The 115,343-nt window shown below is 38.7% G+C and carries 110 protein-coding genes, 1 tRNA gene and 3 riboswitches (2 of these 114 running past the window's edge); of the genes, 93 read left to right on the top strand and 18 right to left on the bottom strand.

Going from position 1 to position 115,343, the window contains the following annotated elements; genetic code table 11:
• From A5816_RS06705 to A5816_RS06665, 8 genes are all read left to right on the top strand, one after another.
• Positions 1–127 carry the 3' end of a nucleotide pyrophosphohydrolase gene (locus A5816_RS06705; protein WP_086310993.1) on the top strand. Its footprint begins 206 nt before the window's first position, so the window shows 127 of its 333 coding nt (coding positions 207–333); its start codon lies off the left edge, out of view; its stop codon occupies positions 125–127.
• Positions 128–239: 112 nt separating this feature from the next.
• Positions 240–1,448, top strand: a complete 1,209-nt coding sequence (locus A5816_RS06700; RefSeq protein WP_086286101.1) for a CCA tRNA nucleotidyltransferase — start codon at positions 240–242, stop codon at positions 1,446–1,448.
• 153 nt (positions 1,449–1,601) lie between these two features.
• Positions 1,602–2,057 carry a hypothetical protein gene (locus tag A5816_RS06695; RefSeq protein ID WP_002290187.1) on the top strand — a complete coding sequence of 152 codons (456 nt, stop codon included), beginning with the start codon at positions 1,602–1,604 and terminating at the stop codon, positions 2,055–2,057.
• Positions 2,058–2,519: 462 nt separating this feature from the next.
• Positions 2,520–2,795 (top strand): hypothetical protein, encoded by a 276-nt coding sequence (locus A5816_RS06685; RefSeq protein ID WP_002290188.1) that lies wholly within the window; start codon positions 2,520–2,522, stop codon positions 2,793–2,795.
• A gap of 12 nt (positions 2,796–2,807) precedes the next feature.
• Positions 2,808–4,886: a sodium:proton antiporter gene (locus tag A5816_RS06680; protein ID WP_086310992.1), complete on the top strand. Its 2,079-nt coding sequence runs from the start codon at positions 2,808–2,810 to the stop codon at positions 4,884–4,886.
• Positions 4,887–5,044: 158 nt separating this feature from the next.
• The gene (locus A5816_RS06675; RefSeq protein ID WP_002290190.1) at positions 5,045–6,928 is read left to right on the top strand and encodes an ABC-F family ATP-binding cassette domain-containing protein; all 1,884 of its coding nucleotides are present in this window, start codon (positions 5,045–5,047) and stop codon (positions 6,926–6,928) included.
• 11 nt (positions 6,929–6,939) lie between these two features.
• Entirely contained in the window at positions 6,940–7,887 is a 948-nt protein-coding gene (locus A5816_RS06670; RefSeq protein WP_086310991.1) for a thymidylate synthase, read from the top strand.
• 19 nt (positions 7,888–7,906) lie between these two features.
• The gene (locus A5816_RS06665; RefSeq protein ID WP_002290193.1) at positions 7,907–8,425 is read left to right on the top strand and encodes a dihydrofolate reductase; all 519 of its coding nucleotides are present in this window, start codon (positions 7,907–7,909) and stop codon (positions 8,423–8,425) included.
• A 64-nt stretch (positions 8,426–8,489) separates the two neighbouring features.
• On the opposite strand, the gene A5816_RS06660 is transcribed toward A5816_RS06665, so the two are convergent.
• On the bottom strand, positions 8,490–9,143 hold the full coding sequence (locus A5816_RS06660) for a hemolysin III family protein (protein WP_086310990.1): 654 nt from the start codon (positions 9,141–9,143) through the stop codon (positions 8,490–8,492).
• 131 nt (positions 9,144–9,274) lie between these two features.
• On the opposite strand from A5816_RS06660, the gene A5816_RS06655 reads away from it, so the two are divergent.
• The 6 genes from A5816_RS06655 (at position 9,275) to lepB (ending at position 13,350) form a co-directional block, all read left to right on the top strand.
• On the top strand, positions 9,275–10,117 hold the full coding sequence (locus tag A5816_RS06655; RefSeq protein ID WP_002309576.1) for a DegV family protein: 843 nt from the start codon (positions 9,275–9,277) through the stop codon (positions 10,115–10,117).
• Positions 10,118–10,274: 157 nt separating this feature from the next.
• Positions 10,275–11,168 (top strand): SGNH/GDSL hydrolase family protein, encoded by an 894-nt coding sequence (locus A5816_RS06650; RefSeq protein ID WP_086310989.1) that lies wholly within the window; start codon positions 10,275–10,277, stop codon positions 11,166–11,168.
• 5 nt (positions 11,169–11,173) lie between these two features.
• Positions 11,174–11,887: a YpmS family protein gene (locus A5816_RS06645; RefSeq protein WP_010732777.1), complete on the top strand. Its 714-nt coding sequence runs from the start codon at positions 11,174–11,176 to the stop codon at positions 11,885–11,887.
• Positions 11,888–11,906: 19 nt separating this feature from the next.
• Positions 11,907–12,425, top strand: a complete 519-nt coding sequence (msrA, locus tag A5816_RS06640; protein ID WP_038398835.1) for a peptide-methionine (S)-S-oxide reductase MsrA — start codon at positions 11,907–11,909, stop codon at positions 12,423–12,425.
• Complete coding sequence (locus A5816_RS06635; protein ID WP_002290200.1) at positions 12,422–12,649, top strand: YozE family protein; 228 nt, start codon at positions 12,422–12,424, stop codon at positions 12,647–12,649. The genes msrA and A5816_RS06635 overlap by 4 nt, the downstream gene beginning before the upstream one ends.
• A gap of 149 nt (positions 12,650–12,798) precedes the next feature.
• The gene (gene lepB, locus A5816_RS06630) at positions 12,799–13,350 is read left to right on the top strand and encodes a signal peptidase I (protein ID WP_002290203.1); all 552 of its coding nucleotides are present in this window, start codon (positions 12,799–12,801) and stop codon (positions 13,348–13,350) included.
• An 87-nt stretch (positions 13,351–13,437) separates the two neighbouring features.
• Here the strand turns inward: lepB and A5816_RS06625 are convergent, their stop codons facing one another.
• Together A5816_RS06625 and A5816_RS06620 are read right to left on the bottom strand one after the other, a co-directional pair.
• Complete coding sequence (locus tag A5816_RS06625) at positions 13,438–13,980, bottom strand: folate family ECF transporter S component (RefSeq protein ID WP_038398837.1); 543 nt, start codon at positions 13,978–13,980, stop codon at positions 13,438–13,440.
• 236 nt (positions 13,981–14,216) lie between these two features.
• Positions 14,217–14,615, bottom strand: coding sequence for a VOC family protein (locus A5816_RS06620; protein WP_010732773.1), 399 nt, complete (start codon positions 14,613–14,615; stop codon positions 14,217–14,219).
• A gap of 261 nt (positions 14,616–14,876) precedes the next feature.
• Here A5816_RS06620 and ylqF point away from each other — a divergent pair, with 261 nt between their 5' ends.
• The 10 genes from ylqF to A5816_RS06570 all read left to right on the top strand — a co-directional run bounded on the left by ylqF (position 14,877) and on the right by A5816_RS06570 (position 25,820).
• Entirely contained in the window at positions 14,877–15,737 is an 861-nt protein-coding gene (gene ylqF / locus A5816_RS06615) for a ribosome biogenesis GTPase YlqF (RefSeq protein ID WP_002309567.1), read from the top strand.
• Positions 15,730–16,497, top strand: a complete 768-nt coding sequence (locus tag A5816_RS06610; RefSeq protein WP_086310988.1) for a ribonuclease HII — start codon at positions 15,730–15,732, stop codon at positions 16,495–16,497. Before ylqF ends, A5816_RS06610 begins: the two co-directional genes overlap by 8 nt.
• Positions 16,498–16,552: 55 nt before the next feature.
• Positions 16,553–17,410: a DNA-processing protein DprA gene (dprA, locus tag A5816_RS06605; protein WP_038398841.1), complete on the top strand. Its 858-nt coding sequence runs from the start codon at positions 16,553–16,555 to the stop codon at positions 17,408–17,410.
• 121 nt (positions 17,411–17,531) lie between these two features.
• Positions 17,532–19,610, top strand: coding sequence for a type I DNA topoisomerase (gene topA, locus A5816_RS06600; RefSeq protein ID WP_086310987.1), 2,079 nt, complete (start codon positions 17,532–17,534; stop codon positions 19,608–19,610).
• Entirely contained in the window at positions 19,579–20,955 is a 1,377-nt protein-coding gene (gene trmFO, locus A5816_RS06595) for an FADH(2)-oxidizing methylenetetrahydrofolate--tRNA-(uracil(54)-C(5))-methyltransferase TrmFO (RefSeq protein WP_002372288.1), read from the top strand. Before topA ends, trmFO begins: the two co-directional genes overlap by 32 nt.
• A gap of 197 nt (positions 20,956–21,152) precedes the next feature.
• Positions 21,153–22,058, top strand: coding sequence for a tyrosine recombinase XerC (xerC, locus tag A5816_RS06590; RefSeq protein ID WP_002290220.1), 906 nt, complete (start codon positions 21,153–21,155; stop codon positions 22,056–22,058).
• Between the two features lie 35 nt (positions 22,059–22,093).
• Entirely contained in the window at positions 22,094–22,642 is a 549-nt protein-coding gene (gene hslV / locus A5816_RS06585) for an HslVU peptidase proteolytic subunit (protein ID WP_002288419.1), read from the top strand.
• A 13-nt stretch (positions 22,643–22,655) separates the two neighbouring features.
• Entirely contained in the window at positions 22,656–24,056 is a 1,401-nt protein-coding gene (gene hslU / locus A5816_RS06580) for an ATP-dependent protease ATPase subunit HslU (RefSeq protein ID WP_002290222.1), read from the top strand.
• 15 nt (positions 24,057–24,071) lie between these two features.
• Complete coding sequence (gene codY / locus A5816_RS06575) at positions 24,072–24,863, top strand: GTP-sensing pleiotropic transcriptional regulator CodY (RefSeq protein ID WP_002290223.1); 792 nt, start codon at positions 24,072–24,074, stop codon at positions 24,861–24,863.
• Between the two features lie 81 nt (positions 24,864–24,944).
• On the top strand, positions 24,945–25,820 hold the full coding sequence (locus A5816_RS06570; protein WP_002290227.1) for an aldose 1-epimerase family protein: 876 nt from the start codon (positions 24,945–24,947) through the stop codon (positions 25,818–25,820).
• A gap of 144 nt (positions 25,821–25,964) precedes the next feature.
• Here the strand turns inward: A5816_RS06570 and plsY are convergent, their stop codons facing one another.
• Positions 25,965–26,603 (bottom strand): glycerol-3-phosphate 1-O-acyltransferase PlsY, encoded by a 639-nt coding sequence (gene plsY, locus A5816_RS06565; RefSeq protein WP_010732769.1) that lies wholly within the window; start codon positions 26,601–26,603, stop codon positions 25,965–25,967.
• 126 nt (positions 26,604–26,729) lie between these two features.
• Here plsY and A5816_RS06560 point away from each other — a divergent pair, with 126 nt between their 5' ends.
• From A5816_RS06560 to thiE, 10 genes are all read left to right on the top strand, one after another.
• Entirely contained in the window at positions 26,730–27,164 is a 435-nt protein-coding gene (locus A5816_RS06560) for a CoA-binding protein (RefSeq protein WP_086310986.1), read from the top strand.
• Between the two features lie 165 nt (positions 27,165–27,329).
• Entirely contained in the window at positions 27,330–29,375 is a 2,046-nt protein-coding gene (gene parE / locus A5816_RS06555; RefSeq protein WP_086310985.1) for a DNA topoisomerase IV subunit B, read from the top strand.
• Positions 29,376–29,386: 11 nt separating this feature from the next.
• Positions 29,387–31,837, top strand: coding sequence for a DNA topoisomerase IV subunit A (gene parC, locus A5816_RS06550; protein ID WP_086310984.1), 2,451 nt, complete (start codon positions 29,387–29,389; stop codon positions 31,835–31,837).
• A 276-nt stretch (positions 31,838–32,113) separates the two neighbouring features.
• On the top strand, positions 32,114–34,345 hold the full coding sequence (gene pflB / locus A5816_RS06545) for a formate C-acetyltransferase (protein WP_002372302.1): 2,232 nt from the start codon (positions 32,114–32,116) through the stop codon (positions 34,343–34,345).
• 242 nt (positions 34,346–34,587) lie between these two features.
• Positions 34,588–35,349, top strand: a complete 762-nt coding sequence (pflA, locus tag A5816_RS06540; protein ID WP_002290235.1) for a pyruvate formate-lyase-activating protein — start codon at positions 34,588–34,590, stop codon at positions 35,347–35,349.
• A gap of 84 nt (positions 35,350–35,433) precedes the next feature.
• On the top strand, positions 35,434–36,360 hold the full coding sequence (locus A5816_RS06535; protein WP_002372303.1) for a manganese-dependent inorganic pyrophosphatase: 927 nt from the start codon (positions 35,434–35,436) through the stop codon (positions 36,358–36,360).
• A gap of 181 nt (positions 36,361–36,541) precedes the next feature.
• Positions 36,542–37,423 (top strand): DUF1803 domain-containing protein, encoded by an 882-nt coding sequence (locus tag A5816_RS06530; protein WP_038398846.1) that lies wholly within the window; start codon positions 36,542–36,544, stop codon positions 37,421–37,423.
• A 136-nt stretch (positions 37,424–37,559) separates the two neighbouring features.
• A riboswitch (TPP riboswitch) is annotated at positions 37,560–37,657 on the top strand.
• A gap of 63 nt (positions 37,658–37,720) precedes the next feature.
• A complete protein-coding gene (gene thiD, locus A5816_RS06525) occupies positions 37,721–38,524 on the top strand; it encodes a bifunctional hydroxymethylpyrimidine kinase/phosphomethylpyrimidine kinase (RefSeq protein WP_025478235.1) in 804 nt (267 codons plus the stop codon).
• 4 nt (positions 38,525–38,528) lie between these two features.
• Entirely contained in the window at positions 38,529–39,353 is an 825-nt protein-coding gene (gene thiM / locus A5816_RS06520) for a hydroxyethylthiazole kinase (RefSeq protein WP_025478236.1), read from the top strand.
• The gene (gene thiE / locus A5816_RS06515; protein WP_002372317.1) at positions 39,337–39,975 is read left to right on the top strand and encodes a thiamine phosphate synthase; all 639 of its coding nucleotides are present in this window, start codon (positions 39,337–39,339) and stop codon (positions 39,973–39,975) included. Before thiM ends, thiE begins: the two co-directional genes overlap by 17 nt.
• Positions 39,976–40,274: 299 nt before the next feature.
• On the opposite strand, the gene A5816_RS06510 is transcribed toward thiE, so the two are convergent.
• Complete coding sequence (locus tag A5816_RS06510) at positions 40,275–40,982, bottom strand: SDR family NAD(P)-dependent oxidoreductase (RefSeq protein ID WP_002372319.1); 708 nt, start codon at positions 40,980–40,982, stop codon at positions 40,275–40,277.
• A 395-nt stretch (positions 40,983–41,377) separates the two neighbouring features.
• Between A5816_RS06510 and A5816_RS06505 the strand changes: the two genes are divergently transcribed.
• A complete protein-coding gene (locus tag A5816_RS06505) occupies positions 41,378–41,914 on the top strand; it encodes a GNAT family N-acetyltransferase (protein ID WP_002372320.1) in 537 nt (178 codons plus the stop codon).
• A 136-nt stretch (positions 41,915–42,050) separates the two neighbouring features.
• Here the strand turns inward: A5816_RS06505 and A5816_RS06500 are convergent, their stop codons facing one another.
• Together A5816_RS06500 and A5816_RS06495 are read right to left on the bottom strand one after the other, a co-directional pair.
• The gene (locus A5816_RS06500; RefSeq protein ID WP_002372322.1) at positions 42,051–42,683 is read right to left on the bottom strand and encodes a hypothetical protein; all 633 of its coding nucleotides are present in this window, start codon (positions 42,681–42,683) and stop codon (positions 42,051–42,053) included.
• A gap of 147 nt (positions 42,684–42,830) precedes the next feature.
• A complete protein-coding gene (locus A5816_RS06495; RefSeq protein WP_002289260.1) occupies positions 42,831–43,373 on the bottom strand; it encodes a DUF2179 domain-containing protein in 543 nt (180 codons plus the stop codon).
• A gap of 134 nt (positions 43,374–43,507) precedes the next feature.
• Between A5816_RS06495 and A5816_RS06490 the strand changes: the two genes are divergently transcribed.
• From A5816_RS06490 to A5816_RS06475, 4 genes are all read left to right on the top strand, one after another.
• Positions 43,508–43,897 (top strand): hypothetical protein, encoded by a 390-nt coding sequence (locus tag A5816_RS06490; RefSeq protein WP_002290241.1) that lies wholly within the window; start codon positions 43,508–43,510, stop codon positions 43,895–43,897.
• 3 nt (positions 43,898–43,900) lie between these two features.
• Positions 43,901–44,659, top strand: coding sequence for an alpha/beta fold hydrolase (locus tag A5816_RS06485; protein ID WP_025478239.1), 759 nt, complete (start codon positions 43,901–43,903; stop codon positions 44,657–44,659).
• Between the two features lie 135 nt (positions 44,660–44,794).
• Entirely contained in the window at positions 44,795–45,742 is a 948-nt protein-coding gene (locus A5816_RS06480; protein ID WP_002372328.1) for a LacI family DNA-binding transcriptional regulator, read from the top strand.
• A 129-nt stretch (positions 45,743–45,871) separates the two neighbouring features.
• The gene (locus A5816_RS06475; protein WP_002372330.1) at positions 45,872–46,612 is read left to right on the top strand and encodes a hypothetical protein; all 741 of its coding nucleotides are present in this window, start codon (positions 45,872–45,874) and stop codon (positions 46,610–46,612) included.
• Positions 46,613–46,902: 290 nt separating this feature from the next.
• Here A5816_RS06475 and A5816_RS06470 read toward each other — a convergent pair whose 3' ends face one another.
• On the bottom strand, positions 46,903–47,571 hold the full coding sequence (locus A5816_RS06470; RefSeq protein WP_086310983.1) for a YitT family protein: 669 nt from the start codon (positions 47,569–47,571) through the stop codon (positions 46,903–46,905).
• A 132-nt stretch (positions 47,572–47,703) separates the two neighbouring features.
• Here A5816_RS06470 and A5816_RS06460 point away from each other — a divergent pair, with 132 nt between their 5' ends.
• From A5816_RS06460 to A5816_RS06420, 8 genes are all read left to right on the top strand, one after another.
• On the top strand, positions 47,704–47,991 hold the full coding sequence (locus A5816_RS06460) for a hypothetical protein (protein ID WP_002372335.1): 288 nt from the start codon (positions 47,704–47,706) through the stop codon (positions 47,989–47,991).
• A 416-nt stretch (positions 47,992–48,407) separates the two neighbouring features.
• Positions 48,408–49,946, top strand: coding sequence for an ABC transporter permease/substrate-binding protein (locus A5816_RS06450; RefSeq protein ID WP_002372338.1), 1,539 nt, complete (start codon positions 48,408–48,410; stop codon positions 49,944–49,946).
• Positions 49,943–50,908, top strand: coding sequence for an ABC transporter ATP-binding protein (locus A5816_RS06445; RefSeq protein WP_086310982.1), 966 nt, complete (start codon positions 49,943–49,945; stop codon positions 50,906–50,908). Before A5816_RS06450 ends, A5816_RS06445 begins: the two co-directional genes overlap by 4 nt.
• Entirely contained in the window at positions 50,895–52,217 is a 1,323-nt protein-coding gene (locus tag A5816_RS06440; RefSeq protein ID WP_086310981.1) for an NAD(P)/FAD-dependent oxidoreductase, read from the top strand. The genes A5816_RS06445 and A5816_RS06440 overlap by 14 nt, the downstream gene beginning before the upstream one ends.
• A 62-nt stretch (positions 52,218–52,279) precedes the next feature.
• Positions 52,280–52,384, top strand: a riboswitch (TPP riboswitch).
• A 73-nt stretch (positions 52,385–52,457) separates the two neighbouring features.
• Positions 52,458–53,201, top strand: coding sequence for an ABC transporter permease (locus tag A5816_RS06435; RefSeq protein ID WP_086310980.1), 744 nt, complete (start codon positions 52,458–52,460; stop codon positions 53,199–53,201).
• Positions 53,202–53,215: 14 nt separating this feature from the next.
• Positions 53,216–54,208: an ABC transporter substrate-binding protein gene (locus tag A5816_RS06430; protein WP_025478240.1), complete on the top strand. Its 993-nt coding sequence runs from the start codon at positions 53,216–53,218 to the stop codon at positions 54,206–54,208.
• An 11-nt stretch (positions 54,209–54,219) separates the two neighbouring features.
• A complete protein-coding gene (locus A5816_RS06425; protein ID WP_002372353.1) occupies positions 54,220–54,957 on the top strand; it encodes an ABC transporter ATP-binding protein in 738 nt (245 codons plus the stop codon).
• Positions 54,947–55,669 (top strand): TatD family hydrolase, encoded by a 723-nt coding sequence (locus A5816_RS06420; RefSeq protein ID WP_002372354.1) that lies wholly within the window; start codon positions 54,947–54,949, stop codon positions 55,667–55,669. Before A5816_RS06425 ends, A5816_RS06420 begins: the two co-directional genes overlap by 11 nt.
• Before the next feature lie 83 nt (positions 55,670–55,752).
• On the opposite strand, the gene A5816_RS06415 is transcribed toward A5816_RS06420, so the two are convergent.
• Complete coding sequence (locus A5816_RS06415) at positions 55,753–56,391, bottom strand: LysM peptidoglycan-binding domain-containing protein (protein ID WP_038398848.1); 639 nt, start codon at positions 56,389–56,391, stop codon at positions 55,753–55,755.
• Positions 56,392–56,784: 393 nt separating this feature from the next.
• Between A5816_RS06415 and A5816_RS06410 the strand changes: the two genes are divergently transcribed.
• Both A5816_RS06410 and A5816_RS06405 read left to right on the top strand, forming a co-directional pair.
• A complete protein-coding gene (locus tag A5816_RS06410; RefSeq protein WP_086310979.1) occupies positions 56,785–57,477 on the top strand; it encodes a DNA-directed RNA polymerase subunit omega in 693 nt (230 codons plus the stop codon).
• A gap of 209 nt (positions 57,478–57,686) precedes the next feature.
• Entirely contained in the window at positions 57,687–57,959 is a 273-nt protein-coding gene (locus A5816_RS06405; RefSeq protein WP_002374356.1) for a hypothetical protein, read from the top strand.
• 73 nt (positions 57,960–58,032) lie between these two features.
• Here the strand turns inward: A5816_RS06405 and A5816_RS06400 are convergent.
• Positions 58,033–58,116, bottom strand: a tRNA-Leu gene (locus A5816_RS06400).
• A gap of 136 nt (positions 58,117–58,252) precedes the next feature.
• Between A5816_RS06400 and A5816_RS16235 the strand changes: the two genes are divergently transcribed.
• The 6 genes from A5816_RS16235 (at position 58,253) to A5816_RS06375 (ending at position 64,343) form a co-directional block, all read left to right on the top strand.
• The gene (locus tag A5816_RS16235; protein ID WP_033795750.1) at positions 58,253–58,414 is read left to right on the top strand and encodes a hypothetical protein; all 162 of its coding nucleotides are present in this window, start codon (positions 58,253–58,255) and stop codon (positions 58,412–58,414) included.
• A 148-nt stretch (positions 58,415–58,562) separates the two neighbouring features.
• Positions 58,563–59,780, top strand: coding sequence for a pyridoxal phosphate-dependent aminotransferase (locus A5816_RS06395; protein ID WP_002303757.1), 1,218 nt, complete (start codon positions 58,563–58,565; stop codon positions 59,778–59,780).
• A 186-nt stretch (positions 59,781–59,966) separates the two neighbouring features.
• Positions 59,967–60,803, top strand: a complete 837-nt coding sequence (locus A5816_RS06390) for a helix-turn-helix domain-containing protein (protein ID WP_002374360.1) — start codon at positions 59,967–59,969, stop codon at positions 60,801–60,803.
• A 75-nt stretch (positions 60,804–60,878) separates the two neighbouring features.
• Complete coding sequence (nagA, locus tag A5816_RS06385) at positions 60,879–62,027, top strand: N-acetylglucosamine-6-phosphate deacetylase (RefSeq protein WP_002292705.1); 1,149 nt, start codon at positions 60,879–60,881, stop codon at positions 62,025–62,027.
• A gap of 219 nt (positions 62,028–62,246) precedes the next feature.
• Entirely contained in the window at positions 62,247–63,302 is a 1,056-nt protein-coding gene (locus A5816_RS06380; RefSeq protein ID WP_025478486.1) for an AEC family transporter, read from the top strand.
• Between the two features lie 21 nt (positions 63,303–63,323).
• Positions 63,324–64,343 (top strand): 2-hydroxyacid dehydrogenase, encoded by a 1,020-nt coding sequence (locus A5816_RS06375; protein WP_086310978.1) that lies wholly within the window; start codon positions 63,324–63,326, stop codon positions 64,341–64,343.
• Positions 64,344–64,568: 225 nt separating this feature from the next.
• Here the strand turns inward: A5816_RS06375 and A5816_RS06370 are convergent, their stop codons facing one another.
• Both A5816_RS06370 and A5816_RS06365 read right to left on the bottom strand, forming a co-directional pair.
• Positions 64,569–65,285 (bottom strand): response regulator, encoded by a 717-nt coding sequence (locus A5816_RS06370; protein ID WP_002374370.1) that lies wholly within the window; start codon positions 65,283–65,285, stop codon positions 64,569–64,571.
• Complete coding sequence (locus tag A5816_RS06365) at positions 65,260–66,855, bottom strand: ATP-binding protein (RefSeq protein ID WP_306297912.1); 1,596 nt, start codon at positions 66,853–66,855, stop codon at positions 65,260–65,262. The genes A5816_RS06370 and A5816_RS06365 overlap by 26 nt, the downstream gene beginning before the upstream one ends.
• Before the next feature lie 223 nt (positions 66,856–67,078).
• On the opposite strand from A5816_RS06365, the gene A5816_RS06360 reads away from it, so the two are divergent.
• Positions 67,079–67,603, top strand: a complete 525-nt coding sequence (locus A5816_RS06360) for an NfeD family protein (RefSeq protein ID WP_086310976.1) — start codon at positions 67,079–67,081, stop codon at positions 67,601–67,603.
• A gap of 15 nt (positions 67,604–67,618) precedes the next feature.
• Positions 67,619–69,118 carry a flotillin family protein gene (locus A5816_RS06355; RefSeq protein ID WP_086310975.1) on the top strand — a complete coding sequence of 500 codons (1,500 nt, stop codon included), beginning with the start codon at positions 67,619–67,621 and terminating at the stop codon, positions 69,116–69,118.
• A gap of 86 nt (positions 69,119–69,204) precedes the next feature.
• Here the strand turns inward: A5816_RS06355 and A5816_RS06350 are convergent, their stop codons facing one another.
• Positions 69,205–69,807: an aromatic acid exporter family protein gene (locus A5816_RS06350; protein WP_010732731.1), complete on the bottom strand. Its 603-nt coding sequence runs from the start codon at positions 69,805–69,807 to the stop codon at positions 69,205–69,207.
• A gap of 104 nt (positions 69,808–69,911) precedes the next feature.
• On the opposite strand from A5816_RS06350, the gene A5816_RS06345 reads away from it, so the two are divergent.
• Positions 69,912–70,868 carry an aromatic acid exporter family protein gene (locus tag A5816_RS06345; RefSeq protein ID WP_086310974.1) on the top strand — a complete coding sequence of 319 codons (957 nt, stop codon included), beginning with the start codon at positions 69,912–69,914 and terminating at the stop codon, positions 70,866–70,868.
• Positions 70,869–71,172: 304 nt separating this feature from the next.
• Here the strand turns inward: A5816_RS06345 and A5816_RS06335 are convergent, their stop codons facing one another.
• On the bottom strand, positions 71,173–72,129 hold the full coding sequence (locus A5816_RS06335; RefSeq protein ID WP_086310973.1) for a Gfo/Idh/MocA family protein: 957 nt from the start codon (positions 72,127–72,129) through the stop codon (positions 71,173–71,175).
• A gap of 173 nt (positions 72,130–72,302) precedes the next feature.
• On the opposite strand from A5816_RS06335, the gene A5816_RS06330 reads away from it, so the two are divergent.
• The 14 genes from A5816_RS06330 (at position 72,303) to purB (ending at position 86,517) form a co-directional block, all read left to right on the top strand.
• Positions 72,303–72,863 carry a hypothetical protein gene (locus tag A5816_RS06330; RefSeq protein ID WP_002293272.1) on the top strand — a complete coding sequence of 187 codons (561 nt, stop codon included), beginning with the start codon at positions 72,303–72,305 and terminating at the stop codon, positions 72,861–72,863.
• Positions 72,856–73,680 carry a D-alanyl-D-alanine carboxypeptidase family protein gene (locus A5816_RS06325; protein ID WP_002374382.1) on the top strand — a complete coding sequence of 275 codons (825 nt, stop codon included), beginning with the start codon at positions 72,856–72,858 and terminating at the stop codon, positions 73,678–73,680. Before A5816_RS06330 ends, A5816_RS06325 begins: the two co-directional genes overlap by 8 nt.
• A 9-nt stretch (positions 73,681–73,689) precedes the next feature.
• Positions 73,690–74,307, top strand: coding sequence for a glycoside hydrolase family 73 protein (locus A5816_RS06320; RefSeq protein ID WP_002315168.1), 618 nt, complete (start codon positions 73,690–73,692; stop codon positions 74,305–74,307).
• A gap of 17 nt (positions 74,308–74,324) precedes the next feature.
• Entirely contained in the window at positions 74,325–75,008 is a 684-nt protein-coding gene (locus tag A5816_RS06315) for a hypothetical protein (protein WP_002374384.1), read from the top strand.
• 947 nt (positions 75,009–75,955) lie between these two features.
• Entirely contained in the window at positions 75,956–77,239 is a 1,284-nt protein-coding gene (locus tag A5816_RS06310) for an ABC transporter substrate-binding protein (protein ID WP_086310972.1), read from the top strand.
• Positions 77,240–77,254: 15 nt separating this feature from the next.
• A complete protein-coding gene (locus A5816_RS06305) occupies positions 77,255–78,142 on the top strand; it encodes a carbohydrate ABC transporter permease (RefSeq protein WP_086310971.1) in 888 nt (295 codons plus the stop codon).
• Positions 78,143–78,158: 16 nt separating this feature from the next.
• Complete coding sequence (locus A5816_RS06300) at positions 78,159–78,995, top strand: carbohydrate ABC transporter permease (RefSeq protein WP_002292245.1); 837 nt, start codon at positions 78,159–78,161, stop codon at positions 78,993–78,995.
• Between the two features lie 2 nt (positions 78,996–78,997).
• Entirely contained in the window at positions 78,998–79,621 is a 624-nt protein-coding gene (locus tag A5816_RS06295) for a hypothetical protein (RefSeq protein WP_086310970.1), read from the top strand.
• A complete protein-coding gene (locus tag A5816_RS06290; protein WP_086310969.1) occupies positions 79,618–80,910 on the top strand; it encodes a Gfo/Idh/MocA family protein in 1,293 nt (430 codons plus the stop codon). Before A5816_RS06295 ends, A5816_RS06290 begins: the two co-directional genes overlap by 4 nt.
• 356 nt (positions 80,911–81,266) lie before the next feature.
• Positions 81,267–81,364, top strand: a riboswitch (purine riboswitch).
• A 114-nt stretch (positions 81,365–81,478) separates the two neighbouring features.
• Complete coding sequence (locus tag A5816_RS06285) at positions 81,479–82,060, top strand: xanthine phosphoribosyltransferase (protein WP_002292242.1); 582 nt, start codon at positions 81,479–81,481, stop codon at positions 82,058–82,060.
• A 2-nt stretch (positions 82,061–82,062) separates the two neighbouring features.
• Entirely contained in the window at positions 82,063–83,370 is a 1,308-nt protein-coding gene (locus tag A5816_RS06280; protein WP_086310968.1) for a nucleobase:cation symporter-2 family protein, read from the top strand.
• Positions 83,371–83,603: 233 nt separating this feature from the next.
• A complete protein-coding gene (gene purE / locus A5816_RS06270) occupies positions 83,604–84,092 on the top strand; it encodes a 5-(carboxyamino)imidazole ribonucleotide mutase (protein WP_086310966.1) in 489 nt (162 codons plus the stop codon).
• A complete protein-coding gene (gene purK, locus A5816_RS06265; protein WP_179189691.1) occupies positions 84,085–85,209 on the top strand; it encodes a 5-(carboxyamino)imidazole ribonucleotide synthase in 1,125 nt (374 codons plus the stop codon). Before purE ends, purK begins: the two co-directional genes overlap by 8 nt.
• A 12-nt stretch (positions 85,210–85,221) precedes the next feature.
• A complete protein-coding gene (purB, locus tag A5816_RS06260) occupies positions 85,222–86,517 on the top strand; it encodes an adenylosuccinate lyase (protein WP_002306865.1) in 1,296 nt (431 codons plus the stop codon).
• A gap of 166 nt (positions 86,518–86,683) precedes the next feature.
• Here purB and A5816_RS06255 read toward each other — a convergent pair whose 3' ends face one another.
• On the bottom strand, positions 86,684–87,061 hold the full coding sequence (locus A5816_RS06255; protein ID WP_086310964.1) for a hypothetical protein: 378 nt from the start codon (positions 87,059–87,061) through the stop codon (positions 86,684–86,686).
• Between the two features lie 255 nt (positions 87,062–87,316).
• On the opposite strand from A5816_RS06255, the gene purC reads away from it, so the two are divergent.
• The 10 genes from purC (at position 87,317) to A5816_RS06205 (ending at position 98,128) form a co-directional block, all read left to right on the top strand.
• On the top strand, positions 87,317–88,045 hold the full coding sequence (gene purC, locus A5816_RS06250) for a phosphoribosylaminoimidazolesuccinocarboxamide synthase (protein WP_086310963.1): 729 nt from the start codon (positions 87,317–87,319) through the stop codon (positions 88,043–88,045).
• Positions 88,045–88,299 carry a phosphoribosylformylglycinamidine synthase subunit PurS gene (gene purS / locus A5816_RS06245; protein WP_002309490.1) on the top strand — a complete coding sequence of 85 codons (255 nt, stop codon included), beginning with the start codon at positions 88,045–88,047 and terminating at the stop codon, positions 88,297–88,299. The genes purC and purS overlap by 1 nt, the downstream gene beginning before the upstream one ends.
• Position 88,300: 1 nt before the next feature.
• A complete protein-coding gene (gene purQ / locus A5816_RS06240) occupies positions 88,301–88,972 on the top strand; it encodes a phosphoribosylformylglycinamidine synthase subunit PurQ (protein ID WP_002292228.1) in 672 nt (223 codons plus the stop codon).
• Entirely contained in the window at positions 88,973–91,195 is a 2,223-nt protein-coding gene (gene purL / locus A5816_RS06235; protein WP_002374410.1) for a phosphoribosylformylglycinamidine synthase subunit PurL, read from the top strand.
• Entirely contained in the window at positions 91,180–92,619 is a 1,440-nt protein-coding gene (gene purF / locus A5816_RS06230) for an amidophosphoribosyltransferase (protein ID WP_002309482.1), read from the top strand. The genes purL and purF overlap by 16 nt, the downstream gene beginning before the upstream one ends.
• A gap of 22 nt (positions 92,620–92,641) precedes the next feature.
• Positions 92,642–93,694, top strand: a complete 1,053-nt coding sequence (gene purM / locus A5816_RS06225; RefSeq protein ID WP_002374417.1) for a phosphoribosylformylglycinamidine cyclo-ligase — start codon at positions 92,642–92,644, stop codon at positions 93,692–93,694.
• On the top strand, positions 93,691–94,269 hold the full coding sequence (gene purN, locus A5816_RS06220; protein ID WP_086310962.1) for a phosphoribosylglycinamide formyltransferase: 579 nt from the start codon (positions 93,691–93,693) through the stop codon (positions 94,267–94,269). Before purM ends, purN begins: the two co-directional genes overlap by 4 nt.
• Positions 94,266–95,801: a bifunctional phosphoribosylaminoimidazolecarboxamide formyltransferase/IMP cyclohydrolase gene (gene purH / locus A5816_RS06215; protein ID WP_086310961.1), complete on the top strand. Its 1,536-nt coding sequence runs from the start codon at positions 94,266–94,268 to the stop codon at positions 95,799–95,801. The genes purN and purH overlap by 4 nt, the downstream gene beginning before the upstream one ends.
• Positions 95,802–95,816: 15 nt before the next feature.
• Positions 95,817–97,091, top strand: a complete 1,275-nt coding sequence (gene purD, locus A5816_RS06210; RefSeq protein ID WP_086310960.1) for a phosphoribosylamine--glycine ligase — start codon at positions 95,817–95,819, stop codon at positions 97,089–97,091.
• Positions 97,092–97,213: 122 nt separating this feature from the next.
• Positions 97,214–98,128 (top strand): aldo/keto reductase family oxidoreductase, encoded by a 915-nt coding sequence (locus A5816_RS06205; RefSeq protein WP_086310959.1) that lies wholly within the window; start codon positions 97,214–97,216, stop codon positions 98,126–98,128.
• A 134-nt stretch (positions 98,129–98,262) separates the two neighbouring features.
• Here the strand turns inward: A5816_RS06205 and A5816_RS06200 are convergent, their stop codons facing one another.
• Genes A5816_RS06200 through A5816_RS06190 form a run of 3 tightly spaced genes read right to left on the bottom strand, consistent with a single transcriptional unit; the run spans position 98,263 to position 102,302 of the window.
• Positions 98,263–99,828, bottom strand: coding sequence for a response regulator (locus A5816_RS06200; RefSeq protein ID WP_086310958.1), 1,566 nt, complete (start codon positions 99,826–99,828; stop codon positions 98,263–98,265).
• Positions 99,821–101,272: a sensor histidine kinase gene (locus A5816_RS06195; RefSeq protein ID WP_002374432.1), complete on the bottom strand. Its 1,452-nt coding sequence runs from the start codon at positions 101,270–101,272 to the stop codon at positions 99,821–99,823. Before A5816_RS06195 ends, A5816_RS06200 begins: the two co-directional genes overlap by 8 nt.
• A 13-nt stretch (positions 101,273–101,285) precedes the next feature.
• Positions 101,286–102,302, bottom strand: a complete 1,017-nt coding sequence (locus A5816_RS06190) for an ABC transporter substrate-binding protein (RefSeq protein ID WP_025478492.1) — start codon at positions 102,300–102,302, stop codon at positions 101,286–101,288.
• A 219-nt stretch (positions 102,303–102,521) separates the two neighbouring features.
• On the opposite strand from A5816_RS06190, the gene chvE reads away from it, so the two are divergent.
• The 11 genes from chvE to A5816_RS06130 form a co-directional block, all read left to right on the top strand.
• Positions 102,522–103,610, top strand: a complete 1,089-nt coding sequence (chvE, locus tag A5816_RS06185) for a multiple monosaccharide ABC transporter substrate-binding protein (RefSeq protein ID WP_086310957.1) — start codon at positions 102,522–102,524, stop codon at positions 103,608–103,610.
• 53 nt (positions 103,611–103,663) lie between these two features.
• Positions 103,664–105,190 (top strand): multiple monosaccharide ABC transporter ATP-binding protein, encoded by a 1,527-nt coding sequence (mmsA, locus tag A5816_RS06180; RefSeq protein WP_002287995.1) that lies wholly within the window; start codon positions 103,664–103,666, stop codon positions 105,188–105,190.
• Position 105,191: 1 nt separating this feature from the next.
• Positions 105,192–106,397 carry a multiple monosaccharide ABC transporter permease gene (gene mmsB / locus A5816_RS06175; protein ID WP_086310956.1) on the top strand — a complete coding sequence of 402 codons (1,206 nt, stop codon included), beginning with the start codon at positions 105,192–105,194 and terminating at the stop codon, positions 106,395–106,397.
• 256 nt (positions 106,398–106,653) lie between these two features.
• Positions 106,654–107,631: a GMP reductase gene (gene guaC, locus A5816_RS06170; protein ID WP_086310955.1), complete on the top strand. Its 978-nt coding sequence runs from the start codon at positions 106,654–106,656 to the stop codon at positions 107,629–107,631.
• A 134-nt stretch (positions 107,632–107,765) separates the two neighbouring features.
• Entirely contained in the window at positions 107,766–109,190 is a 1,425-nt protein-coding gene (locus tag A5816_RS06165; protein WP_086310954.1) for a PLP-dependent aminotransferase family protein, read from the top strand.
• Between the two features lie 460 nt (positions 109,191–109,650).
• Positions 109,651–110,760, top strand: coding sequence for a pyruvate dehydrogenase (acetyl-transferring) E1 component subunit alpha (pdhA, locus tag A5816_RS06155; protein ID WP_002292209.1), 1,110 nt, complete (start codon positions 109,651–109,653; stop codon positions 110,758–110,760).
• Positions 110,761–110,762: 2 nt separating this feature from the next.
• Positions 110,763–111,740, top strand: coding sequence for an alpha-ketoacid dehydrogenase subunit beta (locus A5816_RS06150; RefSeq protein WP_002292208.1), 978 nt, complete (start codon positions 110,763–110,765; stop codon positions 111,738–111,740).
• Positions 111,741–111,764: 24 nt separating this feature from the next.
• The gene (locus A5816_RS06145; RefSeq protein WP_086310953.1) at positions 111,765–113,417 is read left to right on the top strand and encodes a dihydrolipoyllysine-residue acetyltransferase; all 1,653 of its coding nucleotides are present in this window, start codon (positions 111,765–111,767) and stop codon (positions 113,415–113,417) included.
• 7 nt (positions 113,418–113,424) lie between these two features.
• Positions 113,425–114,831 carry a dihydrolipoyl dehydrogenase gene (lpdA, locus tag A5816_RS06140; RefSeq protein ID WP_002374450.1) on the top strand — a complete coding sequence of 469 codons (1,407 nt, stop codon included), beginning with the start codon at positions 113,425–113,427 and terminating at the stop codon, positions 114,829–114,831.
• A gap of 160 nt (positions 114,832–114,991) precedes the next feature.
• On the top strand, positions 114,992–115,267 hold the full coding sequence (locus A5816_RS06135) for a UPF0223 family protein (RefSeq protein WP_002292206.1): 276 nt from the start codon (positions 114,992–114,994) through the stop codon (positions 115,265–115,267).
• Positions 115,268–115,272: 5 nt separating this feature from the next.
• A protein-coding gene (locus tag A5816_RS06130; RefSeq protein ID WP_086310952.1) for an inositol monophosphatase family protein crosses the window boundary here: on the top strand, positions 115,273–115,343 show its beginning. The gene runs 697 nt beyond the window's last position; the window shows 71 of its 768 coding nt (coding positions 1–71); its start codon is at positions 115,273–115,275; its stop codon lies off the right edge, out of view.

The following is a 115,343-nucleotide window of genomic DNA, read 5'->3' as shown; positions in this document are numbered from 1 at the left end:
AGATGTTTTATTCGTTACGATGATCATGGCTAATTCATTGAATATCGACTTAACTGATGTTTTTGAAAAAAATATGGAAAAATTCAATCAAAGAGACCATAACCGCTTTGAACGTAAGGACAAGTAAAAAAAGATGAAGTGGGTTGTGCTTTGAAGCCGCTAAAACGGACGTATCAATCAGGCATCATGCAACTGAGTACTTATCTCAGTACAAGAAACACACAGGAAAGGTTGGAAAAATGAAATTAAAACAATTACCTCTGGAATACCAAAAGGCAATTCCAGTTCTGAAAAAGTTAGAAAATGCAGGATATGAAGCTTATTTTGTAGGTGGAAGTGTTCGTGATATCTTGCTGAACCAGCCGATCCATGATGTGGATATCGCAACAAGCGCATTTCCAGAAGAAATCAAACAGCTTTTTCCAAAAACGATAGATATCGGGATCGAACACGGGACTGTATTGGTATTAGAAAACGATGAACAATATGAAATCACCACATTTCGGACGGAGTCAACTTATCAGGACTACCGTAGACCAGATCATGTAGAATTCGTTCGTTCGTTGGAAGAAGACTTAAAACGAAGAGATTTTACAATCAATGCCTTTGCTTTGAAAGAAGACGGCGAAATCATCGATTTGTTCGATGGCCTGCAAGATTTAGAAGAACAAATCTTGCGAGCTGTAGGCAATCCTCATGAGCGGTTCCATGAAGATGCCTTGCGAATGATGCGCGGGTTGCGTTTTGTCAGTCAATTAGGATTCAAATTAGAGGAAGAAACCTTCTACGCCATCAAAGAAAACCACGAGCTACTAGGCAAAATATCTGTAGAACGTATAAATGTGGAATTCATCAAGATGCTTTTGGGAAATGAACGGTCTGCAGGAATCCATGCATTCATTGAAACAGAATGTTATATTTGCTGCCCTGGTTTGAGAGAAGAAGGTGAAGCACTTTTACGCTTTGCTGAATTACCTTCCGTTCCATTGAAAGAAGAGAGTCAAGCATGGACATTATTAATCAGTCAACTGGATCTAAAAGAAAATGAAATCCGCTCCTTTTTGAAATCGTGGAAGTGTTCTAATCAAATGATCAAGGATGTCCAAGCACTTGTTCAAGGACTGCGTCAACGAAAAACTGGAGTTTTAGAACCGTTCGAATTATACTTCTTAGGCAAAGACCATGCATTGCAAGTAGAAGAATTAATGACTTATTTTGATGAAACGCCACAGATGGATGTCGTAGAAGAATCCTATGATCGTTTACCTATCAAGTCATTAAGCGAATTAGCTGTAGATGGTAAAATCTTGCTGGAAGAAAGTGGAAAAAAACCTGGTAAGTGGGTTAGTGAAGCTTTGCAATCAGCTGAAAAAGCTGTCGTAGAACAAAGAATAGAAAATGATAAAAAACAGGTTTTGGATTTTTTATCGAAAGAAAAATTGATTTAAAAAACGCTAGACTGTATCTGCTCAGCTTGGCTAGCTACTTAAACTGGGCAGATACGTCATTAGAAGAAAAAACATAAAATGTGACCACTTACATAAATTTGTGCTAAACTGAGGAAGTACAAGAATAAATTACATCATAAAGGAGTCTTTTTAATGAGTAAAGAAATGACAGCGCTAAAATTTTATTTTAGAAATGGAGAAACATGGACGATTAACCGCCGTCACATCGGCGATCTTTGGATCAAACAAATCACAACAAGTTTTGGACGGATCAATGGCAGTGAATTTGTTGAAATCCATCCATGTGCCGGATTTAAAATCGAAATCTTCCATGAAGGAGATGCAGTTGCGACACATGATATCAACTTAGGTGGACTAGAAATGGGCATGTTTAATCGTGCATTGAAATACGAAGATATCGAACGAATGGAAATCCTTTACCGCAATGGAACACCTGATCTTGTATACTTCCCATATCTAGATAAAGGAACAGAAGGATTAGACAATCAATACCAATCTACAAAAATCAGCGAAAAAACAGGTAATTTGTACATCGTGATCAACCCAGATCAACGAGTAGAAGATGTATACGGAGAATTTTTCGAATAAATTGATTTTACGCAAAAATGAGGTTGTGAAAGAGACATTCAGCCTTGAGTGATAATGAGAACTCTAACAAAAAAAATTGCGACGAGTAACCACAAGAGCGATAAGAAGTGATGTTGAAAATAGCTTCCCATATTTTACAAAATCGTGCCTTATGGCTGATAGGCTGTCTCTAGAACACCATTTATTCAGAATAAGGGGCTGCGACAAGACTTTTGTCACAGTCTTTTTTTGTTGTGACAAAGGAACAAGGAGGATATGATAAAAAAACAAACATTATTTTTGTTAGAAACTTTTATCTTTCTTAAGTTTTACTTGATATATGAGACTATTTGGAATAGAATGAGGCGTTGAAAAATTTATGGAAATTTCTAACTAGCAATAAACGATGAAACAATGAAATATTTTTCATTCAAAGAGAACTTTGCTATAATGATGGAAGTTTGTGTATAGGAGATCTAGAAAATGAGAGAAAGTTTTGAACAACAAAAAAAACTGTTGCATGATCGCTATGGCGCCCTTTCGATGGATGACCGCCGTCAAATACTTTGTAAGTTGCGTAAAAGAAATATATTGATGTATCGTCAGTTGGAACGTCTGAAACATGATCTGCTTCGTTTGGAGTCAAAACGTGTACAGTGTGAATTAGAGGGAAATCAAACACAAGTTGAAGTAGTTGAAACCAAAATTTTAAAGAAAAAAGAACAATTTTTAAAAATGCTTACACAAAATAAAAAATAAAGGGGATGGACGATGGAATTTGCTGAGTTAGTTATTGTATTTGCAGTAACGATCACCTTATCGAACATAGCTAGCCGCATTTTGCCAATGATCCCAGCTCCACTGATTCAAATTTTCCTTGGAGTGGTATTAGGTCTGACAGAGTGGGGACAATCAGTTGATTTTGAACCTGAATTGTTCTTGGTTATGATCATTGCACCATTATTATTTAGAGAAGGAGAAAAAGCAGATATTTCTTCGATTCTCAAAAATTTCGGGACGATTCTGTTCTTGGCATTTGGCGGAGTCATTTTGACCCTTGTCGGCGTAGGTGCGACGTTGTCATTCCTGTTGCCAAGTGTCCCTCTTGCTGCCTGCTTTGCTTTTGGGGCAGCGTTAGGTCCGACAGATGCGGTAGCAGTCAGTTCGCTTTCTGGACGGGTGAATATCCCTAAGAAAGCAATGCATATTTTAGAAGGAGAAGGCCTGTTGAATGATGCATCTGGTGTTACTGCCTTCCAGTTTGCTCTTGGTGCGCTGATCACCGGTTCTTTTTCCGCAGTAAATGCTGGGATGAGTTTAGTGGTCTCCAGTATTGGTGGAGCTTTGATCGGTTTTTTGCTTGTCTGGTTCAAACAAAAAATAATCCATTTGATTGAAAAAGCATCGGCACAAGATGTCACAGGGTATCTGCTGATCGAACTTTTGCTTCCTTTTCTAGCCTATGTATTGGCAGAGGCATTTGATGTATCTGGGATCATTGCTGCAGTGGCAGCAGGTATTCTCCAAGCTTCTGGTTTTAGGAAAATCACCGTGTTTGATGCAGAGTTGTCGAGTTTGTCCCACAGTACATGGACAACTATTGCTTTTACACTGAATGCATTAGTGTTTATATTTTTAGGAATCGAACTGACACAAGTATTTTCGCCGGTATGGGGAGACGGTTTATATCCAAACGGTCTTTTGTTAGCGATTATCGTATTGATCTCTATTATGCTTTTTGTGATTAGATTCATTTCCATCAGTCTTTTTTATGTATTCAAAGATGGCAGTAAAAAGTTCAAAAAACAGTTGAACGAGATCTTGATTTTGACATTTGGCGGTGTAAAGGGAACAGTCAGTTTGGCTACGATCTTTATTTTGCCCTTTTCAATCAATAATATGATGTTTTACCAGCGATCTTTACTTTTGTTTCTGACGGCCGGTGTCATCTTAGTGACTTTGGTCATAGGGATCATTGTCTTGCCTATGCTGACGGAAACAGAGGAAGCGAAAAGCACGGATTTGAATGCTTTGATGATCTTAGAAGAGGTCGTTGAAGTTTTGCGAAAAGAAATAAAGGAAATTGATCGTGATACAAAAGAATTTTTAGCCACTGAAGCAGTGATAGAAAATTACCAGGAACGAATACGTGATCTGTACTTGGAAGATTTAACCGATGATGAAAAGCAAGAAGTACAAGAAATACAAGCGCTGATTTTGTCGATCGAACGCGACGGATTAGATGAAAGTTATCGTTCGGGTAAACTTTCTTCTAATGGTTATCGCTTTTATTCCCGTTTTCTTTCCCGGTTCGAACATTCGATCACCAGTCAATTTTTATCTTTTATCGGCTTTTGGTTCATTGTTGTCCGTAGGTTGATGCGAATCGTTCTCCATCCAAAAATGTTTTGGCAAAGAAGGTATGCGGATCGTCAGACATTTATTAGTGATGAAGATATCCAAGAAATCAGGGAGACATATCAAAAAAATACCCAATTGATTATTGAAAGTTTAGATAACTTGACTGATATTTATGATGAAACGATGCTTCAATTTTTTATCCAGCAACGCAAACTTGAGGGAATAAAAATGAGCTCGGGGAATTTGATTTCTTCGTGGATGATCCAGCAAGATAGCCTGTTTACGAAAAAAATGCTGAGAGGTTATTATCTTGAAAGAAAAATCATTGATGAATACGAAGTTGCTGAGAAAATCACGACGTTTTCTGCGAATAGCTACCGTAGGAATATCAATTTGTTAGAATCTTATACGATGAACAAACCGTCAGATAACTTTTCTTTCCGATTTGCGTTTCGAGCAAAGTCAAAAAAATCGAGCGCAACGAAATAAAAAAATAGATTTTCAAGAACGATAAAAACAAAACATGTCAGAACAGGATCGGATCGGTCCTGTTCTTTTTTTGGAACACAAAAAGAACAAATTCGAAAAAAATTTTCCTGAAGTTCACTATTTTTATGATACAATATCCAAGATAAGGAGGGAACACGTTGAAAGAATTAAAAGTAACTGACCTCAAAAAAACTTATGGTGAAAAAGATTTGTTTGACCAGATTTCTTTTTTGATCCACGAAAAAGACCGTATCGGGTTGATTGGGACGAACGGGACGGGTAAAACAAGTCTCTTAAATATTATTGCTGGTATCGATAGCGGCGATGGCGATCGGCAAACAGTGTTTTATCCAACTGATTACCGTATAGGGTACCTTTCTCAAGCAGCTGAATTTTCTGATGAACTAACTGTTCTCCAAGCAGTCTTTCAAGGAAACAGTCCCTTGATCCAAACTGTTCGAGCATATGAGGAAGCATTGATCGAACTAGGGGAAAATGGAGAAGACCCTAATGTGCAAAAACGTTATGCTAAAGCAGAAGAACAAATGAATAAAGAAGATGCTTGGACCACAGATACCAATGCGAAGATTATTTTGCAAAAATTAGGAATCAGTGAACTAGATAAAAAAATCAATACGCTATCGGGTGGTCAGAAAAAACGCGTTAGTTTAGCTCAAGTGCTGATTGATGAACCCGATTTACTATTACTAGATGAGCCAACAAACCATTTGGATTATCAAGCAATCGAGTGGTTGGAAAATTATTTGAAACAATACCGTGGCGCCCTATTGATGGTTACCCACGATCGTTATTTTCTAGATCGAGTAGCAAACCGAATCTTCGAACTTTCATTTGGAAAATTATACGAGTACAAAGGAAATTATGAAGCTTACGTCTTAGAAAAAGCAGAACGTGATCGTGTAGAAGTAGAACAAGAAGAAAAGCGCAAGCGACTTTATAAGCAAGAACTAGCATGGATGAGGGCAGGAGTGCAGGCTCGCGGTACCAAGCAGCAAGCACGAATCAACCGTTTCGAAGATCTAAAGGAGAATTTATATCAAGTAAACCAAGAAGATGACTTAGAATTGAATCTAGCGACACAACGTTTAGGAAAAAAAGTACTGGAAATCAAAGATGGCAGTTACCGTATAAATGACCAAACACTGTTAGAACATTTAGATTTGCTGATTCAATCTCGGGAAAGGCTAGGAATTACTGGTAAAAATGGGGCAGGGAAATCGACATTGCTTAATATTCTAGCTGGCAGAATTCCTCTGGATAGCGGTACAATTTCTATCGGTGAAACGGTTCGGCTTGCGTATTATACACAAGAAAATGAAGAAATGGCACCAGATAAACGGATGATTGCTTACTTGCAAGAAGCTGCTGAAGAAGCAAAAACGGCTGATGGCAGTCAAATCGGGGTAGCAGAATTACTTGAACGATTTTTATTTCCGAGATTTATGCATGGGACACTGATTGGCAAACTTTCGGGCGGAGAAAAACGGCGATTGTTTTTGTTGAAACTGCTGATCCAACAACCCAATGTGTTATTATTGGATGAACCGACCAATGATTTGGACATAGCAACATTGACGATTTTGGAAGACTATTTCAGAAGTTTCCCAGGTGCTGTGATCACTGTTTCCCATGACCGTTATTTCTTGGATAAGGTAGCAGATAAGCTCTTGGTATTCCAAGGAAACGGAAAACAAGAACTTTATTATGGAAACATGTCCAGTTATTTGCTGAAGCAAAAAGAACTCCAGCAGCCTGCGGAAAAAGTGAAGCCAAAAACACAGAGCAAGGAACCTGCTGGAAAGAAAAAATTATCTTATATGGAGCAAAAAGAATGGGAAACGATTGAAGAGGATATTGCAGAACTTGAAGAAAAAATCTCATTGCTCCAAGAAGAGATGAATCATCAAGGAGATGATTTCACTCGGTTACAGGAATTGCAAAACGACGTATCTGAGACAGAAGCACAACTTGAAGAAAAAATGGCACGTTGGGAATATTTGAGTGAATGGGCAGAAGATTAGGAGGAAAAGGGATGGAACAAGCGTATCTTGACTTAGGAAGAAAATTGTTGGAAGAAGGACATCGTAAAGAAGACAGAACAGGCACGGGCACGTTAAGTTTATTCGGGTACCAAATGCGGTTTGATCTGCAAAAAGGGTTTCCTTTGTTAACAACGAAACGAGTACCTTTTGGCTTGATCAAAAGCGAACTGCTTTGGTTTTTAAAAGGAGATACGAACATCCGCTATCTATTACAAAATAAAAACCATATTTGGGATGAGTGGGCATTTGAACGCTATATCAAAAGTACAGATTATAACGGACCAGATATGACTGATTTTGGACATAGAAGTTTGACAGATCCTGAATTCAATGAAGAATACAAAAAGCAGAGCAAACTTTTTTGCGAAAGGATCCTAACAGATGATTCCTTTGCTGAGAAATACGGTGATCTTGGTCACATCTACGGTTATCAATGGCGGCACTGGGAGACAAAAGACGGCGGTTTTATCGATCAAATCAAAGAAGTGATCGAAGCAATCAAAAAGACACCTGATTCTAGAAGATTGATTGTCTCTGCATGGAATCCAGAAGATGTTCCTAGCATGGCTTTGCCTCCTTGCCATACGATGTTTCAATTTTATGTGCAAGAGGGACGGTTAAGCTGCCAATTGTATCAACGTAGCGGGGATGTCTTTCTAGGTGTTCCGTTCAATATTGCAAGTTATGCGTTGTTGACTCACTTGATTGCACATGAAACAGGTTTAGAGGTGGGAGAATTTGTTCACACGTTAGGAGATGCTCATCTTTATATCAACCATATCGAACAAATGAAAGAACAATTAAGCCGAGAAGTACGCGCATTTCCAACTTTAGCTTTGAATCAGGAAAAGCAGTCAGTATTTGATTTTGAGATGGAAGATATCCAGTTAGAAGGATATGACCCACATCCAACGATCAAAGCGCCTATCGCTGTTTAAAATCAGAAAGGATGAGAAAATGTTAGCTGCAATTTGGGCACAGGACGAAAACGGATTGATTGGAAAAGAAGACCGTCTTCCTTGGCGTTTGCCAAATGATCTGAAATTCTTTAAACAAATGACAGAAGCAAATACATTAGTGATGGGACGTAAAACTTTCGAAGGGATGGGCAGCCGTCCGTTGCCGAATCGTCAAACGATTGTTTTGACTAGAGATCCTTCCTATACAGCAGAAGGCGTGCATGTTATGCATAGTGTAGAAGAAGTGCTTGCCTTGGAAAAAGAAACAGACGGTATTTTTTTCATCGCTGGAGGTTCAGCTGTTTATCAAGAATTTCTACCATTTTGTACGATATTATATCGGACAGTCATCCATCATGTATTTGATGGAGATGCTTATTTTCCACCTGTTGACTGGTCTGATTGGTCACTGATCAATACGAGTCAAGGAGAAATAGACGAAAAAAATCGTTACCCGCATCAATTTGAAACGTATCAGCGTAATGAGAACCCTTTAAAAAAAGGGACAGGCGAATAGACGATAAAAAAACTATTGATGGAACAGCTTTTATTTAGAGCTGACCCATCAATAGCTTTTTTTATTAAGTAAAGAATAAAACAGAGAAGTACATAAAACCTGCACCTAACATAACAAACAAATGCCAAACAACATGCATATAGCGGATAGAATTCAAACTATAAAAGAATGCGCCTATCGTGTAAGAAAGGCCGCCTGCCACCATCAAAATAACACCAGTCATTCCAAGAGAGTGATAAAGAGGAACAGCAGCCACGACACAGAGCCACCCCATAAAAATATAGATGATCGTAGATACTTTTGATACTCTCTCCCGTTTATGCAACGTCAACGCTTTATATATAATGCCAAGAATCGCAAACAACCAGATCAATACAAATAAAGTCCAACCTAGCCATCCTCGGATACTCAGCAAACAAAAAGGAGTATAACTTCCTGCAATCAAAAGAAAAATCGAACTATGATCAAATACTTGGAACACCTTTTTTGCTTTTGTAAAAATCAATGAATGAAACAAAGTAGACGTTAAAAATAAAAGAATCATCATCGATCCATAGATAGCATAAGAGACAATATGGAGAGAGGAATGTAAGTGGACACCCTTTACCAAAAGAATCACTAGTCCTGCGATACTCAATCCAGTCCCAATTCCATGGGTAACTGCATTAAACACTTCATTTAATATTTCATACGTTCGATTAAATTTCGTTTTTTCCATGAAAACGGCTCCTTTACTAGGTGTAATTAATGAAAAATCATTATTTGTCTGTTATACTAAAAATAGAATTTGTCTTACATGTAGTTTAACATGAATAAGGCATCTTGTTAAAGAAAGAGAGAGAGAAAATAATGACAAACGTAAAAATCGTAACAGATTCTTCATGTACGATGGAAAAAAACATACGCGACGCTTTAGGCATTCGTGTCATGCCGCTATCCATCATGATTGACGGAACAGTATATCCGGATGATGACCAATTAGACGGTGAAAGATTTATGGAAATGATGGCGAAAGCAAAAAATCTGCCAAAAACCAGCCAACCACCGATTGGAGAATTCATCTCAATGTATGATGAGTTAGGAGAAGACGGCAGTGAAGTGATTTCGATCCACATGACAAAAGGCTTGAGTGGAACAGTAGAAGCAGCAAGACAAGCTAGTAATTTAACAAAAACAAAAGTAACGGTTATCGACAGTGATACCACTGACCAAGGTTTATCGTTTCAGGTAATTCGAGCAGCTGAATTAGCAAAAGAAGGTAAATCAGTAGAGGAAATCCTTGAAGAAGTCAAAAAAGTACAAGATAATACAAAATTATACATCGGAATTTCCACACTAGACAACTTGGTAAAAGGTGGAAGAATCAGCCGAACGACTGGTTTACTATCTAGTGTTTTGAACATACGCGTGGTGATGAATTTCGCCCACTCTGAATTGATCCCTGTAACGAAGGGGCGAGGAAAGAAAACGTTCGACAAATGGTTCAATAATTTGAAAAACGAACTGAAAGAATTGCCAAATGTGCGGCAAATCGGCATCTCACATGCGGATGCAAAAGAACTGGCACAAGAATTCAAAGAAGGTCTGCAAGAATTATTTCCGGATATGCATATCCCTGTACTGCACACGAATCCGGTTATCGCTACGCATACTGGTAAAGACGCGTTTGCAATCATGTATTACGTAGACTAGTCAAAAAGAGGATAAGCCCTCAGCCTGCAAGGCTTTTAGCTTATTCTCTTTTTCTTTGTAAAAATAGGAAAATAATTATTTTCTTTTTTCATAAAGACTACCTTTTTGATAAAATTTTTGATAACATTAGAAACAATCGAATACAAGAGGTGAAAAGATGAAATTAACGAAACGACATTTGCTCCTCGTTTTGTTCCCATTATTAATTGCGATCATCATCTATGCAGGTCTAGCTGCTTCCATACCGAAAGCTGGCCCTCTGATGAAACCAGTAACTACTGTGAGAGAAGATCCAAATAAAAAAGAAAAACTTCACTACATAGCTATCGGAGATTCGCTGACTGAAGGAGTCGGAGATCAAACCAAACAAGGAGGCTTCGTTCCCCTTGTCGCAAATGATCTAAAAGACCGTTATAATTTGACTGCGGTTGAAACAGAAAACTATGGTGTAAATGGTGAACGAAGTGACCAGATCTTAAAGCGAGTAAAAACAAAAGAAGAAATTCGAAACAATATCAAAACAGCTGATTTTATCACGCTGACTGTTGGCGGAAATGATTTGATGAAAGTTATCCAAAATAATTTGTTCGGGTTAACGGTCAATTCCTTTAAAAAACCGCTGAAAAACTATCAGGAAAATGTCACAGAACTATTGGAAGAATTTCGATCCCTCAATAAAACCGCGCCAATTTATATTTTAGGCATCTACAATCCATTTTATTTGAACTTTCCTGAAATCACTGACATGCAGACCATCGTTAATAATTGGAACAAAGGAACAGAAACGGTGACGAAAAAAATGCCGAATTGCTACTTTATCCCAATCAACGACTTGCTTTATCAAGGATTGAATCAGGAAGTAGGTGTCACAGAAGAAGGCACAGATCAAACAACTAGCACGACAGAAAATCTAAATGGCATCAAAAACAATGTGCTTTACGAAGAAGATCATTTCCATCCGAATAATTTAGGTTATCAATTGATGGCAAATGCAGTGAGAGATCAGCTGATCGAGACACAAAACCAATGGCTAGAGAAGGAGGACGATTAAAAAACATGAAAACAAGATCTGGAGCAACTTCAAACAAAGCAAAGAAAACGAATTACTGGAAAGTCGCCTTTCTTATCCTTCTTGGGGTAGTACTCGGTTCGACAGTATTTTTAGGTAGCCGTATTTTTGCTAATCGGGAACCAGAACTCCCAGAAATACCTGCCCTCACGGAAAGGCAAGGCGATCCTGTCCTCACGATCAATTCAAATAAAGAAAAAGTCAATCAAATCATTAGCTTTTTCCTTAGTGAGTATCAAAAAGATAGTGATATCGAATATAAATTCTATTTGGAAAATGAAGCACTGCTCAATGGTACTTTCGAAGTATTAGGTTTTCCTATCAATTTCTATTTATATTTTGATCCTTATGTGATGGAAAATGGAAATGTCCAACTAAAAGCTAGAAGTCTTTCTATTGGAACATTAAGTTTGCCAATTAAAGATGTGATGAATATGATCAAGAGAAACTATAAATTGCCAGATTGGATCGAAGTTAATACAGATGATTTGACTATCATGCTTAGATTGGATCAATTCCGGATGCAAAACGGGATGTATATTAAAGCAGATAAAATCGACTTAGTAAATGATGACATTCGATTTAGTCTATATTTGCCAAAAGATACCTCTGATGCTTCAAACAACTCAAATACAAACAAAACTAGCAACAGCAGTACTGAAAGCAAAACAAAAGAGAACAAAAAAACATCAAATGAATAGTATTAGAGGAGGAATAATAATGGAACGAGCAATATTTGCAGGAGGCTGCTTCTGGTGCATGATCCAACCTTTCGATACGCTTCCTGGTATTCATACAGTGATGTCAGGATATACTGGAGGACACGTACCAGATCCAACTTATGAACAAGTAAAAAGCCAAACGACTGGACATACGGAAGCAGTGGAGATTATCTATGATCCAACATTGATTTCATATGAACAGTTAGTAGAACTTTACTGGCAGCAAACGGATCCGACTGATGCTTTTGGACAATTTGAGGATCGCGGCGACAATTACCGTCCGGTCATCTTTTATTTGACAGAAGAACAACGGATCATTGCTGAAAAAAGTAAGAAACAATTAGCTGAAAGTGGACGTTTCGAACAGCCAATCGTTACGAAAATCGAACCAGCCCAACCATTTTATCTAGCAGAAGAAAACCATCAAGAGTATTATAAAAAGCATCCTGAAAATTTTAAAAGAAACCATGCACGCCGGGCTGCCTTTATTGAAGAAAATTGGAGGAACGAAGGGTGAATCGAAGCTTTTTTCACTATTTAATGACACTGCGAGGCGGTGGTGTACACGATACTTTATCTATTTTTGCTACAGAAGCCGGTAAAGATATCCAATTCCCTAAGCACAGCTCTAGCTACGAAGAAATTTCTAGTTATCTAGAATTGAATGTCGACTATTTGCCATCCATGGATATTTTTGACGAAGCCTGGGAAAAATATTTAGAGAACAATCATGACTTATAAAAATTGGTTTTCCATTTATGATCCAAGCGCTTTTTGTCCAACAGTTTGATAGAAAGAATTATTTTTATTTCAGCTATCTAGTCGCATTTTTTTGATATTTTTCTTATAATAAAGAAAGAATGAAAAAACGAGGGATGGATTGATAGAGATTGACAAAAAAACAACGCTATATTGATCGCTTCTGGCTTATATTCAAATACTTACTTGTTTCTGTATTCATTGCGTTCATGTTGCGGGGATTTTTGTTCATCCCTGTACCAGTAGAAGGCAATTCAATGGAAAATGTCTTGAAACAAGGCGACATGGTTGTGATGGAAAAATTTTCGGAGATCAGACGATTTGATATTGTTGTTTTTCAATTAGCAGATGGGACGATTTATATCAAACGAGTAATTGGGCTTCCAGGAGAAAATGTTAGCTACCAAAATGATCAATTGAAGATCAATGGAAAAGTAGTGAAGGAGCCTTATCTAACTAAAAACATGAAGTCAGATCATGCAAATGCGTCCTATACGACGGACTTCACACTACAAGAACTGACGGGACAATCGAAGCTTCCCGAAGATAGTTACTTTGTACTTGGAGATAATCGAAGAGTTTCAAAAGATAGCCGCTCATTTGGTACGATCAATAAAACGGATATTTTAGGTAAAGCAAGATTCGTGTATTATCCGCTTGATGAAATAAAATGGATCCAGTGAGAAATAATAAAGAGGTTGTGACCATTCTTTTGTCACAACCTCTTTATCGTTTGGTCCAAAATCAGCATATTACCTTAGTACATAAAATCAAACAGCTCGTTTAAACACTTTTCTAGCCTCTAAAGCTTTGATAAATGAATAAACAACCGTTATTTGAATAGGAATCTGGATCATATTCCTGATAACCCTACCTAGAAAAATCACTTTGAAATCTGCACCAAACAAAACAGACATCAGCCAAGAATTGATAAAAAGGCTCACTGGAATCATAATCAATAGTTGGGCGGCGATGACGGAAAGCAGATTTATCTTTTTATGATATAAAAATAAGCCATTGATAAACCCACCAAGGAATGCTGTGATAAGAAAAGCAGCTTGAAACGTACCTGAACCAAATATTGTGAAATTCAAAGTGTTCGACAACATTTCAAGCAAACCAGCCCAGATCGGCCCATATAGATAACCCATAAGCGCCATACTTAAAAATCCGAATGTGACTTGAAAATAAGCAGGACCAATCGCTATCTTGTATAAGATGACATCAAGGGCTAATAAAAGGGCAGAAGTCGATAACAATCTTGCATTCATTTCGGGCAATCTAAAAACGTCTTTTGCAATCAAAGTGTTCAAAATATTCTCTCCTTTGTCAGTTAATAAGAAAAGGATACCATAAAATCACCGATGTGTCATGACACCTTTACAATTTACAAAAATAACCATCCAACGACTAATAAAAGGAGAAGAAGACTGCTTTTATAAACTGTAAAAAAGGCAATTGTACGATCGAAAAAAATAGAGGTGGAGAATACTTATCGTATCATCCATCTCTATTTTTTTGTTATAAAAACGTCAGTTTCGTTATCTGCTTACATCTTCATCCATACGGGTTCTAATGTGTTTCCATCCAAATCTTGGACTTCTAATGAAAACATTTCTTCTTCAGGGATTCCCATATCGACTTCGTGGAAAGTACCACCATTTTCTTTTGCAGTTTGAGCGAATTTTTTTACTTTATCCGCATTGTCCATACTAAACGAAATCAAAGCGCCACTTGTTTTTTTATTATCGGCTATTTCTTTATCTTTTATAAATTTTTTATAAAAATCATGAGAGAGGAGCATCACCCAAAAAGTGTCATCCCACACCATTGAACTAGCTTCTTCAGTAGAGAATTCTTCATTTTTTTTAAACCCAAGCTTTTCATAAAAAGCAACGGAACGATTGACATCGGCAACAGGAAAATTAACAAAAACCATACTATTCATTTGTTTCGTCTCCTTTCTGCTTTGTCCGTCTATCATCTCTTATTTAGGAAACGCTGTCAAAAAATTAGGCTCGTATACAGAGATCAAAATAAAAAATTTACATCATCAAAAAAGAGAAGATGTGATAGAATGAGGACTGGTTCACTTTCACTTAACTAATAGATAGGATTTTTTTATAATAGAAAAAAGTGAATATATATTGCAAAATAAAAAACAAGTAAAGTCGGAGAATATTCCGATATGAAAGGAATGGAGAGAACAATGACCATCCAATGGTTTCCAGGACACATGGCAAAAGCCCGACGAGAAGTTTCTGAAAAAATGAAATATGTGGACATCGTATTTGAATTGGTAGATGCACGGTTACCTTTATCTTCTCGTAATCCAATGCTAGATCAGATCATTCAGCAAAAGCCTCGGCTTGTTTTGTTGAATAAAGCGGATCTGGCAGATCCACAACAGACAAAGCTGTGGCAAGAATATTTTCGTAAGCAAGGCCACCTTGCATTAGCTATCACGGCACAAGAAAGTAAAGGAATCAAAGGGCTAGTACCTGCAGCTAAAGAAGCGTTGAAAGAAAAGCGAGCAAGAGACGCTGCTCGTGGGATCAAGCCTCGCGCTATTCGGGCAATGGTGTTGGGTATTCCGAATGTTGGAAAGTCTACGTTGATGAATCGACTAGTAGGCAAAAAAATTGCTCAGACAGGAAATAAACCAGGTGTAACAAAAGGTCAGCAGTGGCTTCGTTTGGGTAACGAGTTGGAATTGTTAGACACACCAGGGATTTTATGGCCCAAATTTGAAGATGAAGAAATCGGCAAAAAACTAGCGCTGACAGGCGCCATCAAAGACCAACTTGTCCATTTAGATGATTTGGCGATTTACGGATTGGATTTTTTTGCCCGATATTATTCAGGAAGAATCAGCGATCGTTATGGTTTGCCAATCGAGCAAGAAGAAAAATTGGCACCGGAATTGCTGATGGATATCACAGCAAAACGTGGGTATAAAGAAGACTATGATCGCGGCAGCGAATTAGTTGTGCATGATATCCGTCAAGGAAAACTTGGTCGATACACATTGGATCGTTGCGAAGAAATGGAGCAAAAAAGCGATGACTGAATCCATCCAAAGTATCAAAGAACGATTGAAAAGCATACAGAGAATAGATGATCCTACACTAGAATTATTGAGAAACGATCCACGCAAAGGCGTACAGCAAGCGCTAGTTTCTTTTGAACGACGATTGAAAAAAGAGGCATTGATCAAGGAAAAATATGAAGAAATGTTTTGCTTTGAAAAACAAGGGTACGCACAAGGTCACCAATGGATTGCCGGCATTGATGAAGTAGGAAGAGGACCGTTAGCTGGACCTGTCGTGGCAGCTGCAGTTATCTTGCCGAAAAATGAGATCATATTAGGGTTGAACGATTCAAAACAGTTATCAGAGAAAAAACGAGAACTTCTTTCTCAACAAATTCAAGAAAAAGCTTTGGCCATCGGGATCGGAATCATTGATCAGCAGACAATCGATGAAGTGAATATTTATGAAGCAAGTAAATTGGCGATGATCCAAGCAGTAGAAAACTTGTCTATTGCACCAAGCTACTTGTTGATCGATGCGATGACCTTGGATTTGCCTATACAGCAGGAAAAAATAATCAAAGGGGATGCACGATCTGTGTCGATTGCGGCTGCAAGTATCATTGCTAAAGTATATCGGGATCAATTGATGAAAGAATATGACGTGCTTTATCCTGGGTATGGTTTCTCGCATAATGCAGGCTATGGAACAAAGGAACACTTAGAAGGGCTTGAAAGACAAGGGATTACGCCAATCCATCGCAAAAGTTTTGCACCTGTAAAAAAATATTTACAATAAAAAACAGCCGCTTTTACGTATCTTATTAAAAAGAGAGACGAAAGGCGGTTTTATGATGTATCAAATAGAAGAAAATTTATTGAAACTTGCTTATGCAAAAGGAATCAGTAGCCAAGGAAAATGGGCACTTGCTAACTGGATGATGCAGTATCCTTACAAAGAAATCGGATTTGAAGACATCGTTAAGATAGGAAAAATCACCGCACACCGGGAGCTGTTCCGTACAAGTTGGCAAGAAATCCACAATAATTGGGACAAAATCCAATCGAAACAGTCGTTTATTACTTGCTTTGATCCCAACTATCCCCCTCAGTTGCTTCACTTGACCTATCCGCCAATTGTCCTGTTTTACAGTGGTGACCTATCTTTACTTTCTTGTAATATGTTAAGCGTTGTTGGTGGAAGACGTACTTCTGCTTTAGCCAAAAAAACAGTGTATTATTTACTAAGACCAGTGGTAGAAGCTGGATATGTGATCGTCAGCGGCTGCGCGAAAGGGATAGATACATACAGTCACCAAGCAGCAATCTCTCATGGTGGACGGACGATCGCGGTCATTGGAACAGGGATAGAGCAAGTCTATCCTACTGAAAATCGTGACTTGCAAGAGGTGATTGCAAATGATCATCTTCTTTTGAGTGAATATCCTCCTCAATCCGGCCCGAAAAAACATCGTTTTCCAATGAGAAATCGTATTATCGCAGCTTTGTCTAAAGGAACATGTGTCTTTGAAGCCAAGAAAAAAAGCGGCTCTCTGATAACAGCACAGCAAGCATTGGATCTTGGAAGAACAGTTTTTTCTGTTCCAGGAAATATTTTAACAGAACATTCTACCGGATGTCATCATTTGATCCAAGACGGTGCAGTTTGCGCGGTTTCGGGTGAAGATATCTTGGCAGAATTTAAAGAATAACATCATACTTTTCATTTGCTTTTCTTGACAAACGTTTTCTGAATGGATATGATTAGCTACGATTTGTATGAATCCTCTTTTAATAGTAGGAACACGACAATGGAAAGGAGTCCATTCAGTAATGGCGTATAAATATTTAGTGATTGTAGAATCACCTGCAAAAGCCAAGACGATTGAGAAATATCTTGGACGAAACTATAAAGTAATGGCCAGTGTTGGTCATATAAGAGATTTACCGAAAAGTAAAATGGGTATCGATTTTGAAAACAATTATGAACCCCATTATATTTCTATACGCGGAAAAGGCGATGTCATCAAAAGCCTGAAAGCCGCAGCAAAAAAAGCTCAAAAAGTTTACTTGGCAAGTGACCCGGATAGAGAAGGAGAAGCGATTGCTTGGCATTTAGCGTACCTACTTGGGTTGGATCTGAAAGAAAAAAATCGGGTGGTCTTCAATGAAATCACAAAAGATGCAGTCAAAGCAGCCTTTAAGGAACCAAGAACGATCGATGTAGATTTAGTAGATGCACAGCAAGCTCGTCGTACCTTAGACAGAATCGTTGGTTATTCGATCAGCCCTATTCTTTGGCGCAAAGTCAAGAAAGGGTTAAGTGCAGGACGTGTCCAATCTGTCGCTTTAAAAATTATTATTGACCGCGAAAAAGAGATTCGAGAATTTGTTCCAGAAGAATATTGGAGCATCGACGGTAATTTTAAAAAAGCTCGCAAGAAATTCAAAGCAAATTTCTGGGGAATCGACGGTAAGAAAAAGAAATTACCAGATGCACAAAGTGTAAAAGAAGTCACTGCTAGAATTGATGGAACAGACTTCGAAGTTAAAAAAGTAGAAAAGAAAGAGCGCAAAAGAAACCCTGCGAATCCTTTCACTACAAGTAGCCTGCAACAGGAAGCTGCCCGTAAATTAAACTTTCGAACAAGAAAAACCATGATGGTAGCACAACAGTTATATGAAGGAATCACTTTGGGTAAACAAGGAACAGTCGGCTTGATTACATACATGCGTACTGATTCTACCCGGATTGCCGATACAGCAAAAGCAGAGGCCGCAGCATTTATTGAAGATACGTATGGAAAAGAATTTTCTAGACATGATCACCGAAAGATCAAAAATGCTCAAGGCGCACAAGACGCCCATGAGGCTGTGCGTCCAACGAGTGTGCTTCGTACACCAGATGAACTCAAACAATATTTAGATAAAGATCAATTGAAACTTTATACATTGATCTGGTCACGTTTTGTGGCTAGTCAGATGACACCGGCTATTTTAGATACGATGAAAGTAACATTAGAACAAAATGGTGTGATCTTCATTGCGAACGGTTCAAAAATCAAATTCAAAGGATTCATGCAAGTGTATGTGGAAGGTAGAGATGACGGCAAAGAAGAGAAAGAAAATATTCTTCCAGAACTTGAAGAAGGCGATGTCGTCCAATCTGTTGATATTGAACCAAAACAGCATTTTACTCAACCACCTGCACGTTTCAGTGAGGCTACGTTGATTCGTGCACTAGAAGAAAACGGGGTAGGGCGACCTTCCACTTATGCACCAACACTTGATACGATCCAAAGACGCTACTATGTAAAATTGACACAAAAAAGATTTGAGCCGACAGAATTAGGAGCGATTGTCAATTCGCTGATCTGTGAATTCTTCCCTCAAATCGTCGATATCCATTTCACAGCAGAAATGGAAGGAGATTTGGATAAAATCGAAGAAGGCACGGAAGCGTGGGTCAAAGTAGTCGATCGTTTCTATAAACCGTTTGAAAAAGAACTGACGAATGCGGAAGAAAAAATCGAAAAAATCCAAATCAAAGATGAACCAGCAGGATTCGATTGTGATGTCTGTGGACATCCGATGGTGATAAAGTTAGGGAAATACGGGAAGTTTTATGCTTGTAGCAATTTTCCTGATTGTCGGAATACCAAACCGATCGTAAAAGAAATCGGTGTGACTTGTCCAGTATGTCATGAAGGGCAAGTTATCGAACGAAAATCTAAGAAAAACAGACTGTTCTACGGTTGTTCTCGTTTCCCAGAATGTGAATTCACTTCTTGGGATAAACCAGTGGGCAGAAATTGTCCAAAATGTGACGGATATCTGGTTGAGAAGAAAGTCAAAGGTGGCAAACAAGTAGTCTGTGTAAATGGAGACTACGAAGAAGACATCCAAAAATAATAGAAAAGAGGTTCTTTCATTGAAAATGGTAAATGTTGTTGGAGCAGGACTTGCCGGAAGTGAAGCTGCTTGGCAGATCGCACAAGCAGGAGTACCTGTCCGTTTATATGAAATGCGTCCAGTCAAATCGACTGAGGCGCATCACACAAGTAATTTTGCTGAACTAGTATGTTCCAATTCACTAAGAGGAAACAGTTTGGCTAACGCAGTAGGATTATTGAAAGAAGAAATGCGCCGATTGAATTCAGTAGTAATCACTTCGGCAGATGAAACAGCAGTGCCAGCTGGTGGTGCTTTAGCTGTTGACCGAGATTCTTTTTCTGAAACGATTACCCGAAAAGTCAAAGAGCATCCATTAGTAACAGTGATAAACGAAGAAATTACTGAAATACCAGAAGGAATCACCGTAGTAGCAACAGGACCGTTGACTTCTCATCCATTGGCAGAAAGCATCAAAGCATTCAATGGTTCAGATGGTTTTTATTTCTATGACGCAGCTGCACCGATCGTAGACAAAGCTACGATCGATATGGATAAAGTATATTTGAAGTCCCGCTATGACAAAGGAGAAGCAGCTTACTTGAACTGTCCGATGACAGAAGAGGAATTCAAAGCTTTCCATGAGGCACTAATCAATGCCGAAGTGGCAGAACTTAAATCTTTTGAAAAAGAAAAATATTTTGAAGGATGTATGCCAATCGAAGTAATGGCACAGCGTGGATTCAAAACAATGCTTTTTGGTCCTATGAAACCAGTTGGATTGGAAGATCCTAAAACTGGCAAACGTCCTTATGCTGTTATCCAGCTACGTCAAGACAATGCTGCAGCTTCTTTATACAACATCGTGGGCTTCCAAACTCACTTGAAATGGGGCGAGCAAAAACGTGTTTTTCGGATGATTCCTGGATTGGAAAATGCTGAATTCGTTCGCTATGGTGTTATGCACCGAAATAGCTTTATGAATTCGCCAGAATTACTGAAACCGACGTATCAATCAACAAAACGCGAAGATTTGTTCTTTGCAGGTCAGATGACTGGTGTAGAAGGCTATGTTGAAAGTGCAGCAAGCGGATTACTTGCTGGAATCAATGCCGCACGCTTAGCAAAAGAAATGGAACCAGTCGAGTTTCCACAAGAAACTGCTATTGGGAGCATGGCTTACTACATTACTCATGCGGAAGGAAAACATTTCCAACCAATGAATGCCAACTACGGTCTGTTTCCTGAATTGCCGGAACGCATACGAGACAAAAAAGCAAGATATGAAGCAATTGCCCAACGTGCTTTAAAAGCGAATGAGACAATAAAAAAAGAATTAGAAAAAACAGCAGTCCCAAATGAGTGAGCAAGCTCGATGAAGAGGGTGAGACGGATAGTCTCGCTCTTTTTCTTGCGTTTTTCTTAAGGATTTCTCAAACAAAATGTGAGGAATTGCATTAATTGTGAACAAACTTAGAAATATTGGTTAAATTCTGACAATTTATTTGTCTTTTTGTAGACGCTGTGCTAAATTATTCTCTGGGACAAAAGGAAGGTGAGAAAATGACGGAAGCCACGTGGGAACAAAAATTTTTGCGTTATTTGATTGTCGAAAGAGGATATTCAGAAAAAACGAAAGAAGCATATGAAGAAGATATTCTCCATTTTAAACATTTCTTGGAGGAATCTGGAGACGCTGATCTGCTGAAGGCGGAATACTTTACGGTTCGTGTCTATTTGAGTGCATTAGCTGATCATCGCCCTAGCTATAGCAGAAACTCTATCAGTCGCAAGATAGCTAGCCTACGTTCGTTTTATCAGTACCTTCTCAAAGAAGAAGTGATAAAAGAAAATCCATTTTCTTACGTTCATCTCAAAAAGAAAAATTTGAGATTGCCGCGCTTTTTTTATGAAAATGAAATGCAAGCACTTTTTGACAGCGTAGCAGGAGACAGTCCTCTAGATTTGAGGAACCGCGCTTTGCTGGAAGTCCTTTACGGATCTGGTATCCGTTTAAGCGAGTGTAGTAATCTGTTGGTATCAGACATTGATTTTGATTCAGAGGTCATGTTGATTCATGGTAAAGGAAACAAGGAGAGATACGCGCCTCTAGGTTCTTTTGCCCAAGATGCTCTACAAGAATATTTCACAGAAGGCCGTCAGGTATTGATGACAAAATATCACGAAGAGCATGATATTGTTTTTGTGAATCATCATGGAAAACCAATCACGCCTACTGGTATTGAATATGTCTTGAATCAGATGATCAAAAAAAGCAGCTTGGATAGCGATATCCATCCCCACATGCTGCGCCATACATTCGCCACTCATTTATTAAATAATGGGGCAGATTTGCGGACAGTCCAAGAATTGTTAGGACATGCCAATTTATCAACTACCCAGATCTATGCCCATGTAACAAAAGAAAGTTTACAAAAAAACTATCGTTCATTCCATCCAAGAGCGTAAAATAAGAAAAAGAACAAATTTAGGAGGAAACAAACATGGTCGAATCACCATTTCATTCAACCACAATCTGTGCTGTCGAAAAAGACGGAAAATTTGCCATGGCTGGAGATGGCCAAGTAACAATGGGTGAATCTGTTGTCATGAAAGGTACAGCAAAGAAAGTACGACGTATCTACAATGGAGAGGTCGTTGTAGGTTTCGCCGGAAGTGTCGCAGATGCGTTTACTTTAGAAGAAAAATTTGAAGGCAAACTGAACGAATACAATGGAAATCTGCAACGTGCAGCTGTTGAATTAGCTCAAGAATGGCGGACACAGCAATCTATGCAAAAACTTGAAGCGATGCTGATCGTAATGAATGATAAAGAAATGCTTCTTGTTTCAGGTACAGGAGAAGTGATTACGCCAGATGATGGCATCTTAGCTATCGGATCAGGCGGGAATTTTGCGTTGGCCGCAGCCCGAGCAATGAAAAATTATGCTCAAAATGACATGAGCGCGAAAGAAATTGCAGAAAATGCGTTAAATATTGCCGCAGACATCTGTATCTTTACTAATCATAATATTATCGTAGAAGAACTGTAAGAGGTGAGTAAATATGTATGAATTGAAACAAACACCAAGACAAATCGTAAGTGAATTAGACGAGTACATCGTAGGACAGCATGCAGCAAAAAAATCTGTTGCCGTCGCTTTGCGTAACCGCTACCGCCGTTTGCAGTTAGATGAAAAAATGCAACAAGATATTACACCCAAAAATATGCTGATGATCGGACCTACAGGGGTCGGTAAAACAGAAATCGCGCGACGCTTGGCCAAAATCGTCAATGCACCATTTGTCAAAGTCGAAGCAACAAAATTTACTGAAGTCGGTTATGTTGGAAGAGATGTAGAATCAATGGTCCGGGATTTAGTAGAAAATGCGATCCAAATCGTAGAAAAAGAGCAATACAGCCGTGTATACACAAGTGCTAAAAAAAATGCTGAAAAACGTTTGGTAAAAATCTTAGTGCCTGGTATAAAAAAAGAACAGAAACAATCCACTAATCAATTTGAACAAATGATGAATCTTTTTAATGCTAGTCAGCAAAACAACGCTGAACCACAAGAAGAAGTGACAGAAGATATTCGGATCAACCGCCGTACAGTTTTGGAACAACTACAAAAGGGATTACTGGACAATCGTGAAGTAACCATTGAAGTCGAAGATCAAAAGAAACCTGCACCAATGATGAACAATGGATTGGAGCAAATGGGGATCGACCTAAATGAAACGTTAGGTGCTCTAACACCGAAGAAAAAAGTGGAACGGACGGTAACAGTCAAAGAAGCTTTAGAGTTATTAATCAAAGAAGAATCAGCAAAACTAGTCAAGGATGCTGATATCCATAGTGAGGCAATCAAATTAGCGGAAGAAAGCGGGATTATCTTTATCGATGAAATCGATAAGATTACTTCTAAATCACAGCAATCTGGAGAAGTATCCAGAGAAGGCGTCCAAAGAGACATATTGCCAATTGTCGAAGGTTCACAAGTAAACACAAAATACGGGATCATCCAAACAGATCACGTCCTATTCATTGCTTCAGGAGCTTTCCATTTGTCTAAACCAAGTGATTTAATTCCAGAACTTCAAGGACGCTTCCCAATACGGGTAGAATTAGATGATTTGACAGCTGAAGATTTTGTGAAAATTCTGACTGAACCGAATAATGCTTTAATAAAACAATATGTAGCATTGATTGGTACAGAAAATGTGTCAGTTACATTTACAAAAGAAGCAATTGAACGGATCGCTCAAATTGCTTTCGATGTCAATCGTGACACAGATAATATCGGTGCACGTAGACTGCATACTATTTTGGAAAAACTATTAGAAGACCTATTATTTGAAGCACCAGATATGCAAATGGGTGAAATAACGATTACAGAAGCATACGTTGATGACAAACTTGGCTCAATTGCGGCAAATGAAGATTTAAGTCGCTATATTTTATAAAATCGGAGGACGACAATGACAGACTTGCTAACGAAAACCCGCAAGATAAACACACTTTTGCAGCAAAAGAATACTTTTGACATGCAAGCAGATTTGCCTTACGATAAAATGGCTGTCACATTAGGTGGTATTCTTGACAGCAACACCTATATCATAGGAAGTGACGGAGTATTACTAGGTTATAATGAACGCCACGATGTGAATAATGAACGAATCAAAACAATGTTTGTTGAGAAACAATTCCCTGAATCTTACACTGATACAGTGGCACAGCTGATGAAAACTGAAGCTAATATCCCGATTACAAGTGATATTACTGCGTTTCCGGTAGAGTCAAGAGAAAAATACCCATTTGGTTTGACGACTGTCGTTCCAATCTTTGGAGCTGGCGAACGTCTGGGGACGATCATTTTATCTCGCATGGAACAATCGTTTGCAGATGACGATCTCGTCTTAGCAGAATATGGAGCTACGGTTGTCGGTATGCAGATCCTTTATCAGAAGTCTCGAAGTATCGAAGCTGATGTACGGAGTGCTACGGCTGTTCAAATGGCAATCAACACATTGTCTTACAGCGAGTTAAAGGCTGTACAAGCCATTTTTGAAGCATTGGATGGAGATGAAGGACGTTTGACTGCTTCTAATATCGCCGATAGCATTGGAATCACTCGTTCTGTGATCGTCAATGCTTTACGAAAATTGGAATCAGCTGGAATCATTGAATCTCGCTCGTTAGGCATGAAGGGAACTTATTTAAAAGTATTGAATTCCCGTTTTAAAGACGAATTGGCAAAACATAGTTATTAGAAACAAGGGGACTGGGGCGGATACAGATGTTTGCTCCAGCCTTCCCATTTTAAAAAGTAAGTCGAAGTTGGAGGAATGGCAATGACTGTTATTATTCAAAATGACCAGCTGATCGCTGAAATCGCTGAACACGGTGCGGAATTGATCAGTTTAAAATCAAAAGAACACGGTTTAGAGTATATCTGGCAAGGTGATCCAGCGTATTGGGGCAGACATGCACCAGTTTTATTCCCTTTTGTTGGACGTTTAAAAGATGACCAGTATGTTTACCAAGGGAAAACATATCAAATGGGACAACATGGATTTGCCCGAGATATGGATTTTGAAGTCATTGAACATGGACAAGAAATGGCTAGTTTCATCTTGCGGAGTACACCAGAGACATTAGAAAAATATCCTTTTGATTTTGAATTAGTGATTAGTTATGAATTAGGAGGAGACGGTATCACGGTCCATTACCAAGTAGCAAATACAGGTGAAGAAGAAATGTTCTTTTCTATCGGTGGACATCCTGCTTTCAATGTACCTCTTGAAGAAGGATTGTCATTCGAAGACTTTTATCTAGCATTTTCTCCATTGAAATCAAGATTACGCCTGCCTTTGAAAGGTCCATTCATTGATATGGATCAAAAGACGTTAGGACAGACAAATACGAATCTGGCTTTGAATCGTGAACTTTTTGATCAAGATGCATTGGTCTTTGAAACAAGAGGACTAAATGCGTACGCCATTCGGAGTGAAAAATCTTACCATAGCATAACTTTAAGCTATAAAGATATGCCTTATGTAGGAATCTGGTCTCCTTATCCAAAAGAAGCCCCTTTCGTGTGTATCGAACCATGGTGTGGAATTGCTGACACGGTGAATAGCAGTGGAAACTTGATGGAAAAAGTAGGAATCAATCAACTAGGTGCCCATGAAATCTTCAAGACAAAATATTCGATCACAGTGAAGTAAGAGGGTGTAAAAAAGCTATTCTACATCAAGTAATAAGAGGTTGTGACAGAAGTGGTCAGCTTCTGGAACACCGTTTGTTCGAAAAAAGGGAGTGTGACATGGATTTGTCACACTCCTGTTTTATCTCTTTGGACTGAAAAAGTGTCAGGATTTTTTCTTGCTGCTGTTCAAACCAAATGGGATTCGACTTTCCGTATGGTTTCTGATACGCTTGATATTGTCTTTATGACGATAGAAGATAAAGGAAGAGACTAAAAAGGCAATGATCGTCAGCAACCAATTGGGCTTAGCCAAAATCACAGGAGCTACATAAGGAAGGACGATCGTGGATAAAGTGATCAACGCTGCACTGATCATACTGCTCAAACTCACCATACTTGTACAAAATAGACTAACGATAAAAATGATACAGGAATAAACAAAAAATACAGGATTAAATCCTAAAAGCATTCCTGCACTTGTCGCAACAGCTTTTCCTCCTTTAAACCCAGCAAATATCGGAAATGTATGACCAAGAATCGCACATACCCCAAACCAAAGAGGGTTAATCCCAGAAAGGTGAAAAATCATCGGCAGACAAGTAGCCAATGTACCCTTTAAAATATCCATAAGAAGGACAACGATCCCGGCGGTTTTGCCTAATACTCGAAATGTATTGGTGGTTCCAGTATTACCGCTCCCATGTTGCCGGATATCTTTTTTGAAAAACAATTTGCCGATCCAGACACCGGAAGGAATAGAACCTAAAAGATATGCTAAAATAAGTAATAAGATCAATTTCATTTTTTACCCTCTCTCAAGTTGAAAACTATCCTTTATTTTAGCATGAATAGGTAACAGGAACAATTGAAAAAATGAAAGATAGAAGTATAATAGATGAAATAAAAAGAAAAGCAAGGGGTGACAGAAATGTCTATAAAAAATCCAACACAAGAAACGATTTTTAACTATTTGAAAGAAGCAAAAAATATTGCCGTCGTAGGCTTGAGCAATAAACCAGAGCGAACAAGTTACATGGTTGCGCAGGTATTGCAAGACAATGGATATAAAATCATACCAGTAAATCCATTATTGGCTGGTGAAGAAATTCTAGGAGAGAAAGTCTATGCAAATTTAACAGAAATCGATGATCCAATCGATATCGTAGATGTATTTAGACGGAACGAATTTTTACCTGAAGTAGCAGCTGATTTTTTGAAAACCGAAGCTAAAGTGTTTTGGGCACAACTAGGGATCGAAAACGAAGAAGCAGATGAGATGCTAAGAAAAGCAGGACGCACAGACATCGTAATGGATCGTTGTATCAAGATTGAACTTGGTAAGTTGAAAGAAAACCAAAAATAAAAATGACCACAAAGAAGAGATGATTGATAGAGAGGAATGTCGAAAAAGCGGTTAGGAGATAATTAAAATTGATTTCTCATCTAACCTCTTTTTTTTCACGACCTTTTCTAGTATGATAATCGTGGTGCGGTTTTGCCGCAAAGTATTATTGAAGGAGCGTTTGCCTTGGCAAAAAAAGTAAACAACGAATATAATGACTCGTCCATCCAAGTATTGGAAGGATTAGAGGCAGTTAGAAAAAGACCAGGGATGTACATTGGATCCACTGACAGCCGAGGCTTGCATCATTTAGTCTATGAAATCGTCGATAATGCAGTTGATGAAGCATTATCAGGATATGGCAGTGAGATTGATGTGACCATCCATGAAGACAATAGTATAACTGTTGCAGATAGCGGACGCGGGATGCCTGTAGGGATGCATGCTTCCGGAATCCCAACAGTTGAAGTGATTTTTACTGTGCTGCATGCTGGCGGAAAGTTTGGCCAAGGAGGGTACAAAACTTCTGGTGGACTTCACGGTGTAGGAGCCAGTGTGGTAAATGCCTTATCGAGATGGCTGACTGTAACAATCGTTAGAGATGGCGTAGAGTATCAGCAGAAATTTAAAAACGGCGGTAAACCTGACGGTACGTTGAAAAAGATAGGAAAAACAAAAAAAGCAAACGGGACGATTGTCCATTTTTTACCAGATGATACAATATTCAGTACAACGAAATTTTCATATGAAATTTTAGCCGAACGGTTAAGAGAATCTGCCTTTCTTCTAAAAGGCGTTAAAATCTCACTTTCTGATCTTCGGGGAGAAGAACCAGTCAAGGAAGTTTTCCATTATGAAGAAGGAATCAAAGAATTTGTTGATTACCTGAATGAAGAAAAAGATACATTGACACCGGTCGTTTATTTTTCAGGAGAAAAAGAAGGTATCGAAGTAGAGGTCGCTTATCAATACAATGACGGGTATTCAGAAAATGTCTTATCTTTTGTCAATAATGTTCGAACAAAAGATGGTGGAACCCATGAAGCTGGAATGAAAGCGGCAATGACGAAATCTTATAACGAATATGCGAGAAAAGTCGGCTTGCTGAAAGAACGGGACAAGAATCTGGAAGGTAGTGATTTCAGAGAAGGATTAGCTGCTGTTCTCTCTATCCGTGTACCTGAAAATCTTCTGCAATTTGAAGGCCAAACGAAAGAAAAACTTGGTACGCCAGTTGCTCGTACCGTAGTAGATAACGTCATCAGTGAACAAATGGGCTTTTATTTGCAGGAAAATAGCGAAATGAGCCAGATGTTGGTCCGTAAAGCAATCAAAGCGAGAGAAGCGAGAGAAGCAGCACGTAAAGCCAGAGAAGAAAGCCGAAATGGGAAGAAGCGTAAAAAAGGCGAATCTCTTCTTTCAGGAAAATTGACACCCGCACAATCCCGAAACCCTAAGAAAAATGAATTGTATTTAGTCGAAGGGGATTCTGCCGGCGGATCTGCTAAACAAGGAAGAGACAGAAAGTTCCAAGCAATTCTACCTTTACGAGGAAAAGTCATCAATACCGAAAAAGCTAAAATGCAAGATATCTTGAAAAATGAAGAAATCAATACGATGATCTATACGATTGGTGCAGGAGTCGGCCCTGAATTTTCTATCGAAGACTGTAATTACGACAAAGTAATCATCATGACCGATGCGGATACAGACGGCGCCCATATTCAAGTATTACTGCTTACTTTCTTTTATCGTTATATGAAACCGCTGATTGAAGCTGGGAAAGTATATATCGCGTTACCGCCTTTATATAAAGTATCCAAAGGACAAGGGAAGAAGCAAGTCATTGAATATGCGTGGACAGATGACGAATTGGCAGCAATGATTAAAAAAGTCGGCAAAGGATATATGCTACAGCGATATAAAGGACTTGGAGAGATGAATGCGGAACAATTGTGGGAAACAACGATGGATCCAACTTCCCGTACGTTGATCCGCGTCCGTATCGACGATGCTGCGCAAGCTGAGCGTCGAGTAACCACACTAATGGGTGACAAAGTAGAACCTCGAAGAAAATGGATCGAAAATCACGTACAATTTACGTTGGAAGAAGATGGCAGTATCTTAGATAAAAAAGAGGATGCTGAAATCTCTCCTTCAGTTTCTAATGAATTATTAGATGAAGAACGAGCAGATAAAAACGAAGACAATCAGTTATTTGAAGTAGAATAGGAGGTCACCTGATGGAAAATCGACAAGAAGTACAAGAATTAACTTTAGAAGAAGTGATGGGTGACCGCTTCGGACGTTATTCCAAATATATTATCCAAGAACGTGCACTGCCTGATATCCGTGATGGATTGAAACCAGTGCAACGCCGGATATTATTTGCCATGAACAAAGATGGCAATACGTATGACAAAGGATTCCGTAAATCAGCAAAATCTGTCGGAAATATCATGGGGAATTATCATCCTCATGGTGACAGCAGTATTTATGAAGCGATGGTCCGCATGAGCCAAGATTGGAAGTTGCGGGAAGTACTGATCGAAATGCACGGGAATAACGGGAGTATGGACGGTGATCCACCTGCTGCGATGCGTTATACTGAAGCCAGATTATCCAAGTTAAGTGGAGAGATGCTAGCAGATATCGAAAAAGAAACAGTCGATCTCGTGTGGAATTTTGATGATACAGAAAAAGAACCAACAGTTCTTCCCGCTCGATACCCAAACCTTCTAGTCAATGGATCGACAGGTATATCTGCTGGATATGCGACAGAGATCCCGACTCATAACTTAGCTGAAGTGATTGACGGCACAATCTATATGATCGACCATCCACAAGCAAGCCTTGAAAAATTGATGGAATATATTCCTGGACCTGACTTTCCAACAGGAGGGATCTTGCAAGGAAAAGATGAAATCAAAAAAGCTTATGAAACAGGGCGAGGAAAAGTTATTCTTCGTTCGAAAACAAAGATAGAAGCAATGAAGGGCAATAAACAGCAAATCGTGATCACTGAAATCCCATATGAAGTAAATAAAGCGACATTGGTGAAAAAAATGGATGAGATCCGTTTGAATAAGAAAATCGATGGAATAGCTGAAGTACGAGATGAAAGTGATAGAACTGGTCTGCAAATTGTCGTTGAATTGAAAAAAGACGCCAATGCTCAAGGAATTTTGAATTATTTGTTCAAAAACACTGAGCTACAGATCAATTACAATTTCAATATGGTCGCTATCGATCATATGACTCCGCATCAAGTTGGACTGAAAGACATTTTAAGAAGTTATATCGAGCATCGAAAGCAAGTCATAACAAAACGCAGCCAATTCGATTTAGCCAAAGCTCAAAAAAGACAGCATATCGTAGAAGGACTGATGAAAGCTTTATCGATTCTGGATGAAGTAATCGCAACGATTCGTGAAAGTAAAGACAAAAGAGACGCCAAAAAGAATTTAGTCGACGTTTTCCAATTTACAGAAGAACAAGCAGAAGCAATCGTCACATTGCAACTATATCGTTTGACGAACACAGATATCACAGAGCTTCAAAAGGAATCTGAAAGCTTGATTGCACAAATCACAGAGTTGAATAAAATCCTTTCAAACGACAAAGAGCTTTTCTCTGTTATGAAAAAAGAATTGCGAGAAGTGAAAAAAAATTACTCTTCCGCTCGTCTGACGACAATCGAAGACGAAATCGAAGAAATCAAAATCGATACGCAAGTTTTAGTGGCGCAAGAAGACGTAATCGTCAGTGTGACACGAGAAGGCTATGTGAAGCGAACAAGCCTTCGTTCTTATAGTGCTTCCAAACCAGAAGAAATCGGGATGCGAGAAGGCGACTACTTGCTGTACTCAGGTGAATTGAGTACATTGGACCATGTTCTTCTGATTACGAATAAAGCAAATGTGATCTACCGTCCTGTTCATGAACTACCCGATTTGAAATGGAAAGATGCTGGCGAACACATTTCTCAAACAATCTCCAATCTGTCTGTAGATGAATCGATCTTAGCTGTTTTCCCATATCAAAAAATCCAAGCAGAGAAAACATTTGTATTCATCAGTAAGAATGGATTGATCAAGCAAACACGAATGACAGAGTTCGAACCATGGCGCACCTACAAGAGCCGTCCGCTCAGCTGTATGAAGCTAAAGGCGGAAGAAGATGAACTTATTGCTGTATATCTGAAAGAAGATCAGCCAGGCCTAGATGTGTTCTTAGTGACGCATCAAGGAATGGGCTTGCGCTATCCTTTAACAGATGTTCCCGTTGTTGGAGCAAAGGCAGCTGGAGTGAAGTCTATGAATTTGAAAGATGGAGATAGGATTGTCAATGGGCTGCTTGTGTTAGCAGACGGAGATACGCCGATCGTAATCGTTACTCAGCGAGGAGCCGTGAAACGCATGCTTGCTCAAGAAATCAGCCAAACTTCACGTGCGAAGCGGGGAGTGACGGTCATGCGTGAGCTGAAAAAAAATCCGCACCGTATTATCTATATGTCGGAAGGAAGATCAAAAGAAATAACCTTGATGAATCAAAAAGGACAACAGATAACGATTGATCCAACGGATTTTCCTATAGGTGATCGAACATCGAATGGTTCGTTTGCTATGGACGAGAAAAAAGGTGGAGAAGTCATCGAAGTCATCGATGCTCCTGAGATTTTCATCGAATCATAACTGTTATGGTATTTTAATGAATAGGCACCATCTGTATTAATACAGATGGTGCCTATTTTTCATTCCTTTTTAATAAATCCTTATACGTTTGCAAAAAAAGATGAAAGTGTTCACAATGCTTAAATATTGGTATATCAACGTTACTTGCAATATACATAGATAAAACATAAAAATTGTTAAATAAAAAACAAGAAAACCCTTGCAAAGATAAGGTGCTGTGTTATACTAATCACGTAAAAACTGTTACATAAAACAGAAATTTAGGAGGTCCATACAATGGAGCAATGGAATGGATTTAAAGGTACCAAATGGAAAGAAGGCGTAGACACTAGAGACTTTATTCAAAACAACTACACTGAATATCGCGGTGATGACAGCTTTTTGGAAGGCCCAACAGAAGCAACAGAAAAATTATGGGATGAATTGCAAAAGCTGAATGATATCCAATTCGAACGTAACGGTGTTTATGATATGGACACAGAAATCGTATCAACCATTACTTCCCACGATGCAGGCTATTTGGATAAAGATTTGGAAAAAATCGTCGGTCTACAGACAGACAAACCTTTGAAACAAGCATTCATGCCGTTTGGTGGAATCAATATGGCTAACAATGCGCTGAAAAGCAATGGCTATACACCAAACGATGAATTAACACATGTTTTCACTGACTGGCGCAAAACACATAATCAAGGGGTGTTTGATGCTTATACTGCTGAAATGCGTGCAGCTCGTAAAAACAAAATCATTACAGGGCTTCCAGACGCTTACGGTCGCGGACGTATCATCGGCGACTATCGTCGTGTGGCATTGTATGGAATCGACTATTTGATGGAACAAAAGAAAAAAGATCATGATATGACTGGTTATCATACGATGAGTGAAGAAGTGATTCGTTTACGTGAAGAAATCACTGAACAATATCGTGCATTAGCACAAATGAAAGAAATGGCTGCAAAATACGGCTATGATATCTCTAAACCAGCTGCAAATGCAAAAGAAGCTGTCCAATGGTTATACTTCGGTTATTTAGCAGCAATCAAATCACAAAATGGCGCTGCGATGTCAATCGGACGTATCTCAGCATTCCTTGATATCTATATCCAACGTGATTTGGATAATGGAGTAATCACAGAAAAAGAAGCGCAAGAATTGATCGATCACTTAGTAATGAAATTACGTATGGTCAAATTCGCGCGTACACCTGAATACAACCAATTATTCTCAGGATTCCCTATCTGGGCTACTTTATCCATTGCTGGTATGGGCTTAGATGGTCGTTCATTAGTGACGAAGAATGATTTCCGTCTGCTTCATACATTGACAAATATGGGACCTTCACCAGAACCAAACTTGACTGTTTTGTACTCTGAACACCTTCCAGAAGGATTCAGAACATATGCGAGCCGAATCGCTATCGAAAGTTCTTCGATTCAGTTCGAGAATGACAATCAGCTTCGTGAACAATGGGGTTCTGATGATTGTGCGATTGCTTGCTGTGTATCAGGAACAGTTGTTGGAAAAGACATGCAGTTCTTTGGTGCTCGTGCTAACTTGGCTAAAACACTATTATATGCTATCAATGGTGGGGTCGATGAAGTGACTGGCGCCCAAGTTGGACCAGAATATCGTCCAATCACATCAGAAGTACTAGATTTTGAAGAAGTGAAACATAACTTCATGAACATGATGGATTGGTTAGCAGAACTATATGTCAATACGTTGAACATCATTCATTACATGCATGATAAGTATTCTTATGAAGCAGCTCAGCTTGCCTTGATGGATTCTGACTTGCAACGCACATTTGCTACAGGTATTGCTGGAATCTCTCATGCGGCAGACAGCTTGTCAGCCATCAAATATGCAAAAGTAAAAGCAATCCGTAATGAAAAAGGAATAGCAGTTGATTTTGAAGTAGATGGCGACTTCCCTAAATACGGAAATGATGATGACCGTGCAGATGAATTAGTTTCATGGATCTTGGAATACTTCATGGGACAAATCAAACGTCATAAAACTTACCGCAACTCAAAACCAACAACTTCATTATTGACGATTACTTCAAATGTTGTTTACGGTAAAAATACAGGAAATACTCCTGATGGCCGTGAAGCTGGAAAACCACTTGCGCCAGGAGCAAACCCAAGTTACAATGCAGAACAAAGTGGGTTATTAGCCAGCCTGAACTCAACAGCTAAAATGAATTACGGTTGTGCATTGGATGGAATTTCAAATACCCAAACAATCAATCCTTCTGGTCTTGGAAAAGAACAAGATACAAGAATCGAAAACTTGCGTAATGTCTTAGACGGATACTTCTCAAAAGGCGCTTATCATTTGAATGTCAATGTATTTAGTAATGATCTATTACGTGATGCAATGGAAAATCCAATGAAATATCCGAACTTGACGATCCGGGTATCTGGTTATGCAGTTAAATTCCGTGACTTGACAAGAGAACAACAACTAGATGTCTTGATGAGAACGTCACACGATAGAATGTAAAAAGTTTGTGAAACAGCCTTTCGACTCAGTGCCGAAAGATCGTTAGATATCCTTCGCATCATAATCGAATGATCAGTATGCTTATTTGAAAGACACGATTTACAGGGGCAGGACATGTATGTTCCGTCCCTGTAAATTTTACACATAACGAAGCGGTGATTGCCAAAAATTTTGTTCAAAAAGCTTCGCTTCGACAGCTAACTTGTACTTAAAATGAAATCAAAGAAAAGATGTGAATTTAAATGGAAGAAAAAACAATCGGCTATGTTCATTCTATCGAAACTTTCGGTTCAGTAGACGGCCCTGGACTGCGCTTTGTCGTGTTTATGCAAGGATGCCGCATGCGTTGCCAATTCTGTCACAATCCTGATACTTGGAATATTGGCGGAGGGAAAGAGTACTCAGCAGATGAACTTTTAGATAAAGCGGAACGCTTCAGACCTTACTGGGGAGATAAAGGTGGTATTACTGTTAGTGGCGGAGAGCCTCTATTGCAGATCGATTTTTTGATCGAACTATTTAAAAAAGCAAAAGAGCGGGAAATGCATACCACATTGGATACATGCGGAAAACCTTTTACGTATGAAGAACCCTTCTTCTCTCGTTTTCAAGAATTGATGAAGTATACAGACTTACTGTTATTTGATATCAAACACATCGATAATGAAGAGCATAAAAAACTAACGCATTGGGACAATGAAAATATTTTAGAAATGGCGCAATATTTGTCAAAAATCAACAAACCGGTTTGGATTCGCCATGTACTAGTCCCTGAGCGAAGTGATTATGATGAATATTTGATCCGACTAGACAACTTTATCCAAACCTTGTCAAATGTAGACAGAGTAGAGATCCTTCCTTACCATACGATGGGAAAATACAAGTGGGAAACACTTGGTTTGAAATATCCATTAGAAGGGATCGAACCACCTACAAAAGAACGTGTCGAAAATGCTAAACGATTGCTTCATACAGAAGAGTATACAAAATATTTAACGCGATAGAACGCATCGGAAAGAAGTTAAGTATTGCTTCTTTCCGTTTTTTTGCTATTATTAAATAGGAGAAATCACAAAGGAGCGAATGACATGTCAAAAATTTTAGTTTTTGGTCACCAAAATCCAGATACAGATGCAATTGGGGCAGCCATTGCCTTTTCACACTTGCAAAATGAATTAGGTAACGAAACAGAAGCAGTTGCTTTAGGTACACCTAACGAAGAAACACAATACGCATTAGACCACTTTCAACTATCTGCACCACGAGTAGTAGAGTCAGCTAAAGCAGAAAATGCCGATGTCATGCTTGTGGATCATAATGAATTCCAACAAAGTATTTCAGATATCAGCGAAGTAAATATTTTGGCTGTAGTAGACCACCATCGTATTGCAAACTTTGAAACAGCTAATCCATTGTACTATCGTGCAGAACCAGTTGGATGTACAAGTACGATCATTTTAAAACTATATAAAGAAAACCAAGTAACGATCCCTAAAGAAATTGCTGGGATTATGCTTTCAGCTATCATTTCAGATACATTGTTGTTCAAATCGCCAACATGTACGCCTGAAGACGAAGCAGCTGCAAAGGAACTTGCAGCAATTGCTGAAGTAGATCTAACTGCCTATGGTCTTGAAATGTTGAAAGCCGGAACGAATCTAAGTGATAAATCAGCTGCGGTTCTTCTTGATTTGGATGCAAAAAGTTTCCCAATGGGCAGTTCCAATGTGCGTATCGCTCAAGTCAATACAGTGGACCTGAATGAAGTGATGGATCGACAAGCAGAACTAGAAGCAGCGATGGAAGAAGAAATGAAAGCAAATGGCTACGATTTATTCGTATTAGTTGTCACAAATATCTTAGACAGCGATTCAGAATTACTTGTTGCTGGTAAAGGTAAAGAAAAAGTAGAAGAAGCTTTCCAAACAACTTTGACCAATAACCGAGCTTTGCTTAAAGGTGTCGTTTCACGTAAAAAACAAGTCGTACCTCAGTTGACGGCTGTATTCAGCTAATCAAATGGTAGGATGAAGCATTCAAAGTGAATGGGATAAGCGATTGAATAAAAAGAAACACAGAACATACTAAAAGTCTAAGAAATGGAGGAGAATAACAGTCAAACATGACTCTTGTTCTTCCTCCTTTTTATGTAAAAGCCTTTTAAGTAAAATAAAATGGATAGAAAAGAGAACATATATGAACTATTATTATTCAAAAAATAAGGAAAATTTTTATCAAAAACTGACCGGTGATCCGCTTTTTTCTTTATTGACCGATTATCTATATGAACATCGAGAAAAAGAAACGATTCTAAGAGAATTGAAAAAAGAATTTCCGCAAAACAAATTTTCTCATTTTCTTGATCTATTGATCGATGCAGGATTAATCAAGAGAGAAGAACGAAGATATCATTTGAACTTTCCAGTATTTGATTCCAACGATTACTTGCAACAAGCCACTTCGGCTGCTGAAACCATAGCCGACCAATTGAAGAGACTCTCTGTTGCTGAACAAAAATTAGCGATGGGAGAAGTTATTTGGGCGTATTGTTTTGAAGATGAACGAAAAGAAGCGTATTTTTATGGAGTAAGAAACAGCCGAGAGACAGAATTGCTGAGAACGACTGCTGGAAATCAGAAGTACCGTTTTATTACACTTTCCTCTAAAGAACACTTTCCGCTTACGTTGGCTAATTATTTTTTTATACAAAAGAATCAGCTTCCTGTAACGAAGGCATTCAAAGAATTAGCCGAACTTATTGGAGATGTAAATGAAGCGTACTTTTTTGATCAAATAGAAGTTATCGTTGACAGGATACGTAAAAATAAATATAAAAATCGTCGGCCTAGTATTTTCCATCAGTCACTACTTGTGACGGATACCATAAAGGAAGAAGAATCATTTACACTAGTATTGCCTATTGTCGAAAAAAACAATCTTGAGATCGAATTTCCAACATTGGATCCTTCATTGACAATGGAGGAAACGGCCTTTCTTAAACGACAAATCTTTTCTGAGCTGAGCAAGAAATTTATGCCGCATGCATTTTCTTATATCAAAGAATATGGAACAATATAGAACAGCTTTGGTGAGTAGAATCTAAGAGAGCAGTAAGCAAAAATCAGGTGTTTATACTTATAAAATACATTTTAAGTTGATCAACCTATTGGAAATGATACCCTTTTCATCTACAATGATATAAGAATTAAATATGTTTGATTTGCAGGGGGACGCTATGGCGTTGAGAAGGTAAAACCTGACCCTTTGAACCTGTTGGTTGATACCAGCGTAGGGAGCAAATGTCTTTTTTGTTGATACAAAAGGCATTCTTCTTACTTGAAGAATGCCTTTTTACTTTTTAAGGAGGGAAAAGTAGTGAAAAAAGTACTTAGTATTGCAGGATCAGATTGTAGTGGGGGAGCTGGTATACAAGCCGATTTAAAAACATTTTCGGCGCATGGTATTTATGGTATGTCTGTTATCACTTCTGTAGTTGCTGAAAATACGGCTAGAGTCATTTCCTATCAAAACATTTCACCGCAAATTATTAATGAACAAATGGATGCTGTTTTTGAAGATATTTTCCCAGAAGCTGTAAAAATTGGCATGCTCTCTTGTGAGGAAACAATGCTTGCTATTACAGCCGGATTAAGAAAATGGCACCCTCATAATATTGTGGTTGATCCAGTGATGTATGCTAAAAATGGGGATGCTCTAATGGAACCAAAGGCAATTAATACGCTGATTGAATCAGTTCTTCCTTCAGCTACCCTAATCACACCGAATATTCCAGAAGCTGAAAAAATAGCTAGGTACTCAATTTCATCAGTAACTGATATGGAATCAGTTGGACGGATCATTTACGAAACTTGTGGTACTTCTGTTCTTATTAAAGGCGGACATAAAATAGGAGAAGCAACTGATGTTCTTTTTGATGGGAAACAGTACTATTACTACACGTCTGAACGAATCAATACTAAAAATACTCATGGTACAGGCTGTACCTTTTCTTCCGCTATCGCCGCTCAACTAGCTTTGGGAAAATCGTTGGACCAAGCTATACAACAAGCAAAACAATATATCACTACTGCAATTCAGCATTCCTTAGAAATTGGCCAAGGTCACGGCCCAACCAATCATTTTTATTCACTATATAAAAACGGTCTGAAGGAGGAATGAGCAAATGAATACATTTATGCAAACTGCCATCCAGAAAGTTCGATTAAACGCTCCTTTGATTCATCACATAACAAACTATGTAACGGTCAATGATTGTGCTAACATCACCTTAGCAATTGGTGCTTCTCCTATCATGGCAGATGATGCACAGGAAGTGCTTGAAATAACTACGATGTCAAATGCATTAGTTCTAAATATCGGTACATTAAATGAACGTACAATTGTCTCTATGCTTCTTGCAGGAAAAAAAGCGAATGAACTTGGTATTCCAATTATACTTGACCCTGTTGGAGCTGGAGCATCTCGATTTCGAAATGAAACAGTTAAAAAACTATTAAATGATATTCATTTTTCAGTTATTCGAGGAAATATATCTGAAATGTGTTTTTTAGCTGGATTGAAAAGTAGCACTAAAGGTGTGGATGCTTCACTTGAGGATATAGGAAAAGAAAACGAAGTTGAGGAACTTGCTTTATCACTTGCTTCTTCTCATCAATGTATTACAGCCATTACAGGTAAAACAGATATTGTCTCTGATGGTATTCAAACCATTCAAGTTAAAAATGGTTGTTCTGAAATGAGCCGTATTACAGGAACTGGCTGCATGTTGACTTCTTTGATTGCGAGTTTCTGCGGTAGCTGTCCTAATTCTCTTTTTGAATCAACGACAAGTGCAGTGATTGCAATGGGCATAGCAGGTGAATTATCCTATGAAAAATCAAAAGAATTAGGAACAAGTAGCTTTCGAATGAATCTTATTGATGAAATCAGTAAAATGAGCGACCAGAAACTAGTACAGCGAGGTAAATATTTTGAAACTAAACATTGATTATCGTTTGTATTTAGTAACTGATCCACACTTATTCAGCACCAATACATTGACTGAAGCAATTGAACAAGCAATAGAAGGTGGTGTTACTTTAGTACAACTTCGAGAAAAAGAATTGGATTCCGGCCCATTTTATGAGGAAGCTCTAGAAATCAAACAACTAACAAAAAGCCAGAATATTCCTTTAATTATCAATGATCGTGTAGATATCGCTTTAGCGTGTGACGCTGATGGGATTCATATTGGTCAATCTGATTTGCCCATTGAAACCGTTCGAAAACTAATTGGAAAAGATAAAATAATCGGTGTTTCTGTCCAAACCCTTCAAGAAGCAATTGAAGCAGAAAACGGCGGTGCAGATTATCTAGGGATTGGTGCAATGTTTCCTACAACTACTAAAGAAGACGCGATTCAAGTAACAAATGATGAACTAAAAAAGATTTGTCAAAAAGTTTCTATTCCTATTGTATTAATTGGTGGAATAAACCAGCAAACAATCCCGTATTTTAAAGACTTTCCCATCCAAGGATTTGCGGTTGTTTCAGCTATATTAGCTAAAAATAAGATTAAAGAAGCTAGCCAAGAACTTTTACGATTAATTGATCAAACAATTTCTAGTTAACAAATATTATTTTCTAGTTACTTAACAAAAATTACTTTATTACCATATAAAGATAAAAAATCGGCCATTTAAAAAGAAAATGACAGGTAAGCATATAAGAGGGGGCTGTGACAAAAGACTTGTCACAGTCCCTTCTTATTTCTTGAAGCTGACCACTTCGGTCACAATCTCTTTTTAGTCAGGTTAAGACAATATTTTCTAGAGCATCAACTATTGCTGTAAAATGAATGATCAAATGATAACAGTATGATCGTTTCATGTTCTGTACATTGAAATAGACTTATAGTAGACCAACTATTTTAACGTAAATAACCGCCATTATTTAAGTCGAAAGTAGCACCGGTATAATGAGAACTTTCCTCTGAAAGTAAAAAATGGACAGTATCAGCAACATCTGACGGTAAAACTGGATCTTTGATTAGATGGTGCTGCTGGTATTCTTTCTTTCGCCATTCTGGAATGGTAGCCATCATTTCTGTATCTACCATTGTGGGAGCAACAGCGTTTACTAAAACTTGTGGAGAAAAGCGTAAAGCCAAGCTTTTAGTCAAACCAAGCAAAGCTGCTTTGGATAAACCATATAAGGCATCTGAACTACCTTCTTGGCCAGAGATAGAAGAAATGTTAATTATTCTCCCTTGAGTTTCTTTATCTATAAGATGCTGAATGAAAAATTTTGAGAATATTGTAGCACCTTTAATATTTATTTGTAAAACTCGATCGATCGCAGATTCATCGTAGTCCAATAAACTTAATGCATTGTATACACCTGCATTATTAACTAAGCCGTAAAGTGATTGAGCCGAAATGTTTGTAAAAAAACTTTCTACAGCTTGATAATCAGTCACATCAACGCAAGCGAGTGTAAGATTTGGATGGGAAGAAAAATTCCCTAGCTTATCTTTATTATTATCAACAGCAATAACTTGATAACCAGCCTTTAACAAACGATTCGTAAGTGCTTGGCCGATTCCACCAGCTGCTCCAGTTATGATTACTTTTTTCATTATTTTCCCTCCAAGTGATAGATGAACATGTTTGTTTCTAGAATAACTATTTCTTACTATACAACTTAAATTGTTTTTCGTATAGATGAATTATATTTTGTTATATTTTTAAGTGAAAAAAGAAATTAACTTTGATTCAAACAAATTGATTTTTTTATGTGAGTTATTGGTGAAGACTACTATTTATACACAGAAAAAGTGATAAGAAGTATTTTATTATTTAAATTCTGGAAATGTTTTTCAGTTATCATAACAAGTGTTATAATGTATGAGAATTGACAGTTTTTTGAAAGAGGTTCTTATAGCGACAAGCAAAAAAGTTTAAAAAAGATAATTGTTGATCAATTGAGACCTCTGATTGATCAGTAGACTAACTATAAATTTAGGAGAATAACATGCGAGAGAGTGTATCTTTAAAAACAATTTCAGAAGAAGATTTGAGAGATATTTGGGAAATCAGTTTTGGGCCAAAAGCAGATTTGGAATGGATGAAGTTCAACGGCCCCTATTTTAAAGACCCAGTACAAACATGGACAGAATTTTCTACAGGATATGGGCGATCACTTATCAATAGTCCAATGAGCAAGGCTATAATGTTTGATCATAAGATAGTAGGATTGGTTACTTCCTATTGGGCTGATTCTAATTTAAAACAATGGTTAGAAGTTGGGATCTCGATATATGATTCTAGCATTTGGGGCAAGGGAATCGGAAGTATTTCTCTTTCTTTATGGTTAAAAGAATTATTTGAGTATTTTGCCTATCTACCACATATTGGATTCACTACATGGTCTGGAAACAAAGGAATGCAAAAAATTGGTGAGAAATGTGGAATGACAAAGGAAGGAGTCATAAGAAAAGTTAGGTTTTTAAATAATCAATATTATGATTCAGTCAAGTATGGCATTCTAAGGGAAGAACTAGCCGATTAGATTAGGAAGTCCATTTGGTGATCCAGAATCACTCAGAAACGAATGGTAAGTCATTATTAATCATCTATCCAATCTTGGGTTATTTTTTTAGATTGAAGTGTTTAAAACTAAAAAAGCATTTATGAAGTCGTAATAGTCAGGCTTCAAAATGCTTTTTATTTTGTTTCTTTTTTCTTTGCCACATAAATACACCTAGACTGACGATGAAGAGCATATCCAACAGATTTCCTGCGACTTGGATCGTCGAAGGGTTGGCCAATGGTATCAACGCAAGGACAAAAAAGGAAAACAAGCTGTAGATAAAACATGTGACAGGAACTAATCGAAAGAAGAGCGGACATTTCAATTGGCTAAAAATTAGTGAAAAAATAAAATAGGTGAAAATAGATAAAATCACGACTAAACCATTCATGATAAAGAAGAAAAGCGTATTGTGATTAAACGAATAAAAAAGGATAGCTAAAAAAGAAAACGTTTTAAATGCAATCAATACACCTGAAGCTTCATTTAACGTACCAGGATGTCGATGAAAAAAATAGGCACCGAAATACACAGAAAACATCAAGCCGCATAGAGAAGATAGAATCAAAAAAAACGGATTTTCTTCGGTTTCTGTAATATCAGAATGATCCAAAAGCAACCAGCCTAATGCACTAGAAGGCGCATGTGAGGTCTTAACGTACGAATAACATAGAAAAAATAAAATCGTCAAAGTTGCAAAAAAAGAGCCTAAATGTAAAAAATTAGTTGTTTTACGTTGAATTTCCATAATATCTCCAAATTAAATTGATAAGTATATAAAGTATAATAACAAATCAATGAGTATATGTCGATGTTTTTTAATCAAAATTATAAATAAAAACTGTCGAACATCTAAAATTTAATTTATATGTTCGACAGTTTTTTAGTTTGTGAGTTATTTTCCTTGTCTTTTTCTTACTTTTTTAGTCCAAAAACCACCTGAAATATATTTTGGTTCATATGAGATGATGAAAGCACGCTCTTCAATTTCTTTGATCAGACGATACAGTTCACGTTCGCTTTTTCTAGGAGAAAGTATTTCCAGGACCAGTCGCTCGCCTTCTAGACCCATTGCAGAAGTTTGTGTCACACCGTAACCGTGTTCTCTCAGTATACCAGGCAAACTTTTATCTTCCGCGCTATTTGCTGGCAAAATCGTTGTGACCATGATGTATCCTAATGCCAGCTTGTCTTCAATCAAAATCCCAACACTGATACCTACTGCGTAACCTAACGCATAGACAAATAAATTCAGCGGATTATCTAAACGATCCAATACAAGAGATAGCCCCACGATATAGATCGTGATCTCAACCATACTGACAAGGGGAGCAATCAGCCGGTAGCCTTTCATTGTCAGCATAAAACGTAACGTGTTCAAAGTGATATAAGCAAAATTGATGAGGAAGATCATCCCCAACATTTTAGGATCAATCATTTGTAAAACTCCTTTCATTTGTATAACAACAATATCAAAAAAAATCGTAAGTGAAGAAAAATTGAAACTTTATTGGTACCAAAAAATGATAAAATGATTATAATAGAATTATAAAGATAGGTTAGGTGATTAAAATGAAAACGGTCAATCGAGTGTTTTGTGCCAGCCACGTGCTCAGTCTCCTTCTCAGTATATACTTAGGTGTCTATGCGATTCAACAGCCAATTGATGTAGAGAACATTGTTTTTCAGATGTCGCTGACAGATGGTTTGATTCTAAGCGTTTTTTTCTTTTTGATACTATTTATTGGTAATATTTTCGGTAGCGTTGCCAGTTTTTTGAATTTCTCTATTTATCCTCTCCTTTCGCTAGCATTAGGAGTGGTGGGGCTTTGTTCCCTATTCTTATTTCCTGAGCCATTCAGTCCTGCATTTATATTATTTGGTATACTGAACCTGTTCCAGACGACTGTCGGATCATGGTTGCTATGGCGATCAGGAAATTTAATGAAAATAGGTGAGTAACCATTGAATCCAATTATATTGAAACGTTCTGTCAATCAAATTCCAGTGTTAGAGGTTGTCCTGAAAGAATTAAGAGAAGAACGGATTCCCGTTGTTATCTATTATCACGGATGGCAGACAAGTAAGGAGTTAGTTTTGACACAAGGAAGGAAAATTGCACAGCAAGGTATTCGTGTGATCCTGCCAGATGCGATGAATCATGGGGAACGCAAACAGCCAATTTCTTCTATTCCATCCTATACATTTTGGGATAGTATCTACGGGAACTTGTTTGAGTTTGACACGCTTATCAAGCATTTAGAAAAAAGAGATCTTTTACATGATCGGCTTGCAGTTGGCGGGGTTTCGATGGGTGGAATGACAACATGCGCGTTGCTAGCTAAGCATCCTCATATAGCAGCAGGTGTATGTTTGATGGGTTCTCCTGCACCTCTGGAATATGGGAAAGAAATTGCAAGAAGAGCGTCAGAATACAATTATATCTTGCCAAAAGACTATTTTGATTTGATCTCGTGGGTCAAGAGTTATGATTTATCATTGCAGCCGGAAAAGTTAGCTGGACGCCCTCTGTTCTTTTGGCATGGACAAGCAGATGAAAAGATTCCTTATATACAAACGGAAAGATTTGTAGAAAAAAACCGGCATGAGCCTTACGGAAAAGAAATTGTTTTTCGTTCCTCCAAAACACAGCGACACATGGTACAAATACCACTGATGGAGGAAGCTTCCGCTTTTTTAGCAAAGAATTTGATAAAAAAATAGAAATAGCTGAATCGGAAAATCACTTAAGGAGGATAGGAGATTTTCTGATTTTTCTTTTGGGCTATAATGAACCCTGTTAGGAAAATTTGGTATAATTGGTAGTAAGAACGACAACATGTTAGAAAGGAAGAGAGCATGCCCACTTTAGCAGATGTTGCAAAACGTGCCAATGTTTCAAAAATGACGGTTTCTCGAGTCATCAATCATCCGGAACAGGTGACGGATGAATTGAAAGAGTTAGTTTTCTCAGCAATGGCTGAACTGGATTACCGCCCAAATATTGCTGCAAAAGCACTTGTCACGAATCGGTCACAGATCATCAAATTATTTATACTGGAAGAAATCGACACAACTGAGCCATATTACATGAATTTGCTGATGGGGATCGCTAAACGGATCGGAAAAGCGCATTATTCTCTCCAACTAGTTACAAATGACGCATTCGATGTCGGTTCTTGTGATGGATACATCATCACAGGTGTCAGAAAAAAAGACTTCGATTGGATTGACCGCTTGGAAAAACCAGTTGTTTTGTTTGGAGAAAATTGTGAAGGATATGACTATGTAGACAGCGATAATGAATATGGTACAGCAAAAGCAACTCAATATGCCTTAGAAAGAGATTACCAAACAGTTATTTATATCGGGATCGAAGTGGATGAATCTTTTGAACTTTCAAGGGAAGCTGGTTACTTATCTGTGATGAAGGAAGCTGATCTTCCAAGTAAGATCTTGCGATTTCCAAATCATTCGACAGAAGTAGAAAGATATATGATAGAAAACTGGGCAGGTTTCACCGATAAAACTTGTTTTGTATGCAGCTCAGATCGACTGGCACTAGGAGCGGTAAGAGGAATTGTAAATGCTGGTGGGCACTTGCCGGAAGAATTTGGTGTGATCGGCTTTGATGGCGTGTTTTTAGACCAAATCAGTTCGCCTAAATTGACAACGATCAAGCAAGATATTATCCGTATGGGGGAAGTATGCGGGGAAATGTTGCTGAAAAAAATAGAAGAGAAAGGGGCAAGTCAAGGTTATCGTCGTTTTTTCCCTGAACTAGTCATCAGAGAAACGACAAATTAAGCCTCATTACTTTTTATATATTTATGAAATTCATCGCTATTTTCTTAAAATAATCAGCGCATTGCTACTGAAAACAAAAAATCTGTGCTATTATTGAGAAAAGTTCCATTTTTGAGAAGGATGGTTTGAATGAAAGAAATCAGACGAAAACATTTCCGTTTTCCTGCGTATGATGACGAGTTAGGCGTAAAATTAACCAGCGAGAAGAAGCGGGTATTATTTGACGGACAGGAAGATCTTTTGACTGAACAGAATCAGCACCCGTTTGAACAAATGAAAGAATTCCATTTCACGAACACAAACACTGAACAGGTCCGACGCAAGCGCCGTGCAACAAATGGATTGAAGTCAGCTCCGCGTAAGGAAAATTTGGAAAAACATAAAGAAAAATTACCGGATTATACTGGACATCATCAATCAGAACTCACGTCGACTGGACGGAAAAAACTTTTTGGTGAGTCTTCTCGTCCTGTCAGGCAAAGTGAAACGAGGACAGAGTCTCGAAATACTATGAGAAATTCATCTGTGGACACAAAGGTACGGGAACGTTCTTATTTTGTTCCTAAATATGTACCTGCATCCATTATTCCAGACCCTAGAGAAAGTAAAATTTCTGAAGAGCATTTGATTGAATCAATGAAAAAAACAGATGACTCTTATCTGTTGTTTGATACAGAACCAACGCCTTATCAAGAAAAAAGAAATGATGAGCCGTCTGTACGCACGTTCAATCGAACAAAAACATTAGAAGAAACAAAGCAGTCAGAAGAAAAAAAATCGAAAAAAAGCCATGGTATCTTAGAACGTTCACTGCAAGGGCTGATTGACGATCAGGGAAATTCTTTAGGAGAGAATAGCTATTTTAAATAAGAAAAATACAACCTTGTATTATGTTATAGTGAGGAAGGAAACGCTGCGGCGTTTCTTTTTTATACTCTACTCGAAAGATTATATCGTAACCTAATCTTTTTTTCTTAGCTGATGTTTTCTGCCGTGAGCAAGAGGAGAAAGGGTGAAGAGTAAAAAACAAACTATTTTCACAGATTGTCTGCAAAAATAGTCTGTTTTCATATTTTTATAAAAAATTTTATTGAAAGAATATACGTTGTAGTTTACATAATGATTTTTCAGTAAAGTGAATAAAATAGTAAAAATAAGAATCAGTGCTCTAACTGTTCAAGAGGATCAAGTGGTTCAAATGTTTCTGTAGTCTGTTTTGCTTCCAATTGGGGCAAAACAGGTCCAATTTCCAGATACTTCACTTTATTCAATGTATAAGATAGAATAGAACAGCTAAGCAATGTATACAGAAAATGTGTGAGATCCAAATAAAGCAAGGAGACAACTAAAATACCAAAAGTGATCAAGAAAAGACTTTTGCCAATCTTAATATGAAAATATTTTTCAATGGCTTGATAAATGATATCTGTTCCGCCTGTGCTTCCGCCAAATCGAAAGACGAGACCGCAACCAATGCCAGAAAGAATCCCGGTCATCAAACTATTGATCAGTAGACTATCTACAGCAAAATGTATATGAAGGCTTTCCCATAAATGTAAAAAGAAAACCAGCGCAAATGTTCCGACGATCGTCCGAAGAAAAGCGTGTTTTCCAAAAAGAAACAATGAGATAAGCAGTAAAGGTAAATTAAAAAGCAGCGAAGTGATAGAAGGCGCGAATCCAAAAAGATTATGCAAGAGCAAAGCAATACCAGTAACACCACCGTCTGCCAGTTTAGATGGAATATTGATGCCTGTCACAGCCAATCCATAGATTCCTGCGCCTAAAATGATTCCGCACAATTCTGTCAGTAAATTTAATTTTTTCATTTCTAGCCTCTTTTCTTTTGAAAATTTTCAGCAACCTCTTCATTATACTGACTTATACTCTTTCTTCAAGAGGAAAATGAAAAAAATTTATTTTTGGTTGTTTCTTCCAAATTATCAAAAAGGAGTGGAAAAATGCGAGCAGCAGACTTATTGACAATTCTTACAAAATCACCCAAAAAAACAGATTATCAAGGTGTTTTTTTGGCTCAAGACCAAAAACTGATTCCTGTGACAAGAATCCAGATAAATGAATCGTATCAATTCATCTTTGTGTTTGAACAAGGCAAAGCACCACTTGCTATGAAAGAGGTTTTTATTTTTTTGATGAAGAACCGTGAAAAAGCTGTTTATTATCAGTCAAAAGAAGAACTCATTCCGCTTTATGGAGTGAAAGAGATAGAAAATAAAGTGGTGATATAAGTAAAAATAAGAAAACAAAACGTTTATGATGCCAAAACAACCGTTTTTTACATTTTTGACAAAAAAGTGTCATGATACAGTATAATACTTGTTGAACAGGCCAATAAAGGTGTTCTCCCCCACGAGATTTCTACTTTATTGGCTGTTTCTTTTTATTTAAAAGAAAAGTTGTATATGAAAAAAGATACGGTTGATTCCGAGTGATCATTTCGTATAGATGTATTTGATTTTCGTTGTGAAGAAACGAGAACCAAAAAATCTATACGATTTTGCTGCTCGGATTCTTTTTTTATCCGCATATTTAGAGGTGATATTTCTATTAATTACTGACGCCTAGTAGGGTTAAGGCAAGTCAAGTTAGTTGGGAAAATGTAAAGAAATGTTTATACTTAAAGAATAACAGAAAGGAAGGTCGCATGAATAATTTTATACAAACATTAAGTGAAAGAAAAGGTGAGTTGCTGGAAGCTGCATTTCAACATCTGTCTATTTCTCTCATTTCTTTGCTGATTGCAGCACTGATTGCTATTCCTCTAGCAATTTGGGCAGCTAATCATAAAAAAATGGCAGAAGTCTTATTGCAGATCACGGGTGTGCTTCAAACGATTCCTTCACTTGCCTTATTAGGGTTACTTATCCCATTTGTAGGGATCGGAACTGTTCCAGCATTGATTGCACTTGTTATTTACGCTTTGCTTCCGATTTTCCAAAACACGTATATTGGTCTAGCTGAGATTGACCCGTCTATTGAAGAAGCGGCGGTAGCATTTGGTATGTCCAGAATGAGACGCTTGCTGAAAGTAGAACTTCCCATCGCATTGCCTGTCATTATCTCAGGTATCCGAACTGCCTTAGTTTTGATCATCGGTACGGCTACTTTGGCGGCATTGATCGGAGCAGGTGGATTAGGAACATTTATTTTATTAGGTATCGACCGCAACACACCAGTTTTGACATTGATTGGTGCAATCAGTTCTGCCTTGCTTGCCATTATATTCAGCGGATTGATTCGCTGGTTGCAGCATAAGAAACCTCGATATTCTATCATTACTTTAGCAGCCGTGGTGTGTTTAGTTGGGGGCGTTTCTTTATATCAGTCTGCCTTGTTTAAAAATGAAACCATCACGATTGCTGGAAAATTAGGAGCGGAACCTGAAATCCTGATCCAAATGTACAAAGAATTGATTGAAGACAACACAAAAACAGAAGTTGAATTAAAACCGAATTTCGGCAAGACTAGTTTTTTGTTCAATGCCTTGGATCAAGGGCAAATCGATATCTATCCTGAATTCACAGGGACTGTCCTAGAAAGCTTGGTGAAGGTACCTGAAGCAATGAAAAGTGCTGATTTGACAAAAGAAAAAACATATGACGAAGCAGAAGAATTATTGAACAAACAATTCGATATGACATTATTGAAACCAATGGCTTATCAAAATACGTATGCCTTGGCGGTCAAGAAATCTTTTGCAGACGAGCATCAACTTAAAAAGATTTCCGATTTAGCAGCAGTTTCTAATCAGATCAAAGCGGGATTCACACTGGAATTTATTGATCGTTCCGATGGATATAAAGGAATTCAAGAAGCATATGGATTGAATTTTTCAAGTGTACAAAGCATGGAACCAAGTTTGCGTTACCAAGCAATCAATAATGGAGATGTCAATATTGTGGATGCTTATTCCACAGATAGCCAACTCAAGGAGTATGATCTAGTCACTCTAGAAGATGATCAAGGGCTATTCCCAGCTTATCAAGGCGCGCCACTGATGAAAACAGATTTCGCCAAGGACCATCCTGAAATCGTTGAAGCGCTGAATAAATTAAGCGGAAAAATAACAGAAAATCAAATGATCAATATGAACTATCAAGTCAATGTCGAAAAGAAAAAACCGGCAGAAGTAGCACGAACCTTCCTGGAAAACGAAGGATTACTAAAGGAGGGAGATCAGTGACTAAATTAATCGAATTCAAACATGTGAAAAAAAAGTACGATGGAAAATATGTCATTGATGACCTAACTCTTGCAATCAAAGAAGGAGAAATCTTTGTTTTGGTTGGGCCTTCTGGTAGTGGAAAAACAACTACTTTGAAAATGATCAATGGATTATCTAAACCATCAGCAGGAGACATCTACTTCAAAGGAAAATCGTTAAATGAATATAATCTGCAGAAAATGCGGTGGAATATGGGGTATGTGCTGCAGCAAATCGCTTTGTTCCCGACCATGACAGTCAAGCAAAACATTGAAGTCATCCCTGAAATGTTAGGTTGGGAAAAGCAGAAAAGAGCAGACCGTGTAGATGAACTTCTTCAAAAAGTTGGCTTATCTCCTGATATTTATCGAGATCGTATGCCTAGAGAGTTGTCTGGAGGAGAACAGCAACGAATCGGAATCATCCGAGCTATTGCTGCAAGCCCAGATGTGATTTTGATGGACGAGCCATTTAGCGCATTAGATCCTATTTCAAGAAATTCATTACAAGAATTAGTTTTATCTTTACATGAAGAACTGGGAACGACCATCGTTTTCGTTACGCATAATATGGAAGAAGCAATCAAGCTAGGAGATCGTATTGCGTTTATGAAAGATGGAGAAATTATCCAATGCGATACACCAGAACAGTTATTGATGAATCCTAAAAATGAATATGTACGGCATTTCTTTGATGAACCGAAACAGACGAAAGAATGGCGAGTCGAAGATTTAGTCGTTAATGGATATTTTTTAAAAGAAGTACCAAAAAACAGTCATCAACAAGTTTGCCTTGATACGCCACTGAAAGAAGTGTATTCACTTCTTTCAGTGTACCCAAACATTGTGATAGTAGAAAAAGGAAAAAATATTGGTTCACTGACAAGTAAAGAAGTCTTTACTTTTTTAAGTCGAGAGGAGGAAGAAAATGAAAACATATGAGGCAATCGTCATCGGTTCAGGTGTGAGCGGCTTAAGTGCTGCTTATGAATTGAAAGAAGCAGGTAAAACAGTACTAGTGGTCGAAGAAGATCTATGGGGCGGGACTTGTCCTAACCGTGGATGTGATCCTAAAAAAGTCTTGTTGAGTGCAGTAGAAGCCCGTAATCGGATAAAACAATTGAATGGAAAAGGATTTAACGAGATCCCAACCGCTAATTGGGAAGAACTCCAAAAATTCAAACGCACATTCACAGATCCAGTTCCAGAAAATCGGAAAAAACAATTGGCAGAAGCTGGAATCGATCATCTTTCAGGGACCGCTCGTTTCTTAGACGACTCATCTATTGAAGTCAATGAAGAAGTTTTTCATGGAGATTACTTTGTTCTGGCAACAGGACAAAGACCCACGATCTTACCAGTGGAAGGAAAGGAATACTTGAAGACTAGTGCAGATTTTTTATCATTGCCTGTACTGCCTAAAGAAATTATTTTTATCGGCGGCGGATATATTGCTTTTGAACTGGCTACGATTGCCAATGCTGCAGGGAGTAAAGTAACCATTGTCCATCATAATCAACGACCATTAAAAGAATTTGAGGCGTCTTTGGTAGAGGAAGCCGTCCATCAAATGGAAGCATCTGGCATTCAGTTTGCTTTTGATGTTGAAACCCAAAAGATCATCTCGGAAGGATCTCGATATCGTTTAGTCGGAAAAGAGACGGAATTAGTAGCAGATATGATTTTTTGTGCGACTGGGAGACAGCCGAATACAGAATCTTTAGCACTTGAACAAGCGAATGTCGTCTTTGATAAACATGGGATTGAGGTCAATGATTATTTGCAAACGAGCAATCCAAAAATTTTTGCGTGTGGAGATATTGTTTCAAGGAAAACACCCAAATTGACACCAGTAGCCACTTTTGAAGGGAATTATGTAGCTAAGCGGATAACGGATGCAACAAGCGAACCTATCAAATACCCGATTATACCCACGATCGTCTACGCCAGTCCTAAACTTGCTGAAGTAGGAGTTACAAAAAGTCATACCTCTTCGTCAGATCAAGTGGTAGAGATGGATCTTACCAGTTGGTTCACCTATCATCGCGTCAATGAACCAGTTGCTAAGGCTGAATTGACCTTTGACCAGCAAAATTATTTGATTGGTGCTGCAGTGATTAGCGAGCAAGCAGATGAATTGATTGATGATTTGACACTAGTCATCAATCAAAAATTGACTAAAAAAGAGTTGGATAGCTATATCATGGGGTATCCGACATTGGCAAGTGATCTCTCCTATTTATTGAAATAATCAGCATGATAACTAAAGCGCTTGTTGCTTTTTCCTTCTTGTGCTACACTTTAAAAAATGAATACCTGTTTCTGGGGATGTCGTAGACGACATGAGAGTAAGTTGTGAACTTAGACCCATTGAACCTGTCAGTTAATACTGGTGAAGGGAGAAACATAGCAGACGCTTGAAGCGGGTTACTATGTCGTGCCCATTTCAAGCGTTTTTTGTTATCCATATTAGAAGAAAGGAGGCGTCTAAATGAAGAAAAATCTTTATCCAGCAGTCAGTATGGCATTCATTTTAATTATTTGGCAGATCGTTGTCTTAGTTTGGAAAATGCCCGCTTTTATTTTACCCGGACCTGCTGCTGTATTTTCTGCGTTAGCAGCAGATGCACACGTATTGCTTTCCCATTCTGTCACAACATTAAATGAAGCAGTGATTGGTTTGGCAATAGCTAGCGTTCTTTCTTTTATTACTGCTTTGGTAATGGATTATTGGAAGTTCTTAGAAATGTCTTTTTATCCATTATTAGTGATTTCTCAAATGTTGCCAATCATGGTGTTAGGGCCATTACTTACCCTATGGTTTGGTTTCGGTATGCTTCCAAAAGTGATCCTTGTTGTCTTGATAAGCTATTTTCCGATCGTAGTTTCTTTTTCGGATACATTGAGGAAAGTATCAAAAGAGCAAATCATCTTTTTGAAAACGATGGGGGCAGATACAGGGAAGATTTATCGAATATATAAAATACCAGCGGGTTTATCCGGCTTCTTTTCCGGTTTAAAAGTGGCTGCTACTTATTGTGTCAGCGGAGCAGTCGTTGGAGAATGGCTAAGCGCTCAAGCAGGCTTAGGGTATTACATGATACGCGTAAAAAACAGCTACCAGATCGATAAAGTTTTTGCTGCGATCATTTGTGTCATTCTATTGAGTTTATTGCTGAATGGCGCTTGTTCATTATTGAAAAAAGGGTATTATCGTATGCTTTATATTTTTTAAGAGAAGGGGATCAAATGAAAAAATTATGGCTTTTATTACCGCTACTGTTGCTTTTATCCGCTTGTGGCACTGCAAAGGAAACAAGTAGCAAACAAGAAACAAAGGATTTGAAAAAAGTGACACTTGTTTTGGATTATGTACCGAATACTAATCATACTGGCATCTACCTAGCAAAAGAAAAAGGCTATTATAAAGAGGCTGGTTTAAATGTCCAAATCATCGAACCAGGAGATAATTCGACAAGTATTGGTCTAGTAGGTGCGGACAAAGCACAATTTGGTGTAAGTTATCAAGAAGATGTCACTTATGCTCACGCAGATGGACAGAATATACCAGTCAAAGCAATTGCTACAGTGATCAAACATAATACTTCTGGATTCGCCACCCTATCAGATAGTAACATCCATTCACCAAAAGATTTTGAAGGAAAAACATATGCAGGTTGGCAAAGTCCAAGTGAAGAAGCTGTCTTAAAAGCTGTGATGGAAAAAGACGGCGGTGACTTTTCAAAACTGACAATGGTAGGAAGCAATGGAGAAGGGCCAGAAAGCTTAGGAAAATCCTCAGATATCCAATGGTACTTTGAAGGTTGGGATATGATCAAAGCAAAAGAAGCGGGTATTGAACTAAACTATATCCCATTGAAAGAATTAGATGAACGGTTAGATTACTATACTCCGGTAATTATTACGAATGATCAACTGATCAAAAATGATCCAGAATTGGTACAGTCTTTTATGGATGCCACGAAAAAAGGCTATCAGGAAGCTATTAAGGATCCAAATGACAGTGCTAAACTGTTGCAAAAATATGCAAAAGAAAATGATCGGACGTTCTTAGAAGAATCACAAGCATTCTTGTCAAAAAATTATACGGATGATCCTGAGAATTGGGGATTGATGGAAGAAAAAGTTTGGCGCAATTATACAGCTTTTATGCAGGAAAACGGATTGATCAAGCAAGATGTACCTTCGCAAGAACTATTCACTAATCAGTTTATAAAATAGGAGTGATAGATATGTCAATCCAAATCAGCCACTTGAATGTAGTCATTGAAAACCTGAAAATATTAGAAGACATCCATTTCACTATCCCTAAAGATACCTTTACATCGATTGTCGCGCCAAGCGGAGCCGGTAAGTCAACATTGTTGAAAACTTTAACAGGAGTCCAGCCTATGACTTCTGGAACGATCAAAGTAGACGATCAAAAAGTAACTGGTCTCCATACAGCATTTAGTTATATGCCGCAAGAAGATATGTTACTTCCTTGGCTGAGCGTCTATCAAAACGTTACGTTATATCAAAAAATCAATCATCTAACAATCAATGAAGAACAAGTAAGGGATTATCTGGATATCTTTGGGTTAAACGGCTATGAACATTTTTTGCCGGAACAATTATCTGGCGGGATGAAGCAGCGAACGGCCTTGTTACGAACAATCATGAATCCTTCTTCTTACTTGCTTCTTGATGAACCATTTGGAGCGTTAGATGCTATGACCAGAGGGCAGATGCAAGACTGGATGCAGAAACTGCCTAAAAAAGCAAAGCGGACTACTTTGCTCGTGACACATGATATTGAAGAAGCAATTTATTTATCAGACAGGATTCTTGTGCTTTCCGCCCGTCCGGCACATGTGATTGCTGAGATTCAAGTGCCTGAAAAACGACGGTCACGTGAATGGCTACTGCAGCAATCAGAGTTGAAGCAAACGATTTATCAGTTATTGGCAGGTGAATTAGATGTTAAGTGATGCTCATTGCCATTTAGATGGGAGTCAGAGTTTAGCACTCCTTCAGCAAGAACACACGATTTTGACGATCATTAATTGTGATTCGCCAGAAGAATGGGAGGAAAACAGACGGCTTGCAACAAGCAAGAATCAAGTCTTAAGTTACGGTATCCATCCTTGGAAAGCGGATAGCTATACGTTTGCACAAGTTGAGCTTTTTTTGAAAAAAGCAAGGATCATCGGTGAAATAGGGTTAGACAATATCTGGACGAATGTGCCGCTGCCTACACAAAAAAGGGTGTTTGAGCAACAGCTTGCTTTTGCAGCCATAAATAAGAAACCTGTTGTACTGCATACAAAAGGATGCGAAAAAGAGATCTTAAGCTATATCCAAGCTTACCCTAATCACTATTTGATTCATTGGTATTCTTCTTTGGACTATCAACAAGACTATATTGATTTAGGCTGTTATTTCAGCATTGGTCTTGATTTGAAAAAGAACCCAGCAGTCTGGCAACTAGCTAAAACAGTCCCAATCGACCACTTACTTATTGAAACGGATGGACTACATGCAGCAGAGTGGGCATTAGGGGATAGTTTTTCAGAAAAAGATTATGTCTCACTGCTTGAAGAACAGTTAAAGACAATCGCTGAAATCAAAGAGCTATCAGTTGAAGAAGTTAAGAAAAATACTTATCAAAACTTGGAACGTTTCATTAGATTAGGTAAATAAAAAAGAGGTGTGACACAACTAGTGTCGCACCTCTTTTTGGCTTTCTTTGTATAAAAGTAAACCGTTCGATTAATAAATGAATCTTAGTACCAACCGTTTGCTTCCCAGAATGCTTTCGCAGCTTCCCAAGAACCATAACGTGAAGTAACATATTGTTCTGCCACTTTTTCTTGGTTCGCAGCAGAGTAGTCACCATTTAAGTAAGAAGAATCTAGTTGGTAACGTCCGATGTAGCGTCCGTTCGTTGCTGTGTAAGAACCGCTTGATTCTTTTTGTGCGATCCATTCTTTTGCAGAACTTGTGCTTGCTGGAGCCGCAGCTGTTTCTGTTGCAGCAGGAGCAGGTTGTGTTTCAGCAACAGGTGCTGCTGGTGTTTCCGTTTGAACCGTTTCTTGTACAACAGGTTGTTCAGCTTGAACAGGTTCAGCTTGGACTGGTGCTTCTTGAACGGCTGCTTGAGGTTCAGCAGCTGCTTGTGCAGAGCCTTCTGTTGGAATCGTTAATTGTTGTCCTGAGTAGATCAGGTTAATGTCAGAAATTGAATTTGATTCTGCAATGGCATTGACCAAGGAGTTGTCACCAACGTATTTTTGAGAAATCGTTGATAGAGTATCACCTGATTGAACGGTATAAGCTTCGTCCGCATGAGCAGTCGTTCCCATGAAGAATGCAGCACCGGCAGCCAAAGTTGTTCCAAAAAGTAAAGTTTTAAGTGATGTCATGAAAAATCTCCTTTATTCGTTAAAAAGTTTTATTTGTTGTGTTCAACGAGGAATACTTTAACACGTGAAAATATTTCATAGGTAAAAGAAGCATGACAATTTATGACAAATCCACGTTTTTTGTAATAAACACAGTAATTTATGAAATGAAAAGGATTACGTTTAAGAAAAACTAGTTTTTTTCATTTATTTTTACCATACATCTATATTTAAGAAAGTGTTAAGGTATATTTTTCTCTATGAAAAGTTTTTCAGATACATAAAAAAGGAAGATTAAATGAGAATTTAATAGCGTTTCTATTAAAATTACAACTGTGATTTAAAAGTGCTTGACATTGCATGTGAAATCACTTACTTTTAGTGTGTAAAAATATTGAATGAAGGAGCTACATAATGAAAAAGAAAATTATTGCTGGTGGGATCGTGGTTGCATTTCTATGTCTAATTGGCTATACAGGCACGCGTTACGCAAATGAAATTATTTTGTGGGGTGGAGAGACAGATATCGATACAATCAATGAGAATCTGACACAGCTTGACCATACGTTGACAGATAAAGAGCAAACGATTACAGATCTTACCGCTCAACTAGCACAAAAAGAACAGACATTGCAAGATTCAAAGGCAGATGTCCAAGAATACCAAACAAAAGTAAATGAATTAGAAAACCAAAAAAATCAATCGGCAGCAGAAAAACAAAACTTAGAAAGTCAATTAGTCAGCAAGGATGCACAACTACAAAGCAAACAAAATGAAATCAATGCGAAACTAGACGAAATCAACCAAAAAAATGATGAAATCAATCGTTTGACTGCAGACTGGACTGCAAGACTACAAGAAGCACAAGCAAAACTTTCAGAATTACAAAATACTGTAAATGGTTTGAACCAACAAATCGCAACACTGACACAAGAAAAAGCAAATTTAGAAACTCAGTTAGCAGATACGCAAAAAAAATTAGACGAAGCAACTGCTGAAAACACAAGTTTGAAACAATATATTCAAAAGTTAGAAAAAGCAAAAGGCGAAGTGGAAGATACAGCTGATAAATCTCAACAAATCGTTGAAGAACATTTGAGTAAATAATCTTTTACGATAAGTAACCCTTGATCAGCAATGCGGCGACAGCAATTTATGCTGTTGCCGCTTTTTTGTTAATAAGTGGTCCTTCATCGTTGTAAGAAAAGTTATATGTTCTTTAAGAAAAATAGCTGGATAAAAAATCGCAAGATAAAGAGTGTTTCCTCTTTACAAAAGGGAATGTATGTTCGTATAATAGTAATGAGGTGAAGGCAATGGAGAAAAAATATGGAACAGTAGATAAGATCCGTACGTTGCAGATCAGCGCCAGACCACTGATTCGTTTTAGCTTAAATGAGGTCAATTGTTTGATTGCTTCCCATAGTTTGAACTTCCTAGCTGAAGTAGACGAAGGGATGAAACTAGTTGTTACAGGATATTACAATAATAGAAAACAATTCGTTGTGAGATCTTATCATGTGTTAGGAAAACCAAAAATTGTGGTAGAATATGAGAAAAGTCTATACCCAAGAAAAAAGGTTCAATAAGATGAAAGAATGAACGAGAAAAAGAAAAGCGGCTGAGACAAAAATGTCCTAGCCGCTTGTTTTGAAAGAAAAATGCAGATGATGGGACTCGAACCCACACGAGCTAACGCTCACATGACCCTCAATCATGCTTGTCTGCCAATTCCAACACATCTGCCTGATATAAAACTACAGACCTACTAATAGAAAGTGGCATGTCTGCCGTTCCATCACGTCTGCATAAATAATAACACAATAATGATAGCGAGGTTTTACATAGTTGTCAAGCTCAAAAAGTGGGAGGTCTTATGAAGATGGAGAAATATGACGGAGAATTTTCAGGACTGGGGATGATTCTAGGCATATTGATTGGCCTTGCATTTGGTCGTTTTCTATTTGGGTTGATGCTGGGAATTATTTGTGGGGTTGCAATGGATTGGGCAGCAAATCTATGGAATGACTATCATGACCAGTAAGTTCTCAGCGCTTCTCAGCGTTTTTCTGATACTTATGTTTTTCCTAAATAAGTGGCAAATTTTTCTAGGATGGAGTATGATATTGAAATAGTAAATAACAAAAAATTTGGAAAGTTCTAACTTTTTGAAATGAGGGATTGGCTAAGTGATGAGAGAATTTGAAAAATCCAACAAATTAGAAGGTGTTAGTTACGACGTTCGCGGTCCGGTTCTAGAAGAAGCAGAGCGGATGCAAGAAGAGGGCATCAGTATTTTAAAATTGAATACAGGAAATCCCGCACCTTTTGGATTCGAGGCACCAAACGAAGTCATTCGTGATTTGATCATGAATGCTCGTGATTCGGAAGGCTACTCAGACTCCAAGGGAATTTTTTCTGCTAGAAAAGCAATTGAGCAATATTGCCAACTGAAACATTTTCCGAATGTGACGATCAATGATATCTATACCGGAAACGGAGTCAGCGAGCTGATCACGATGTGTATGCAAGGGTTGCTAGACAATGGAGATGAAGTACTGGTTCCAATGCCGGACTATCCGTTGTGGACTGCCTCGATTGCTTTAGCTGGAGGTACACCTGTTCATTATATTTGCGATGAAGAGGCAGAATGGTATCCTGATATTGATGATATCAAATCAAAAATAACGAGTCGGACAAAAGCGATCGTCATCATTAATCCTAATAATCCTACTGGGGCACTTTATCCAAAAGAATTATTAGAAGAAATCGTTGAAGTAGCCCGACAAAACAACCTGATTATTTATTCTGATGAAATCTATGACCGCTTAGTGATGGATGGCCTAGAACATATTCCGATTGCTACATTAGCGCCTGATTTGTTCGTTGTTACGCTGAACGGTCTATCCAAGTCTCATCGTGTAGCAGGCTTTCGAGTCGGCTGGATGGTCCTAAGCGGAGATAAATCACACGTCAAAGGCTATATAGAAGGGCTGAATATGTTGTCTTCCATGCGTTTGTGTTCCAACGTCTTGTCTCAGCAAATCATCCAAACGGCGCTAGGCGGTTATCAAAGTGTTGATGAGCTGCTCCTGCCAGGCGGAAGGATCTATGAGCAAAGAGAATATATCTATAATGCAATCAATGATATTCCTGGTCTTTCAGCTGTAAAACCAAAAGCTGCTTTTTATATATTCCCTAAAATCGATACAAAACGATTCAATATTTTGGATGATGAAAAATTCGTCTTGGATTTTTTACATGAACATCATATTCTGCTCGTACACGGTGGCGGATTCAATTGGAACCAGCCAGATCATTTTCGGATCGTCTATCTTCCTAAAATGGATGATTTGAAACAAACGGCTAAGAAAATGAGAGAATTTTTAGCGACATATCGACAAAAGTGACTTTAAAAAAAGCAAATTTTCCAGCAAGAGAGCCACAGACAAATATACTGAGGCTCTCTTTCTAATGGGGATCTCTTAAATAACTAAAGTCATATTATTTAGTTGCAAGTCTTTTCTTGAAGTTTGCGACTTCCTAAAGTAAAATACGGATAGAATGCGAATACGCATATTTTGGGGAGGATACTTATGGAAACGTTAATCGAGTCCTTTGGCACGATCATTAAAGAGATTCGAAAAGAACAAAAAATGACGCAAAAGATGCTTTCGCAAGATATTTGTTCACAAAGTGTACTAAGCCGGATCGAAAATAATGAGGAACTGCCGAATGTATTGGTGATGATGCAGATTTGTCAACGGCTAGGAGTAACGATTGATCATGTGATGAATCTCTCTCGAAAAACTACTCGGACAAACGATAAATTATTTGAACTGTTGGATAGTTGTTTCCAAAAACGTGATTATCGCAAGTTAGAACAAGTACTAAAATCTTCTGATATTTCTGAGAATCTGTATCAAGCAGCTGACTTTCAACGATATTATTATTATCTCGGTGTTTGTGAATTCACGTTGCGTCAAAATATTTCTCAGTCTCTTTATTATTTAAAAGAAGCATTAAGCTACTCTAGCCAAAAAGAAAGAATCCATGTCTCTGACACAGAAATACAACTGATTAGTTGTATCGGAAAAATATATGGTGTGGCAGGAAAAACTGCTGAAGCCCGCTACTATTTGAGTCGAAGCATCCAACTGCTGCATCAATCAGCTGATGAACGATCAAAAAGTGAATTTTCGCAAATTTTTTATAATTATGGAAATTTCTTATTCCATCAAAATGAAATTGATGAAGCACTAGAGCAGGTGAACCAAGGAATCTATTGGGCTCAAGAGAAAAATAGTTACTATTATCTCAATGATTTATTTGTGCTTAAGAGCTTGATATATAAGCGTAAAGAAGAACCAGATAGAGCAGCATTTTATGAAGGATTGGCACAAGCTGTGAAACAAATTTCAAAAAATCTATAAATGGTGTAGACCATTCTTGACTTCTTCTCTAAATAAGAGTACTTTAGAGGTAGAAAAACAAAGGGAGAGAATAGAATGAGAACTTTTATCTATGCTGACAAATTCTTTTTAGCGTCAGGCGTCAAAAATGCAGGCTATCTTGAAATTACCGATGGGCTTTTTGGTGAATACACCAAAGAACTACCTGAGGGAGAAGTCAACATCATTGACCAAAGCGGCAAATGGATTGCTCCTGGTTTGGTAGATACACATATTCACGGCTATATGAATCATGATGTAATGGATAACGATGCAGAAGGTATCAAAGTGATGTCTGAAGGTCTATTATCTTGTGGAGTGACTTCATTTTTACCAACAACATTGACGTCAAGCAAAGAACGTTTAAAAGATGTAGCTGAGACAATCGGCAAAATGTATCAGGAAGCACCAGGAGCTAAAATCAAAGGAATCTATTTTGAAGGTCCTTTCTTCACAGAAGAACACAAAGGGGCACAAAACCCAAGTTATTTCGGTGATCCTGATTTGGATACTTTCCATGAATGGCAAGAAGCTTCAGGCGGTTTGATCAAAAAAATTGCTTTAGCACCGGAACGTCAAGGCGTAGAAGAGTTTGTCAAACAAGTGACTGAAGAAGGAGTAGTTGTTTCTTTGGGGCACAGTAACGCTACGCTAGAAGAAGCGCAAAAAGCCGTTGAAGCAGGTGCCAGCGTGTTTGTCCATGCTTTCAATGGGATGCGCGGATTGAATCATCGCGAACCAGGTATGGTGGGTGCGTTATTATCTTTAGAACATGTCTTTTCTGAATTGATTTGTGACGGACATCATGTACATCCAAATGCGGCAGGAATCCTAATGGAAAAAGCAGGACATGAGCATGTCGCTTTAATTACAGACTGTATGATGGCCGGTGGGATGCCTGATGGAAATTACAATTTAGGTGAATTTCCGGTAGTAGTAAAAGAAGGAACGGCACGTTTGGAATCTGGCAACTTAGCTGGAAGTATCTTGAAATTGAAAGAAGCAATTAAGAATGTCGTGGATTGGGGACTAGCAACACCAGAACAAGCAGTCATGATGGCTAGTCTGATTCCAGCAATCAGCTGTAAAATCGATGACACATGTGGAAAAATCGCTCAAGGACGCGACGCAGACTTTATCGTATTGAACCCTGATATGACATTGGAAGCAACTTATCTAGATGGTGTGGAACGTTTCCACGCATAATATAATCCAAGATAACCTTAAAACGAAACTTCTCAAGTTTGGTTTTAAGGTTTTTTTGTGTTCTAACGAATATCACTTTACATAAGTTTCAAAAGTTTCTTTAATTCCTTATTGTTCAATAGTTAACAATATAAAGATAAAATAAAAAATGTTAATACGTATTAGCTAAATAAAAGTATTTTGTATTGTGAATAAATGAACATTAATAGGAGGGAAAAGATGAATTTATTTGATATTTTCCGATCGACTTTGACAGATATGTCGATTGTTAGTGCAATCACTTCAACAGTTTTTATTATATTATTAGGGTTTATTTGTAGAAAAAAGGAAATTTTTTCTGAATCTGTTGGAAAAATCCTATCGAAAGTTGTTTTAACAGTGGCTCTGCCAGCACTTGCATTTCGAGCTTTCATGCAAGATATCAATACAGAACTATTAATGCAAGGAATCAATGTCTTGATTTGGGGGTTAGTGATTTATATTATTCTTATTCTAGTTTCAAGACCTTTTTTCTTAAGTTATAAAGGGGATAAGCAATCAACGTTGCGTGTCCTGACAATCTTTGGTTCTACGACCTTTTTCGGGACACCGATCGTCAGTGCGATTTATGGACCGGTCGGCGTGATGTATTCCTCGATTTTCAACATTGGTTATCGGATCTTTTTGTATTCTTATGGATACATAAAAATGAGTGGCTTGAAGATGGAAGCCAAAAATATCAAAGCGATGTTCGTTAATCCAATCATCATCGCTACTTTTGCCGGCCTTTTCATTTGGCTGTTCCAAGGATATCTTCCACAAGTGTCAGTTACAGGTGCAGAAGGAGAGATAAGCCAAGTAGCGTTTTTGCGAATTGACCAGACAGCACCTTGGCTATTTCAGCCAATGGATTATTTAGCTGGTTTAAGTTCGCCATTGGCATGGCTAGCAATCGGCGCAACATTAGGTGAAGTAAGTTTCAAAAAAGCTGCTTCTGAAAAAACATCATGGTATTACAGTTTAGTCAAAGTGGTATTTGTGCCTGCGTTGAATATCGTGATTTTAGCAGTTTTGACGGCAACAAATATTCTACCGGTCAATTTTGAAGCACTGGCAACGATTGTTATCATGATGGCTACACCAGCCGCAACTGTGGCAGCAGCCTATGCTATCAGTTTTGATAGGGAGGCACTTTTAGCCTCTAATGCATCCTTACTGTCAACTATTTTTGCTGTAGTACTGACACCTGTATGGATCGTTGTATTGCAAATGATTCACGGCATAGGTTTGTTTTGATAGGAAATGGAGGAGGAAAGTATGAGAATCGCATGTTATGGTGTTCGTCCGAATGAGATCGATTTTTTTGAGCAATTGAATATTTACCATTATGAACTGAGTCTTTATGAAGAACTACTGACGCATGACAATATTGAATCAGCTAAGGACCATGATGCTGTCCTGCTGAGAGGAAATTGTATAGCAGATGAGATCAATCTTGCAAAAATGCAGAAATATGGGATTCGCTATGTTTTTACCCGTACTGTGGGAGTCAATCATATCAATCTACAAGCGGTAGCTGATTTTGGTATGACAGTAGCCCGTGTACCATCATATTCGCCAAATGCTATAGCAGAATTATCTTTGACTTTTGCCATGATGCTTTTGAGAAATACAGCGTATACAACGATCCGAACATCTTTCAAAGATTTTCGAGTGGATGAACAAATGTTTAGCCGTGAAATCAGAAATTGCACAGTAGGTATCATAGGAACAGGCAGAATAGGATTGACGGAAGCGGTTTTGTTTAAGGGGCTAGGAGCCAAAGTAATCGGTTATGATATCCATCAGACAGAAGCTGCTAAAAAAGTATTGACGTTTCACTCACTCGAAGAATTGTTAGCAAAAAGCGATATCGTCAGTATCCATGTACCTCATATCCCAGGTGAAAACGATCAAATGATCAATGAAGGATTTTTGGCTCAAATGAAAAGAGGCAGTATCTTGATCAATACAGCTCGTGGAGAGCTTCAAGATAATGAAGCTATTTTAAGAGCTTTGAAAAGCAATCATTTAGCTGGTTTTGCAACCGATGTTTTTGCAAATGAAACAGATGTCTTTTTCCGATCTTTCAAGCCATGGGAGACGATTCCAGATCCTGCTATCCAGCAACTAGTAGAATTGTACCCTAGAGTTCTTATAACCCCTCATGTAGGTTCAAATACAGATGAGGCATTGTCAAATATGATTTCGACAAGCTTCGAGAACTTCCGCGAAATAATCGAAACTGGAAAAACGAAAAATGAGGTATCTCTTCCTAAAGCGCGTCAATTAAAGTAAAGAAACATGGGCACTCATCACTAATATGTTTAAAAATAGAGGTTGTGACAGAAGTGGTCAGCTTCAAGAAATAAGAAGGAATTTACGAAAATTGCTTCTCAAATTTTTGTGAAATTTCGGCTTATTTTTCGAAGAAGCTACTTCTGGAACACCGTTTATTCGGAAATAAAGGCTGTGACAAGACTTTTGTCACAGCCTTTATTTAATATTAGATAACTCGATGACTTAACAATAATCTGTGAGTTTTTTTCGCCCATTCTTTGTCAATTCATAACAGGTTAGTGGTCGGCCAATCTCCAAATATCTGATTCTTTCATTCAGTATATCTTGTTCTACCAAAAAATTTAAATATTTCTTGACGGAGATACGAGAAAGTGCACTTTTTTGAGCCAGTTCTTTTGTTGAAAAAATAGTCTCTTCTTTTAGGATAGATGCACTGATTTTTTTTAAAGTCAGTTTTGACAGACCTTTAGGCAAATCAATGAATGAAGGTGCTTCGTGAATGGGAGTAGTATGGTTGAATACTTGATCGATCAATTTCTGATCTGCTTTTTCAGTCGTTTGGATCGTCTGAGAGAAAGCAAGGTATTTTTCAATCGCCAACTGGAAACGTTGCAAAGTGAAGGGTTTGATCAAATAATCTAAGGCACCATATCGGATCACATTTTTTATGGTTTCGATATCATCTGCAGCGGTTATCAAGATCACTGGGATATCGTTTCCTTGCTGTCTCAGCCAAGATAAAAAATGGATGCCACTTTCGCCAGGCATATATACATCAAGCAAGAGCAGATCTGCGTTTTTTTGTCTGAAATATTTTTTTCCTTCTTCTACATTTCTGAAACTTTCGATTACGTTCATATTAGGTATACTTTCCACAAACGTACGATTCAATTCTGCAACCATTGGATCATCTTCAATTATTAGGACATTTGTCATCATTTTGATCTTCCTTTTTTGGTAATTCTAGATAGACGATTGTACCGCCATTTGTTTGTTTGGAAAATTCTAAGATCCCACCGTGACGTTTGACAATTGAATGGATGATATTCAACCCATATCCACGATTGATTCCTTTCGTCGAAAAACCTAGCGTAAATATTTTTTCTGAGATTTCTTCTGATATTCCGACACCGTCATCGCAGACGGTCACGATGAATACTTCCGCTTCTGTGTCATAGTTTAAATGGAGCCGAACCTGTCCGTTTCTTTCAGGCATTTGAAGTACGGCTTCTTTAGCATTATCAAGTAAGTTCCCTAACACTTGCAAAAGTGAATGGATGGAGTCGTCCATCTCCATTTTAGGGATAAAAGAATCGCTTTCTAACAACATTTCAACAGATTGTTCTTTGGCTTCGTTTATTTTGCCTAATAAAAAACCGGCAATCGCAGGGACTTTGATCAGATTTGAGACTTGACCAATCTCTTTTTTATAATTTTGATTTAGCTGTTGGATAAAATGGGTGACTTCTTCATACTTCTTCAAGTCAATCAAGCCAGAAATGACGTGAAGTTTATTCATAAATTCATGAGTTTGAGCTCTCATAGAGTTTATATATTGTTTCGTCCCTCCGAGCTCCTCCATTAATTTCATTACTTCTGATCGATTTCGTAAAGTTGCGACTGCTCCTAAAAAACGGTCATTGCTGAAAAGAGGTGTAACGCTAGAAATAGTTTCTATCCCATTTAAATACATGGATTGAGTCCGAACAGTCGTCTGATGCTCGATTGTCTCTTTAAACAATACGTCATATAGATTATCGCTGATTTTTTTTCCTACTTCGAAATCCGACAGCCGTTTTGTTTGATAGAAAATATTTTTTGCAGGTGTATTGATCAAGAGGATAGTTTTATCAGAAGAGATGGCCAGTATTCCTTCATCTACTTCATTTTCGATAATCGTTTTTTCGCTTAACTGTTCCGCTATTTCTTGCGGTTCAAGTCCAAGTAGTACTTTTTTCATTTTTTGGGCAAGAAAAACGGCGCCTATGATGCCTACGCTAAGTCCGATGATCAATGAAAAAACAATCATTTTTTGTCCATCTTTGACCTGATTGTCGATCGTGTTGTTCGTCAAGCCAACACAAACTGCACCAATAATCTCTTGATCATAATAAATAGGGACGAAATAGCGGAAGCCGAACCCTAACATTCCTTCTTTTTCAGAGAAAAATTCTTGTCCTCCAATCACTTTTTTCACATCTTCATGACTTGAGAAAGGAAGGCCGATGTAACTTGGGTCTGCGTGAGAATATCGAATGCCTTCAGGGTCCATGACAACAATAAAATCTAAATTCGATGCCACCATGACTTCATTCGTGATTCCTTGAATCACATGTGTCGGATCACCAGTCTGAAGCTTTTTTTGGATGAGTTTATCGCTGGCAACGATTTTAGCGATGCTAGAGATTCTATCTGACACACTAGATCGGTTCATCGAAAGAATAAAATTCCTAATCAATATGGCAGAAACAATCAAAGAAACGAATGTGGAGAAACAAACGACAAGAATGATCGTATTTTGGAGCTTTAATGGTTTTTTCTTAAGGAAAGGAAACATAGGATACCTCGAAAGAATTTATTGTGAAAATTTTAACATGAAAAACTAAAATTAACAAATTGGCATTGATAAATAGAAGCGTTCTATGAATAAATACCTTTGAATCGGTGAAAGAAGCTATACAGAATTTTCAAACATTGGTATGATAGACGTAGAAATGGAAGGAGGCGTGTATATGATAGGGGGAATCGCACTTGAGACGATTTATTGGTATACATTGCTGATTTGTGCGGGGTTGGCAGTTCTTTTGATTATTTTTGGAGATGTCTTCGACTTTGATGGCCCACTTGATCCAATGCTTATTATCCCTTGGCTAACTTTTACAAGTTTGTTTGGTTTTCTTGGTGAGCGTCAAACGGATCAATCCTCTTTATTTTTATTTATTGCCAGTGGAGCCATATCGACAGTTTTGGTATTTTTGCTTAATTTCTATCTATTGATGCCGATGAAACATGCCGAATCAACGATGTCGTCTTCTGAAAAGACTTTGGAAGGGCAAGTAGCTGTTGTAATCACACCAATCCCTGTACGGGGCATGGGAGAAATCCAATTAAAAAGTGTTACCGGTTCCATTAGTCGTCCAGCTTGTTTTTACAGCCCCCAAGAACAGATAGCGGAGCGGGGAACGAAAGTATTGATCATTGAGATCAAGGAAAGAATCTGTTATGTCATGCCTTATGAAAGCATGATAAAAGCTTAAAGGAGCGTGTGTTAAATGGGAATACCAGTTGTTTTTATCGCGATCGCAATCGCAGCGTTGATTTTGTTGATGCTGCTGATCGTCTTTGTAGCGAAATACCAAACAGCAAAACCAGATGAAGCGTTGATCATCAGTGGAAGTTATTTAGGAAGCAAAAATGTACACAAAGATGAAAGTAACAACAAAATCAAAATCGTGCGAGGAGGCGGAGCGTTCGTCTTGCCGGTTTTCCAACGTTCGAATCGAATCAGTCTATTATCCAGCAAATTGGACGTTTCTACTCCAGAAGTGTATACAGAACAAGGCGTACCGGTGATGTGTGACGGTACTTCGATCATCAAAATTGGTTCTTCTGTAGAAGAGATTGCTACAGCAGCAGAACAGTTTTTAGGTAAGACTAGAGAAGAATTGGAGAATGAAGCAAGAGAAGTATTGGAAGGTCACTTACGCTCGATTCTAGGTTCTATGACTGTAGAAGAAATCTACCAAAATCGTGATAAGTTCAGTCAAAGCGTACAAGAAGTCGCTTCTGTAGACCTTGCAAAAATGGGATTGATCATTGTTTCTTTCACTATCAAAGAGGTCAGAGACAAAAATGGTTATCTCGACTCTTTAGGGAAACCAAGAATCGCCCAAGTCAAAAGAGATGCAGATATAGCAGAAGCAGAAGCTTTAAAAGAAACGCGTATCAAAAAAGCTCAAGCAGAAAAAGAATCACAAGCAGCTGAATTACAACGACAAACAGAAATCGCCGAATCATTGAAAGAAAAAGAATTGAAACTAGCAACCTACAAACAAGAACAAGATGTTGCTAAAGCGAAAGCAGACCAAGCCTACAACTTGGAAAGCGCCAGAGCACAACAACAAGTAATCGAGCAAGAAATGCAAATCAAAATCATAGAGCGTCAAAAACAAATTGAATTGGAAGAAAAAGAAATTACACGTCGAGAAAAGCAATACGATTCGGAAGTGAAGAAAAAAGCAGATGCCGATCGTTACGCTAAAGAACAAGAAGCACAAGCTCAAAAAGTCAAAGAAGTGACCGAAGCAGAAGCCGAACGTTTCCGTGTGGAAGCACTAGCAGAAGCGGAAGCCAATAAGACAAGGTTAGCTGGACAGGCAGAAGCAGAAGCAGCATTAGCAAAAGGAAAAGCAGAAGCCGAAGCAAAACAAAAAATTGCCAATGCCTTCAAGGAATATGGCGAAGCAGCTGTCTTGAGTATGGTTATCGATATGCTACCGCAATTGATGCGCGAAGCAGCACAGCCGCTAGGAAATATCGAAAAAATCTCTGTTGTCGATACAGGAAGCAGCTCAGGAGAAACCAGTGGAGCGAACCGAGTGACAAATTATGCCACAAACTTGCTTTCTACTACTCAAGAAACATTAAAAGCGACAACAGGACTTGACTTGAAGGAAATCGTAGAGAATTTGTCGACACGTGGGACTACTAGCCAAGTAAATATGTATGAAGCACCAAAAGAGGCAGAACAAAACTCGATGAAGGAAGAATAAAGTAGTATACTTCACCGATCAATAAAAAATGGAGGAAGACTTTTCAAGTTCTTCTCTCCATTTTTTTATGTTATTTCAAAAGAAAATCAGTCCTCGCTATTTTTCTTTTGTTTTTGGATCTTAGCTTCTATCTCTTGTAAACTTGTTCGCAGCAATTGTTCTTTCTTTTGGAGTTCGACTAAATCTTCTGATAGTTCTTCCTTCTTTTCTGTTTCAGGCGGACGAAGAAAGAAATTGATACCGATTGCAATGAATGTTCCTATAAAAGTATCTAGTACTCGTTGGATCGCGTACAAAGCAGATTCACCTTGAGGGATACTCAATGCGATCAGCAATAACGTAGCGATTGCGGAAATGATGCCGGAATTATTGTTGATGCCGTCTGACACGACAATCACAATAATTACTAGAATAGGAAGCAGGATCAATTCTACCAAAAAATCATTGTGAAAATAGCTTTTGACAAAAAAATAAATGATAGCTAGTGTACCACCTAATGTGTTGCCAATGATCCTAGATTTTCCAAAAGAAACGGTTGTAGTCAAGTCCTGACGCAAAGAAAAAACAGCAGATAATGCAGCAATCATTGGGATTCCTCGTTGAGTCAAATGAAAAAACAAGATACATAAAAAAACAGCTAAGGCACTTTTGATCGTACGCATACCTAGTCGAAAACGGCCAAATTGCATAGAGATTCTCCTTTTTGTTCTTTTTACCATCATACCTAAACTTTTGTCTGATAGCTAGTTTTTCATTATTCAAGTATAATTAAAACAGAAAAAGGGGGGAGTAAATGCGTATAGGAATGCGAACAATCAAAACGGTGATCAGTGTCTTCTTTTCAATGGTCACAGCGGGTAGCTTATCGCTATTGTATTGGCCAGCTGCAGGAATCATTGCATTATTGAGTGTGGGAAATACAAAACGCTCTACATTGCGTACAGGGATGAATCGAATCGCAGCCTTTATATTAGCTACGATAACAGCGCTGTTCAGTTTTTTTGCTGTTGGGTATACTATTTTTGGCTTCAGTCTTTTTTTATTCCTGTTCATCCCGCTTGCCTCTCGCTTCAAATTAACTGAAGGAATCGTCGTAAATTCGGTTTTGGTTACTCATTATTTAGTGGAGGAAAACATGTCTTGGCAGCTGATCGGCAATGAAGCGGGATTAATGGCGATTGGATTAGTATTTGCTTTGCTTGCGAATGTCTATATGCCAGATCGTACGAAGCAGCTGAAGGAAAACCAAATACAGATCGAAAAAGAATTTCGGAATATCTTGAGACAAATGGCAGAATTTCTTTTATCGGAAAATAAAGGAGATGTGCAGATCAAATGCGAACATTTGCTGACATTCATTCGCGAAAGCCAAGAAGATGCCAGAGAACATCAAGAAAACTACTGGCTCAGACAGCCGCTATACTATGAAACTTACTTCTCTATGAGACGAGCACAGGTCAATGTGATTAAAGACATGTTGGAAAATCTAGAGCGGATCCAACAACCCGCTTATTATGGAAAACATATCTACGGTTTATTGATTTATACGGCAGAAACATTTTCAGAGTCAAATGATGGCAGACAAATTTTAGCACGTATTGAAGAAGTTTATGTATTGTATCGGCAAATGCCTCTGCCGACTAGCCGCCCTGAATTCGAGGACCGAGCAGAATTGTTCCAGTTTTTACAGTCTTTTAAAAGTTTTATTGAAATCAAGGCAGAGTTCTCCCAACAAAAAATCAAAAATTAGAGGTTTTGAATTCAGCTAATACTCAGGTCAAAAAGCTGATTTCACAACCTCTTACTTAAACGGTGTTCTCCTGCCAACTCCTCGGTCACAAGTCACAATATTCAACAAACATGAGAAGCTGTTTTTTGAAATTGCTCCTTGTGACTCGGAGCTGAACGGCAGGCTCACGACCTCTTGGTATAAACGGTGTTCAAAAGCTTGCATCTGCGGGAATAAGTCCAGCCAAACGAAAATAGGAGGAGCTATTTTTGTTTGGCTGTTCTTATTATTTGATGCAGACCAGCTTTTTCACGACCTTTTAAAATTACATATTTTTCCATAAAACTTGCATTTGATCCAAGATGTCGATGACATCTTTTGTCAAGAAGAGAGAACGATTTGGCAAGTCACCTTCGATCATGTGTACCATATTGTTTATTTCGTAATTCATGGCTTCAGAAGTACTCCCGCTTTCGATGAATTCCTTCGTACCGTCTGTAAATAGGATCTCCGCACGATCCGCACGAGGATAATCAGCAATCGTCACATAGCCGTTTTCAAAGGCCACGATACCGACTTTTGGCATTTTTGCCTGAAAAGACAAGCTGACAGCAGCAAGTTCATTTTCTTTGTTGCGCAAAATAGTGACTGATTGCTCGTCTACGCCTGTTTCAAAAGGGACCATTGTAGAGGCAACTACTTCAGGCTGAGAACTCAAAAAGAAACGAGCAAAAGATACCGCATACGTACCGATATCCAACAGAGCTCCACCAGCTAATTCAGGATTGAAGAATCGGTTTTCTGGATCTGGTTCCTTATAACTGCCAAAAGGTGCTTGGATCATTTTTAAAGCCCCTAGTTTCCCTGTATCCATTATTGAGTGTAATTGCTGATAAAGCGGCATGTTGAAGATGGTCATGGCTTCTGCTAAAATCAGATTCTTTTCTTCTGCTAAACGCATAGCATCAGCCAGTTCTTTTTTGTTCATCGTGATGGCTTTTTCACATAAGACGTGTTTGCCTGCTTCCAATGCTGCCAAGATATGGTCGATATGCTGTTTATTTGGTACAGCAATGTATATGATGTCGATTTCAGCATCGTTTAACATTTCTTGATAGCTTCCGTAAGCTTTTGGAATATTGTAACGGTGTGCGAAGTTTTCCGCTTTTTCTAAAGTTCTGGAAGCAACCGCTGTTAGTTCACTTGTCTCTTGATTGAAGCTTTCGGCAAACTCATGTGCGATGGTACCTAGACCAACGATTCCCCATTGATATTTTTTCATCTGAAAACGCTCCTTCATAGTTGGATTGAGATTCTTTTCTGTCTATTATTATAACAAAAATCACGAAGAATGAAGGGGAGAGGACTTGAAACATTAAAAAAAATGAAAGCAGCGATTTAACAGGTGCTTTTTGACTAAAACTTAAGTAGAATAGTTAAAAGGAGGGGATAAACGTGCATCAAGTATATATTGATCTTATTATGAGTGTATTATTGGAACAGTTTGAAACTGAAAAAAACTTTTTAGATGAATACTTGCTGATCAGTCCAGAACAATGGCAAAAATGGAAAGATGGCGAGAAAAATTTGCCTTCTGAAGCGATGCAGAAAGTAAAAAATCTTTTCACTGATTATGAATGGATGCTTACGCAAAAGATTTTGCGTCAAACGATTATTTTTCCCGAGAAACGAAATATTGCTGTTGCAGAGTATAAACAAATTAAAACACGTATCGCGCAAAAATGGCTAAGCAGCAAAGCAGCAAAAGTCGAGCTGATCCCTTTGAAAAACAATCAGCAGGCTGGTAGGTACCTTGACTTGAAAGTAAGTATTCAATATGATGAATGGGGCTATGATGATATTTTGAATTTTCGTTTGCCAGCAGATGTTCAAAAACAGATTGAAGGAGAAAAAATCGAACTTCTTGATTGGGTGAATGAAAATCTGGAAGAAACTTACGTTCATGATACGAACGGGGAACGTGAAGAACAACGAAAGGATTTTTCAAGTGAATAAATTTTTAGGATTTGGAGCAGTTGTGATTATGATCGCAGCAATGGGCTATGTTATTTTTAGCGATGATGACGCGCATGTTCAAGCCGGCAATCAAACGGTCGAACGAACAAGCACCAAAACAACTGCTAGTAAAGAAAAAAACAGTCAAACAACAAGCAGCAAGGCAAAGGACAAAGAAACACAAGATCGTACATCCAAACAATTACCAGATGTTAAAACAGACGATTGGCAACTAGTTTTGGTTGGTCCAGATCACAAATTAGAAAAAGAAATCGATGAGTCTACTCAATTGGCATCATTGAGTAATGGATATTTGATCGACAAACGCATTGCTCCGGAATATGAAGCATTTGCTAAAGCTGCCGAAACAGCTGGGTTTCCGTTAGTTATGGTCTCAGCTTACCGGTCTGTATCATCCCAACAACAAGTTTTCGAACAAAATGTCCAAGATGTGATGAGTCGTCAAGGTGTATCAGAAGAGGAGGCGACAAAAATCACTAAAGAAACGATTACGGAGCCAGGATACAGCGAACACCACACAGGTCTGGCAGTCGATGTCGTCGATCAAAACTGGTACAACAGTTATCCTTCTACTGTATTGGATGCAAGTTACGGAGATCAGCCTGGAGCTAAATGGATCGCAGATCATGCTGCCCAGTATGGATTTATCGTTCGTTATCCAAAAGGACGCGAAGATATAACTAAAATCACATATGAACCTTGGCACTTACGTTATGTCGGTAAAGAAAATGCTGAGTATATCACCAAACACCAATTGACGCTAGAAGAATATCTGAATGAATTAAATGAAAAGTAGGAATTGATCATGGCGAAAAAAAAGTGGAAAAAGCAAAAGCGCAAGAATATCCGTTGGCCAGCAGTGGTTGCCGGTGTAGTAGTGATACTCCTAGCCTTTGTTTTTTCCTTGAAGAATCTGTCTTCTCCTTTTACTGATAATCAGCAAGAAAATGAAGCGCAATCCCATCAGCAATTTATTGAACGGCTTGTTCCACATGCCCAAGAACTACAAGATGGTTATGGAGTGCTTCCTAGTATCATTTTAGGACAAGCTATATTAGAATCGAATTGGGGAAAAAGTACCTTGGCTAGCAAATACAATAATCTTTTCGGGATCAAGGCTTATGGGGATCAGAAGAAAGTAAGCCTAGAAACAAAGGAATTTGTTAACGAAGAATGGATAACTATCCAAGGAGACTTCAAAGTGTATGATTCATGGGAACAGTCCATGGATGACCATACACAACTGTTCGTCCAAGGAGTAGATTGGAATCCTGCACTGTATGAAAAAGTGATTACGGCCACCAATTATCAGGAAGCCGCACAAGCATTGCAAGATGCAGGTTATGCGACAGACCCCGGTTATGCGCAAAAAATCATCCAGGTCATCGAGACGTACCAGTTGAATCAGTATGACCGGAGATAGCAAAGGAGAAGTGGCTGATGGCAGAACAATTTACGCCGGAAATCATGACGGAATTGAGAAAAGATATCGTAAGAGTACCGGAAATCATTTTAGAAGCAAGCGGGATCAAGATATTTGGAAAATTGATTCGTTCGATCATCTTTACTACGGATATCGCAATCATACGAAATACAAATGCGAATGCAGTAATTGCTGTGTATCCTTTTACACCACATCCAGCAATTACTAAAAGTATCATTGAGGCAGCTGATATTCCAGTTTTTTCCGGTGTAGGAGGCGGATTGACACAAGGTGCTCGTTCTTCTTACATGAGCATGTTTGCAGAAGCGCAAGGTTCTTTAGGGGTCGTTTTGAATGGTCCTACGCCTTTAGAGACAGTGAAAGAAGTTTGTCGAGTAGTTGATATCCCAGTTATCAGTACGGTAACATCGAAATATACAGAAATTGATGAAAAGTTAGCAGCTGGTATTTCGATTATCAATATCAGTGCGGGAAAAGAAACTGCAGAAGCAGTACGTCATTTTCGTAAAAAGTATCCTGAACTTCCTATTATTGCGACAGGCGGACCAACGGAAGAAAGTATTGCTGAGACCATTCAAGCAGGAGCAAATGCCATCACGTATACGCCGCCAAGTAGCGGAGAGCTTTTTAGTCGTAAAATGGAAAAATATCGGGAAACTGAAAAAAAGAAACATGAATAACAGGTAAGAAGTAGAGGCTGGGACAGAAGCGTTTAACTCCAAGAAATAAGAAGGAATTCACGAGTATTGCTTTTCAAATTTTTGTGAATTTCAGCTTATTTCCGAAGGAGTTGCTTCTGCTTCCGCCGTTTATACGTGTTTAGAGCGTGAGCCAAAAGTGTTATTTACTTTTGTCCCTCGCTCTTTTTCCGGATAAACAGTGTTCTCCTACCAATTCCTCGGTCACAATTCACAATATTCATCAAACATGGGAAGCTGTTTTTTTAAAATTGTTCCTTGTGACTCGGAGCTGAACGGCAGGCTCACGACCTCTTTTATACTTGGTCCTATTTGTTCGAAATTCAGAAATAAAAGAAGATTTTTTTGTTTTTTTATCTGTAATGTACATATAAATAGTCGAAATCTGTTGTTATTATTAGCTTTACGTCAAAAAAATGTCTTGATTTATTGAAGCGCTTTCTATAGAATGAAAAACGAATAAAAACTAAAAAAGGCACCCGGCAATTTAGTAGCAGCTAAATCACCGGGGCTTGAAAAGTCAGCGGGAACTGACCAATCAAGTTGCCATAGTCAATGCTTGTGCATCGACGTGTATATTGTACCTAATTTCATACAGAATTACTAGTTATTTTTTCTGATTTTTTAGGGAATAATATACGCAGAGTGGCACGCTTATTTAGCTATGTCAAGGATATTGGACGGTTGTCTGATATCCTTTTTTCTTTGCGCAATTATCCTCCCATCATTGAAGCAAGAAGTATTTGTAGCAATGGAAAAAGAATCAGCACTATCTAATTTTCCTTGAAAGTATTGAGTTGTTCATCCTAGGCAGAACAAAAAGGCAAGCCTTGGTTTTTATTCGCCTTTAAAAAAGATGGTTTTATAAATATATACTGTATAAAAATACAGTATATTGAAAAATGTCAATGGAAGTAGAGGTGTAGGAAATGAAGAAAAAAATGAGAATCATCTTAGCATTAAGTGTTATGTTATTATTCTTGACGGCTTGTGGGCAAGAGGATGACGAAAAAATCACGTTGAACATGGCTTGGTGGGGTTCACAAGTTCGACACGATGCAACGGTAAAAGTAATCGAGCTTTACGAAGAAAAAAATCCTCATGTGACGATCGAGTATGAATTCTATGATTATGAAGGATATTACACAAAATTAGGTACGCTAGCAGCATCAAATGATATCTGGGATATTTTTCAATTAAATAATCAATTTCCTCAATACATCAATCAGATTGAACCATTAGATGAATATGTGGATCAAGGGATAATTGATGTTTCTAATGCGGATGAATCCTATTTGGCAACGACGATTTACGACGGACAATTAGTTGGACTGTCCAACGGGGTGAACTCGTTTGCGATTGCTTACAATAAAAATATATTTGAACAATTAGGTATCCCTGAACCTGCTTCCAATTGGACATGGGAAGAATTTGAGCAAATCAGCTATCAAATTACTGAAGAATTAGGGATCTATGCTATTTCAAGGTTCGAAGATTTTATAGCTGGCTGTATTATTCAAATACCGCAAGTTGAAAAAGGATTGAATTTTTATAATCAGGAGGATTTATCTAACAGCTTGGGATTCGAAAATCCGGATTATTTAACAGATTTTTTCCAGCTGCGTAAAAATCTGGTAGACAAAGGTGCCCATCCAGAACCGGGTGGTGGAGCTGCAAGTACGACAGATCTGTCTTTTCAGGCAGTTAGAGATAGCGAAGCAGCGATGGTTTTTCTATCAAGTAACCAGTTGACAGAAATTTTGTCAGGCGCTCCTGAAGACATGGAAATTCGATTGATTAATCCCCCTCGCAGAAAAGCAGATGGAGAATCTGGTATTCCTTTACGTTCTTCGCAAATGCTGAGTATGGCAAGAAATTCAGCGCACAAAGAAGAAGCGGCTAAATTTATTGATTTCTTCCAAAACAGTGAAGAAGCCAATGAGATTTTAAAAGGAGAACGCGGTGTACCAATCATGTCCAATATTCGAGAACAACTCGCTCAGACAGATGATACAACTTTACAAGCGACATTCGACTATTTAGAAATGATCTCCGATATGGACAACGGTGAAGTAAACGTTTTTGATAGCGCTTTAAATCTGGAAATCCAAGATCAATACAATCTTTTAGTAGAAAAAGTTATCTATGAAGAAATGACGGCAGAAGAAGCAGCAGAGAGTCTTTATGAGTTTGCTTCAAACATTCTGGAATAGTAACAGGAGGAAAGCATGAAAAAAGAAAAACTAAAACGATTCATGAATCAAGATAACGTGGTCGGTTACGTATTTGCTTCTCCATTTATTCTAGGATTTCTATTGATAACGGTAATACCGATGATCTTGTCTCTTTATTATTCGTTCACCGATTATCGTCTGGGGAATCCAGTCTCATGGATCGGCTTGGATAATTATATAAAAATGCTAAGTGATGCTCGTTTTTTGAACTCCATTCGAGTTACTTTTCTCTATGTATTTGCCTCTGTGCCTGTGAAACTGATCTTTGGTCTATTGATTGCTTATCTTTTAACGAGAAATATCAAAGGGACGACTTTCTTTCGTTCTTTGTATTATGTACCTAGTTTGATTGGCGGCAGTATTTCTATTGCTCTAGTGTGGCGGGAATTGTTTTCTAAAAATGGGTTAGTGAATATTTTTCTAGAACGACTAGGCGCACCAGCACTTTCCTGGTTTGGCGATCAAAAATTGGTCATGATCCCTCTTGTTTTGATGTCTGCTTGGCAATTCGGTTCGGCAATGATCATCTTTGCTGCAGGTATCAAAGAGATCCCAGCCTCGTATTATGAAGCGGCAGAGATCGATGGAGCGAATAAATGGCAGTCGTTTTACAAGATCACGCTACCTCTTCTTTCGCCAATCATTTTGTATAACTTAGTCATGCAGACGATTGCAGCGTTTATGACTTTCACGCAAGCGTTCATCATTACCCAAGGTGGTCCGAATGATGCCACGAACTTTTATGCTCTTTATGTGTATAACCAAGCATTCTCTTTTAATTCTATGGGGTATGCTAGTGCTATTTCGTGGATCATGCTGTTGATCATGGGCGCTGTTACCTTTCTGATTTTCAAATCATCACAAAAATGGGTCGTTGTGTGAACGGGAGGAGGAAAAAATGAATAAAACAGTAATGAAATGGTTCCAGTACGGGTTTATTTTGCTATTAGGTCTAGTCATGATTTATCCAGTCTTGTGGATGATCGCAGGTTCTTTTAAAACGGATCAAGAGATTCTGAGTGGTTCACTGAATTTGATTCCAGAAACTTTTCGATGGGAAAATTACGCAGAAGGATGGGCAGGTTTTGCTGGAATCTCATTTTTCACGTTCTTTAAGAATTCGTTTGTCATCTCTGCGGTATCAACGATCGGGACAGTGCTGAGCTCGACTTGTATTGCTTACGCATTATCGAGGATCGATTTCAAAGGAAAAAGGTTCTGGTTCGTCGTCATGTTAGTAACGATGATGATTCCTGCACAAGTGATTTTGATTCCGCAGTTTATTATTTACAATCGGCTGAATTTAGTTGGTACGTATGTGCCGCTGATTTTACCGCACTTTTTTGGACAAGCATTTTTTATTTATCAGATTATGCAATTCATGGTCGGTATCCCTAAAGAGTTAGATGAATCAGCGATTATTGACGGATGCAGCAAATATAGTGTCTTTACCAAAATTATTTTTCCTTTGCTAAAACCTTCGATCATCACCACGATCATTATCCAGTTTTATTGGAAATGGGATGACTTTATGGGACCGCTGATCTATTTGAACAAGCCGAGATCTTATACCGTATCGATTGCCATCAAATTATTTGCAGATGCTGGATCTAGCACGACTTACGCCAGTATGTTTGCGATGTCTACGCTGTCTCTGCTGCCGGTTTTTCTGATTTTCTTATTCTTCAATAAATATCTCGTCCAAGGAATCAGTACAAGCGGCTTGAAAGGCTGAATATGAAAAAGCCAATAGAGGAGATGTTTCTTTACAAGATCAACTACTATTTCTGTCGGATTTTTTTAACCAGTCTTATCAGTCATGGTCTTTTCGCTTTTTTCCTAGGATGTTTTTTTACTTTAGGATTAACGCTTTCTGCTCATGTTGTCTATCTGATTTATTTTTTGATGATGTATCCTGCTTATTATCTATCTGTCCATTATTTGGCGGAAAAGAAGGTAGGTTGGCGGAAAGAAAAAATCAAAAAGTTATGTTTTATTGTTGCGCTGTTTCAGCTGTTCGTTCTTATTTTTGCAGCTGATTGGTATTTGTTCATAGAAAAGGCTGATGCTTGGTATCTGATTCCTTTTCTATTGTGTCTGTTGCTTTTTGTATCCCATGGTTTTTTTAGTACGCTAATTGATGTCTGCAAAGAAGAGAAAGCAGATAGTCTTATTTATTTGATCAAAAGGAATATCTGGCTGTTGTCAAAAAATGTCAAAGGGTTTCTGTGGTATTTCTGTCTTTTGTATGGGCTGTTCTGGTGTATACAGTATGATTTTTTACTTACTGCCTTGCTGTATCCTGGACTGCCATTTGTCACAGCATGCTGGTTAAAAGAAAAGGAGAATGAGTTTAAATGAAGAAAAAATATGTACAAGTCGGTCTTGGCGGAAGAGCTCGCTTTTTTTATGAGGCAATTGCCTCTACGTATCATCAAACTTGTGAACTGGTCGGTTTTTGTGATGTGTCTCAAACAAGAATGGATTATGCAAATCGAGTACTTGTGAATAAGTATGGACAGAAGAAAGTAAAGACATGTATGCCATCGCAATTTGAACAGCTACTGGATGATGTACGGCCAGATGAAGTCATTATTACGTCAGTAGATCGAACACATCATGATTATATCATCCGTGCAATGAGAAAAGGGTATGATGTTATTTGCGAAAAACCTCTGACTATTGATGAGGAAAAAGCGCAAGAAATAATAACTGTTCAAAAACAAACGGGAAGGAATCTGCGAGTCACTTTCAATTATCGTTATGCGCCATATCACACGAAGATAAAGGAACTGCTGGAAAAAGACATAATCGGCGATGTTTTCTCTATCCACTTTGAATGGTTGCTGAATACGCAGCACGGGGCAGATTATTTCAGAAGATGGCATCGAAATAAACACAATAGTGGTGGACTTCTCGTGCACAAATCTACCCATCATTTTGATTTGGTGAACTTTTGGTTGAGTAGCCATCCAAAAAAGGTATTCGCAGTTGGTGGATTGAATTTTTATGGAATGCATAATGCGGAAAAACGCGGAGTAGAAACATTTTACAGTCGATGCTATGGAAGCGAACTAGCCAAAAATGATCCATTTGCTATAGATCTATCAGCCAATGAGGAATTGCGAGAAATGTATTTGGAAGCAGAAGAAGACAGTGGATACATTCGTGATCGCAGTGTATTTTCCGATGATATCTCTATTGAAGATACATTAGGAGTGACAGTCAAATACGAGACTGGTACGATATTGACGTATTCGCTAAATGCGTATATGCCGTGGGAAGGATTCAATGTTTCTTTTAATGGCAGCAAAGGCCGAATCGAAATGAAAGTGATCGAAAAGTCCTATATCAACGCTGGTGGAGATAAAAAAGATGAGGGAGCAGCTGTTCTTCAGTCCATCCAGGTCTATCCGATGTTCGGTGAACCCTATGAGGTAATCGTTGAACAAGAAGCAGGCGGGCATGGCGGAGGAGATCCACGTCTGTTGGATGATCTGTTTGGCGAAGTAAAGGAAGAAGATCTGTGGAATCGAGCAGCAACTCACGTAGATGGTATCCTGTCGATCTTGACAGGAATTGCAGCAAACCACTCTATTGCTTCAGGAAAAGCAGTGGCGATTGATGAACTTGTCAGCTTCAAGGAATAAGAAGGAATTTACGAAAATTATTTCCCGTACGTTATAAATCTGTGCGCTATTGCCGTAGATTGTCTTTGGAACACTATTTATTCGAAAAAAGGGTTGTGACACGTTTTTTTTCACAATCCTTTTTGTGTGGAATAGAATTTTTGGATAAGTGAAAATAAAAATAACTATTTAAACCCGAACAAAAAGGAGTAATGCATTAAAAATCATTAGATTTTACAAAAAAATAAGTAAACCACGTTGTCAGTTTCAGAAAGTAGTGTTAGACTATTTTCAATATTTGAAACAACATTCTTTATTCAAATATGTCAAACTGCCTTCACGTGCAAAACAGTTGCAAGAAAATGATTTTACACTATTATTAGTTTTACATACCTACTTATATATCGTCATAATATGGATGACAGTTTCTAGCCAGTACCGTAAATGCTGGACTATAAGTAAAAGATTGGCTATTTCACCCTTCTTTTCTTATGATAAAGTGGAGGGTGTTTTTCTTTAACAGAAACATAGTAGGTTTTTGCACAAAAGCGGTTTTTTGGTATTAATAAATGATAAAGGAGCAAATAAAGTGAAAGAATTAGTTGAACGTATTCAAAAAGACGGACGTATATTAGGCGAGGGCGTACTAAAAGTCGACAGTTTCGTCACTCACCAAGTAGACCCTGTATTGATGGAACAAATGGGACAACGGTTTGCAGAAGTATTTAAAGAACAAGGAATCACGAAAGTTGTGACCATTGAAGCTTCTGGGATCGCACCAGCTTTATTTGCTGCAAAAGAATTAGGTGTTCCAATGATCTTCGCCAGAAAAGCAAAAAGCTTGACGATGGATGAAGAATTATTGACGGCTTCTGTTTATTCTTTTACGAAACAAGTGACAAGTACGATTTCTATTTCTCGTAAATTCTTATCTTCAGAAGATAAAGTATTGATTATTGACGATTTCTTGGCAAACGGACAAGCGGCAAAAGGATTGATTGAATTATGCCAGCAAGCTGGAGCTCAAGTAGAAGGAATCGGGATCGTCATTGAAAAGTCTTTCCAAGATGGACGTCAGTTGCTTGAAGAAATGGGATTGAGAGTCGTTTCTCTTGCACGTATCGCTTCCTTGACGAATGGACAAGTTGAGTTTCTTGAGGAGGACGCATAATCGTGGAAAAAGAAACACAAAATGGAAAAGCCGCGGTTTTAGGACTGCAGCATCTGTTAGCGATGTATGCAGGAGCAGTAGCTGTGCCTCTTTTGATCGGTACAGGACTAGGCTTTAATCAAGAACAGATGACTTACTTGATTTCAATTGATATCTTTATGTGTGGATTAGCAACATTATTGCAATTGACCGTTAACCGTTTTTTTGGAATTGGCTTGCCTGTTGTTTTAGGATGTGCGATCCAAGCAGTAGCTCCGCTGATCTTGATCGGAACTAATGAAGGAGTAGGAGCTATTTACGGATCTATTATTGCTTCAGGTATCTTTGTCGTGTTAGTTTCAGGTATCTTTTCTAAAATCAAGAAATTATTCCCGCCTTTAGTAACAGGAACGGTTATCACCGTTATTGGTTTGACATTGATTCCAGTAGCAATTGAAAAAATGGGTGGCGGTAATGCAACAGCGGCTGATTTTGGTGACAAAACAAATCTACTACTTGCATTTGTGACGATTCTCCTCATTGTAGGTGTGCAAATGTTGGCAAAAGGGTTCATTCGTTCCATCGCGGTATTGATTGGTTTAGTCGGTGGAAGCATCTTAGCTGCTTTCATGGGAATGATCGATCTGAGTGCGATTGGAGATGCACCGTTGTTCCATGTCCCACAACCCTTTTATTTTGGTAAGCCAACTTTTGATGTATGGTCGATTTTACTGATGATCATCATTTCTATGGTCAGCATGGTAGAATCAACGGGTGTATATTTTGCGCTTGGTGACATTACTGGGAAGAATGTTGGAGAAGAAGAATTGAAAAAAGGATATCGTGCAGAAGGACTTGCCGTTATTTTAGGCGGTATTTTTAATACATTCCCTTACACAGGCTTTTCTCAAAATGTCGGATTGGTTCAACTTTCGGGTATCAAAACGAGAAAACCTATCTACTTCTCTGCGTTCTTCTTGATTGTTTTAGGATTATTCCCTAAAATCGGTGCGCTAGCACAAATCATTCCTGAGCCGGTACTTGGTGGAGGAATGTTAGTCATGTTCGGGATGGTGGCAGTCCAAGGAATCCGTATGCTGTTGGAAGTTGATTTCAGCAATGATAAAAATCTATTGATTGTTGCTGTTTCTGTTGGATTTGGGCTAGGTTTCAATATTACGCCGACATTATTCAGTCAAATTCCTCAAACATTGCAAATGTTCACTGGCAATGGCATCGTAATGAGTAGTATTACGGCTATCATATTGAATCTGATCTTTAATGGTTTAAAAAAAGATGAAGAAATAGTAGAAGAAGCCTTCAAAAAATAATGAAGTAAAAGAAAAGTTGTGAAACCAGCGTTTTGAGTGAATATCGAGGGTCAGCTGATTGAATACCATTTATACTAAAAAAAGGATGTGACATCACTTTTGTCACATCCTTTTTTATGTATTGGACAAACACGAACAATAAAGTGGTTTTCTTTATCAATATTCGAAATTTCTTTGACATCAAAAAATACGATTGTTAAAATATGGGTGTAGAAAAACTGGGAGGAAAAACAATGACAGCAAAAATCTCTGTGATTATGGGGAGTACTTCAGATTGGGAAACAATGAAAGAAGCATGTCAAGTATTGGAAGAATTCGGTGTGTCTTATGAAAAAAAAGTCGTTTCTGCTCATCGCACGCCAGATTTGATGTTTGAATATGCACAAAGCGCTCGAGAAAAAGGAATCAAAATCATTATTGCAGGAGCAGGGGGAGCCGCCCATCTACCGGGGATGGTTGCGGCAAAAACAACTTTGCCGGTTATCGGCGTACCGGTCCAATCACGAACATTAAATGGTTTAGATTCGCTTCTGTCGATTGTTCAAATGCCTGGAGGCGTGCCTGTGGCTACTACGGCAATCGGAAAAGCTGGAGCAATTAATGCTGGACTACTTGCGATACAGATGCTTTCCATGTATGATTTAGAATTGGAGGCTAAATTGGCTGAAAGACGTTCAATGTTGGCTAAAACTGTTATAGAAAGTAGTGATCAACTTGGTTAAACCTTTGTTGCCTGGTTCAACGATCGGGATCGTCGGCGGCGGTCAATTAGGTCGTATGATGGCGATTAGTGCAAAAGAAATGGGCTTTAAAGTAGGTGTGCTGGATCCTGTAAGTGATTGTCCAGCCGCACAAGTTGCAGATTGGCACATTGAAAGTGTCTATGATGACACCTTTGCGCTGAAAGAGCTTGCTAGAAGAACAGATGTCATTACCTATGAATTTGAAAATGTCAGTGTAGAGGCGCTAAATGCGATCTTACCCATGTCATTTATTCCTCAAGGGACAGACTTGCTTGCGATTACGCAAGACCGCCTATTGGAAAAATCCTTTTTGGAAACGAACAACATCGTGATTGCTCCTTATGCAACGATCGTCAGTCCGACAGATATCCAAGATGCGATTGACGGGATCGGTTATCCCTGCGTTTTGAAAACCACTCGAGGCGGTTATGATGGCAAGGGGCAGTATGTTTTGAAAAGTCGGGCAGACTTGGCCCCTGCAATGGATCTTTTAAGAGATGGAACCTGTGTTTTAGAAGCTTGGATCCCATTTGAAAAAGAAATTTCGATCATGGTGGCAGGAAATGGACAAGGAGATTTCACAACTTTTCCGGTCGTGGAAAACATCCATCGAAACAATATTCTGCACGAAACGATTGCTCCAGCCGCGATTGATCAGGATGTGGTCGAGGAGGCTGAGCGTATTGCCCGTGTGATTGCAGAAGCAGTAAGCCTTTCAGGTGTTTTAGGGGTAGAAATGTTTTTAACAAAAACAGGCGGGCTATATGTGAATGAATTAGCTCCTCGTCCTCACAATTCTGGACATTATTCTATCGAAGCTTGTTCTATGAGTCAGTTCGATGCCCATATTCGAGGTATTTGCGGCTGGCCATTAGGAGAAAAAGTGCGTCTGACAAGCAATGCAGTGATGGTCAATGTTTTGGGAGAACAACTGTTGGAAAGCTATCGCTTGATTGAGAATAAGCCAGACTGGCAATTCCATTTCTATGGAAAAAAACAAGCGAAAAAAGGTCGCAAGATGGGACATATCACTATCTTGACAGAAGACATCCAGCAAACGCTGGAAGAAATCAAACAAACGAATATTTGGGATTAGAGGAGAAAAAACATGTTAGAACGTTATACACGCCCTGAAATGGGGAATATCTGGACGGAAGAGAACAAATACCGTGCGTGGCTCGAAGTCGAGATTTTAGCAGATGAAGCTTGGGCAGAACTTGGTGAAATCCCGCAAGAAGATGTGAAAAAAATCCGTGAGCATGCATCATTTGATATCGATCGGATCTTGGAAATCGAAAAATCAACACGCCATGATGTCGTTGCTTTTACACGAGCAGTTTCTGAAACATTGGGAGAAGAAAGAAAATGGGTCCATTATGGTCTAACAAGTACGGATGTCGTAGATACTGCTTATGGCTATCTCATCAAGCAAGCAAATGATATTTTACGGGAAGACTTGAAACGTTTTACGGAAATCATTGGCGAAAAAGCAAAAGAACACAAATATACAGTGATGATGGGTCGAACACACGGTGTCCATGCTGAACCAACTACTTTTGGATTGAAACTTGCCACATGGTATTCAGAAATGAAACGGAACATCGAACGATTCGAACATGCGGCAAAAGGAGTAGAAGCAGGAAAAATCTCAGGAGCAGTGGGGACGTTCGCAAATATCCCGCCATTTATTGAAGAGTATGTATGTAAACAATTGGGGATCCGTCCGCAAGAAATCTCTACTCAAGTTCTCCCTCGGGATCTACATGCTGAATATTTCTCAGCGATGGCGCTTATTGCTACAAGTATTGAACGCTTTGCAACAGAGATACGCGGATTGCAAAAGTCTGAAACACGTGAAGTAGAAGAGTTTTTTGCGAAAGGTCAAAAAGGTTCTTCTGCTATGCCACACAAAAGGAATCCGATCGGTTCAGAAAATATGGCTGGTCTAGCCAGAGTGGTGCGCGGACACATGGTCACTGCCTATGAAAATGTCACATTATGGCATGAAAGAGATATTTCTCATTCTTCAGCCGAACGAATCATCTTGCCTGATACCACGATTTTATTGAATTACATGTTAAATCGTTTTGGCAATATCGTTAAAAATCTAACGGTCTTTCCTGAAAACATGAAGCGGAATATGTCTGCAACATTTGGTTTGATTTATAGCCAGCGCGTTATGCTGAAATTGATCGATAAGGGAATGACAAGAGAAGAAGCTTATGATCTTGTTCAGCCAAAAACTGCGTACGCTTGGGACAACCAAGTTCAGTTCCGCCCGCTGTTAGAAGAAGATCCGACCATCACATCGGTATTATCTAAAGAAGAAATAGACGATGCCTTTGATTATCATCATCATTTGAAAAACGTTGACGTGATATTCAAACGAGTAGGTTTGGAATAAAGAAGAGTGAGTTGCAAAATTCAATTAAAATAGAATAGCAAAAATAACCAAAAAAGAAGCAGATCCGTTAGCGGTTCTGCTTCTTTTAGTTTATTATGTTTTCTTATCAATAATAGGAACCTGATTTTAAAAGCGACTACCTCTTTACATACAAAAAATAGAGGAATTAAGCGTAAATGGCTTGGCTATTATAACTAAAATGCTGGTTATGGAGATGTTGCAGCAAATTTTCGAGAAAAGTATATTCCATCTCTTGTCCATTAAATAAGATCTGGATACGATAGTGATTTTTGAAACGTTTCTGTTCGTGGATCTGACTGATTAAAAGTTCGCCTTTGTGTTCTGTCCGATAACTAAAAGTCCTTTTACGGCATTCAGCGCAACGCTTAGCTGCTCGGCGGATTTTCCGAAAGGTATAAAAACTAGTATCTTTATTGCATAAATAAACGTCTTTGATTGACAACAAATCATTATATAGACAGGAACGTTCTTCAGCCGTTAATTCTGATAAAAAAAGCTGACCTTGTCTTATTGCATCTTCCATCGGCAAGTGCCTCCTCGATCCAGTTATCCAAATTTTTAGTTAATTTTAATATACCATCATTATATATAAATGTAAACGCTTGTTGATGAGGGAATTTTTACACTTACAACAAAACACGAACATTAAAAGAATCTAATGCCTTTAATGTACATATTTATATTGATTTCTAAAAAGATGATTGTTAAAATTCAAAGTGAAAACACGAACAAAAATCGATGTATTTGCTTTCAATGTAAATAAAAAGGAGAGTCAGACATGGAGAAAAAAGAACTTATGTACGAAGGGAAAGCCAAAAAATTATATCTTACCTCTGATGAAAACTTGATTTGGGTAGAATACTTAGATCAGACGACTGCGTTGAATGGCGCGAGGAAAGATCGGATAAGTGGGAAAGGAGAATTGAATAATCAAATCACAAGTACGATTTTCCGCTATCTGACCCAGCGAGGAATAAAAAATCATTTTATTGAACAATTGTCTAAAACCGAACAATTAGTAAAAAAAGTACAAATCATCCCTCTGGAAGTGGTTATCCGAAATATTGCAGCAGGAAGTTTCTCAAAACGTCTAGGTGTTCCTGAAGGCAAAAAATTAATCGAGCCAATCGTTGAATTCTACTATAAGGATGATCAGTTGGATGATCCTTTTGTCAATGAAGAGCATATCTATTTCTTGCAACTGGCAAAACCGGAAGAAATCAGTGAGCTGAAAACCCAAGCATTAGCTATCAATAAAATTTTGATCGAATTATTCGCTAAGGTTGGTCTGGTTTTAGTAGATTTCAAGCTAGAGTTTGGTCGGTCGAATGAAAAAATATTACTTGCGGACGAAGTAACACCGGATACTTGCCGATTATGGGATGAACGTACGAATGAACATATGGACAAAGACGTTTACCGCAGAGGATTAGGTGATCTGATTCCAGTCTATCAAGAAGTATATAACCGTCTATCGGAACTAACTGAAGAAAAGGAGCAAGTATGATGTATTTCGTAAAAGTTTATGTAACCTATAAAGATTCAGTGTTAGATCCTCAAGGAGAGGCAGTAAAAAAAGCAGTCCATCGTATGGGATATGAAACAATCGAAGATATCCGTATCGGAAAATACTTTGAGATACAACTTGCTGATACAGAAGAACCAATCGATACAGTGATTGAAACGATTTGTGACAAGTTGCTTGCAAATGTAAATATGGAAACATACCGATATGAAATCAAAAAAATGGAGGAAGTATAACATGAAATTTGCGGTCATCGTTTTTCCAGGTTCAAATTGTGACGCAGATATGTTATGGGCAGTTCGCGAGATCATGGGCGCTGATGCTGAATTTGTACGGCATGATGAGTCCTCTTTAGAAGGATTTGATGGGGTTTTACTGCCGGGAGGATTCTCCTATGGTGACTATTTGAGATGCGGTGCGATTGCTCGGTTTTCTACAATCATGGAAGAAGTGATTCGTTTTGCTGAAGAAGGGAAACCCGTATTCGGTACATGTAATGGATTCCAGATATTGACAGAAGCTGGACTGTTGCCAGGTGTACTGAGACGAAATGAGTCTCTGCATTTTATTTGTAAAACTGTACCATTGAAAGTCAATCCTAAGACGGCCTTTACTTCAGAATATGAAGCAGATGAAATAATCTCTCTTCCAGTTGCTCACGGGGAAGGAAATTATTTCTGTGACGAAGAAACACTTGAAGAACTAAAGGAAAATAATCAGATCGTCTTTACTTATAATGACAACATCAACGGCAGCGTGGAAAACATTGCAGGGATTACGAATAAAGCGGGGAATGTGTTAGGAATGATGCCTCATCCAGAACGTGCAGTAGAAGACTTGCTAGGATCAGAAGATGGGAAACGGTTCTTTGCTTCCATTTTAAAAAACTTCGGAAAGGTGACCGTATAGATGAAAACATTGAATGAACCGACAGCTGAAGAGATCAAGAAAAAAAGAATCTATGCCGAATGGGGACTGACTGATGAAGAATATCGAATGATCGAAGAAGATATCTTAGGAAGAATGCCTAATTATACGGAAACTGGACTGTTTTCTGTTATGTGGAGCGAACATTGTTCCTATAAAAATTCTAAACCGGTTCTACGCAAATTTCCTACTAGTGGACCTCATGTCTTGCAAGGCCCTGGAGAAGGCGCAGGTATCGTCGACATCGGTGATGGACTAGCAGTTGTCTTCAAAGCAGAAAGTCACAACCATCCCTCAGCCGTGGAGCCTTATGAAGGAGCTGCGACAGGAGTTGGCGGAATCATTAGAGATATTTTCAGCATGGGGGCTCGTCCGATTGCGTTGCTAGATTCATTGAGATTCGGCGAATTAGATAATCCAAAAACAAAATATTTACTAGAAGAAGTAGTTGCAGGTATCGGCGGATATGGCAATTGTATCGGCATACCGACTGTAGGTGGTGAAATTGCATTTGATCCTTGTTATGAAGGAAATCCATTAGTCAATGCAATGTGTGTAGGTTTGATTGAACACAAAGATATCCAGAAAGGGCAAGCCGCTGGTGTCGGCAATTCGATCATGTATGTAGGAGCAAAAACAGGTCGCGACGGCATCCACGGCGCAACTTTTGCCTCAGAAGAATTTAGTCAAGAAGAAGAACAGCAACGTTCTGCTGTACAAGTAGGCGATCCTTTTATGGAAAAGCTGCTGCTTGAAGCGTGTTTGGAATTAATCTTGCATCATTCGGATTCTCTAGTAGGTATACAGGATATGGGAGCAGCAGGACTTGTTTCATCTAGTGCGGAAATGGCTTCAAAAGCTGGTTCAGGACTTATATTGACATTAGACGAAGTCCCACAAAGAGAAACTGGAATGACGCCTTATGAAATGATGCTATCGGAATCACAAGAACGGATGTTGATTTGTGTCAAATCAGGAGAGGAAGAAAAAATCCAAGAACTATTTCAGAAGTATGATCTAGATGCAGTCACTATCGGTAAAGTAACAGACGACGGGCAATATCGTCTATATCATCAAGGGAAAGAAGTAGCGAATCTGCCAGTCGATGCGCTGGCTGAAGATGCGCCAGTCTATCATAAAGAGATGAAAGAACCAGCTCGAATCGCAGATTTTCAGCAGTTGGCCCCTTATCAGCCGGTTATTGAAGAACCTGGACAAGTATTGCTTGATCTGTTGCAACAACCGACGATTGCTTCGAAACGTTCAGTCTACGAAACTTATGATTCACAAGTACAAACCAATACAGTTGTCTGTCCAGGAAGCGATGCGGCTGTGATGAGAGTCAGAGGGACGAACAAAGCATTAGCGATGACCACAGACTGCAACGCTCGCTATCTCTATTTGGATCCAAAAGTCGGAGGACAGATAGCAGTGGCAGAAGCAGCTAGAAATATCATTGCTAGCGGTGGTAGACCCTTGGCGATCACCGACTGCTTGAACTATGGTTCTCCTGATAAACCTGAAGTTTTTTGGGAATTATCGACTTCAGCTGACGGCATTGCTGCTGCGTGTGAAACGTTAGGAACTCCTGTTATTTCAGGAAATGTCTCTTTATATAATGAAACGGACGGTCAAGCAATCTATCCAACACCGATGATCGGTATGGTCGGATTGATCGAGGATCATGAACATATCACTACTCAGGAATTCAAAAAATCAGGGGATCTAATCTATATATTAGGCAAGACGTTTGCAGATTTTGATGGCAGTGAATTACAAAAGATGCAACTTGGAAGAATCGAAGGGGTGATTCGAAACTTTGATCTAGCCGTTGAAAAGAAAAACCAGGAGTTAGTATTGACAGCCATCCAAAACGGATTGATCGAAAGTGCCCATGACTGTTCAGAAGGTGGCTTGGCAATTGCACTGGCAGAATCAGCTTTCAAATATCAGCTAGGTTTATCTGTGCAGTTTGGCTTGCCCTCTGCTCAATTGTTTGCAGAAACTCAATCAAGATTTGTATTGACAGTTGCACCGGAAAACCAGACACGATTCGAAGAAATGATGGGAGATGCTGCTGTTTTAGCAGGTAAGGTGACAGATGAAGCGATAATCGAAATTTCAGCAACTGACGGTCAAATCAAAATAGAAACAGCAGTAGCAAGAAAGTGCTGGGAGGATGCAATCGTATGTCTTATGAAGTGAAGAGTTTAAATGAAGAATGCGGGATCTTCGGTGTTTGGGGTCATCCAGACGCCGCTAGTGTGGCATACTTCGGACTCCATAGTCTTCAGCATCGAGGACAAGAAGGTGCTGGTATCGTGTCCAATGATCGAGGAAAACTCATGGGTCATCGAGATCTGGGTCTACTTTCTGAGGTGTTCAAAGATCAAAGAAAATTGCAGCAGTTAACAGGAGAAGCTGCAATCGGACATGTACGTTATGCAACAGCAGGCAATGGAAGTGTGGACAATATTCAGCCTTTTCTATTCAAATTTCATGATCAGTCGATCGGCTTAGCGCATAATGGTAACCTGATCAATGCTCGTTCCCTTAGAAAAGAGTTAGAGGAAAATGGGGCGATCTTCCATTCCAACTCCGATACGGAGATATTGATGCATTTGATCCGACGAAGTGAAGAAACAGATTTTTTAAATAAATTGAAAAGTGCTTTAAATGAAGTCAAAGGTGGCTTTGCCTATTTATTAATGACAGAAACGGCAATGATTGCCGCTTTGGACCCAAATGGGTTTCGTCCATTAGCAATCGGACAAATGAAAAACGGAGCATACGTGATTGCCTCGGAAACTTGTGCATTAGAAGTTATTGGGGCACGTTTTATAAGAGATGTCCAGCCTGGTGAGATAGTGATCATCAATGACGAAGGAATCCAGATTGATTGCTTTACGAAGGACACGCAGCTTTCTATTTGTTCGATGGAATATATCTATTTTGCCAGACCGGATTCAAATATCGCAGGAATCAATGTGCATACTGCACGGAAAAATATGGGACGGAATTTAGCGAAAGAATCGCCAGTAAAAGCAGACATGGTCGTTGGTGTACCTAATTCTTCTTTGTCAGCCGCAAGCGGTTATGCAGAAGCAAGCGGTATCCCTTACGAAATTGGATTAGTAAAAAATCAATACATTGCCCGAACATTTATCCAGCCGACGCCAGAGCTAAGAGAGCAAGGCGTCCGAATGAAATTATCTGCTGTACGCGGGGTAGTGGAAGGGAAAAAGGTGATTATGGTTGATGATTCGATCGTTCGGGGCACGACAAGCAGACGGATCGTCCATCTTTTGAAAGAAGCAGGAGCAAAAGAAGTACATGTGAGGATTGCTTCTCCTCCTTTGAAATATCCATGTTTTTATGGGATTGATATTCAAACGCGTAAAGAACTCATTGCGGCCAATCACACGATTGATGAAATCAAAGAATGTATCGGTGCCGATTCTTTAGGTTTTTTAAGTGAAGAGGGTCTGATCGAATCGATCGGTCTGGAAAAAGATGCTCCGTATTCAGGATTGTGTATGGCTTATTTCAACGGAGATTATCCGACGCCGTTATATGACTATGAAGAAAAATATCAGGAATCACTAAAAGAAAAAGTATCGTTCTTTTAAAAGCAAATCAAGAAGGGAGCATATGAAGCCAATGGCAAATGCATACGCAAAAGCTGGCGTAGATGTCGAAGCTGGATATGAAGTAGTAGAACGGATCAAGAAGCATGTCAAAAAAACGGAACGATTAGGTGTGATGGGCGCTATAGGAGGATTCGGTGGCTGTTTTGATTTATCTGTCTTTCAATTAAAAGAGCCAGTCCTTGTTTCGGGGACCGATGGTGTAGGGACGAAATTAGCAGTGGCAATCGAAGCAGACCAACACGACACGATCGGAATCGACTGCGTAGCGATGTGTGTCAATGATATCTTAGCACAAGGCGCAGAGCCGTTGTATTTCTTAGACTACTTAGCAACGGGGAAAAATGATCCGACACGTTTAGAAAATGTAGTAAAAGGTGTAGCGGATGGGTGTGTTCAAGGAAATATGGCACTGATCGGCGGAGAGACAGCTGAAATGCCCGGTATGTACTCAGGAAATGATTATGATCTAGCCGGATTTGCTGTAGGGATAGCTGAAAAATCTCAATTATTGACAGGAGAAACAATCAATCCAGGAGACGTGTTGCTTGGAATAGCATCTAGCGGAATCCATTCAAATGGGTACTCTCTTGTTCGCAAAATTTTCTTTGATCAGCAGCAGTTTTCTTTATCATCAAAACTGCCAGAATTGAAAAAAACACTTGGAGAAGTATTACTTGAACCAACGAAAATCTATGTTTCTGCCTTGCTTCCTCTGATCAAAGAAAAGAAAATCAAAGGAGCTGCACATATCACTGGTGGAGGGTTTGTAGAAAATATCCCGCGAATGTTACCAGAATCTATGGCTGCTGAAATCAAACTTGGCACATGGCCGATTCTTCCGATCTTCGGCTGTTTACAAAAATATGGTGAGATTCCTATGATGGAGATGTATGAAATATTCAATATGGGCATTGGGATGGTCTTAGCAGTCGAGGAAGCAAAAGTAAAAGAAATAGTACACGAGATTGAGCAAGCTGGCGAAAAAGTTTATGAAATCGGAAAAGTGATCGCCAAAGAAAAACATCGTGTGGTGTTTACAGGAGAAGAACGATGAGAATCGCTGTTTTTGCTTCTGGAAACGGAAGCAACTTTCAAGCGCTAGCCGATTATCTATCGAAAAAAAGATTGGAAGCTTCGATTGACTGGTTGTTTTGTGATCAGCCTGCAGCATATGTTTTGAAACGTGCAGTCGCATTGAATGTACCGGCAGATTGTTTTTCACCTAAAGAATTTGACTCCAAAAAAGAGTATGAAGAAGCGATTTTGCATAAATTGAAAGAAAAAAAGATCGATTTGATTGTATTAGCTGGATACATGCGAATCATTGGACCAGTATTGCTGGAAAATTATGATAAAAGAATCATCAATATCCATCCATCTCTTTTACCTGCATTCCCTGGTTTGCATGGCATTCGTGATGCATTTGAAGCTGGAGTAAAAGAAACGGGTGTCACCATTCATTATATCGACCAAGGTGTAGATACTGGACCAATCATCCGGCAGGAAAAAGTGAGGATCGAACAGGAGGACACGTTCGATTCTTTAGAAGAAAAAATCCATAGAGTAGAGCATCGAATCTATCCAGAAGTGATTAGTGAAATTATTGAAAATGGAGGCTATCTGAAATGACAAGAGCATTGATCAGTGTATCAGATAAAACTGGGATTGTAGCATTTGCCCAAGGTTTGATTGAACAAGGAGTAGAAATCATTTCAACAGGAGGAACAAAGCATACGTTGGATCAAGCTGGGATCAAAACGCTTTCGATCGAAGAAGTGACAGGGTTTCCTGAAATGATGGATGGCCGTGTCAAAACACTTCATCCTAAAATCCATGGTGGTCTTTTAGGAAGACGCGATCTCCCTAGCCATATGGAGGCAATGGAAACGGGAAATATCCAACCAATCGACTTTGTTTGTGTTAATTTATATCCTTTCAAAGAAACGATTATGAAACCAGATGTCGAAATAGCAGAAGCTATTGAAAACATTGATATCGGTGGTCCTAGTATGCTCCGTAGTGCAGCAAAAAACCATGAATTTGTCACCGCTGTTGTTGATCCATCTGACTATGAAGAAGTACTTTCAGAATTACGTCAGTATGGGCATACTTCATTTTCTTTCAGACAAAAACTAGCGGCAAAAGTCTTTCGTCATACTGCTGCATATGATGCATTGATCGCTCAATACTTAACGGATTGGGTGGAAGAAAAAGAACCGGAAAAATTGACACTTACGTATGAACGAAAACAAACGCTTCGTTACGGTGAAAATAGCCATCAAGCCGCTGCCTTTTATCAGTCCGCTCTTCTGGAAAAATATTCGATCGCAGCAGCAAAACAACTCCATGGGAAAGAACTTTCTTATAATAATATCCGAGATGCAGATGCTGCGTTACGGATCATGAAGGAATATGACGAGCCAACGGTAGTCGCCTTGAAACACATGAATCCTTGTGGTATTGGGACAGCATCTACGATTTTAGAAGCGTGGGAAGCAGCGTATGAAGCAGATCCTGTTTCAATCTTTGGTGGGATCATCGTTTTGAATCGAGAAGTAGATCTGCCAACAGCAGAACAGATGCATAAGCTGTTTCTAGAAATCATCATTGCTCCTTCTTATACAAAAGAAGCTTTGGAATTACTGCAAAAAAAGAAAAACATCCGATTACTGACAGTAGACTTTGCGCAAGAAGAAAATCAAAATCGAGAAGAAACGGTCTCAGTCTTAGGTGGACTTCTTGTACAAGATCAAGATCTGGCAATGGAAAACGAAGAAGAGTGGAAAGTCGTGACAAAACGTAAGCCAACTCCAGCAGAAGCAAAAGCATTGGCGTTTGCTTGGAAAGCTGTCAAACATGTGAAATCTAATGCGATCGTGCTGGCAAACGAACGTCAGACAGTAGGAATCGGAGCCGGGCAGATGAATCGAGTCGGTTCAGTAAAAATTGCGATTGAACAAGCGCAAGAGAAAATGGAAGGTGCAGTTTTAGCTAGCGATGCTTATTTTCCAATGGATGATTCGGTTGAATATGCAGCCAAACATGGTATAAAAGCAATCATTCAGCCAGGCGGAAGTATCAAAGACCAAGATTCTATTGATATGGCGAATAAATACGATCTAGCAATGGTCTTTACTGATGTTCGGCATTTTAGACATTAGAGAGGAGTCGGATAAATGAACATTTTGGTGATCGGTGCAGGTGGTCGTGAACATGCAATAAGTAAAAAACTTTTAGACAGTCCGAAGGTGGATACTGTGTATTGTGCGCCAGGAAATCCTGGAATGGCAAAGGATGGCATCAATTGTATCGCTATCAGTGAACAAGATCATTCAGCATTAATTCATTTTGTTAAGAATGAGGCTATTGATTGGAGTATCGTTGGTCCTGAAGTTCCTTTATTAAATGGGATCGTCGATGATTTTATGGCAGAAGGATTGAAAATCTTCGGTCCGACAAAAGCAGCAGCTCTGATCGAAGGTTCGAAAAGTTTTGCTAAACAATTGATGGATACTTATCAAATCCCGACAGCTAAATCCAGAAGTTTTGAATGTTACGAAAAAGCAGCAGCGTATATCAAAGAAAACGGTGCGCCAATCGTAGTGAAAGCGGATGGCTTAGCAGCTGGAAAAGGTGTAGTCGTGGCTACAACAGTGAAGGAAGCGCTGGATGCGGCAGAACAAATGTTGAACCAGCATCGATTTGGCGACAGCAGCAAAAAAATCGTCGTAGAAGAGTTTTTGGCAGGAGAAGAATTCTCCCTTTTGGCGTTTGTCCGTGATACCAAGGTGTATCCTATGGTCATTTCGCAAGATCATAAGCGGGCATTTGATAACGATAAAGGGCCAAATACAGGCGGAATGGGTGCTTATTCACCAGTACCGCAAATTCCAAAAAAGATGATTGAAAAAGCTGTGGAAGAAGTTTTAAAACCAGCGGCTTTGGGAATGAAAGAACTAGGACGCTCTTTCACGGGTGTTTTATATGCGGGTTTGATTGCTACGAAGGAAGGACCAAAAGTGATCGAATTCAATGCACGTTTCGGTGATCCTGAAACGCAAGTCGTTCTTTCTCGGTTGAAGAGTGACTTTGCGCAAGTAATCGATGATTTATTAGAGAATCGTGCAGTAGAGTTAAAGTGGCAGCAAGAAGGATACAATGTAGGCGTTGTGGTGGCAGCTGCCGGTTACCCCGAAGAATATGAGACAGGAATGGTTCTACCAGATTTTCTGGAAGAAGAGCTTTCTGTTTACTATGCTGGAGTGTCCTCAAATAACGGCAAACTAGTTGGAACAGGAGGACGCCTTTATCTGGTAGAAGCATACGGTGAGACGATCAAAGAAGCACAGGAAAAAATCTACACCGCGTTAATGGATAAAACGACAGATGGAACATTTTATCGTACAGATATTGGAGAAAAAGCTGCCAATAGCGAACTGGTCGTGAAGTAAATCAGCTGCTTCCATTTATAATAAAATACAACAAATATAGTCGGAAGTGCCGATTTTAGTGAAGCCTTTTCATAAAGAGTGTGGTACACTTTTGTTGTGTATATAAATAAGGAGGAGTTCAGATGAAAAAAGTTCAATTAGGTACTTCTGATCAGAAAGTAGCTGCAGTAATCTTAGGCTGTATGCGTATCAACAATGCGGAAGATCCAGTAAAAGTGATTGAGACAGCTTATGAAAACGGCATTGATTTTTTTGACCATGCAGATATTTATGGAAACGGTGAATGTGAAGAAATCTTTGCAGATGCTCTAGCAAAAACATCAATCAAACGAGAAGATCTTTTTATTCAAACAAAATGTGGAATCGTTCCAGGTGTGATGTTTGATTTTTCTAAAAAACATATCATTGAATCTGTGGAAAAAAGTTTGACCCGTCTGAAAATGGATTATGTGGATGCTTTACTTCTTCATCGTCCAGATACATTGGTGGAACCAGAAGAGGTAGCTGAAGCGTTTGATGAATTGGAACGATCAGGTAAAGTCCGTTATTTTGGTGTCAGCAATCAAAAACCAATGCAAATCGAATTGCTGAAAAAATATGTTCGTCAACCATTAGTAGCTAATCAGCTGCAATTTGGCTTGAAACATACTGGAATGATCGATCAAGGGATTCATGTCAATATGACAGATGAAGCAAGTATCGACCATGATGGTAGTGTACTTGATTATTCCCGTTTGCATGATATGACGATTCAAGCGTGGTCGCCATACCAGTATGGATTTTTTGAAGGTGTATTTATCGGGAACGAAAAATTCCCTGAATTAAACCAAAAATTAGAAGAACTAGCAGCTAAATATCAAACGACACCAACTGGCTTGGCTTCTGCTTGGATTTTGCGCCATCCAGCCAATATGCAAGTAATCGCCGGTACGATGAACGTAGGGCGAATCAAGGAAATCGCTCAAGCATCAGAAATTAATATGTCTCGGGAAGATTGGTACGAATTGTACCGTGCTGCTGGAAACATTTTACCTTAAAAGTTGTCATAAGCAGGTGAACGGTGCGATCAATTAAAAAGGCGGAATATCTTGAAAGCTATTTTCAGCTTCGAGATATTCCGTCTTTTTTTAATTGCCAACGGGAAAGAGTATCACTATACGGATTTTATTTATTATTTATTTTTGTTTTCAAGGAAAAGCTGTGTCCGATATTCTTTTGGGGAAATCCCTTGTTTTTTCTTAAATAAATAACTGAAATAGTTAGGGTCATTATAACCAATCTCAAAAGCAATATCTGAGATACGATAGTCTGATTGCTGCAATAATTTTTTTGCTAATTCGATTCTTTTTTCTGTCAGATAATCGATGAATGTTTGGTTAAACGATTGAGAAAAAATCGTACTGAAATGAGAGGGGCTTAATGCAACTTGTTGAGCGACCCAAGTTAAGGACATATCTGGATCGGTAAAATTTTCTTTGATAAAATCCAATGCATGGTTCAAAATTGGCTGATATTTGTTCCTTGAAGGCTGTGAGGGCAGAGCAGTTAAGAAAGAAATGAACATATAAACAGTCGAACGGTAAAGCGAGTCGTCGGCGCTGATTGCTAAGCGTTGACTGGTGGATGTGCAATGAACCATTTCTTGCGGGATTTCCTTTTCTTTCAGGCGGACATGCTGGAGTAGCTTAGTCAAGACAAATAAACGATATAATCGTGTTCGAGTTGGTGTGCCTTGTGGTTTCGTCAAGTGTTCGATGTACTTGGATACTTCGTTTTTCGATAATGAAGACAAATCAAGTGAGAGATCAAAGTAAAAGACAGAATCAACTGGAAGTTTCGCTTCTTTAATCAAATCCTCATAGCTGATAATTTGATCTTTAAGGGAACTGGCAGTTTCAAGTATCATCTGCGTGATCTCAAAAGATGCAGGTAATTCGCTGATTCTTTCTGCGACAGGACCGATGGCGACAGAAAAATTATTTTTTTGTCCCTTTTCTAATTCATGGACCAACGTTTGGGCTACCTGATAACTGGTTTCGATCACATTTTCTTCAAGAGGATCAACTATTAAAAATTTAATGAATCGAGAGGAAACAGCAGAAAAAATCACTTGTTGATTCTCCCTAAATAAAAACTTCAAATAATCACTGAGATGAGCGTAATCTTCAAAGTCTGTACTGACTTGGTTTGCTGCTAATAATACGGTCATTTTTTTCCCTGCTAAAGAGCGATTGAAAGATTCAGCAAGTTTCAATGTTTCACTGATCGTAAGTGAGCCTTTGAACAAACCGTTCAAGAAATGATTTTTTTTCAATTCGAAAACAAGATCAGAAGAAGGGTGCGTTTCTTTTTGCTGCAAGTCTAAAGCAGTCACTGCTTTTTCAATTGCTTGTTTCAATTCGTTGCTTTTAATTGGTTTAAGTAGATAATCATCTGCCTGTACTTGGATTGCCCCTTTCATATAATCGAAATCGTCGAATCCGCTAATAAATATGAGGCGAGTCCAAGGAAGCAGTTTCCTTGCTTCTTTTGAAAAAGTCAAACCGTCCATGAATGGCATTTGGATATCAGTCAGAATGATATCGGGCTGTAAGTCGATAATCGAAGACAGTGCCATCTCGCCATCTCCAGCTTCCCCGACATAAGTGATTGGATAATAAGAACCAAGGGCAGTTATTTGTTCCCGCAAGTTATTGCGAATGAGGTATTCGTCTTCGATGATAAAAACTTTATACATGTTTGTTTCCTCCAATTGTTTTGGGAGATATAGGAATCGTCAGTGTGACAGTTGTCCCTTCTCGGTATTTGCTGTCAATCGTGATAGGTTTTTGATTATTTCCGTAATAGAGAAGGAGACGCTTGTTTACGTTGTAAAGCCCGTAGCCAATACTGAAATCTGAATCGATCCCTTTGGCTAACTCTTTACGTATTTCTGCTAGTTTTTCTGCAGGAATGCCAATACCGTTGTCTATGACTTTGAATTGGATCATTTCGTCGATTTTGCATGCAGTAATACGAATAAATCCTTTGTGACGAACGTACTTTGTTCCATGGTACACAGCATTTTCGATCAATGGTTGCAAGATCATCTTTAAAATAGAAACAGGAAAAAGTGTTTCTGGTATATCGATCTTATAGTCAAGCATATGTCCATATCTTATTTTTAAAATGACCAGATAATCATTGATATGGCTGATTTCTTTTTCAAGAGGAATCCAGTCTTGTCCTTTGCTTAAAGACGTACGAAAAAAGCCGGAAAGTGCATGGGTCATAGTCAGAGCTTCTTCAAAGCAGTCTTGTTCGATCAAAGAAATGATGGCATCCAAACTGTTATAAATAAAATGGGGAGTGATCTGAGCTTGCAATACACGAACTTCACTTTGTGCTAAATGGTATTGTTTCAAAGCGTTCTCCCGTAAAGACTGGTTTAGATCTTCCGCCATTTTGTTCATACTAGCGGTAAGTGTCTGTAGTTCTTGTGTTTCTGGCATGTTTAAACGAAATCCAAGATTTCCTGAAGAGAGCTGTTCGGACATTGTGATCAGCTGATTGATCGGCTCTTGGACCTTTTGTTCTAAAAAGCGACGATTCTTTTTCGCATAGAAAAAAATAGTACTAAGAACCCCCAATTCGACTATCGTTAATAAAATGAGCGAGCGGACAAGCGTCGTATTTTTTTGACTTGCTAAGTCGATTTCCACACGAACAAAATCCTGTAAAATATCTGACAGTAGTTGAGTGACAGAATCGACCTGATTGATGATCTGTTCATTGGTATCCATAAAATCTTCTGCCAAGATATGATGAATGAGCTCAGTTTGATAATCTTCCAATGTATCGATCGTACGTAACGATACATCTAACGTACTAATTTCTTTAAGTGTATTTGTATTATTTTTGATCTCTCGAATATCATTCCTAAGTTCTTCTAGGATATTTTCCTCATTGAACTCATCTACGGTTACTTGGCCAGAAATCAAGTCCCACATACTTTCCAAAACTTTTTGATCAACTTTCAAAGCAATTGCATCTGCTTTTTGGATATTTGCGATCGTCTGTTGATAAATCAAAAGCTGTTGCGAATATAACAGTATGCTCAGTAGCAAAGGGATAACAGCAAATAGAAGCATGGCTTTGTTTGCTTGGGCAAAAATCTGTTTTATGCTTAAATTTTTTGTCATGATACTTCTCCAGTCAATAATTTCTGGTTGGGATGTTAGCTATATTCTGTTGGGAAAAGACAGTCTCGGAAATAAAAATATCTTTAGGTAATGTTTTTCCTGTTTGAAGATTTCCAAAATAACGAGTAACGGTATTGGCTACATACCAGCCGACATCAGGTTTACACTCGACTACGCAATTGACGATTCCTGAGCGTAGCTTCTCGATCATATCTTCTTGTCCATCAATCGTTACAATGATCAAATCTTCTCCAGGTTTGATTGATGTTTCTTTTATCGCAGCTAAAGCACCGTGAGTCATTTCATCACTATGGCTGTATAATACATCGATTTCGGATAAATCATTTGTTTCTAAATATCGTTTCATCTGGTCTTTTCCTTTCATCCGAATAAAATCACCGACAATTCGGTGAACAATAGTCATTGGAGGTTTATGGTCGATGGTTCCATCTTTTTTTAGGGTTGGTTTACGATTGATTGATTCCAAAAATCCTTCGGAGCGTAGCTTGGTCGGTGTGGAGTTCTCTGAACCAGCAAGTTCTAGGATTCTGATTTCCTGTTTCTTTGAATTTGTGAAGTGATTGCTGACAAATAAACCCGCCCGATTTCCTTCTGCTTTGAAACTAGGGCCGATGTGGGTGACGAAAAGCTCGGGATCATTCGTTTGAATATGTCTGTCGACAAGTATGACAGGGATCCCTGCTCGCTTTGCTTCTTTTAATACAGAGTCCCACCCGGATTCTTGCAAAGGAGTAAAAATGATCATATCCACTTTATAGGCAATGAACGTCCGTATATCTTGGATTTGCCGTTCCTGATTCATGTAACCATTTCGGTAGAGAACTTGGTAATCTTCTTTTTCAAGCGCAGTGATAATTGATTCAGTATGCTTTTTCCGCCAGCTACTCTCCGTTCCTGATTGCGAAAAACCAACGACTAGTGGGTCAGGTGCTTCCTTTGTATTAGGTGTACACCCCATCGTTTGGTAAGCGATTACAATAAGGGTTAAAAAAAATAAAACACGTTTCACTTTAAATCACTCCATCTGAATTTGTTAGTACTATCTTATCAGATAAAAGGGAAAATCAAAGTCAAAAGGAATCAATCGAAAAAAATCCAAGAAACTTAAAAAAATCCAAGACAAAAAAAGTACACCTAAAAAATTTAAAGTAAATCCCATAAAAAAGTCAATGTTAACGCTTTCTTTGTTAGCTATACTCGGTGTATCAATTGGAATGGGGGATAAAAAATGAAAAACAAATTTAGAAAGATTCTTGGGAGTATCGCTATTTTGACCGCAAGCATTCTATTAAGTGCGTGTGGCAATTCAGGATCTGCAGATGATAGTACGGGGTATGTAGGAATCGCTATGCCGACCAAATCAGCAGAAAGATGGATCGCTGATGGGAACAACATGGTCTCGGAATTAGAAAAACTGGGTTATAAAACAGATCTTCAATATGGAGAAGATAAAGTAGAAAATCAAGTAGCACAAATCGAAAATATGATTACAAAAGGGGTAGATACACTTGTGATTGCTTCTATCGATGGTTCGGCTTTAACTGATGTGTTAGCTAAAGCAAAAGAAGCAGATATCAAGGTGATCGCCTATGATCGTTTACTGATGAATTCAGAAAATGTCGATTATTACGCGACTTTTGATAATTTTGGAGTAGGTGTATCGCAAGCAGCTTATATTGAAGAGCACTTAGGATTGAAAGAAGGAAAAGGACCATTCACGATTGAATTATTTGGTGGTTCGCCTGACGACAACAATGCACTAATTAATTACAACGGAGTGATGTCTGTTTTACAACCATATATGGACAACGGTCAGTTGGTCGTGCCATCTGGACAGACGAGTTTCAGTCAAATCGCTACGCTTCGCTGGGATGGTTCTACGGCGCAAGCAAGGATGGATAATCTGTTAAGCGCAAATTATACTGACCAAACATTGGATGCTGTTTTGTCGCCATATGATCCAATAAGTTTAGGGATCATTTCGTCATTAAAAGGCGTGGGGTATGGGAGTGAAAGTAAACCTTTACCTGTGATTACTGGACAAGATGCGACAGTTGCTGGCGTCAAATCGATCATTTCCGGGGAACAAACACAAACGATCTTTAAAGACACACGTATCTTAGCAAAAAATACGATTGAAATGATCAAAGCAATCAGTGATGGAGAAGAGGTTCCGGTCAATGATACTGAAACTTATGATAATGGGGTGAAAACTGTTCCTACGTATTTAGCAAATACAGTATCTGTCGATAAAGATAATTATCAAGCAGAGCTGATCGACACCGATTATTATAAAGAATCCGATCTGAAAAATTAAGAGGAACCAAACAAGGAACTAAAGAGATCTAAGTCAGAGAGAGGATAAGAATTATGGCGGATTGTATTTTAAAAATGGCAGATATCACCAAAAAATTTTCTGGAATCCGAGCGTTAGATTGCGTGAATCTGATGATTGAACGTGGGGAAATCCATGCATTGTGCGGAGAAAACGGAGCGGGAAAATCAACATTGATGAATGTCTTGAGCGGCTTGTATCCATATGGCTCCTATGACGGGGAAATCTTTTATGATGGAAAGCTGTGTCAATTCAAAGATTTGAAAGATAGTGAAGAAAAAGGCATCGTCATCATTCATCAAGAATTAGCACTAAGTCCTTATCTTTCAATAAAAGAGAATATTTTTCTCGGAAATGAACAAGCAGAAAGAGGCGTGATTGATTGGGAACTGACAGAAAAGAAAACGTATGAATTGCTGAATAAAGTCGGTTTGTCTATCGACCCGAATCTTCTAGTATCTCAGATTGGCGTAGGGCAACAGCAACTAGTTGAAATAGCTAAAGCGTTATCAAAATCCGTCCGTCTGTTGATTTTGGATGAGCCTACCGCTGCATTGAATGAAGAAGAAAGCGCAAATTTGCTGAGATTGATCCGAGAGTTGAAAGAGCAAGGTGTAACCTCCATCATTATTTCACATAAGCTGAATGAAATCGTGGATATCGCAGATCGAATCACCATTTTACGGGATGGACAGACGATTGAGACGCTAGAAAATGAAATGATCAGCGAAGAGCATATTATTCGCGGGATGGTGGGCAGAGATTTAGTTGATCGTTATCCTGAAAGAAAACCGGATATTGGAGAAGTTTATTTTAAAGTAGAAGACTGGACGGTCTATCACCCTCTTGATCATGAGCGAATCATAAACGACCATATCAACTTGCATTTGAAAAAAGGAGAGATTGTAGGAATAGCTGGGCTGATGGGAGCGGGCAGAACTGAATTCGCTATGAGTCTATTTGGACATTCTTATGGAAGCAAGATATCCGGACGTATATTAAAGGAAGGGGCAGAGATATCAGTTAAGACCGTTCCTTCAGCCATTGCAAACGGACTCGCTTATGTCTCGGAAGACCGAAAATCTTTAGGGCTGAATCTGCTGATGGATATTCGGGAAAACGTGACGCTGAGCAGTTTGGATAAAATAAGTCAAAAAGGAGTATTAGATAAAGAAAAAGAAGTAACTGAGGCAGAAAATTTCCGGAAAAAGATGCGTATAAAAACAAACTCCATCCATCAAATTGTCAGTAGTCTTAGTGGTGGGAATCAACAAAAAGTCGTTTTATCTAAGTGGCTGATGACACAACCTGATATTCTTTTTTTAGATGAGCCAACCCGTGGGATAGATGTTGGGGCAAAATATGAGATCTACACAATTATCGAAGAAATGGCAGCAAATGGCAAAGCTGTCTGTCTTATCTCTTCTGAACTTCCTGAAATCTTAGGAATGTGTGATCGAATCTATACGATGAACGAAGGACGTATTACAGGAGAAGTCTCGCGAGAAGATGCAGATCAGGAAGTCTTGATGAAATTAATGACGAAAGAAGAGGTGGGTTAAGTTGGAACAAGCAAAAAATCTTACGGATAAAAAAGAGAAAAAACTAAATTTGAAAAGTAGAGCAGCTGATCTTTTTGGTTGCTACAGCATGGTGATTATTTTAGCGGGACTACTTATTGCGTTTCAATTGATGACGGATGGTATTTTCTGGCGTCCATTGAATATAACTAACCTTGTTTTGCAAAATAGTCATATATTAGTACTAGCTGCAGGGATGTTATTAGTTGTGCTCTTAGGTCATGTGGATTTGTCGGTAGGGTCAGTGATGGCGTTTGTTGGTGCAATTGCGGGCATGATGATGGTCAATCGCCAAATGAACCCGTGGGTGACAGTCATCGCATGTCTTGCAGTAGGCGGACTGATCGGCGCATGGCAAGGGTTTTGGGTAGCTTATGCTGGGATACCAGCGTTTATCGTGACTTTAGCAGGATTGCTGATGTTTCGTGGACTGACACAAGTTGTTCTAGGCGGTCAATCTCTAGCACCTTTTCCAGCTGTTTTCCAAAAAATGTCTACGGGTTATTTACCAGACTTAAGCGAAGGAAGCAGCCTTCACTTCTTGACATTGATTTTAGGAATGATCATCACAGTCGTGTTAGTTGTTGGACAATGGCGAACAAGAAATCGTCGGAAAAATCATTTATTTGAAGTGGAATCTCCAGCAGCTTTCTTGGTAAAAGCGGTATTTACAGCAGTCGTTGTACTAGGGATAACCTATATCTTTGCCTCTTATCAAGGATATCCGATTATTTTGATCATTCTCGGTTTGATCGTCGCAGCATATGGGTTTTTGACAAATAAAACAGTAGCAGGTCGCCAGATTTACGCGACGGGCGGAAATCGAAAAGCGGCTGAACTATCAGGAATCAAAACAAAGCGGATCACGTTCTGGGTTTTCGTCAACATGGGAGTTATGGCAGCTTTAGCTGGATTAGTTTTAGCTGCTCGGTTAAATGCGGCGACACCTCAAGCGGGTACTTCGATGGAACTAGATGCGATGGCGGCAGTATATTTTGGCGGTGCTTCAACATCCGGCGGCATCGGAACGATTATGGGTGCGATTGTCGGTGGCTTGGTCATGGGTGTATTGAACAATGGCATGTCGATTTTAGGCGTCGGGGTAGATTGGCAGCAGGCGATCAAAGGGTTGATCTTGCTTTTAGCCGTTGTATTAGACTTGTATAACAAGAAAAAACGGACAACGTAGGAGAACACCGTTTATTCAGAAAAAAGACTGTGACAAAACGTTTGTCACAGTCTTTTTTTCGCTAAAAGCGAACATTCATTGTTTCGTTTGTTTAGACTAAAAATAATGTGTGTTTTTTTACCATTCGTATAAATTCTCTTTTTGCTCTTGATTTTTTCGCTTAATTGAGTTAAATTACATAGGGCGCTAAAAAAAGCCTTGATTAAATTAATAATGTTCGTGTTTTGCTGGATGTGAACATCAGGAGGATAATGTAATGAAAGTATTTGATTACGAAGATATTCAATTAATTCCTAATAAATGTATCGTAAATAGCCGTTCTGAATGTGATACAACGGTCACATTAGGTAAACATACATTCAAAATGCCAGTAGTGCCTGCCAACATGCAGACGATTATTGATGAAACGATTGCAGAATTCTTAGCGGAAAATGGTTATTTCTATATCATGCATCGGTTTGATGAAGCAGCTCGAATTCCGTTTATCAAAAAAATGAAAAAGCGTGGATTGATTACCTCGATCAGTGTTGGCGTCAAGAAAGAGGAATATTCCTTTATAGAGAAGTTGGCAGAAGAATCGCTAAATCCTGATTATATCACTATCGACATCGCGCATGGACATGCTAACTCAGTTATTGATGTGATTCAGCATATTAAAAAATATTTGCCTGAAACTTTTGTGATTGCCGGTAATGTTGGTACACCGGAAGCCGTCCGTGAATTGGAAAATGCGGGCGCAGATGCAACAAAAGTCGGGATTGGTCCAGGAAAAGTATGTATTACAAAAATCAAGACAGGCTTTGGAACTGGAGGCTGGCAACTGGCAGCTCTTAGATGGTGTGCGAAAGCAGCTCGCAAGCCGATCATCGCTGACGGTGGGATCAGAACACATGGCGATATTGCAAAATCTGTCCGTTTTGGAGCGACAATGGTTATGATTGGCTCATTGTTTGCCGGTCACGAGGAATCTCCTGGCGAAACAAAAGTCGAAAACGGAATTGTATATAAAGAATACTTTGGTTCTGCTTCAGAATTCCAAAAAGGTGAAAAACGAAATGTTGAAGGAAAGAAAATCTGGATCCAACACAAAGGATCTTTGAAAGATACACTAGTGGAAATGCAACAAGACCTTCAATCATCTATTTCGTATGCTGGAGGAAGAGATCTGGAAGCCATTCGGAAAGTTGATTATGTCATCGTGAAAAATTCGATTTTTAACGGAGATACGATCTAAATAATGAGTAAAATATCAGCGGAAGGTTCATAACAGAACCTTCCGTTTTTTATGTTTTGCAAAAAAAGCTTTTCTTTTTTCTCGTAAATTCGGTAAAATCAATAGAAAGAATGGACAACAGAAAAGAGAGGACTATGTGGGAAAAAGTAGAGAAAAAACAAGGACCAATTTATCGTCAGATCATGGAACAGATCATGAGAGAAATCGAAAGTGGAAGAATCAATCCTGGAGATCAACTTGAATCGGAACGAAAACTAGGGCAATTTTTTGGTGTAAATCGTTCCACCGTTGTTCATGCATTGGAAGAACTTAGAGAGCTTGGCGTATTAACAAGTAAACGTGGTAGCGGTTGGTTCGTCAATCAGACTGAATGGGGGAAATTCGCCGTTCCAAGAATCGATTGGCGGCAAATGATCTCACCTCGCTATGAACAGACGGATTGGTATGAGCAAAAAATAAAAGAAGCAAAGCAGAGCCAAAAAACATTGTTCCTTGATTTATTTGCGAGTGAGATGCCAGATGAGCTTTTGCCGAATTTTGAGTTTCCTTCTTATTCTCTTGAAGAAATCTTAGCGGAAGAAAAAGAAATGGATCTTTTAGGCTATACTCCGTTACGTAACAAAATCAAACGGTATTTGGAAAGTAAATTTGAACTGACATTTTCCCTAAACCAGCTTCTGGTGACTGGTGGTGGCCAGCAAGCAATCTTTTTGATCTTACAAACGATTCTTTCTGCTGGAGAGGGGATAGCTGTAGAGTCACCTTCTTTTTTTTACCGATTACCTCTTTTCAAAGCCTCAGGAACGCGTTTATTTGGGATACCGATGGATGAAGAAGGGATCGACTTAGAAAAACTGAAAGAATCGATCCATAAAAATAAATTGAAAGCAGTGCTTATCAACCCGAATTTTCAAAACCCTACAGGAAAAGTGATGAGTCAAAAGCGGCGAGAAAAGCTAGTAGAATTGTGTCGGCAGTATCGGCTTCCAATTATTGAAGACGATGTATTTACGGACCTTTCATTTCTAAAGCAAGATGAAGTTCTTCCTATACGAACGATTGATCCGGATAATGTATTATATGTCGGTTCGTTATCTAGGATTTTAGGAAAAACAACGAAAATCGGTTGGTTGATCGGACCGGACGCCTTTATCTCGCAACTAGCTAAAGCGCAAGAAATGATGGAGTTTTCGATGAACATCCTTACACAAATCACGGCAGCTAATGTATTTGATGAAGCAATTGATTTGAAAATGTTGGATGTAAGAAAAAAATTGAAAGAAAAAAGCCAACTGATAAGTATTTGGGCGGAGTCTCAATCGTTTTTCAAGCTTCATTCGATTTTAGGTGGTTATTATGCTTGGATCACTTGGGATGGAAAAAAGCTGGACCTCAAACTAGCAGAAAAAGTAGTAGATATGGGTCTAGGAATCGCACCAAGTCTACTTTTTGGGCAAGATATAAATGGAATCAGAATCAATTACAGTCGTCTAGATGAAGCCAACATATCGTTGTTTTATTCAAAGATGAAAATTTTAGAACAGTGGTTAACAGAATAATTTCACAAAGTAAAAAGATTAAAGAATATAACAGCTGGGATTTAAATTTCCGGCTGTTTCTTTTTTTTCGTAAAAAGAAGACGAGACAAAGTATTAGGGAAAAAAACACTCTTTGTACAACCGTTCACGATATCTTAAGAAAATAAATAGTTGCAGCAAAACTGTATAACACCAGCGTTTCTAAATAGAAACAGCTCGTTGTAAGTTTGATTAGAAATTAGAAAAAACACAGTCTAAATATAAAACGCTTTCCTTATTGTGATTATATTCACTAAAGCTGTTAATATGCGGATTGACATAATTTCCTTTCATCGTGAAAATTTGTGCTTTTAGCTTGTATTTCTCATAAATCCATGATAATTTATTAATGAAGACGGTTAAATAGTGATACAGTTTTATTCGCTGTTTCAATCGCAGAATGAAGAGATTTTCTTATAGATGAGAGAGGAATGTGTGACAAATGGCAAACAAAAAAGCACCGATCGACTTCCAAGCACTGCTAGATGAAGTCAATGCAGATTTCCCAGTATATCAAGCACTTGATCAAGATGGAAACGTAGTTAACAAAGATTTAGTACCTGATTTATCCGATGACGAACTCGTTGAATTAATGACTCACATGGTATGGTCTCGTGTGTTAGACCAACGTTCAACAGCGCTGAACCGCCAAGGACGCCTAGGCTTTTTTGCACCAACTGCCGGACAAGAGGCAAGTCAGCTGGCCAGTGCGTATGCATTTGATAAAGAAGATGTTCTTCTTCCAGGTTATCGTGATGTCCCTCAACTAGTAAAACATGGTTTACCTTTATCACAAGCATTTTTATGGTCTAGAGGACATGCTGCAGGTAATTCTTATCCGGAAGAATTGAAAGCTCTACCACCACAAATCATCATCGGTGCACAATATGTACAAGCAGCCGGTGTTGCATTAGGTTTGAAGAAACGCAACAAGAAAAATGTCGTCTTCACTTATACTGGTGATGGCGGTTCATCACAAGGTGATTTTTACGAAGCAATCAATTTCGCTGGCGCTTACCATGCAAATGCTGTATTTTATATCCAAAACAACGGGTATGCGATCTCTACACCTCGTGAAAAACAAACCGCAGCAAAAACACTTGCACAAAAAGCTGTCGCAGCTGGGATTCCAGGTATTCAAGTCGATGGAATGGATCCGCTTGCAGTATATACTGTATCTAAAATGGCACGGGAATGGGCGATCAGTGGAAATGGACCAGTCCTAATCGAAACACTGACTTATCGTTATGGACCACATACACTATCTGGGGACGATCCAACCCGCTACCGTACAAAAGACACAGATGACGAATGGCAGAAAAAAGATCCATTGATCCGCTTCCGTAAATATCTGACGGAAAAAGGACTTTGGTCTGAAGAAAAAGAAGAACAAGTGATTGAAGCAACTAAAGAAGAAATCAAAGCAGCTATCGCAGAAGCCGACAAAGTTCCAAAACAAAAGGTTTCAGATTTCTTGAAAAACATGTTCGAAGTATCCCCACAATCAATCAAAGAACAAATTGCAATTTATGAAGCGAAGGAGTCGAAATAATCATGGCACAAAAAACAATGATCCAAGCAATCACCGATGCCTTAGCACTTGAACTAGAAAATGACGAGAATGTCGTTGTTTTTGGTGAAGATGTTGGGAAAAACGGAGGAGTTTTCCGGGCAACTGAAGGATTGCAGGAAAAATTCGGAGAAGACCGAGTATTCGATACTCCTTTAGCTGAATCTGGAATCGCAGGGTTGAGTTTTGGACTTGCGTTGGAAGGATTTCGTCCAGTTCCTGAAATCCAATTCTTTGGTTTTATTTTCGAAGCAATGGATGAAGTAGTAGCTCAAATGGCTCGTACAAGATATCGAATGAGCGGTACTAGAAATCTACCAATCACGATCCGTTCACCATTTGGTGGCGGTGTTCATACACCAGAACTGCATTCAGATAATTTAGAAGGTTTGATTGCCCAGTCTCCTGGTATTCGAGTAGTGATCCCATCAAATCCTTACGATGCAAAAGGACTATTGATTTCTTCTATTAGAAGTAACGATCCAGTTGTTTTCCTAGAACACATGAAACTATATCGCTCATTCCGAGAAGAAGTGCCGGATGAAGCTTACGAAGTTCCTTTGGACAAAGCAGCAGTTACTCGTGAAGGAACAGATGTATCTGTTATCACATACGGGGCAATGGTGCGTGAAGCAATCAAAGCAGCAGACAATCTTGCAAAAGAAAATATCTCTGTTGAAATCATTGATCTTCGTACAGTTGCGCCATTAGATGTAGAAACGATCATTCAATCCGTGGAAAAAACGGGTCGCGTAGTCGTTGTCCAAGAAGCGCAACGACAAGCGGGTGTTGCTGCGCAAGTAGTTTCTGAGATCTCAGAACGCGCTATCCTTTCATTAGAAGCCCCAATCGGACGAGTTTCTGCACCTGATACAGTCTTCCCGTTTGGACAAGCAGAAAATGTTTGGTTACCAAACGCAAAAGATATCGAAGACAAAGTAAAAGAAATCGCGGAATTTTAAGAAAAGAAGGGACGAAACAAAGTCATGGCTTATCAATTTAAATTGCCGGATATCGGTGAAGGAATTGCAGAAGGTGAAATCGTCAAATGGTTCGTCAAACCAGGAGATACGATTAATGAAGATGATACATTATTAGAAGTTCAAAACGACAAATCAGTAGAAGAAATCCCCTCACCTGTAACAGGAACGGTTAAAAATGTCATTGTTCCAGAAGGTACAGTAGCAAATGTTGGGGATGTATTGGTAGAAATCGATGCACCAGGACACGAAGACAATGAAGGGGACAGTGGTGTAGCCGCAGAATCCCAAACTCCAGCTAACCCGGCTGCTGAACCAACTGTTGATACAGGATCAGCTGGATCGTCAAGCGAAGGAGTCTTCCAATTCAAGTTACCGGATATCGGTGAAGGAATTGCAGAAGGTGAAATCGTCAAATGGTTCGTCAAACCAGGAGATACAATCAATGAAGATGATACATTATTAGAAGTTCAAAACGACAAATCAGTAGAAGAAATCCCGTCACCCGTAACCGGGACAGTTAAAAACGTAATTGTCCCAGAAGGCACAGTAGCAAATGTTGGGGACGTGTTAGTAGAAATCGATGCTCCTGGACACAATGGCGCACCATCAACTAGTGCGCCATCAGCTGAAGCACCAAAAGAAAAAGTGGAAACATCAGGTTCAGCAAGTGTCGTTGAAGCTGCCGATCCAAATAAACGTGTATTGGCTATGCCATCTGTTCGTCAATTTGCCCGCGAAAAAGATGTAGATATCTCACAAGTAACTGCAACTGGAAAAGGTGGCAGAGTAACAAAAGAAGACATCGAAAACTTCTTGGCAGGTGGTCCAAGCAGTGCACCAGCGAAATCAGAAGCGCCAGAAGCGGCAGAAGCGGCAGCACCGAAAGAAGCAGCTCCTGCAGCAGAAAGCAAACCAGCTGCACCAGCAAAACCATTCAAGTCCAACTTAGGAGACTTGGAAGAACGTGTAGCAATGACACCAACACGTAAAGCTATTGCTAAAGCAATGGTCAACAGTAAGCATACAGCTCCACACGTGACATTGCATGATGAAGTAGAAGTGTCTAAACTATGGGATAATCGGAAACGATTTAAAGAAGTTGCTGCTGCAAATGGTACGAAACTTACTTTCTTGCCATATGTCGTGAAAGCTTTAACAGCGACTGTTAAGAAATACCCAGTATTGAATGCATCTATCGACGATGCAAACCAAGAAATCGTTTATAAACATTACTACAATATCGGTATTGCAACTGATACGGATCACGGACTATATGTACCAAATGTGAAAGATGCAGACCGCAAAGGAATGTTTGCTATTGCAGACGAAATCAATGAGAAAGCAAAATTAGCTCATGACGGCAAACTATCTGCAGAAGATATGCGCAATGGAACGATTACGATCAGCAATATCGGATCTGTAGGTGGCGGTTGGTTTACACCAGTCATCAACTATCCAGAAGTAGCTATTTTAGGTGTAGGAACGATTGCACAACAACCAATCGTAAATGCTGAAGGCGAAATCGTTGTCGGTCGTGTGATGAAACTGTCATTAAGTTTCGATCACCGTATCGTAGATGGAGCAACTGCGCAACAAGCAATGAATAATATCAAACGTCTTTTAGCTGATCCAGAGCTATTAATGATGGAAGGATGATAAACAAATGGTAGTTGGAGATTTTGCTGTAGAATTAGATACAGTTGTAATCGGTGCGGGACCTGGTGGCTATGTAGCTGCCATCCGCGCTGCTGAAATGGGACAAAAAGTAGCAATCATTGAAAGAGAGTATATTGGCGGTGTTTGTTTGAATGTCGGCTGTATTCCTTCAAAAGCACTGATAGCTGCAGGACACCATTATCAAGAGTCACTAGATTCTGAAATGTTTGGAGTAACTAGTGAAAACGTCAAACTAGATTTTGCGAAAACACAAGAATGGAAAGAAAACAAAGTTGTCCATACGTTGACTTCTGGAGTTGGTTTCCTATTAAAAAAACATAAGGTTGAAACAATCGAAGGAGAAGCGTTCTTCGTAGATGATCACACACTACGCGTCATCCATCCAGATTCAGCTCAAACTTATTCGTTCAATAACGCAATCATCGCAACAGGTTCCCGTCCAATCGAGATTCCAGGATTTAAATTCGGAGGACGTGTGTTAGATTCTACTGGCGGATTAGCATTAAAAGAAGTACCTAAGAAATTTGTGATCATCGGTGGCGGTGTGATTGGTGCCGAATTGGGCGGAGCGTACGCAAACTTAGGAGCAGAAGTAACGATTCTTGAAGGCTCACCACAAATTTTACCAACTTACGAAAAAGATCTAGTAAAATTAGTAGAAGATGATTTCAAGAAAAAAGGCGTAACAGTCGTAACGAATGCAATGGCGAAAGAAGCAGTCGATAACGGTGACAGCGTGACAGTGAAATATGCAGTGGACGGAAAAGAAGAATCTGTTACTGCTGATTATGTGATGGTCACTGTAGGACGTCGTCCGAATACGGATGACATGGGCTTAGAACAAGCGGGTGTCGAAGTAGGAGAACGAGGATTGATCACGGTAGATAAACAAGGACGTACGAACGTACCTAACATCTATGCCATCGGTGATATCGTTCCGGGGGCGGCATTAGCACACAAAGCCAGTTATGAAGCAAAAATCGCTGCTGAAGCAATCTCTGGCAAAAAAGTAGCTGTAGATTATAAAGCAATGCCGGCAGTAGCCTTCACTGATCCTGAATTGGCTTCTGTAGGTATGACGATCAAAGAAGCAAAAGATGCTGGTATCGAAGCAAAAGCATACAAATTCCCATTTTCAGGGAACGGTCGGGCATTATCGCTTGGTAAAACAGAAGGATTCATCCGTCTAGTTACGACGATCGAAGATAACGTGCTGATTGGTGCACAGCTCGGGGGAGTCGGTGCAAGCGATATGGTTTCTGAATTAGCTTTAGCAATCGAATCAGGAATGAATGCTGAAGATATCGCCTTGACGATTCATCCGCATCCATCTCTTGGCGAAATCGTCATGGATGCTTCTGAATTAGCATTAGGCTTGCCAATCCATATTTGATTTGAATCATACAGGCGAAACGCAGCTGAGAGATCGGTTGCGTTTTTTCTTTTTTGTTATCAATGATTTAATTATGTAAACTTAATAATACGACAACTTCTTGGTTTATTACCGTCTCCTATGCTACACTAAAGAAGAATATGAAATAGGAGAGTTGAAGATGCAAGAATATCAGTATCCACTTGATTTAGACTGGACAACAGATGAAATGGTCATTGTAATGAAGATGTGGGAAGATCTGGAACGTGCGAACGAAAAAGGGATAAATAATGAAGCTTTTTTGAAGACCTATCAGCAGTTCAAAACAGTTGTCAAATCCATCGGAGAAGAAAAACGATTGGGACGGGAATTTGAAAAAGCTTCCGGGTACTCCTTATATCGTACAGTGCAGCAAGCAAAAAAAAATCCAAACAAAACTTTGAGAATGAACGGGTGAGATAAATGGAACAGATGATTGATCATATCAAATCCTGGCTAGAAGAAGCTGGTGAGAAAATCAAATCTTCTCAACA

Source organism: Enterococcus sp. 3G1_DIV0629 (genome assembly GCF_002141285.1).
Lineage (GTDB): Bacteria > Bacillota > Bacilli > Lactobacillales > Enterococcaceae > Enterococcus_B > Enterococcus_B lactis.
Note: the sequence above shows the minus strand (reverse complement) of the source record. Positions and strands in the feature narration are given on the sequence as shown.

What these genes read in the sequence shown, in the direction of transcription:
- pdhA (WP_002292209.1), top strand. Translation starts at nt 109,651, where the DNA reads ATGGCAAACAAAAAAGCACCGATCGACTTCCAAGCACTGCTAGATGAA.
- hslU (WP_002290222.1), top strand. Translation starts at nt 22,656, where the DNA reads ATGTATGAATTGAAACAAACACCAAGACAAATCGTAAGTGAATTAGAC.
- A5816_RS06350 (WP_010732731.1), bottom strand. Translation starts at nt 69,807, where the DNA reads ATGCAATTTGGCCGTTTTCGACTAGGTATGCGTACGATCAAAAGTGCC.
- purF (WP_002309482.1), top strand. Translation starts at nt 91,180, where the DNA reads ATGTCTTATGAAGTGAAGAGTTTAAATGAAGAATGCGGGATCTTCGGT.
- A5816_RS06150 (WP_002292208.1), top strand. Translation starts at nt 110,763, where the DNA reads ATGGCACAAAAAACAATGATCCAAGCAATCACCGATGCCTTAGCACTT.
- A5816_RS06370 (WP_002374370.1), bottom strand. Translation starts at nt 65,285, where the DNA reads ATGATGACAAATGTCCTAATAATTGAAGATGATCCAATGGTTGCAGAA.
- A5816_RS06495 (WP_002289260.1), bottom strand. Translation starts at nt 43,373, where the DNA reads ATGATTGATCCTAAAATGTTGGGGATGATCTTCCTCATCAATTTTGCT.
- A5816_RS06375 (WP_086310978.1), top strand. Translation starts at nt 63,324, where the DNA reads ATGAGAATCGCATGTTATGGTGTTCGTCCGAATGAGATCGATTTTTTT.
- A5816_RS06505 (WP_002372320.1), top strand. Translation starts at nt 41,378, where the DNA reads ATGCGAGAGAGTGTATCTTTAAAAACAATTTCAGAAGAAGATTTGAGA.
- A5816_RS06395 (WP_002303757.1), top strand. Translation starts at nt 58,563, where the DNA reads ATGAGAGAATTTGAAAAATCCAACAAATTAGAAGGTGTTAGTTACGAC.
- A5816_RS06475 (WP_002372330.1), top strand. Translation starts at nt 45,872, where the DNA reads ATGAAAGAAATCAGACGAAAACATTTCCGTTTTCCTGCGTATGATGAC.
- A5816_RS06680 (WP_086310992.1), top strand. Translation starts at nt 2,808, where the DNA reads ATGGAATTTGCTGAGTTAGTTATTGTATTTGCAGTAACGATCACCTTA.
- trmFO (WP_002372288.1), top strand. Translation starts at nt 19,579, where the DNA reads ATGGAGACTACGAAGAAGACATCCAAAAATAATAGAAAAGAGGTTCTT.
- A5816_RS06460 (WP_002372335.1), top strand. Translation starts at nt 47,704, where the DNA reads ATGCGAGCAGCAGACTTATTGACAATTCTTACAAAATCACCCAAAAAA.
- lpdA (WP_002374450.1), top strand. Translation starts at nt 113,425, where the DNA reads ATGGTAGTTGGAGATTTTGCTGTAGAATTAGATACAGTTGTAATCGGT.
- A5816_RS06420 (WP_002372354.1), top strand. Translation starts at nt 54,947, where the DNA reads ATGTTAAGTGATGCTCATTGCCATTTAGATGGGAGTCAGAGTTTAGCA.
- purH (WP_086310961.1), top strand. Translation starts at nt 94,266, where the DNA reads ATGACAAGAGCATTGATCAGTGTATCAGATAAAACTGGGATTGTAGCA.
- purM (WP_002374417.1), top strand. Translation starts at nt 92,642, where the DNA reads ATGAAGCCAATGGCAAATGCATACGCAAAAGCTGGCGTAGATGTCGAA.
- A5816_RS06490 (WP_002290241.1), top strand. Translation starts at nt 43,508, where the DNA reads ATGAAAACGGTCAATCGAGTGTTTTGTGCCAGCCACGTGCTCAGTCTC.
- A5816_RS06435 (WP_086310980.1), top strand. Translation starts at nt 52,458, where the DNA reads ATGAAGAAAAATCTTTATCCAGCAGTCAGTATGGCATTCATTTTAATT.
- purN (WP_086310962.1), top strand. Translation starts at nt 93,691, where the DNA reads ATGAGAATCGCTGTTTTTGCTTCTGGAAACGGAAGCAACTTTCAAGCG.
- A5816_RS06405 (WP_002374356.1), top strand. Translation starts at nt 57,687, where the DNA reads ATGGAGAAAAAATATGGAACAGTAGATAAGATCCGTACGTTGCAGATC.
- A5816_RS06610 (WP_086310988.1), top strand. Translation starts at nt 15,730, where the DNA reads ATGACTGAATCCATCCAAAGTATCAAAGAACGATTGAAAAGCATACAG.
- A5816_RS06655 (WP_002309576.1), top strand. Translation starts at nt 9,275, where the DNA reads ATGACAAACGTAAAAATCGTAACAGATTCTTCATGTACGATGGAAAAA.
- nagA (WP_002292705.1), top strand. Translation starts at nt 60,879, where the DNA reads ATGAGAACTTTTATCTATGCTGACAAATTCTTTTTAGCGTCAGGCGTC.
- dprA (WP_038398841.1), top strand. Translation starts at nt 16,553, where the DNA reads ATGTATCAAATAGAAGAAAATTTATTGAAACTTGCTTATGCAAAAGGA.
- A5816_RS06700 (WP_086286101.1), top strand. Translation starts at nt 240, where the DNA reads ATGAAATTAAAACAATTACCTCTGGAATACCAAAAGGCAATTCCAGTT.
- guaC (WP_086310955.1), top strand. Translation starts at nt 106,654, where the DNA reads ATGAAAGTATTTGATTACGAAGATATTCAATTAATTCCTAATAAATGT.
- A5816_RS06360 (WP_086310976.1), top strand. Translation starts at nt 67,079, where the DNA reads ATGATAGGGGGAATCGCACTTGAGACGATTTATTGGTATACATTGCTG.
- A5816_RS06255 (WP_086310964.1), bottom strand. Translation starts at nt 87,061, where the DNA reads ATGGAAGATGCAATAAGACAAGGTCAGCTTTTTTTATCAGAATTAACG.
- A5816_RS06205 (WP_086310959.1), top strand. Translation starts at nt 97,214, where the DNA reads ATGAAAAAAGTTCAATTAGGTACTTCTGATCAGAAAGTAGCTGCAGTA.
- xerC (WP_002290220.1), top strand. Translation starts at nt 21,153, where the DNA reads ATGACGGAAGCCACGTGGGAACAAAAATTTTTGCGTTATTTGATTGTC.
- A5816_RS06670 (WP_086310991.1), top strand. Translation starts at nt 6,940, where the DNA reads ATGGAACAAGCGTATCTTGACTTAGGAAGAAAATTGTTGGAAGAAGGA.
- purE (WP_086310966.1), top strand. Translation starts at nt 83,604, where the DNA reads ATGACAGCAAAAATCTCTGTGATTATGGGGAGTACTTCAGATTGGGAA.
- A5816_RS06295 (WP_086310970.1), top strand. Translation starts at nt 78,998, where the DNA reads ATGAAAAAGCCAATAGAGGAGATGTTTCTTTACAAGATCAACTACTAT.
- purL (WP_002374410.1), top strand. Translation starts at nt 88,973, where the DNA reads ATGAAAACATTGAATGAACCGACAGCTGAAGAGATCAAGAAAAAAAGA.
- A5816_RS06145 (WP_086310953.1), top strand. Translation starts at nt 111,765, where the DNA reads ATGGCTTATCAATTTAAATTGCCGGATATCGGTGAAGGAATTGCAGAA.
- plsY (WP_010732769.1), bottom strand. Translation starts at nt 26,603, where the DNA reads ATGAAATTGATCTTATTACTTATTTTAGCATATCTTTTAGGTTCTATT.
- A5816_RS06335 (WP_086310973.1), bottom strand. Translation starts at nt 72,129, where the DNA reads ATGAAAAAATATCAATGGGGAATCGTTGGTCTAGGTACCATCGCACAT.
- A5816_RS06480 (WP_002372328.1), top strand. Translation starts at nt 44,795, where the DNA reads ATGCCCACTTTAGCAGATGTTGCAAAACGTGCCAATGTTTCAAAAATG.
- A5816_RS06500 (WP_002372322.1), bottom strand. Translation starts at nt 42,683, where the DNA reads ATGGAAATTCAACGTAAAACAACTAATTTTTTACATTTAGGCTCTTTT.
- A5816_RS06135 (WP_002292206.1), top strand. Translation starts at nt 114,992, where the DNA reads ATGCAAGAATATCAGTATCCACTTGATTTAGACTGGACAACAGATGAA.
- A5816_RS06390 (WP_002374360.1), top strand. Translation starts at nt 59,967, where the DNA reads ATGGAAACGTTAATCGAGTCCTTTGGCACGATCATTAAAGAGATTCGA.
- pflA (WP_002290235.1), top strand. Translation starts at nt 34,588, where the DNA reads ATGGAAGAAAAAACAATCGGCTATGTTCATTCTATCGAAACTTTCGGT.
- A5816_RS06195 (WP_002374432.1), bottom strand. Translation starts at nt 101,272, where the DNA reads ATGACAAAAAATTTAAGCATAAAACAGATTTTTGCCCAAGCAAACAAA.
- purQ (WP_002292228.1), top strand. Translation starts at nt 88,301, where the DNA reads ATGAAATTTGCGGTCATCGTTTTTCCAGGTTCAAATTGTGACGCAGAT.
- A5816_RS06380 (WP_025478486.1), top strand. Translation starts at nt 62,247, where the DNA reads ATGAATTTATTTGATATTTTCCGATCGACTTTGACAGATATGTCGATT.
- pflB (WP_002372302.1), top strand. Translation starts at nt 32,114, where the DNA reads ATGGAGCAATGGAATGGATTTAAAGGTACCAAATGGAAAGAAGGCGTA.
- A5816_RS06560 (WP_086310986.1), top strand. Translation starts at nt 26,730, where the DNA reads ATGTCTATAAAAAATCCAACACAAGAAACGATTTTTAACTATTTGAAA.
- A5816_RS06310 (WP_086310972.1), top strand. Translation starts at nt 75,956, where the DNA reads ATGAAGAAAAAAATGAGAATCATCTTAGCATTAAGTGTTATGTTATTA.
- A5816_RS06570 (WP_002290227.1), top strand. Translation starts at nt 24,945, where the DNA reads ATGACTGTTATTATTCAAAATGACCAGCTGATCGCTGAAATCGCTGAA.
- A5816_RS06425 (WP_002372353.1), top strand. Translation starts at nt 54,220, where the DNA reads ATGTCAATCCAAATCAGCCACTTGAATGTAGTCATTGAAAACCTGAAA.
- purC (WP_086310963.1), top strand. Translation starts at nt 87,317, where the DNA reads ATGGAGAAAAAAGAACTTATGTACGAAGGGAAAGCCAAAAAATTATAT.
- codY (WP_002290223.1), top strand. Translation starts at nt 24,072, where the DNA reads ATGACAGACTTGCTAACGAAAACCCGCAAGATAAACACACTTTTGCAG.
- A5816_RS06415 (WP_038398848.1), bottom strand. Translation starts at nt 56,391, where the DNA reads ATGACATCACTTAAAACTTTACTTTTTGGAACAACTTTGGCTGCCGGT.
- A5816_RS06320 (WP_002315168.1), top strand. Translation starts at nt 73,690, where the DNA reads ATGGCGAAAAAAAAGTGGAAAAAGCAAAAGCGCAAGAATATCCGTTGG.
- purD (WP_086310960.1), top strand. Translation starts at nt 95,817, where the DNA reads ATGAACATTTTGGTGATCGGTGCAGGTGGTCGTGAACATGCAATAAGT.
- A5816_RS06305 (WP_086310971.1), top strand. Translation starts at nt 77,255, where the DNA reads ATGAAAAAAGAAAAACTAAAACGATTCATGAATCAAGATAACGTGGTC.
- A5816_RS06685 (WP_002290188.1), top strand. Translation starts at nt 2,520, where the DNA reads ATGAGAGAAAGTTTTGAACAACAAAAAAAACTGTTGCATGATCGCTAT.
- A5816_RS06650 (WP_086310989.1), top strand. Translation starts at nt 10,275, where the DNA reads ATGAAATTAACGAAACGACATTTGCTCCTCGTTTTGTTCCCATTATTA.
- A5816_RS06620 (WP_010732773.1), bottom strand. Translation starts at nt 14,615, where the DNA reads ATGAATAGTATGGTTTTTGTTAATTTTCCTGTTGCCGATGTCAATCGT.
- A5816_RS06345 (WP_086310974.1), top strand. Translation starts at nt 69,912, where the DNA reads ATGCGTATAGGAATGCGAACAATCAAAACGGTGATCAGTGTCTTCTTT.
- A5816_RS06660 (WP_086310990.1), bottom strand. Translation starts at nt 9,143, where the DNA reads ATGGAAAAAACGAAATTTAATCGAACGTATGAAATATTAAATGAAGTG.
- A5816_RS06430 (WP_025478240.1), top strand. Translation starts at nt 53,216, where the DNA reads ATGAAAAAATTATGGCTTTTATTACCGCTACTGTTGCTTTTATCCGCT.
- A5816_RS06290 (WP_086310969.1), top strand. Translation starts at nt 79,618, where the DNA reads ATGAAGAAAAAATATGTACAAGTCGGTCTTGGCGGAAGAGCTCGCTTT.
- ylqF (WP_002309567.1), top strand. Translation starts at nt 14,877, where the DNA reads ATGACCATCCAATGGTTTCCAGGACACATGGCAAAAGCCCGACGAGAA.
- A5816_RS06300 (WP_002292245.1), top strand. Translation starts at nt 78,159, where the DNA reads ATGAATAAAACAGTAATGAAATGGTTCCAGTACGGGTTTATTTTGCTA.
- A5816_RS06510 (WP_002372319.1), bottom strand. Translation starts at nt 40,982, where the DNA reads ATGAAAAAAGTAATCATAACTGGAGCAGCTGGTGGAATCGGCCAAGCA.
- A5816_RS06315 (WP_002374384.1), top strand. Translation starts at nt 74,325, where the DNA reads ATGGCAGAACAATTTACGCCGGAAATCATGACGGAATTGAGAAAAGAT.
- A5816_RS06440 (WP_086310981.1), top strand. Translation starts at nt 50,895, where the DNA reads ATGAAAACATATGAGGCAATCGTCATCGGTTCAGGTGTGAGCGGCTTA.
- A5816_RS06450 (WP_002372338.1), top strand. Translation starts at nt 48,408, where the DNA reads ATGAATAATTTTATACAAACATTAAGTGAAAGAAAAGGTGAGTTGCTG.
- topA (WP_086310987.1), top strand. Translation starts at nt 17,532, where the DNA reads ATGGCGTATAAATATTTAGTGATTGTAGAATCACCTGCAAAAGCCAAG.
- A5816_RS16235 (WP_033795750.1), top strand. Translation starts at nt 58,253, where the DNA reads ATGGAGAAATATGACGGAGAATTTTCAGGACTGGGGATGATTCTAGGC.
- A5816_RS06355 (WP_086310975.1), top strand. Translation starts at nt 67,619, where the DNA reads ATGGGAATACCAGTTGTTTTTATCGCGATCGCAATCGCAGCGTTGATT.
- hslV (WP_002288419.1), top strand. Translation starts at nt 22,094, where the DNA reads ATGGTCGAATCACCATTTCATTCAACCACAATCTGTGCTGTCGAAAAA.
- A5816_RS06535 (WP_002372303.1), top strand. Translation starts at nt 35,434, where the DNA reads ATGTCAAAAATTTTAGTTTTTGGTCACCAAAATCCAGATACAGATGCA.
- A5816_RS06665 (WP_002290193.1), top strand. Translation starts at nt 7,907, where the DNA reads ATGTTAGCTGCAATTTGGGCACAGGACGAAAACGGATTGATTGGAAAA.
- A5816_RS06410 (WP_086310979.1), top strand. Translation starts at nt 56,785, where the DNA reads ATGAAAAAGAAAATTATTGCTGGTGGGATCGTGGTTGCATTTCTATGT.
- A5816_RS06200 (WP_086310958.1), bottom strand. Translation starts at nt 99,828, where the DNA reads ATGTATAAAGTTTTTATCATCGAAGACGAATACCTCATTCGCAATAAC.
- A5816_RS06530 (WP_038398846.1), top strand. Translation starts at nt 36,542, where the DNA reads ATGAACTATTATTATTCAAAAAATAAGGAAAATTTTTATCAAAAACTG.
- mmsA (WP_002287995.1), top strand. Translation starts at nt 103,664, where the DNA reads ATGGCGGATTGTATTTTAAAAATGGCAGATATCACCAAAAAATTTTCT.
- purS (WP_002309490.1), top strand. Translation starts at nt 88,045, where the DNA reads ATGTATTTCGTAAAAGTTTATGTAACCTATAAAGATTCAGTGTTAGAT.
- A5816_RS06645 (WP_010732777.1), top strand. Translation starts at nt 11,174, where the DNA reads ATGAAAACAAGATCTGGAGCAACTTCAAACAAAGCAAAGAAAACGAAT.
- msrA (WP_038398835.1), top strand. Translation starts at nt 11,907, where the DNA reads ATGGAACGAGCAATATTTGCAGGAGGCTGCTTCTGGTGCATGATCCAA.
- parC (WP_086310984.1), top strand. Translation starts at nt 29,387, where the DNA reads ATGGAAAATCGACAAGAAGTACAAGAATTAACTTTAGAAGAAGTGATG.
- A5816_RS06695 (WP_002290187.1), top strand. Translation starts at nt 1,602, where the DNA reads ATGAGTAAAGAAATGACAGCGCTAAAATTTTATTTTAGAAATGGAGAA.
- A5816_RS06165 (WP_086310954.1), top strand. Translation starts at nt 107,766, where the DNA reads ATGTGGGAAAAAGTAGAGAAAAAACAAGGACCAATTTATCGTCAGATC.
- purB (WP_002306865.1), top strand. Translation starts at nt 85,222, where the DNA reads ATGTTAGAACGTTATACACGCCCTGAAATGGGGAATATCTGGACGGAA.
- thiM (WP_025478236.1), top strand. Translation starts at nt 38,529, where the DNA reads ATGAATACATTTATGCAAACTGCCATCCAGAAAGTTCGATTAAACGCT.
- A5816_RS06470 (WP_086310983.1), bottom strand. Translation starts at nt 47,571, where the DNA reads ATGAAAAAATTAAATTTACTGACAGAATTGTGCGGAATCATTTTAGGC.
- chvE (WP_086310957.1), top strand. Translation starts at nt 102,522, where the DNA reads ATGAAAAACAAATTTAGAAAGATTCTTGGGAGTATCGCTATTTTGACC.